Annotated in this window: 115 protein-coding genes and 1 pseudogene (1 of these 116 cut by a window edge); 63 read left to right on the top strand and 53 right to left on the bottom strand. The window is 66.7% G+C overall.

Features of this window, described 5'->3' with window-relative positions; translation table 11 throughout:
- Window positions 1–48: 48 nt before the first annotated feature.
- Together AC5Y5B_RS16535 and AC5Y5B_RS16540 are read left to right on the top strand one after the other, a co-directional pair.
- On the top strand, window positions 49–747 hold the full coding sequence (locus AC5Y5B_RS16535; RefSeq protein ID WP_112631145.1) for a M15 family metallopeptidase: 699 nt from the start codon (window positions 49–51) through the stop codon (window positions 745–747).
- Window positions 748–835: 88 nt separating this feature from the next.
- Window positions 836–1,648: a methyltransferase domain-containing protein gene (locus AC5Y5B_RS16540; protein ID WP_112631143.1), complete on the top strand. Its 813-nt coding sequence runs from the start codon at window positions 836–838 to the stop codon at window positions 1,646–1,648.
- 4 nt (window positions 1,649–1,652) lie between these two features.
- Here AC5Y5B_RS16540 and AC5Y5B_RS16545 read toward each other — a convergent pair whose 3' ends face one another.
- Entirely contained in the window at window positions 1,653–2,477 is an 825-nt protein-coding gene (locus AC5Y5B_RS16545) for an SDR family oxidoreductase (RefSeq protein ID WP_112631141.1), read from the bottom strand.
- Window positions 2,478–2,547: 70 nt separating this feature from the next.
- On the opposite strand from AC5Y5B_RS16545, the gene AC5Y5B_RS16550 reads away from it, so the two are divergent.
- From AC5Y5B_RS16550 to AC5Y5B_RS16565, 4 genes are read left to right on the top strand one after another with little or no spacing between them, the layout of a single operon-like run.
- Complete coding sequence (locus tag AC5Y5B_RS16550; RefSeq protein ID WP_112631139.1) at window positions 2,548–4,125, top strand: methylmalonyl-CoA mutase family protein; 1,578 nt, start codon at window positions 2,548–2,550, stop codon at window positions 4,123–4,125.
- Window positions 4,126–4,551 (top strand): cobalamin-dependent protein, encoded by a 426-nt coding sequence (locus AC5Y5B_RS16555; protein WP_112631138.1) that lies wholly within the window; start codon window positions 4,126–4,128, stop codon window positions 4,549–4,551.
- Entirely contained in the window at window positions 4,536–5,492 is a 957-nt protein-coding gene (locus AC5Y5B_RS16560) for an LLM class F420-dependent oxidoreductase (protein ID WP_112631136.1), read from the top strand. Before AC5Y5B_RS16555 ends, AC5Y5B_RS16560 begins: the two co-directional genes overlap by 16 nt.
- Window positions 5,489–6,526: a CaiB/BaiF CoA transferase family protein gene (locus AC5Y5B_RS16565; RefSeq protein ID WP_112631134.1), complete on the top strand. Its 1,038-nt coding sequence runs from the start codon at window positions 5,489–5,491 to the stop codon at window positions 6,524–6,526. The genes AC5Y5B_RS16560 and AC5Y5B_RS16565 overlap by 4 nt, the downstream gene beginning before the upstream one ends.
- 37 nt (window positions 6,527–6,563) lie before the next feature.
- Here the strand turns inward: AC5Y5B_RS16565 and AC5Y5B_RS16570 are convergent, their stop codons facing one another.
- Window positions 6,564–7,478 carry a LysR family transcriptional regulator gene (locus tag AC5Y5B_RS16570; RefSeq protein ID WP_112631132.1) on the bottom strand — a complete coding sequence of 305 codons (915 nt, stop codon included), beginning with the start codon at window positions 7,476–7,478 and terminating at the stop codon, window positions 6,564–6,566.
- Between the two features lie 164 nt (window positions 7,479–7,642).
- Here AC5Y5B_RS16570 and AC5Y5B_RS16575 point away from each other — a divergent pair, with 164 nt between their 5' ends.
- Window positions 7,643–8,536: an SDR family oxidoreductase gene (locus AC5Y5B_RS16575; protein WP_112631130.1), complete on the top strand. Its 894-nt coding sequence runs from the start codon at window positions 7,643–7,645 to the stop codon at window positions 8,534–8,536.
- Window positions 8,537–8,563: 27 nt separating this feature from the next.
- Window positions 8,564–8,692: a hypothetical protein gene (locus AC5Y5B_RS16580; RefSeq protein ID WP_276310809.1), complete on the top strand. Its 129-nt coding sequence runs from the start codon at window positions 8,564–8,566 to the stop codon at window positions 8,690–8,692.
- 81 nt (window positions 8,693–8,773) lie between these two features.
- Here the strand turns inward: AC5Y5B_RS16580 and AC5Y5B_RS16585 are convergent, their stop codons facing one another.
- The 3 genes from AC5Y5B_RS16585 to AC5Y5B_RS16595 are packed head-to-tail and all read right to left on the bottom strand — an operon-like array spanning window position 8,774 to window position 10,751.
- Window positions 8,774–10,036, bottom strand: coding sequence for an amidohydrolase family protein (locus AC5Y5B_RS16585; protein WP_112631128.1), 1,263 nt, complete (start codon window positions 10,034–10,036; stop codon window positions 8,774–8,776).
- Between the two features lie 41 nt (window positions 10,037–10,077).
- Window positions 10,078–10,392, bottom strand: a complete 315-nt coding sequence (locus AC5Y5B_RS16590) for a DUF4286 family protein (RefSeq protein WP_066878053.1) — start codon at window positions 10,390–10,392, stop codon at window positions 10,078–10,080.
- 20 nt (window positions 10,393–10,412) lie between these two features.
- Window positions 10,413–10,751, bottom strand: coding sequence for a 2Fe-2S iron-sulfur cluster-binding protein (locus AC5Y5B_RS16595; protein ID WP_112631126.1), 339 nt, complete (start codon window positions 10,749–10,751; stop codon window positions 10,413–10,415).
- Between the two features lie 125 nt (window positions 10,752–10,876).
- Between AC5Y5B_RS16595 and AC5Y5B_RS16600 the strand changes: the two genes are divergently transcribed.
- The 4 genes from AC5Y5B_RS16600 to AC5Y5B_RS16615 all read left to right on the top strand — a co-directional run bounded on the left by AC5Y5B_RS16600 (window position 10,877) and on the right by AC5Y5B_RS16615 (window position 15,069).
- Window positions 10,877–12,283, top strand: a complete 1,407-nt coding sequence (locus tag AC5Y5B_RS16600) for a class I adenylate-forming enzyme family protein (RefSeq protein ID WP_112631124.1) — start codon at window positions 10,877–10,879, stop codon at window positions 12,281–12,283.
- Window positions 12,261–13,166, top strand: a complete 906-nt coding sequence (locus AC5Y5B_RS16605; RefSeq protein WP_112631122.1) for an acyl-CoA dehydrogenase family protein — start codon at window positions 12,261–12,263, stop codon at window positions 13,164–13,166. The genes AC5Y5B_RS16600 and AC5Y5B_RS16605 overlap by 23 nt, the downstream gene beginning before the upstream one ends.
- A complete protein-coding gene (locus tag AC5Y5B_RS16610; protein ID WP_112631120.1) occupies window positions 13,153–14,235 on the top strand; it encodes an acyl-CoA dehydrogenase family protein in 1,083 nt (360 codons plus the stop codon). Before AC5Y5B_RS16605 ends, AC5Y5B_RS16610 begins: the two co-directional genes overlap by 14 nt.
- A gap of 63 nt (window positions 14,236–14,298) precedes the next feature.
- On the top strand, window positions 14,299–15,069 hold the full coding sequence (locus tag AC5Y5B_RS16615; RefSeq protein ID WP_112631118.1) for an enoyl-CoA hydratase/isomerase family protein: 771 nt from the start codon (window positions 14,299–14,301) through the stop codon (window positions 15,067–15,069).
- 21 nt (window positions 15,070–15,090) lie between these two features.
- Here AC5Y5B_RS16615 and AC5Y5B_RS16620 read toward each other — a convergent pair whose 3' ends face one another.
- Window positions 15,091–15,945: a proline iminopeptidase-family hydrolase gene (locus tag AC5Y5B_RS16620; RefSeq protein WP_112631116.1), complete on the bottom strand. Its 855-nt coding sequence runs from the start codon at window positions 15,943–15,945 to the stop codon at window positions 15,091–15,093.
- 169 nt (window positions 15,946–16,114) lie between these two features.
- Here AC5Y5B_RS16620 and AC5Y5B_RS16625 point away from each other — a divergent pair, with 169 nt between their 5' ends.
- The 4 genes from AC5Y5B_RS16625 (at window position 16,115) to AC5Y5B_RS16640 (ending at window position 19,830) form a co-directional block, all read left to right on the top strand.
- Window positions 16,115–16,633, top strand: a complete 519-nt coding sequence (locus tag AC5Y5B_RS16625) for a phenolic acid decarboxylase (protein WP_112631115.1) — start codon at window positions 16,115–16,117, stop codon at window positions 16,631–16,633.
- Window positions 16,634–16,754: 121 nt separating this feature from the next.
- On the top strand, window positions 16,755–17,894 hold the full coding sequence (locus AC5Y5B_RS16630) for a thiolase family protein (RefSeq protein WP_112631113.1): 1,140 nt from the start codon (window positions 16,755–16,757) through the stop codon (window positions 17,892–17,894).
- 7 nt (window positions 17,895–17,901) lie between these two features.
- Window positions 17,902–18,789: a methylmalonyl Co-A mutase-associated GTPase MeaB gene (meaB, locus tag AC5Y5B_RS16635; protein ID WP_112631111.1), complete on the top strand. Its 888-nt coding sequence runs from the start codon at window positions 17,902–17,904 to the stop codon at window positions 18,787–18,789.
- 144 nt (window positions 18,790–18,933) lie between these two features.
- The gene (locus AC5Y5B_RS16640; protein WP_205869002.1) at window positions 18,934–19,830 is read left to right on the top strand and encodes a thiamine pyrophosphate-dependent enzyme; all 897 of its coding nucleotides are present in this window, start codon (window positions 18,934–18,936) and stop codon (window positions 19,828–19,830) included.
- Here the strand turns inward: AC5Y5B_RS16640 and AC5Y5B_RS16645 are convergent.
- Complete coding sequence (locus tag AC5Y5B_RS16645) at window positions 19,823–20,476, bottom strand: response regulator (protein WP_112631107.1); 654 nt, start codon at window positions 20,474–20,476, stop codon at window positions 19,823–19,825. The two genes, AC5Y5B_RS16640 and AC5Y5B_RS16645, sit on opposite strands and share 8 nt — an antisense overlap.
- 113 nt (window positions 20,477–20,589) lie before the next feature.
- Here AC5Y5B_RS16645 and AC5Y5B_RS16650 point away from each other — a divergent pair, with 113 nt between their 5' ends.
- Window positions 20,590–21,810 (top strand): sensor histidine kinase, encoded by a 1,221-nt coding sequence (locus AC5Y5B_RS16650; RefSeq protein WP_112631240.1) that lies wholly within the window; start codon window positions 20,590–20,592, stop codon window positions 21,808–21,810.
- Between the two features lie 135 nt (window positions 21,811–21,945).
- Here the strand turns inward: AC5Y5B_RS16650 and AC5Y5B_RS16655 are convergent, their stop codons facing one another.
- From AC5Y5B_RS16655 to AC5Y5B_RS16665, 3 genes are read right to left on the bottom strand one after another with little or no spacing between them, the layout of a single operon-like run.
- Window positions 21,946–22,689, bottom strand: a complete 744-nt coding sequence (locus AC5Y5B_RS16655) for a class I SAM-dependent methyltransferase (RefSeq protein ID WP_112631105.1) — start codon at window positions 22,687–22,689, stop codon at window positions 21,946–21,948.
- A gap of 11 nt (window positions 22,690–22,700) precedes the next feature.
- The gene (locus AC5Y5B_RS16660; RefSeq protein ID WP_112631103.1) at window positions 22,701–24,317 is read right to left on the bottom strand and encodes an FAD-dependent oxidoreductase; all 1,617 of its coding nucleotides are present in this window, start codon (window positions 24,315–24,317) and stop codon (window positions 22,701–22,703) included.
- A gap of 14 nt (window positions 24,318–24,331) precedes the next feature.
- On the bottom strand, window positions 24,332–25,009 hold the full coding sequence (locus AC5Y5B_RS16665; protein ID WP_112631101.1) for an IclR family transcriptional regulator: 678 nt from the start codon (window positions 25,007–25,009) through the stop codon (window positions 24,332–24,334).
- Between the two features lie 126 nt (window positions 25,010–25,135).
- On the opposite strand from AC5Y5B_RS16665, the gene AC5Y5B_RS16670 reads away from it, so the two are divergent.
- The 8 genes from AC5Y5B_RS16670 to AC5Y5B_RS16705 are packed head-to-tail and all read left to right on the top strand — an operon-like array spanning window position 25,136 to window position 34,280.
- A complete protein-coding gene (locus tag AC5Y5B_RS16670; RefSeq protein ID WP_112631099.1) occupies window positions 25,136–25,999 on the top strand; it encodes an alpha/beta fold hydrolase in 864 nt (287 codons plus the stop codon).
- Window positions 25,999–27,714: a bifunctional 3-(3-hydroxy-phenyl)propionate/3-hydroxycinnamic acid hydroxylase gene (locus AC5Y5B_RS16675; protein ID WP_112631097.1), complete on the top strand. Its 1,716-nt coding sequence runs from the start codon at window positions 25,999–26,001 to the stop codon at window positions 27,712–27,714. The genes AC5Y5B_RS16670 and AC5Y5B_RS16675 overlap by 1 nt, the downstream gene beginning before the upstream one ends.
- Window positions 27,662–28,579 carry a 3-carboxyethylcatechol 2,3-dioxygenase gene (locus AC5Y5B_RS16680; RefSeq protein WP_240631643.1) on the top strand — a complete coding sequence of 306 codons (918 nt, stop codon included), beginning with the start codon at window positions 27,662–27,664 and terminating at the stop codon, window positions 28,577–28,579. The genes AC5Y5B_RS16675 and AC5Y5B_RS16680 overlap by 53 nt, the downstream gene beginning before the upstream one ends.
- 8 nt (window positions 28,580–28,587) lie before the next feature.
- Complete coding sequence (locus AC5Y5B_RS16685; protein WP_112631238.1) at window positions 28,588–30,315, top strand: FAD-binding protein; 1,728 nt, start codon at window positions 28,588–28,590, stop codon at window positions 30,313–30,315.
- Between the two features lie 2 nt (window positions 30,316–30,317).
- Window positions 30,318–31,619, top strand: coding sequence for an LLM class flavin-dependent oxidoreductase (locus tag AC5Y5B_RS16690; protein WP_112631093.1), 1,302 nt, complete (start codon window positions 30,318–30,320; stop codon window positions 31,617–31,619).
- Window positions 31,620–31,660: 41 nt separating this feature from the next.
- Window positions 31,661–32,488 carry a coniferyl-alcohol dehydrogenase gene (locus tag AC5Y5B_RS16695; RefSeq protein ID WP_500005980.1) on the top strand — a complete coding sequence of 276 codons (828 nt, stop codon included), beginning with the start codon at window positions 31,661–31,663 and terminating at the stop codon, window positions 32,486–32,488.
- Window positions 32,476–33,465, top strand: a complete 990-nt coding sequence (locus AC5Y5B_RS16700; protein WP_112631089.1) for a cyclase family protein — start codon at window positions 32,476–32,478, stop codon at window positions 33,463–33,465. The genes AC5Y5B_RS16695 and AC5Y5B_RS16700 overlap by 13 nt, the downstream gene beginning before the upstream one ends.
- Window positions 33,465–34,280: an alpha/beta fold hydrolase gene (locus tag AC5Y5B_RS16705; protein ID WP_112631087.1), complete on the top strand. Its 816-nt coding sequence runs from the start codon at window positions 33,465–33,467 to the stop codon at window positions 34,278–34,280. Before AC5Y5B_RS16700 ends, AC5Y5B_RS16705 begins: the two co-directional genes overlap by 1 nt.
- Before the next feature lie 3 nt (window positions 34,281–34,283).
- Here AC5Y5B_RS16705 and AC5Y5B_RS16710 read toward each other — a convergent pair whose 3' ends face one another.
- Window positions 34,284–35,894: a multicopper oxidase family protein gene (locus AC5Y5B_RS16710; protein ID WP_500005981.1), complete on the bottom strand. Its 1,611-nt coding sequence runs from the start codon at window positions 35,892–35,894 to the stop codon at window positions 34,284–34,286.
- Between the two features lie 278 nt (window positions 35,895–36,172).
- A complete protein-coding gene (locus AC5Y5B_RS16715) occupies window positions 36,173–36,937 on the bottom strand; it encodes an SDR family oxidoreductase (RefSeq protein WP_112631236.1) in 765 nt (254 codons plus the stop codon).
- 183 nt (window positions 36,938–37,120) lie between these two features.
- Between AC5Y5B_RS16715 and AC5Y5B_RS16720 the strand changes: the two genes are divergently transcribed.
- Entirely contained in the window at window positions 37,121–37,930 is an 810-nt protein-coding gene (locus tag AC5Y5B_RS16720; protein WP_112631083.1) for an SDR family NAD(P)-dependent oxidoreductase, read from the top strand.
- Window positions 37,931–37,950: 20 nt separating this feature from the next.
- Here the strand turns inward: AC5Y5B_RS16720 and AC5Y5B_RS16725 are convergent, their stop codons facing one another.
- From AC5Y5B_RS16725 to AC5Y5B_RS16740, 4 genes are read right to left on the bottom strand one after another with little or no spacing between them, the layout of a single operon-like run.
- Window positions 37,951–38,784 (bottom strand): glycosyltransferase family 2 protein, encoded by an 834-nt coding sequence (locus AC5Y5B_RS16725; RefSeq protein WP_112631081.1) that lies wholly within the window; start codon window positions 38,782–38,784, stop codon window positions 37,951–37,953.
- Window positions 38,784–39,716 carry a glycosyltransferase gene (locus AC5Y5B_RS16730; RefSeq protein ID WP_240631642.1) on the bottom strand — a complete coding sequence of 311 codons (933 nt, stop codon included), beginning with the start codon at window positions 39,714–39,716 and terminating at the stop codon, window positions 38,784–38,786. The genes AC5Y5B_RS16725 and AC5Y5B_RS16730 overlap by 1 nt, the downstream gene beginning before the upstream one ends.
- Window positions 39,652–40,893 carry a glycosyltransferase family 4 protein gene (locus AC5Y5B_RS16735; protein ID WP_112631077.1) on the bottom strand — a complete coding sequence of 414 codons (1,242 nt, stop codon included), beginning with the start codon at window positions 40,891–40,893 and terminating at the stop codon, window positions 39,652–39,654. The genes AC5Y5B_RS16730 and AC5Y5B_RS16735 overlap by 65 nt, the downstream gene beginning before the upstream one ends.
- Entirely contained in the window at window positions 40,890–41,936 is a 1,047-nt protein-coding gene (locus AC5Y5B_RS16740) for a glycosyltransferase family protein (RefSeq protein ID WP_112631075.1), read from the bottom strand. Before AC5Y5B_RS16740 ends, AC5Y5B_RS16735 begins: the two co-directional genes overlap by 4 nt.
- 245 nt (window positions 41,937–42,181) lie before the next feature.
- Between AC5Y5B_RS16740 and AC5Y5B_RS16745 the strand changes: the two genes are divergently transcribed.
- From AC5Y5B_RS16745 to AC5Y5B_RS16785, 9 genes are all read left to right on the top strand, one after another.
- On the top strand, window positions 42,182–42,847 hold the full coding sequence (locus AC5Y5B_RS16745) for a TetR/AcrR family transcriptional regulator (RefSeq protein WP_112631073.1): 666 nt from the start codon (window positions 42,182–42,184) through the stop codon (window positions 42,845–42,847).
- Window positions 42,848–42,858: 11 nt separating this feature from the next.
- On the top strand, window positions 42,859–43,053 hold the full coding sequence (locus tag AC5Y5B_RS16750; protein ID WP_112631232.1) for a ferredoxin: 195 nt from the start codon (window positions 42,859–42,861) through the stop codon (window positions 43,051–43,053).
- 5 nt (window positions 43,054–43,058) lie between these two features.
- Window positions 43,059–44,303, top strand: coding sequence for a cytochrome P450 (locus AC5Y5B_RS16755; RefSeq protein WP_112631234.1), 1,245 nt, complete (start codon window positions 43,059–43,061; stop codon window positions 44,301–44,303).
- 158 nt (window positions 44,304–44,461) lie between these two features.
- Window positions 44,462–45,523 carry an amidohydrolase family protein gene (locus AC5Y5B_RS16760; RefSeq protein ID WP_205869004.1) on the top strand — a complete coding sequence of 354 codons (1,062 nt, stop codon included), beginning with the start codon at window positions 44,462–44,464 and terminating at the stop codon, window positions 45,521–45,523.
- A complete protein-coding gene (locus AC5Y5B_RS16765; RefSeq protein ID WP_112631071.1) occupies window positions 45,523–46,776 on the top strand; it encodes a M24 family metallopeptidase in 1,254 nt (417 codons plus the stop codon). Before AC5Y5B_RS16760 ends, AC5Y5B_RS16765 begins: the two co-directional genes overlap by 1 nt.
- Entirely contained in the window at window positions 46,766–47,893 is a 1,128-nt protein-coding gene (locus AC5Y5B_RS16770) for a M24 family metallopeptidase (RefSeq protein ID WP_112631069.1), read from the top strand. The genes AC5Y5B_RS16765 and AC5Y5B_RS16770 overlap by 11 nt, the downstream gene beginning before the upstream one ends.
- Before the next feature lie 2 nt (window positions 47,894–47,895).
- Entirely contained in the window at window positions 47,896–48,873 is a 978-nt protein-coding gene (locus AC5Y5B_RS16775) for an enoyl-CoA hydratase/isomerase family protein (RefSeq protein ID WP_112631067.1), read from the top strand.
- Window positions 48,819–51,296: a CaiB/BaiF CoA-transferase family protein gene (locus AC5Y5B_RS16780; RefSeq protein WP_112631065.1), complete on the top strand. Its 2,478-nt coding sequence runs from the start codon at window positions 48,819–48,821 to the stop codon at window positions 51,294–51,296. The genes AC5Y5B_RS16775 and AC5Y5B_RS16780 overlap by 55 nt, the downstream gene beginning before the upstream one ends.
- Window positions 51,297–51,302: 6 nt before the next feature.
- Window positions 51,303–52,112, top strand: a complete 810-nt coding sequence (locus AC5Y5B_RS16785) for an SDR family NAD(P)-dependent oxidoreductase (RefSeq protein ID WP_112631064.1) — start codon at window positions 51,303–51,305, stop codon at window positions 52,110–52,112.
- 75 nt (window positions 52,113–52,187) lie between these two features.
- On the opposite strand, the gene AC5Y5B_RS16790 is transcribed toward AC5Y5B_RS16785, so the two are convergent.
- Window positions 52,188–53,018: an SDR family NAD(P)-dependent oxidoreductase gene (locus AC5Y5B_RS16790; RefSeq protein ID WP_112631063.1), complete on the bottom strand. Its 831-nt coding sequence runs from the start codon at window positions 53,016–53,018 to the stop codon at window positions 52,188–52,190.
- Between the two features lie 86 nt (window positions 53,019–53,104).
- Between AC5Y5B_RS16790 and AC5Y5B_RS16795 the strand changes: the two genes are divergently transcribed.
- Window positions 53,105–53,596, top strand: a complete 492-nt coding sequence (locus tag AC5Y5B_RS16795) for a MarR family winged helix-turn-helix transcriptional regulator (protein WP_112631062.1) — start codon at window positions 53,105–53,107, stop codon at window positions 53,594–53,596.
- Between the two features lie 20 nt (window positions 53,597–53,616).
- On the top strand, window positions 53,617–54,033 hold the full coding sequence (locus tag AC5Y5B_RS16800; RefSeq protein ID WP_112631061.1) for a DUF5313 domain-containing protein: 417 nt from the start codon (window positions 53,617–53,619) through the stop codon (window positions 54,031–54,033).
- A gap of 3 nt (window positions 54,034–54,036) precedes the next feature.
- Here AC5Y5B_RS16800 and AC5Y5B_RS16805 read toward each other — a convergent pair whose 3' ends face one another.
- Window positions 54,037–54,885: a mycofactocin-coupled SDR family oxidoreductase gene (locus tag AC5Y5B_RS16805; RefSeq protein WP_112631060.1), complete on the bottom strand. Its 849-nt coding sequence runs from the start codon at window positions 54,883–54,885 to the stop codon at window positions 54,037–54,039.
- Between the two features lie 235 nt (window positions 54,886–55,120).
- Window positions 55,121–55,771, bottom strand: a complete 651-nt coding sequence (locus AC5Y5B_RS16810; RefSeq protein ID WP_112631059.1) for a TetR/AcrR family transcriptional regulator — start codon at window positions 55,769–55,771, stop codon at window positions 55,121–55,123.
- Window positions 55,772–56,013: 242 nt separating this feature from the next.
- Here AC5Y5B_RS16810 and AC5Y5B_RS16815 point away from each other — a divergent pair, with 242 nt between their 5' ends.
- Window positions 56,014–57,189 (top strand): acyl-CoA dehydrogenase family protein, encoded by a 1,176-nt coding sequence (locus AC5Y5B_RS16815; RefSeq protein WP_112631057.1) that lies wholly within the window; start codon window positions 56,014–56,016, stop codon window positions 57,187–57,189.
- 8 nt (window positions 57,190–57,197) lie between these two features.
- Here the strand turns inward: AC5Y5B_RS16815 and AC5Y5B_RS16820 are convergent, their stop codons facing one another.
- The 8 genes from AC5Y5B_RS16820 to AC5Y5B_RS16855 form a co-directional block, all read right to left on the bottom strand.
- Window positions 57,198–57,467, bottom strand: coding sequence for a DUF4190 domain-containing protein (locus AC5Y5B_RS16820; RefSeq protein WP_112631055.1), 270 nt, complete (start codon window positions 57,465–57,467; stop codon window positions 57,198–57,200).
- Window positions 57,468–57,545: 78 nt separating this feature from the next.
- Window positions 57,546–58,304: an acyl-CoA dehydrogenase family protein gene (locus AC5Y5B_RS16825; protein ID WP_240631648.1), complete on the bottom strand. Its 759-nt coding sequence runs from the start codon at window positions 58,302–58,304 to the stop codon at window positions 57,546–57,548.
- Between the two features lie 74 nt (window positions 58,305–58,378).
- Window positions 58,379–59,476 carry an acyl-CoA dehydrogenase family protein gene (locus tag AC5Y5B_RS16830; protein WP_112631052.1) on the bottom strand — a complete coding sequence of 366 codons (1,098 nt, stop codon included), beginning with the start codon at window positions 59,474–59,476 and terminating at the stop codon, window positions 58,379–58,381.
- A gap of 17 nt (window positions 59,477–59,493) precedes the next feature.
- Window positions 59,494–59,964 carry a nuclear transport factor 2 family protein gene (locus AC5Y5B_RS16835; RefSeq protein ID WP_112631050.1) on the bottom strand — a complete coding sequence of 157 codons (471 nt, stop codon included), beginning with the start codon at window positions 59,962–59,964 and terminating at the stop codon, window positions 59,494–59,496.
- The gene (locus AC5Y5B_RS16840) at window positions 59,942–61,162 is read right to left on the bottom strand and encodes a metal-dependent hydrolase family protein (protein ID WP_112631048.1); all 1,221 of its coding nucleotides are present in this window, start codon (window positions 61,160–61,162) and stop codon (window positions 59,942–59,944) included. Before AC5Y5B_RS16840 ends, AC5Y5B_RS16835 begins: the two co-directional genes overlap by 23 nt.
- 3 nt (window positions 61,163–61,165) lie before the next feature.
- Window positions 61,166–61,489 carry a hypothetical protein gene (locus AC5Y5B_RS16845; RefSeq protein ID WP_112631046.1) on the bottom strand — a complete coding sequence of 108 codons (324 nt, stop codon included), beginning with the start codon at window positions 61,487–61,489 and terminating at the stop codon, window positions 61,166–61,168.
- On the bottom strand, window positions 61,473–62,750 hold the full coding sequence (locus tag AC5Y5B_RS16850; RefSeq protein WP_112631044.1) for an aromatic ring-hydroxylating oxygenase subunit alpha: 1,278 nt from the start codon (window positions 62,748–62,750) through the stop codon (window positions 61,473–61,475). Before AC5Y5B_RS16850 ends, AC5Y5B_RS16845 begins: the two co-directional genes overlap by 17 nt.
- A 17-nt stretch (window positions 62,751–62,767) precedes the next feature.
- A complete protein-coding gene (locus tag AC5Y5B_RS16855; protein WP_112631042.1) occupies window positions 62,768–63,286 on the bottom strand; it encodes a carboxymuconolactone decarboxylase family protein in 519 nt (172 codons plus the stop codon).
- Between the two features lie 401 nt (window positions 63,287–63,687).
- Here AC5Y5B_RS16855 and AC5Y5B_RS16860 point away from each other — a divergent pair, with 401 nt between their 5' ends.
- The 8 genes from AC5Y5B_RS16860 to AC5Y5B_RS16895 all read left to right on the top strand — a co-directional run bounded on the left by AC5Y5B_RS16860 (window position 63,688) and on the right by AC5Y5B_RS16895 (window position 70,660).
- A complete protein-coding gene (locus tag AC5Y5B_RS16860; RefSeq protein WP_112631228.1) occupies window positions 63,688–64,986 on the top strand; it encodes an amidohydrolase family protein in 1,299 nt (432 codons plus the stop codon).
- Between the two features lie 72 nt (window positions 64,987–65,058).
- Window positions 65,059–66,225 (top strand): acyl-CoA dehydrogenase family protein, encoded by a 1,167-nt coding sequence (locus AC5Y5B_RS16865; RefSeq protein WP_112631040.1) that lies wholly within the window; start codon window positions 65,059–65,061, stop codon window positions 66,223–66,225.
- Between the two features lie 114 nt (window positions 66,226–66,339).
- Window positions 66,340–67,494 (top strand): thiolase family protein, encoded by a 1,155-nt coding sequence (locus tag AC5Y5B_RS16870; protein WP_112631038.1) that lies wholly within the window; start codon window positions 66,340–66,342, stop codon window positions 67,492–67,494.
- A 115-nt stretch (window positions 67,495–67,609) separates the two neighbouring features.
- On the top strand, window positions 67,610–68,224 hold the full coding sequence (locus AC5Y5B_RS16875; RefSeq protein ID WP_112631036.1) for a TetR/AcrR family transcriptional regulator: 615 nt from the start codon (window positions 67,610–67,612) through the stop codon (window positions 68,222–68,224).
- Window positions 68,221–68,727, top strand: coding sequence for a hypothetical protein (locus tag AC5Y5B_RS16880; protein WP_112631034.1), 507 nt, complete (start codon window positions 68,221–68,223; stop codon window positions 68,725–68,727). The genes AC5Y5B_RS16875 and AC5Y5B_RS16880 overlap by 4 nt, the downstream gene beginning before the upstream one ends.
- 161 nt (window positions 68,728–68,888) lie before the next feature.
- Entirely contained in the window at window positions 68,889–70,160 is a 1,272-nt protein-coding gene (locus AC5Y5B_RS16885; protein WP_112631032.1) for a cytochrome P450, read from the top strand.
- Window positions 70,157–70,345, top strand: a complete 189-nt coding sequence (locus AC5Y5B_RS16890) for a ferredoxin (RefSeq protein WP_112631030.1) — start codon at window positions 70,157–70,159, stop codon at window positions 70,343–70,345. Before AC5Y5B_RS16885 ends, AC5Y5B_RS16890 begins: the two co-directional genes overlap by 4 nt.
- Before the next feature lie 30 nt (window positions 70,346–70,375).
- Window positions 70,376–70,660 (top strand): DUF1330 domain-containing protein, encoded by a 285-nt coding sequence (locus AC5Y5B_RS16895; protein ID WP_112631028.1) that lies wholly within the window; start codon window positions 70,376–70,378, stop codon window positions 70,658–70,660.
- Between the two features lie 3 nt (window positions 70,661–70,663).
- On the opposite strand, the gene AC5Y5B_RS16900 is transcribed toward AC5Y5B_RS16895, so the two are convergent.
- From AC5Y5B_RS16900 to AC5Y5B_RS16930, 7 genes and pseudogenes are all read right to left on the bottom strand, one after another.
- Window positions 70,664–70,864, bottom strand: coding sequence for a ferredoxin (locus AC5Y5B_RS16900; RefSeq protein WP_007777398.1), 201 nt, complete (start codon window positions 70,862–70,864; stop codon window positions 70,664–70,666).
- Between the two features lie 11 nt (window positions 70,865–70,875).
- A complete protein-coding gene (locus AC5Y5B_RS16905; RefSeq protein ID WP_112631026.1) occupies window positions 70,876–72,081 on the bottom strand; it encodes a cytochrome P450 in 1,206 nt (401 codons plus the stop codon).
- 111 nt (window positions 72,082–72,192) lie between these two features.
- Window positions 72,193–72,950 (bottom strand): annotated as a pseudogene (locus AC5Y5B_RS16910) (NAD(P)-dependent oxidoreductase).
- A gap of 38 nt (window positions 72,951–72,988) precedes the next feature.
- On the bottom strand, window positions 72,989–73,804 hold the full coding sequence (locus AC5Y5B_RS16915) for an NAD(P)-dependent oxidoreductase (RefSeq protein ID WP_500005982.1): 816 nt from the start codon (window positions 73,802–73,804) through the stop codon (window positions 72,989–72,991).
- Window positions 73,804–74,760, bottom strand: coding sequence for an alpha/beta hydrolase (locus AC5Y5B_RS16920; RefSeq protein ID WP_112631022.1), 957 nt, complete (start codon window positions 74,758–74,760; stop codon window positions 73,804–73,806). Before AC5Y5B_RS16920 ends, AC5Y5B_RS16915 begins: the two co-directional genes overlap by 1 nt.
- 7 nt (window positions 74,761–74,767) lie before the next feature.
- Window positions 74,768–76,432, bottom strand: coding sequence for a thiolase C-terminal domain-containing protein (locus AC5Y5B_RS16925; RefSeq protein WP_500005983.1), 1,665 nt, complete (start codon window positions 76,430–76,432; stop codon window positions 74,768–74,770).
- Window positions 76,433–76,546: 114 nt separating this feature from the next.
- Window positions 76,547–76,870, bottom strand: a complete 324-nt coding sequence (locus tag AC5Y5B_RS16930; RefSeq protein WP_112631018.1) for a hypothetical protein — start codon at window positions 76,868–76,870, stop codon at window positions 76,547–76,549.
- Window positions 76,871–77,047: 177 nt separating this feature from the next.
- On the opposite strand from AC5Y5B_RS16930, the gene AC5Y5B_RS16935 reads away from it, so the two are divergent.
- Genes AC5Y5B_RS16935 through AC5Y5B_RS16945 form a run of 3 tightly spaced genes read left to right on the top strand, consistent with a single transcriptional unit; the run spans window position 77,048 to window position 79,695 of the window.
- Window positions 77,048–77,971, top strand: a complete 924-nt coding sequence (locus AC5Y5B_RS16935) for an NAD-dependent epimerase/dehydratase family protein (protein ID WP_500005984.1) — start codon at window positions 77,048–77,050, stop codon at window positions 77,969–77,971.
- 11 nt (window positions 77,972–77,982) lie between these two features.
- The gene (locus AC5Y5B_RS16940) at window positions 77,983–78,726 is read left to right on the top strand and encodes a hypothetical protein (protein WP_112631014.1); all 744 of its coding nucleotides are present in this window, start codon (window positions 77,983–77,985) and stop codon (window positions 78,724–78,726) included.
- A gap of 12 nt (window positions 78,727–78,738) precedes the next feature.
- Entirely contained in the window at window positions 78,739–79,695 is a 957-nt protein-coding gene (locus AC5Y5B_RS16945) for an LLM class F420-dependent oxidoreductase (protein ID WP_112631012.1), read from the top strand.
- On the opposite strand, the gene AC5Y5B_RS16950 is transcribed toward AC5Y5B_RS16945, so the two are convergent.
- Genes AC5Y5B_RS16950 through AC5Y5B_RS16960 form a run of 3 tightly spaced genes read right to left on the bottom strand, consistent with a single transcriptional unit; the run spans window position 79,696 to window position 82,487 of the window.
- A complete protein-coding gene (locus AC5Y5B_RS16950) occupies window positions 79,696–80,871 on the bottom strand; it encodes an acyl-CoA dehydrogenase family protein (protein ID WP_500005985.1) in 1,176 nt (391 codons plus the stop codon).
- A 27-nt stretch (window positions 80,872–80,898) separates the two neighbouring features.
- Window positions 80,899–81,195: a ferredoxin gene (locus AC5Y5B_RS16955; RefSeq protein ID WP_112631009.1), complete on the bottom strand. Its 297-nt coding sequence runs from the start codon at window positions 81,193–81,195 to the stop codon at window positions 80,899–80,901.
- The gene (locus AC5Y5B_RS16960) at window positions 81,192–82,487 is read right to left on the bottom strand and encodes an NADH-ubiquinone oxidoreductase-F iron-sulfur binding region domain-containing protein (protein WP_112631007.1); all 1,296 of its coding nucleotides are present in this window, start codon (window positions 82,485–82,487) and stop codon (window positions 81,192–81,194) included. The genes AC5Y5B_RS16955 and AC5Y5B_RS16960 overlap by 4 nt, the downstream gene beginning before the upstream one ends.
- Before the next feature lie 36 nt (window positions 82,488–82,523).
- Between AC5Y5B_RS16960 and AC5Y5B_RS16965 the strand changes: the two genes are divergently transcribed.
- Window positions 82,524–82,997, top strand: coding sequence for a hypothetical protein (locus tag AC5Y5B_RS16965; protein ID WP_112631005.1), 474 nt, complete (start codon window positions 82,524–82,526; stop codon window positions 82,995–82,997).
- 17 nt (window positions 82,998–83,014) lie between these two features.
- On the opposite strand, the gene AC5Y5B_RS16970 is transcribed toward AC5Y5B_RS16965, so the two are convergent.
- The 6 genes from AC5Y5B_RS16970 to AC5Y5B_RS16995 all read right to left on the bottom strand — a co-directional run bounded on the left by AC5Y5B_RS16970 (window position 83,015) and on the right by AC5Y5B_RS16995 (window position 88,135).
- Window positions 83,015–83,881 carry an alpha/beta fold hydrolase gene (locus AC5Y5B_RS16970; protein ID WP_112631003.1) on the bottom strand — a complete coding sequence of 289 codons (867 nt, stop codon included), beginning with the start codon at window positions 83,879–83,881 and terminating at the stop codon, window positions 83,015–83,017.
- 15 nt (window positions 83,882–83,896) lie between these two features.
- On the bottom strand, window positions 83,897–84,295 hold the full coding sequence (locus tag AC5Y5B_RS16975; protein WP_500005986.1) for a Rieske (2Fe-2S) protein: 399 nt from the start codon (window positions 84,293–84,295) through the stop codon (window positions 83,897–83,899).
- Window position 84,296: 1 nt separating this feature from the next.
- Window positions 84,297–85,442 (bottom strand): amidohydrolase family protein, encoded by a 1,146-nt coding sequence (locus AC5Y5B_RS16980; protein WP_112630999.1) that lies wholly within the window; start codon window positions 85,440–85,442, stop codon window positions 84,297–84,299.
- Window positions 85,443–85,471: 29 nt separating this feature from the next.
- Entirely contained in the window at window positions 85,472–86,563 is a 1,092-nt protein-coding gene (locus tag AC5Y5B_RS16985) for an amidohydrolase family protein (protein ID WP_500005987.1), read from the bottom strand.
- A gap of 248 nt (window positions 86,564–86,811) precedes the next feature.
- Entirely contained in the window at window positions 86,812–87,705 is an 894-nt protein-coding gene (locus AC5Y5B_RS16990; RefSeq protein ID WP_500005988.1) for an NAD(P)-dependent oxidoreductase, read from the bottom strand.
- A 37-nt stretch (window positions 87,706–87,742) separates the two neighbouring features.
- Entirely contained in the window at window positions 87,743–88,135 is a 393-nt protein-coding gene (locus AC5Y5B_RS16995; RefSeq protein ID WP_112630994.1) for a carboxymuconolactone decarboxylase family protein, read from the bottom strand.
- Window positions 88,136–88,430: 295 nt separating this feature from the next.
- On the opposite strand from AC5Y5B_RS16995, the gene AC5Y5B_RS17000 reads away from it, so the two are divergent.
- From AC5Y5B_RS17000 to AC5Y5B_RS17010, 3 genes are all read left to right on the top strand, one after another.
- Window positions 88,431–89,048: a nitroreductase family protein gene (locus tag AC5Y5B_RS17000; protein ID WP_500006004.1), complete on the top strand. Its 618-nt coding sequence runs from the start codon at window positions 88,431–88,433 to the stop codon at window positions 89,046–89,048.
- Between the two features lie 124 nt (window positions 89,049–89,172).
- On the top strand, window positions 89,173–90,171 hold the full coding sequence (locus AC5Y5B_RS17005; protein ID WP_112630990.1) for an acyl-CoA dehydrogenase family protein: 999 nt from the start codon (window positions 89,173–89,175) through the stop codon (window positions 90,169–90,171).
- Window positions 90,155–91,330, top strand: coding sequence for an acyl-CoA dehydrogenase family protein (locus AC5Y5B_RS17010; protein ID WP_500005989.1), 1,176 nt, complete (start codon window positions 90,155–90,157; stop codon window positions 91,328–91,330). Before AC5Y5B_RS17005 ends, AC5Y5B_RS17010 begins: the two co-directional genes overlap by 17 nt.
- A 4-nt stretch (window positions 91,331–91,334) precedes the next feature.
- On the opposite strand, the gene AC5Y5B_RS17015 is transcribed toward AC5Y5B_RS17010, so the two are convergent.
- The 7 genes from AC5Y5B_RS17015 to AC5Y5B_RS17045 form a co-directional block, all read right to left on the bottom strand.
- Window positions 91,335–92,711, bottom strand: coding sequence for an alpha/beta hydrolase (locus tag AC5Y5B_RS17015; RefSeq protein WP_112630986.1), 1,377 nt, complete (start codon window positions 92,709–92,711; stop codon window positions 91,335–91,337).
- Window positions 92,712–93,012: 301 nt separating this feature from the next.
- On the bottom strand, window positions 93,013–93,525 hold the full coding sequence (locus AC5Y5B_RS17020) for a hypothetical protein (RefSeq protein WP_430917644.1): 513 nt from the start codon (window positions 93,523–93,525) through the stop codon (window positions 93,013–93,015).
- Window positions 93,526–93,581: 56 nt separating this feature from the next.
- Window positions 93,582–94,436 carry an Rv1363c family protein gene (locus AC5Y5B_RS17025; protein ID WP_112630982.1) on the bottom strand — a complete coding sequence of 285 codons (855 nt, stop codon included), beginning with the start codon at window positions 94,434–94,436 and terminating at the stop codon, window positions 93,582–93,584.
- A gap of 55 nt (window positions 94,437–94,491) precedes the next feature.
- The gene (locus AC5Y5B_RS17030) at window positions 94,492–94,935 is read right to left on the bottom strand and encodes a hypothetical protein (protein ID WP_205869001.1); all 444 of its coding nucleotides are present in this window, start codon (window positions 94,933–94,935) and stop codon (window positions 94,492–94,494) included.
- Window positions 94,936–95,010: 75 nt separating this feature from the next.
- A complete protein-coding gene (locus AC5Y5B_RS17035; RefSeq protein WP_112630978.1) occupies window positions 95,011–96,375 on the bottom strand; it encodes a cytochrome P450 in 1,365 nt (454 codons plus the stop codon).
- A gap of 46 nt (window positions 96,376–96,421) precedes the next feature.
- On the bottom strand, window positions 96,422–96,622 hold the full coding sequence (locus AC5Y5B_RS17040; RefSeq protein WP_112630976.1) for a ferredoxin: 201 nt from the start codon (window positions 96,620–96,622) through the stop codon (window positions 96,422–96,424).
- 58 nt (window positions 96,623–96,680) lie between these two features.
- Window positions 96,681–97,382: an SDR family NAD(P)-dependent oxidoreductase gene (locus AC5Y5B_RS17045; protein WP_112630974.1), complete on the bottom strand. Its 702-nt coding sequence runs from the start codon at window positions 97,380–97,382 to the stop codon at window positions 96,681–96,683.
- 281 nt (window positions 97,383–97,663) lie between these two features.
- On the opposite strand from AC5Y5B_RS17045, the gene AC5Y5B_RS17050 reads away from it, so the two are divergent.
- The 10 genes from AC5Y5B_RS17050 (at window position 97,664) to AC5Y5B_RS17095 (ending at window position 110,422) form a co-directional block, all read left to right on the top strand.
- A complete protein-coding gene (locus tag AC5Y5B_RS17050; protein ID WP_112630972.1) occupies window positions 97,664–99,190 on the top strand; it encodes an aldehyde dehydrogenase family protein in 1,527 nt (508 codons plus the stop codon).
- Complete coding sequence (locus AC5Y5B_RS17055; RefSeq protein WP_112630970.1) at window positions 99,187–100,392, top strand: CaiB/BaiF CoA transferase family protein; 1,206 nt, start codon at window positions 99,187–99,189, stop codon at window positions 100,390–100,392. Before AC5Y5B_RS17050 ends, AC5Y5B_RS17055 begins: the two co-directional genes overlap by 4 nt.
- Before the next feature lie 381 nt (window positions 100,393–100,773).
- Complete coding sequence (locus AC5Y5B_RS17060; protein ID WP_112630968.1) at window positions 100,774–101,592, top strand: MlaE family ABC transporter permease; 819 nt, start codon at window positions 100,774–100,776, stop codon at window positions 101,590–101,592.
- Between the two features lie 7 nt (window positions 101,593–101,599).
- Window positions 101,600–102,445 carry an ABC transporter permease gene (locus AC5Y5B_RS17065; protein ID WP_112630966.1) on the top strand — a complete coding sequence of 282 codons (846 nt, stop codon included), beginning with the start codon at window positions 101,600–101,602 and terminating at the stop codon, window positions 102,443–102,445.
- Window positions 102,446–102,464: 19 nt separating this feature from the next.
- On the top strand, window positions 102,465–103,724 hold the full coding sequence (locus tag AC5Y5B_RS17070; protein ID WP_112630964.1) for an MCE family protein: 1,260 nt from the start codon (window positions 102,465–102,467) through the stop codon (window positions 103,722–103,724).
- Window positions 103,721–104,743: an MCE family protein gene (locus tag AC5Y5B_RS17075; protein ID WP_112630962.1), complete on the top strand. Its 1,023-nt coding sequence runs from the start codon at window positions 103,721–103,723 to the stop codon at window positions 104,741–104,743. Before AC5Y5B_RS17070 ends, AC5Y5B_RS17075 begins: the two co-directional genes overlap by 4 nt.
- Window positions 104,743–105,861 carry an MCE family protein gene (locus AC5Y5B_RS17080; RefSeq protein ID WP_112630960.1) on the top strand — a complete coding sequence of 373 codons (1,119 nt, stop codon included), beginning with the start codon at window positions 104,743–104,745 and terminating at the stop codon, window positions 105,859–105,861. The genes AC5Y5B_RS17075 and AC5Y5B_RS17080 overlap by 1 nt, the downstream gene beginning before the upstream one ends.
- Complete coding sequence (locus AC5Y5B_RS17085; RefSeq protein WP_112630958.1) at window positions 105,858–107,285, top strand: MCE family protein; 1,428 nt, start codon at window positions 105,858–105,860, stop codon at window positions 107,283–107,285. Before AC5Y5B_RS17080 ends, AC5Y5B_RS17085 begins: the two co-directional genes overlap by 4 nt.
- A complete protein-coding gene (locus AC5Y5B_RS17090) occupies window positions 107,282–108,649 on the top strand; it encodes an MCE family protein (RefSeq protein WP_430917548.1) in 1,368 nt (455 codons plus the stop codon). The genes AC5Y5B_RS17085 and AC5Y5B_RS17090 overlap by 4 nt, the downstream gene beginning before the upstream one ends.
- The gene (locus tag AC5Y5B_RS17095) at window positions 108,650–110,422 is read left to right on the top strand and encodes an MCE family protein (RefSeq protein WP_500005990.1); all 1,773 of its coding nucleotides are present in this window, start codon (window positions 108,650–108,652) and stop codon (window positions 110,420–110,422) included.
- 53 nt (window positions 110,423–110,475) lie between these two features.
- Here the strand turns inward: AC5Y5B_RS17095 and AC5Y5B_RS17100 are convergent, their stop codons facing one another.
- The 3 genes from AC5Y5B_RS17100 to AC5Y5B_RS17110 form a co-directional block, all read right to left on the bottom strand.
- Window positions 110,476–110,997, bottom strand: coding sequence for an Rv2253/PknI dimerization domain-containing protein (locus tag AC5Y5B_RS17100; RefSeq protein ID WP_112630952.1), 522 nt, complete (start codon window positions 110,995–110,997; stop codon window positions 110,476–110,478).
- A 133-nt stretch (window positions 110,998–111,130) separates the two neighbouring features.
- On the bottom strand, window positions 111,131–111,769 hold the full coding sequence (locus AC5Y5B_RS17105) for an Rv1363c family protein (protein WP_112630950.1): 639 nt from the start codon (window positions 111,767–111,769) through the stop codon (window positions 111,131–111,133).
- Window positions 111,766–111,922: the 3' portion of an Rv1363c family protein gene (locus AC5Y5B_RS17110; RefSeq protein WP_112630948.1), read on the bottom strand. The gene runs 635 nt beyond the window's last position; the window shows 157 of its 792 coding nt (coding positions 636–792); its start codon lies beyond the right edge, outside the window — the gene reads right to left on this strand; the stop codon is at window positions 111,766–111,768. Before AC5Y5B_RS17110 ends, AC5Y5B_RS17105 begins: the two co-directional genes overlap by 4 nt.

Here is a 111,922-nt window from a genome sequence, read left to right on the forward strand (position 1 = left end):
ATCTGGCGCCTAACCCGATCCGAACCGACCGACCGGGATAATGACCGCATGCGTCTCGCGTGGGTGCTGCGATTGGCCATTGCGGGGTGGCTGGTCTCGGTGGGCGGGCCACCCACCGCGCAAGCCAGCCCGGATGTTCCCCCGGTCAGCGACGCCGCACGAGCGGCCGGCTTCGTGGACATCCGCAGCGTCATTCCCGACGCGGTGCTCGACCTGCGCTACGCGACGACGAACAATTTCACCCACACGCAGCTTTATCCTTCCGACGCCAGATGCCTTGTGCACCAATCGATGGCGCCCGGCCTGGCCGCTGCTGCCGGCGCCCTGCGCCCGCAGGGCCACCTGCTGGTGTTCTGGGACTGCTATCGCCCGCATGACGTTCAGGTCAAGATGTTCAACCTGGTCCCCAACCCCGCGTGGGTGGCTCGTCCGGGCCCGTATGCGCGCAGCCACGAGTCGGGGCGCTCGGTCGACGTGACGTTCACCACCGCGCAGCAGCCGTGCTCGTCCGGGCTGCATGCCGGCGGTCTTTGCCTGGCCGACATGGGTACCGACTTCGACGACTTCACCTCTCGGGCAACAGCTTTCAATACCCAGGGCATCAGTCCGGATGCCGTGGCGAACCGGGCGGCGCTGCGCAACGCCATGAACTACGGCGGCTTGAAGGTGTATTCGGGGGAGTGGTGGCATTTCGACGGCCCGGGAGCCGGCGTCGATCAACCGATTCTTCACGTTCCCGTCGACTGAGCCGTCTCATTACTTGAGACGATGATTTCATAATGTGATGACGCTGCGTAGTCTTCCAGACGAGCCCCGGCAGGCAAGAAAGGCCACCATGGACGACGAACACCGCGCGGCATACACGCATGGACACCACGAGTCGGTGTTGCGCTCCCACCAGCGGCGCACCGCCGCGGACTCCGCGGCCTACCTGCTGCCGCACCTGAAACCGGGGCTGTCCGTGCTCGACGTCGGTTGTGGGCCCGGCACCATCACCGCCGACCTGGCCGCGCGGGTCGCGCCCGGGCAGGTCACCGCCGTCGATCAGTCCGTCGATGTGCTCAACGTCGCTCGTGCCGAGGCCGAGCGGCGGAATCTGTCCAACGTCTCGTTCGGGACCGCCGACGTGCATGGCCTCGACTTTCCCGACGACGCTTTCGATGTCGTCCACGCGCATCAGGTGCTGCAGCACGTCGCCGATCCGCTGGCGGCCCTGCGGGAGATGCGACGGGTGTGCGCGCCGGACGGCATCGTGGCGGCCCGCGACGCCGACTACTCGGGTTTCGTCTGGTATCCCGAGCTGCCGGCCCTCGACCTGTGGCGCACCCTCTACCAGCGCGTCGCGCGCGCCAACCGCGGCGAACCGGACGCGGGCCGGCGACTCCTGTCGTGGGCGCAGCGGGCGGGATTCGGCGACATCACGCCCACCGGCAGCCTGTGGTGTTATGCCACGCCCGCGACACGCGACTGGTGGGGCGGAATGTGGGCCGACCGGATTCTGCACTCCACCGTGGCCCGCGACCTGGTGGATCTCGAACTGGCGACTAGCGCGCAGCTCGAGGAGATCTCCGCCGCATGGCGAGAATGGGCCGCCGCCCCGGACGGTTGGATCGCCATACCGCACGGCGAAATCCTGTGCCGGGCATAGAGTTTCAGTCCAGGAAGAGGTCCGGAATCGGTTCGTCGCCCCCGCCGTATCGGGACAGATCCGCGATCCCGGCAGAGTGCAAGACATCGGCGTCGATGTAGCAGTTGCCGGTGGCCTCCCGGCTGGGACGGGAGATGATCTCGACGGCCGCGTCGGCCATGATCTCCGGGCTGCGCGACGACTCGGCCAGTTTGTCCCCGTCGGCCATGTTCGCCACCGCGGCCGTCGCGATATAGGTCTGCGGCCACAGGCAATTCACGCCGATCCCGGAGTCGGCGAATTCCGCCGCCCACCCCAGCGACAGCAGCGTCATGCCGTACTTGGACAGCGTGTACGCCGGGTGCGCGCCCAGCCAGCGCGGGTTCATGTTCACCGGGGGCGAGATGGTCAGCACGTGCGGGTTCGCGGACTTCTCGAAGTGCGGCACGCATGCCTTGGTCAGCAGGAAGGTGCCACGCAAATTGATCTCCTGCATCAGGTCGTACTTCTTGGCCGACAACGTGGCGGTCGGTTCCACCGCGATGGCGCTGGCATTGTTGACGCAGACGTCGACGCCGCCGAAGCGCTGCACCGCCGCGTCGACCACGCGTTGCACGTCCTCTTCGCGGCGCACATCCCCGACCACCGCCAGCGCCTTCCCGCCGGCGGCCTCGACCTCGGCGGCGGCGGTGTGCACCGTTCCGGGCAGGCGTGGATGCGGCGTATCGGTCTTGGCCAGGAGCACCACGTTGGCGCCCTGCCGGGCCGCACCGATGCCGATCGCCAGCCCGATACCGCGGCTGCCACCGGAGATGACGACGGTGCGATCGACGAGCGAACCGTTGGGCATGGAGCCTCCTTTTGCCTGGTCAAGCGTATGGTATTGGCATTCTCTTTTTTTGCAAGTACGTTATTCACCGATGGATAATACGGCCCGCACTCCGTCCGGTATCCCGCTGCAGCCCGTCTACGGGCCGGCGGACGTCGGCGCGGAGCCTCCGCAGCCCGGGGAGTTCCCGTTCACCCGGGGTAACTTCGCGTCCGGCTACCGCGGCAAGCTCTGGACCTTCCGCCAGTACTCGGGATTCGGCACCGCCGAGGAATCCAACCGCCGATACCGCTACCTGCTGGAGCAGGGCGGGACGGGGCTGTCGGTGGCGCTCGACTTGCCAACCCAGTGTGGGTACGACTCCGACGACCCCGAGTTCGGCGAGGAGGTCGGCCGCGTGGGCGTCGCGGTCGATACGCTGGCCGACTTCGAGATCCTCTTCGACGGCATCCCGTTGGACAAGCTCAGCACGAGCATGACGATCAACGGAACGGCGGCGATCCTGCTGGCGTTCTACGTCGCGGCCGCCGAGAAAAAAGGGATACCGCGGGCCACGCTCACCGGGACGATTCAGAACGACATCCTCAAGGAGTACGCCTCCCGCGGGACGTGGATCTGGCCGCCGGAGCCGTCCCTGCGGCTGATCGCCGACACCATCGAGTTCTGCGCGGCCGAGGTGCCGCGGTTCAACGCGATCTCGGTGGCAGGGGCGCACTTCCGCGACGCCGGGGCCAACGCGGTGCAGGAGATGGCGTTCACCCTGGCCGACGGGGTGACCTATTGCGACACCGTGGTCGAGCGCGGGCGCATGACCATCGACCAGTTCGCGCCGCAGATCTCGTTCTTCTTCTACACCCACGGCGACTTCTTCGAGGAGATCGCCAAATACCGTGCGGGGCGGCGGCGTTGGGCGACCATCGTGCAGGAGCGCTACGGGGCGACGACGGCCAAGGCGGCGATGTTCCGCTTCGGCTGCGTCTGCGGCGGCGCCTCGCTGTACGCGCCGCAGGCCCACAACAACATCGTGCGGGTGGCCTACGAGGCGATGGCCGCGGTGCTGGGCGGCGTGCAGTCGATGTTCACCGCGGCCTGGGACGAGCCGTTCGCCCTGCCCACCGAGGAAACCACCACCCTGGCGCTGCGCACCCAGCAGATCCTGGCGCACGAGACGGGGGTGGCCAGCGTCGCCGATCCGTTGGGCGGCTCCTACTTCGTCGAGGCGCTGACCGACGCCACCGAGGAGCGCATCATCGAGATCATGTCCGACCTCGAGCGGCACGGCGGCATGGTCCAGGCCATTGAAGACGGGTACCTGCAGGGCCTCATCGCCGACGAGGCCTTTAAGCTGCACCAGGACGTCGAAGCCGGCACCCGACCGGTCGTCGGGGTCAACCGGTTCGTGACCGAGGAGCCCGCGCACGACGTCGTCACCTATGAACTCGACGCCGAGGGTCGCGACCTGCAACTCAAGCGACTGTCCAAGGTCAAGGCCGAAAGGGATTCGGCCGCAGTGAAATCCACGCTGGCCGCGTTGTCGCAGTCGGCCGAGGGAGACGACAACCTCATGCACAAGCTGATCGACTGCGCCAATGCGTACTGCACGGTCGGGGAGATGGTGTCCGCGCTCAAGGCGGTCTGGGGCGAATTCCAGCAACCGGTGGTGTTTTAGATGACGGCCCGCATCCTCGTCGCCAAGCCCGGCCTGGATGGGCACGACCGCGGCGCCAAGATCGTCGCGCGCACCCTGCGCGACGCGGGCTTCGAGGTCATCTACACCGGCATCCGGCAGCGCATCGAAGACATCGCGTCCATCGCCGTGCAGGAAGACGTCGCCGTCGTCGGCCTGAGCATCCTGTCCGGTGCGCACCTTGCGCTGACCGCCCGCACCATCGAAGCCCTGCGTGCGGCCGATGCCGCCGACATCGCCGTCGTCGTCGGCGGGACGATCCCGCATGCGGACGTACCCAAGCTGCTATCCGCCGGTGCCGCAGCGGTATTCCCCACCGGGACGCCCCTGGAGGACCTGGTCCGCGAGATCCGTAAACTGACCGGCACCCCCGAACCAGCCCTGGAGGAACCGTGCGCGTCGGAGTGATGATCGGCGCCGAGCGTGGCGATATGGCCCGCAAGGTGGACAAACTGGTCTCCGATATCGAATGGGCCGAGTCCGCGGGCCTGGACACCGCGTGGATGCCGCAGGTGCCCAACGACTTCGACTGCCTGACCATGGTGTCGCTGATGGCCGCGCACACTTCGCGCATCGAGCTGGGCACCGCCGTGGTGCCGCTACAGGCCCAGCACCCCATCGCCCTTGCCCGCCAAGCCCTCTCGACGCACGCGGTGGCCGGCGGCCGGCTGGCTTTGGGCGTCGGGCCGTCGCACCACTGGATCATCCGCGACATGCTGGGCCTGCCGTACGAGAAGCCTGCCGCCCACACCCGTGACTACCTGCAGGTGCTCAACGCCGCCGTCGCCGGTCCGGGATCGGTTGACGTCGAGAATGATTCGTTCACCGTGCACAACCCGCTGGCGATCGGCGCCGACAGCCCGATGCCGGTGCTGGTCGCCGCGCTGGGGCCGGTGATGCTGCAGATCGCCGGTGAGCTCGCCGACGGTACCGTGCTGTGGATGGCCGACGAGCGTGCGATCGGCGACCACATCGCACCCAAGATCACCAAGGCCGCCGCCGACGCCGGGCGGCCCGCGCCGCGGATCGTCGCCGGCATACCCGTATGCCTTTGTGCGCCGGGGCAAGTCGACGAGGCCAAGGAGCGGGCCAACCGTATCCTCGGCGAGGCCGAGGTGTCGCCGAACTATCAGCGCCTGCTCGACCGCGGCGATGCCCGCGATGTCGGCGACCTGTGCGCCGCCGGCGACGAGGACGCCATCCTGGCCCGGATGCGCCGGTTCGCCGAGGCCGGCGTGACGGATCTGTCGGTGCGTCTGTTGCCGATCGGCGACAACCGCGACGAGCTGGTCGCCTCCAAACGCCGCACCCGTGAAATGATCGCTTCACTCGCCGCGGAATTGCGTTGACCCCCAACGCCACCGGGCCGCTGGCGGGAATCCGCATCCTCGAGGTCGGCACCATGCTGGCGGGCCCGTACGCGACCATGCTGCTCGCCGATCTCGGCGCCGCGGTCACCAAGATCGAACCCGCCGGCGGCGAGATCTCCCGCAGCGTCGGCGCCACCTATTTCGCCAGCCTCAATCGCAACAAATCCAGCATCACGCTGGACCTGAATTCCGATGCGGGACAACAACGGCTGGGCGAACTGGTCGCCGAATCGGACGCGCTGCTGGTGAACCTGAAACCCTCGGCCATCCGGCGGCTGGGCTTGACGTATGACACGCTGCGGCGGCACAACGAGCGGATCGTCTGCGTGGCGATCACCGGCTTCGGCCTGTACGGCGGCGACGATCCGGCGTTCGATTACGTGGTCCAGGCGGGCGTGGGCACCGCCGCGCTGACCGGCGACCCCGACGGTCCGCCGACGCTGCCCGGCTATTCCTCGGCCGACAACTCCACCGGAATGACGGCGGCGCTGGGGCTGTTGGCCAAGATCATCTCCGGCACCGGCGGCCAGGTGGATGTGTCGCTGCGTGACGTCATGCTGTCCCAGCTGAACTATCACGCGTCGGCCTATCTCAACGGTGGCGTGGAGCCGCAGCGCCGTCCGCACGGGGCGCACTCCTATTACGTTCCGGCGCAGCTCTTCCCGACGGCGGACGGGTATTTGGCGCTGTTCATCACCCACGACGGCTTCTGGAAGTCGTTCGCCGCGGAAGCGGGTATCGGGGGGTTCGAAACGATGGCCGAGCGCGTCGCGCGCCGCGACGAAGTGCTCGCGGTCGTCACGGCGATGCTGGCCACCGACAGCGCCGCGGGCTGGGAGCGGCGGCTGCGTCCGCTGGGGGTTCCCGCGGCGGCCGTCCGTACCCTGCCCGAGGCGCTCGAGGCCACCCCCGAAGTGATCGTCACGGCGGGCGAGTTCCGGTTGGTGGGAACCCCGATCCACGTCTCCGGCTATGAGCCCGAGTACCGGCCCCCGCCCGAGCTTCGCCAGTAGGCACGCCTGCCGTCGAGCTTCGAATGTGAAGCACGTTTCACGTTGGGCGTCCGCCACCGGGCCCGGTGAGGTGAGCCTCGGCAAGCTTCCGGAACGCCCCCACCAGACGGCTGCGATCCCCAGCGCGACAAGCCAATACGACGTGGCTCGGTTCGACCCCTTCCAACGGGACCGTGGTGATATCCGGCCGCACACCGTTGCCGTGCACGCCCGCCGTGATGGCCACCGCTTGCCCCGAGGCGATGAGTTCGAACTTGTCCTCGAGCGCATCGATGAACGGGCCATCGGGTGCCCGCCGACCGTCGGGTCGCGGATCGATGCGCCAGAAGGCGCTCCAGGCCGGATCTGAATGCCGCACCCGGGGCATGGGTTCGTCGGCGATGTCGTCGAGCGTGACCGATTCCCGGCCGGCCAGGCGATGGTCGACCGGTATCGCCAGCACGCGCGGTTCGTCGTACAGGATCGTCACGTGCAGCCCCTCGGTCGGAAACGGCAGCCGGGTCACCACCGCGTCCACCCGATGGCCGAGCAACGCATCGAGCGCCTGGTCCCAATCCAAATGCGTGACTTGAATATCGGCTTCGGGATGCTCGCGGCGCATCTCTCGCACCGCGGGGGTGACGATCATTCCCGTCGTGTACCCGATGGTGATCCGGCTCGGCTGCGCGGCCGCTCGCGCCTGCGCGGTGGCTTGGGCGGCCGAACGCAGCAGCGCCTTGGCCCGGGGCAGGAACACCTCGCCCGCCTCCGTGAGCCGGGTGCCCTGTGGGGTGCGGTCGAACAGGCGGACGCCGAGTTGTTGCTCGAGCCTGCGGATCTGGCGGCTCAACGACGGCTGCGCGACGCGCAGCGCTGAGGCGGCCCGGCCGAAGTGCCGGTGCTCGGCGACGACGACGAAGTACCCGACCAGCCGCAGGTCGAGATCGACAACCGTGGATGCCGAGTCCGTCATGCGTTCAGTGTAAACACTGTCCGACCCGCTACATGCCATAAAAGCGCCCACGAGCTGCTGTGATGCCTGGATTGCATCGCGCCATATGAAACAGGACTTGGACACGGCTCGCGCGCCGCCCTTGACTTGAGGCATACGTCCCAGGCGACAAGAAGGGAACTTTCATGCACGTCTTTGTCACGGGCGCGACCGGGCACATCGGCTCCGTCGTCGTCGCCGAACTCATCGACGCCGGGCACCAGGTCACCGGCTTGGCGCGGTCGGACGCGGGGGCCGCCGCCCTGAAAGCCGCGGGGGCGACGCCCCGGCGCGGTGACCTCGACGACCTCGACGGCCTGCGCGAAGCGGCGGCGGCGTCCGACGGTGTTATCCACCTCGCCTTCAAGCATGACTTCGACGACTTCGCCGGGGCGGCCGAGACCGACCTGCGCGCTGTCCGCGCCATCGGGGAAGCGCTCGTCGGTTCCGATCGGCCATTCGTCAGCACGTCGGGCACGCTGCTGCTTTCGCTGCTGGGTGGGGGCGGTGTCGCGACCGAACAGGACACGGTGGCCGGCGGCCCGCGGGTCGACTCCGAGAACGCGGTGATCGCGCTCGCCGAGCGCGGGGTGCGGTCGTCGGTGGTCCGCCTCGCGCCGCTGGTGCACAGCGACCTGGACCACCACGGCTTCGCCCACCACCTGATCAACGTCGCCCGCGATACCGGCGTGTCCGGCTACCTCGGTGATGGCGTCAACCGCTGGCCCGGGGTGCACACGCTCGACGCCGCACGCTTGTACCGGCTGGCGCTCGAAAATGCGCCCGCCGGAACGCGTTTGCACGGCGTCGCCGATGAGGGGGTGCCGTTTCGGGACATCGCCGCCGTCATCGGTCGTCACCTACACGTGCCGACATCCAGCATCGCCGCCGAACATGCGGGCCACTTCGGCTTTCTCGCGCTCTTCGCGTCACTGGACAACCCGACGTCGAATGCCTTGACACAGAAAATCCTCGACTGGCACCCGGAAGGACCGGGGCTGCTCGAGGATCTCGATGCCGGCCATTACTTCGGCGAGTGAGCTGATTCGGCCCGCATCGCGGCCAAGGTGAGCGAGCATCTGGAGGCAGGCGCCGACCACGTCGTGCTACTACCCGCCATCGGCGGTGAATTCTGCGCGGGCATCGACCAATTCGAAGAGCTGGCTCCGGCGTCCCACAAACACTCGGCCGTGTAACCCGACTGCGCCCCTTGGCCGAGCGTGACGGTGCAGTCACACTCGACCCGCGAACGTGACTGCACCGTCACGTTCGACGCGTTAAGGCGTCGCCAGCTGCCTTTCCTGGTAGCGGCGCGCCCACTCGGCTCGCGACCGGATCGACACGTCCACGTCACTCGCCTTGGCGCGCAACGCTTTTACGGTCGCCTGTTCGCGCGGAGTCCGGGCGAACGGGTCCCAGCCGAAGAACCGGCAGGCGTTGCCCCAGGTGATCTTGTTGATGTCGGTGTCGTCGGCGCCTGCTGCATCGAGCTCGGCCAGCACCTGCTCGGGCGCGTCCGGCCAAAAGCAGTCCGAGTGCGGGTAGTCGCACTCCCAGGCGATGATGTCGATGCCGATCTCGTGGCGCAGCTTCAGCGACGTCTTGTCGGTGACGTAACAGGCCAGCGAGTGCTCGCGGAACACCTCGCTGGGCAGCTGAGAGCCGAAGTCGCGGCGCAACCATTTCTGGTTGGTGTAGTGCCGATCGCTGCGATCCAAATAGAACGGGATCCAGCCGATACCGCCTTCGGAGAAGGCGAATTTCAGGTCGGGATAGTTGCGCATGGCCGGGCCCCACAACAGGTCTTGCGCGCACATCGCCGAGACCTGGGTGGCCAAGATGATCAGGTTGTCGATCGGCGCGTTGGGTGCCATGCTGATCGCCCCGAAGCCGGTGCCGATGTGCAGGCACATCACCACGTTCTCCTCCGACAGCGTGCGAAACACCGGACCCCAGTAGTCCTCGTCGTGGTAGCTCGGAAGTCCTTCCAGGTGCGGCAATTCCGGCATGGTGACCGCGCGGCACCCCTTCGCCGCGACGCGGCGGATCTCGGCGCACATCCCCTCGGGAGTCCAGGTCGGCAGGATCGCGATCGGGATGAACCGGTCCGGATACGAACCGGCCCACTCGTCGATGTGCCAGTCGTTGTAGGCCGACACCATCACCAGGGTGACATCCTCGCGGGTCATGTTGAGGTGGCGGGCCGAAAAGCCGGTGAACGTCGGGAAGCACATCGACGCGAGGATGCCGTTGCGGTTCATGTCGCGGACGCGTTCGTGGACGTCGTAGACGCCGGGGCGCATCTCGGCGAAGCCGGCGGGATCGCGGCCCCACTCCTCGGCCGGCCAGGACACCACCGCGTTCAGCCCGCTGACGCCCTGCGGCCTGCCCTGGTACATCCACTGGTCGACGCCCTTGTCGTCGGTGACGACGATGGGTGCCTCGTCCCGGTATTTGGCGGGCACGTGCCGCAGGAACATGTCCGGCGGCTCGACCACGTGGTCGTCGATGCTCACCAAAATCAGGTCGTCGACCTTCATCAAGCAGTCCTCTCTCGCACAGCGACCCGAGCCGGAATCGGCTATCCGCTGTGCTCGGTGGTGGTCTCGAGCAGTCGTGGAATCGGCGCCGGGTCGAGCTGCAGGGCGTCGGACATGTGCAGCTGTCCGGCGTTGGCGATCATGTTGTCCAGAATCGCCTGCAGATCGTCGCCCTCGATCTCGTAGATGGCGACGTAGGGTCCGTCGCCGTCGACGGGCCGCAGTCGGCGCGCGGAGACGAACCCGTCCAGGGCCACCAGCTCACCCAGGTGCACCTCGTCGTACCAGGTGTTGTATTCCTGTTCGCGCTCGGGCGAGCTGGGTCGGCTCTCCACGAGGATGATGCCCTTGGCCATCGTCGCCACCTCTCTGGTCGCTACTCGTAGCGCACCGTGACCGAGTCCGTGTCGGGAACGCCCTGGCACGTCAGAATGTAGCCCTCGGCGACCTCGTCTTCCTCGAGAGCGTCGTTGACCCGCATGGTGGCGTGGCCCTCTTCGAGCTTGGCCATGCAGGTACCGCAGTTGCCGGCCTCGCAACTGAACGGCGGCTCCAGCCCGGCCCGACGCGCGGTCTCGAGCAGGGTCTCGCCCGGGACGATGGGCACCGAGACCTTCTTGCGGTCGAGATGAATCGTCACCGTCCCGGCACCGGAGCCGTTTGTTGCCGGATCTGTCACCCCTGGGGTCTCCTCGATGATCCGGGTGACCGTCACTGGGACCGCCCCCTTCCCGTATTTGCATTCTTCAGTATAGAGAATACTATTCTCACGAAGCGATAGCATCTTCTCGAGACTGTATGGATGTCGGGTCAGCCCGGTCTGTCAGGGAAGGACGGGACGTGACCGAGCCGGCGGCGCTCGTGTTCGAGGAACGGCGATTCAGCGCGCCCGAACTCGATGCGTTGGCCGACGGATGGGCCGCAACCCTGGCCAAAGACGGTGTCACCGCGGGCCAGCGCGTCGCCCTCATGGCCTCCAACCGGCCGGAATTTCTCGCCGTGGTGTTCGCGACCTGGCGGTTGGCCGCCACGCCGGTACTCATCAGTCCCGCGTGGAAGCGCGACGAGGTCGACCATGCGCTCGCGCTGACCGAGCCCGCGCACGCCGTCGGGGACCACCCGGTGCTTGCCGCCCTGATGCCGATGCTGCACCTGGACGAGCCGGTCGCGCCCGCCGACCCGATGGCCGGGGGCACACCGCCGCCCATGAACGACGCGGCGCTGGTGTTCAGCTCCGGCACCACCGGCCTGCCCAAGGCCGTCCGGCACACTCACGCCTCGCTGAACGAGGCGGTGCGGCACTGGCGCCAGGCGCTGCAACTGACCCACCGCGACCGGATCCAGGTCGCGACGCCACCGTCACACATCCTCGGGCTGCTGAACCTGCTGACCGCCTGGGAGACCGGCGCCCGCGTGCGCCTGCATCCCCGGTTCGACATCGACCGGGTGCTGCAGCACATCGAAAGTGACCGCATCACAGTGGAAATGGCGGTCGCCCCCATCGCGCTGGCCATCGCTTCGCATCCCGGTCTCGAGTCCTTTGACCTGTCTTCGCTGCGGTACATCATGTGGGGGGCCACGCCGGTCAATGCCCACGTCGCCCAGACCGTGACCCGGCGCACCGGAGTGGGTTGGCTCCCGGCGTACGGGACCACGGAATTGCCCGTCATAGCGTGCAATCCGATCGACGACCCGCGGCTGGACACAGTCGGACGGGCGGTTCCCGGCGTGGACCTACGCGTCGTCTCACTGGAAACTGGCGAGCCGGTCGGCCCCGGCGAGGTCGGGGAGATCCAGGCCCGCGCCGCGTCGCTGATGGCCGGCTACCTGCCGGCCGACGCGACCGGCGAGGCGATCCGCGACGGGTGGTACCGCACCGGAGACGTCGGCTGGCTCGACACCGGCGGCTGGCTGCGCATCACCGATCGCCTCAAAGAGATGATCAAGGTGCGCGGCTTCCAGGTCGCCCCCGCCGAAATCGAGACGGTGCTGCACGGTCATCCGGCGGTCAAAGACTGTGCGGTGTTCGGCATTCCCGACGGCCTCAACGGCGAAGCCGTCGTCGCCGCGGTGGCGACGTCCGCGCCCGTCGATGCGACCCAGCTGACCGCCATGGTGGACGAGAAACTGGCGTCCTACAAACGTCTGAGCCAAGTGGTGTTCGTCCCCGAAATCCCCCGCCTGCCCTCGGGCAAGGTGCTGCGCCGAGCGCTGAAGGAGCGTTATGGATGTACGTCTGACAGCTGAACAACAGCAATTACGCGACGCCGCCGCCAAGCTGGCCGACGACCTCGGACCGGCCACGGTGCAGGATCTCGACGACCAGACCCGAATTACCCGTCTGGACAAACAGATTGACAACACCGGCTGGCGGTCGTTGCGTTCCGACGGGGCCTCCGGCGTGGAGGTGGCCATCGTGGCCGAGGAATTCGGCCGGCGGCTGGTCGACACGCCCTTCCTCGGTCCGGTGCTGGCCGACGATCTGGGCCGCCACGTCGGGGCCGACGTATCCGCGGTGACGGTCGCCGTCGGCGATCGGGTGATCGACGCCCGCGGCGCGCGGCGCGCCCTATGGCTGTCGGCGGGCGCCGTCGTCGTCGGCGATGTGCAGGCCACGGCGGAAAGCGTCGATCTGACGCGGGCCGACGCGACGATCACGGGATCGCCGGAGGCGCTGGGGGAGGTGCCAGCCGAGGTCGCCGAGCAGTGGCGGGCCCTGGCCTTGGTCGCGACGACGGCGGACCTGGTCGGCATCGCCCGGGGCGCCCACGCCGTCGCGTGTGACTACGCCAAAATCCGCGAACAGTACGGCAAGCAGATCGGCTCGTATCAAGCCATCGCCCACCTGCTGGCCGAAAGCCTTGCGCTGATTGAAGGTTCGGTCAGTGTGCTACGGCATGCGGCGTGGGGGGTCGACGAGCTGGCCCCCGCCGAAGCCATCCGGGCCGCCCAAATCGCAAAGGTCTACTGCGCGCGCGCCACCCGCACCGTCTGCGAGACGGCCATCCAGGTGCACGGCGGTATCGGCAACACCTGGGAATGCGTGGCGCACGTCTATCTGCGCCGGGCCCTGACATCGACCGAGCTGTGGCCGGTCGCGTTGAAGGAGATCGATTTTGGACTTTCGTGACTCACCCGATGAGGCCGCCTTTCGGGAGCGGCTGCGCACCTGGCTCGCCGCATACGCCAAGGAGTTCTCCGGCTCCGGCGACGAGTATTGGGCGCGCATGGCCGACTGGCACCGCGCCCTCTACGCCAACGGTTTCTTCGGCCTGTCCTGGCCACGCGAGTGGGGCGGTCAGGACCTGGCGCCCGTCTACGACGTGATCGTGGACGAGGAACTGGTGCGGGCCGGCGCGCCGCCGCGCCCCAGCGTCGGGTACCTGGTCTACGGCATCGGCGAACACGCCAACGACGAGGTGCGAAAACGCTTCCTGCCCGGCATCATCAACGGCACCGAGCGCTGGTGCCAGGGCTTCAGCGAGCCCGGCGCCGGTTCGGATCTGGCGTCGCTGACCACCACCGCACGCCTCGAGGGCGACACGTATGTGGTGAACGGCCACAAGATCTGGACCAGCTACTCCGACGTGGCCGACTGGTGCTTGTTGCTGGCCCGCACCGACCCCGACGCCAAGCGCCACCGCGGGCTGTCGGCATTCGTTCTGGACATGAAACAGCCCGGCGTGCAACAGCGCCCGCTGCAGATGATCAACGGGGTGACCAACGAATTCGGTCAGGTGTTCTTCGACGGCGCCAAGGTGCCGGCGGACCGGATGGTCGGTGCTCCCGGCGACGGTTGGGCGGTGGCCATGACCGTCGTCGGGCACGAACGCGAGCCCTCCACGCTCGGCTATGCGGCGCGCTACGGCAAGCTCGTGCGAGAACTGTTGTCCCGCAATGACGGTGAGGTTCCCGAGGAGCTGGCGTGGGCCGCGGTTCAGTCGGATATGCTGACCCATCACGTCCGCCGGCGGCTGTCCGAACAGCTCGACGGCGTCTCGCACGGCTCGGAGGGCTCGCTGGACAAGCTGCTGATGACCTGGGTCGAACAATCCGTCGGGCATGCCGCCCTGGCCGTCGCGGGGACCCGCGATCCCGAAATGCTGAGCGCCTATCTGTACAGCCGGGCGCAGAGCGTCATGGGCGGGACGTCGCAAATACAAAAGAACATCATCGCTGCACGAATCTTGGGATTGTAGAAGTGATCGCGAACGCGGGCGTAGCCCGGGTGAAGCGGGTCACGACCATCGAAGGAGTCTGACGTGTACGACATGCCTACCGAAATCGACGTTCAGGCGGACGGTGCCCTGCGCATCATCACGCTCAACCGGCCGGATTCGCTCAACTCCGTCAACGACAACCTGCATGTCGGGCTCGCGCGGCTGTGGCAGCGACTGACCGACGACGCGGGCGCCCGCGCCGCGGTGATCACCGGCGCCGGCAGGGCATTCTCGGCCGGTGGCGATTTCACGTATCTGGAAGAGCTGGCCAACGACGCCGAGCTGCGCGCCAAAACGATCCGGGATGGCCGCGAGATCGTGCTGGGCATGGCGCGGTGCCGAATTCCGGTGGTAGCGGCCGTCAACGGGCCCGCCGTCGGGCTGGGCTGCAGCCTGGTCGCGCTCAGCGACATCGTCTACATCGCCGAGGCCGCCTATCTGGCCGACCCGCACGTGCAGGTGGGCCTCGTGGCCGCCGACGGCGGCCCGCTGACCTGGCCGCTGCACATCAGCCTGCTGCTGGCCAAGGAATTCGCCCTCACCGGAACCCGTATCGGCGCGCAGCGCGCGGTCGAGCTCGGGCTGGCCAACCACGTGGTCGACGACCCGCTCGCGGAGGCGATCGCCACCGCCAAAAAGATTCTGGAACTGCCGCAGCAGGCGGTGGAGAGCACCAAGCGGGTGCTCAACATCCACCTGGAGCGCGCCGTGCTCGCCAGCCTGGACTATGCGCTCTCGGCCGAGAGCCAGTCGTTCCTCACCGAGGACTTCCGGGCCAACGTCGCAAAATTCAACGCGGCCAAGAAGAATTGAGGTTCTGGCCGCGCGACGACCTCAGGAATCGTATCGGCGCAGGAATTCACGCATCACCGCATCGAACTTGCCCGGCTCCTCGATGAACGGCATGTGAGCGCTGGACTCGAACAACTCGAACCGCGAACCCGCGATGCGCCGGTGCATTTCCCACATGTGTTCGGGAACGCATTCGTCGTACTTGCCGGCGAGAACCAGTGTCGGCGCGGTGATTTCGTGGAGTCGGTCGACCACGTCCCAGTCCCGGATGGTCCCGACGATGTGAAAGTCGCTGGGACCGAACATGGTCTCGAAGATTTCGGCGCCCATGTTGCGGAACGCATCCTCGAGCTCCCGCGGCCAGGGACGCACCCGACAGAGGTAGGTTTCGTTCCAGGTGCGGATGGCCGCCTGGTAGTCGGGGGAGTACGTCGTGCCGGCGGCCTCATGGTGGTCGATGGCGGCCTGGGTTGCCGGATCCAGCTCGGATTTCAAGCGCGCCACCATCTTCGTGAACTCCGGGATGGACGCGATGCTGTTGGAAATGGTCAGGCTCGCCACCCCGGCGGGTACTGCCTCGAGCATGTACTGCTGGGCCAACATCGCGCCCCAGGAGTTGCCGAACAGATGGAAATGGTCCAGGCCGAGGGCCCGCACCACGGCGTCCACCTCGGAGACCGAGCGATCCATCGTCCAAAGCTTGCGATTAGGAGGGCATTTGGATTTCCCACAGCCAAGCTGGTCCCAGAAGATGAGCTCTCGTTCGGTGGCCAGCCGCTCCAGCGACCGCAAGTAGTCGTGCGGCAACCCCGGCCCGCCGTGAATGACGAGCAGCGGAAGGCCCGGCCCGCCGCCGGTCCGTTTAAACCACACGTTGCCGCCCGGGACGGCGACCATTCCCTGAGTCATGTACCCACCATCGCAAATCGACACCCATTGCGCAGTCCCGCCGCAGTCCTGGCAGGATGCGCAATGGAGCGGTGCGCTAAACGCCCGCTCGACGATCCGTCCCACCACCGTCGTCGTGGGAGCCACCGCAGCTGCGGCCTGACCGGGAGGAACCGCAATGACCAGTGTCGACAATCCAATTCCCTCGCAAGATCTTTCGGGGATTGTCGGACACCGCTTCATCTACACCTACGCCAACGGCTGGCAATACGAGATGTATGTCAAGAACGCCACCACCATCGACTACCGGATCCACTCCGGGCATGTGGGAGGCCGCTGGGTCAAAGGTCAGGAGGTCCACCTCGTCCAACTCGACGATGACAGTTTCAAACTGTCGTGGTCCGAACCCACCGGCACATGCGTGGTCGTCAATGTCCTGCCCGCCAAACGCTGTCTGCACGGGGTCATCTTCTTTCCGCAGTGGATCCGGCTGCACGGTGAGCGCACGGTCTGCTTTCAGAACGAACACCTGGACGAGATGCGGGCCTACCGGGATCAAGGCCCGACCTACCCGATCTATGAGGTCCCGGAATTCGCCTACATCACCCTGTTCGAATACGTGGGTGCCGACGACGAGAGCGTCATCGACACCGGCCCCGAGCAGCTGCCCCCGGGATGGTCGGACCGCACCGACTGACCGACGGGGGACCAGCGGGCGCCTGTTGCGACTCGCACTCTCGCAATGCGAGAATATGATTCTCGCATTGCGACTGGGGCGTCTCGCGCCCCTGCCCGCTGGTTGAACTGGAGAAAGACCTGTGCCTGAAGCCGTCATCGTGTCCGCCCTGCGCACCCCCATCGGCACCGCCCGCAAGGGCACGCTGCGCGATACCAGCGCGTTCGACCTGGCCCACCACGTCGTCAGCGAAGCCGCCAAGGATCTGGACCCGACGCAGGTCGATGACGTGATCCTGGGCGAGGGCCTCTACGGCGGCGGTGTGCTCGCCCGCCACGCCGCCGTCACCGCCGGCCTGACCCAGGTTCCCGGACTGGCCAACAACCGGCACTGCGCGGCCGGTCAGGCGGCCGTGCAGACCGCGGCCGCGAGCGTGGGCGCGGGAATGGACCAACTCGTCATCGCCGGGGGCGTGAACTCGGCGTCGACGTCACCGCGGTCGCGGATGCAGGTCGACGGCGAGTGGGTCGACTGGTTCCCGCCGACCCACCCGGACCGGCCCGACGCTCCCAACATGGACATGTCGATCACCGTGGGCTGGAACGCCGCGGTCAAGGCCGGCGTCAGTCGCGAGGAGATGGACGCCTGGGCGCTACGGTCCCACCGCAACGCCATCGCCGCCATCGACGAAGGCCGCTTCAAAGAGGAGATCGTGCCGATCGACACCCCGCACGGGTTGTTCGCTGTCGACGAGCACCCGCGCCGGGACACCAGCATGGAAAAGCTGGGCGCGCTCAAGCCGCTGCACCCAGAGATCGAAGGCTTCTCGATCACCGCCGGCAATGCCTGCGGCGCCAACGATGGTGCCGCGGTGCTGACGATCGCCGGCGACGGGCTCGGATTGCCCGCGCTGGCCACCATCCGGTCCTGGGCGTCCGTCGGCGTCGACCCGGCGATCACCGGCCTGGCGCCGGTGGAAGCGATACCGAAAGCCCTTAAGCGAGGCGGACTCTCGATTGCCGACGTAGATCTTTTCGAGATCAACGAAGCCTTCGCCGCGATGTGCGTGGCCACCGTCAAGCTGCTCGAGCTCGACCCCGACCAGGTCAACGTCAGCGGCAGCGGCTGCTCGCTGGGTCACCCCGTCGCGGCCACCGGCGCGCGGATGCTGGTCACCCTGGTGCACGAACTGCGCCGCCGCGGCGGCGGCATCGGCGTCGCGGCGATGTGTGCGGGCGGCGGGATGGGCTCGGCGACGGTGATCGAGGTCGCGGCTCCATAATGCGTACATGATCATCGCCGATCTGATTGCCCGCGCGCGCAACGGATCTCCGCGCGCGGCCGGTCGGCTGCTCAGCCTCGTCGAGGGCGACCAGCGCGACGAGGTCCTGGCGAATATCGGTCCCGCCCCGGGCGGCATGGGGCCGGTCGTCGGCATCACCGGCCCGCCGGGGGCGGGAAAGTCGACGACGGTCGCCGCGCTGGTCGGCGCCTACCGCAAGCGCGGATCCCGGGTGGCGGTGTTGGCGGTGGACCCGTCGTCCCCGTTCAGCGGGGGTGCGCTGTTGGGCGATCGAATTCGAATGGCCGCCCACATCAACGACTCCGATGTCCTGATTCGTTCGGTGGCCACCCGCGGGCATCTCGGGGGCCTGGCCGCCGCGGTTCCGGCGGCCATCCGGTTGTTGGGGGCGATCGGCTACGACGTGGTGCTGCTGGAGACGGTGGGGGTGGGCCAGTCCGAGATCGAGATTGCCGCCGTCGCCGACCCGACGGTCGTCATCCTCAATCCCGGTGCGGGCGACGCGGTTCAGGCGGCCAAGGCCGGCGTGCTGGAAGTGGCCGACATCGTGGCGGTCAACAAGGCGGACCGCGACGGTGCCGAGCAGACGGTTCGGGATCTGCGGGCCGAAACCGCGGCCCCGATCGTGTCCCTGGTCGCCGCCCGGGGCGAGGGCATCGAGGACCTGATGGCCGCCATCGAGGACCATCGCCGCACCGACAGTCGTGCCCGCCGACTGGCCCGGGCGCGGGCGCAGATCTTGTCCCTCGCGCAGACCAGGCTGCGGAATCAGCCGGATCTCGACCGGCTCGCCGAGGCGGTCGTCGACGGCCATCAGGACCCCTACTCGGCCGCCGATCAGCTAATCTCACCCCCCGCGCCGCCGAGCGACTGACGGCCCGCTTGTCCCCCAATCGGGGGAACAGGCGTTCATCACATTTGCGGTCCGATCGGCGGAGTTGCCACTCGCGCAATCGCCCTACGTTGAGTTCGTGTTCAACGCGGCGGCCACCTCGGCCAGCGAGTTAGGAGATTCGGCATGACTCACACCCCCCAGCTTTCGGCAGCGCTCGACCCTGATGACCACCTGGAGCTGTATCGCCGAATGTGGGTTCTGCGGCTGCTCGACATGGCCATGGATGAGCTGCGTGTCGACGGCCTGATCGACGACGCCACGCGAACCGAATTCGGGCAGGAGGCGGTGGCGGTCGGCGCGGTTGCGGCCCTGCGGCCGGGCGACCGCGTCAACGCCGCCACCCCGCAATTCCGGCACGCCCAGCAGGTCGGCCTCGCCCTGCCGCTGGGCCCGGCCATCGCCGACATCATCGGCCCGCGCCGCGCCGGCGCCGGGGCCGCGGACTGGAAACGGTCGCTGGCCAATGAAAGCGCTCTGGGTCAATCGACCATGTTTGCGCTGGGCGACGCCAACACGCAGCTACTGGCCGGCGAGGGCAACGTCGCCTTGTGTGTCATCGGCGGTCGCGACGCCCACTCCGTCGAGTTCACCACGGCCGCAAAGATTGCCGTGCAGTGGCGGCTGCCGGTGGTGTTCGTCGTGGAGAACATCCGCGGCGGGACGAACGCGCGTCGCCGCGCGTACGAATTCGACGCGATGCCCATGCTGTCGGTGGATGGCAGGGACGTGGTGGCGGTGGCCGCCTCGGTCACCGAAGCGGTGCACCGGGCGAGCGCCGGTGACGGCCCCACCCTCGTCGAGGCGATCACGTATCACACGAATCACCCCATCGCCGTCGACCCGCTGGTCTTCGCACGCCGCCAGCTGATCGCCGCCGGCGGCACTAGCGATCACCTCTGCGAGGTGGAACGCGGGGCGCGCCACCTGATCGCCGAGGCCATGGCTTCGGCCAAAGCGGTGGCGCGGGCGCAGCAGATCACGTCCGCGCCAAAGCCAAAGCCCTGGTCGGCCGCTAGCTGAGCAGACCTTGCCGCATTGCTTCGGCGACGGCGGCCGCGCGATCGCTGACGCCGAGCTTCTCGTAGAGGCGTTGCACATGCGTTTTGACCGTCGACGGGGCCACGAAGAGCTCACCGGCGATCGCGGGGATGCTTTGGCCGCGGGCGATCCTGTTGAGCACCTCACGTTCGCGCGCGCTGAGCACGGGTGCCGTCGGCTCCGCGCGCTGCCGGATCTCTGCGGCAAGACCGCCGACGAGCGCCGGCGCCACCACGTCGCGGCCCTGCGCGCAGTCGAGCACCGCCTTGACGATCTCGCTGCGCGTCGAGTCCTTGAGCACAAACCCGGCGGCGCCCTGCTGCAGCGCCTGGTACACAATCGCCGACTCGTCGTGCGCCGAGATCAGCAACACCCGGGTGGGCAAGCCCTGCTTTCGCACCGCGGCCGCCACCTGGGCGCCGTCCAAGCCGGGCATCCGGTAGTCGAGCAACGCGACGTCGGGCACGTGCGATTGGATCAATTCCAATGCGGCAGAGCCGTCTTCCGCTTCACCGACGACGTTCACCGAACCGCTCGACGAGAGCGCGCGCACCACGCCCTCGCGAAAAAGCGGGTGATCGTCGCCGACAACCACCCGCACCGTCTCCGGGGTAGCCGCGCCGACCATGGCGACGAGTGTAGCGGTCTTCCGAGCAGCGGCCTTCGCGTTCTCCGGGCGCCACGATGAGCCATTTCCCCGTTTGCTTCGGGGGCGCGGACGCCGATGAGTACGGTGATCGGGTGGCGGTAGCCGGCGACGCAGAGCTGGAACGGGTGCGCACGGTTCACCAGTTGCGCTCGTACCGCATCGGCTCGGTGCTGCGCATCGGTGTGGTCGGCCTGATGGTCGCAGCCATGATCATCGGCACCAGCCGATCGGAGTGGCCGCAGGAAAGCGTGCTCATCGCGCTGTACGCACTCGTCGCGCTCTGCGCGTTCGGGTTGGCTTTCGCTCCTTTCCGGCGCTGGATCGGGATGGGCCGACTGGTCGCGATCGGCCGGCTGGAGCCGTTTGCGTTCACCGTCATCGACATCGTCGCGCTGACCGTCTTTCAGCTGCTGTCCACCAACGGGATCTATCCGCTGCTGATCATGGCGATGTTGCCGGTCCTGCTGGGGCTCGACGTCTCCTCGCGCCGGGCGGCGGTGGTGCTGATCTTCTCCATGCTGGGGTTCGCCATTGCCGTGCTGCAAGATCCGGTGATGTCGAGCGCGGTTAAGTTGGCGGAGGCGGGTTTTCGGTTCCTGCTCTATGCATTCCTGTGTTGCGCGGCCTTTTTGGTGGTGCGCATCGAGGAGCGCCATACCCGCTCGGTGGCCGGACTGAGCGCGTTGCGGGAGGAGCTGCTGGCCCAGACGATGAACGCCTCGGACGAGGCGGCGCGCCGGATCTCGGAATTCATTCACGACGGACCGCTGCAAGACATTCTGGCGGTGCGCCAAGAGCTCGTGGAGTTGGATGCGGCGTTCGGGGGCGACGAGCGCGTCGGCCGCGCGCTGAGGGGCTTGCAGCTGGCCTCGGAACGGCTGCGGCAGGCCACTTTCGAGCTGCACCCCGCGGTGCTCGAACAGGTCGGGCTCGGGGCCGCGGTGCGGCAGCTCGCGGACTTCACCGCGCAGCGTTGCGGCATCGAGATCACCACCGATATCGAATACGCGGCGCGCAGCGACATCGACCCCATCGTGTTCGGTGTGGTGCGTGAGCTGCTGTCCAACGTCGTCCAGCATGCTCGGGCCCGTCACGCGACGGTCATGCTCGGAATCACCGACCAGACCTGTGTGCTGCATGTGGTCGACGACGGCGTGGGGTTCAGCCAGGAGACGATGGCGCGCCGCATGAGCGAGGGACACATCGGGCTGGCGTCGCACCGCGCCCGAGTGGAAGCCGCCGGCGGAGCCCTGACGTTCCTCGATGCCCCGGTGGGCACCCATGTCTGCGTCGAAATGCCGTTGCGGAATTGACGGTTCCCGGGCCGCGGGGGGACGCGTCGGCAGTCGCAGCAGTCACGTGGGCATCAGTTTCGCTGGCATGAAGTGACTTTGAAGTGCGCTGGCACCGGCGCTAGCACACATGAGACCCGCCACCGAGGGTCCCGCTCAGCCGTGGTCGCTGACCAGAAGGCGGTAGCCGGCATCGAGCTGGCGTTGGTCAAGCAGCCGCGAGTGCCGCTGCCGCCATCGTCCGGTGCGCAGGTCGGCGGCGAGGCGGGCCAGGCCCTCGGTCAGCGAGCCCTGGTCCGCGTACGCCAGCATCGAGATGCCGGCGCGGACAGTGGGATCAAGATAGGCCTCGGGTCGGCGCCAGAAGGCCGCCCCGAATCCGTCGGTGCAGTCGTGCGGGACTGGCACGGTCTGCACCTGCGCACCCCCCAGCAGCTCCACGAGTTCCGCGATCGGGACATAGAGCTCGTGGTTGATCCGAGCGGCCTCAGGCAGATAGTCGCGCACCAACCAGAAGCTCTGAAACACCGCTTGATCCCAGGTCAGCACCACGATGCGACGGCGCGCGACACGACGTAACTCCGCGACCCCGGCGGCGACATCGCTCCAGTGATGCACGGTCAGCAGGGCCATCGCGGCGTCAACGCAGTTGTCGCGCAGGGGCAAAGCCTCCGCCAACGCCTGCACGCAGGGGGCGGAGCCCGGTGGACGCTGAGCGATCATCACCATGCTGGGCTCCACCGCGGCCACCGTTTGGACGGGTTCATACGATCCCGTGCCGGCCCCGACGTTGACGACGGTGCCCATCGTGGCGAGCGCGGCGTTCACCTGCGAACCGATCCGCGGGTCGGGTCGACGAGTGCTGCGATAGGTGGCACCGATCCGGTCGTAGGCGACCATCGATATCCACCCTACTTCAGGTCGACCGACTTCCCGGTGGCGGCGGCATGACCCGCGCGATAGCCGAAAACCATTGCCGGGCCGAGCGTTCCACCGGCACCACCGTAGGCCCTCCCGGTCACTCCGCCCATCGCGTTGCCCGCGGCGAACAGGCCCGGTATCGGCTCGCCGCCGACGTGCAGGACGCGGGCATCGTGATCGGTGCGCGGGCCGCCCTTGGTGCCCATCGCACCGATGCTCACCGGCACCGCGTAGAAGGGCGCGGTGTCGATGGGGCCCAGCGTCTTGCCGGCCGGTGTGGTCGCGCTGTCGTCGCCCCAGTAGCCGTCGTAGGCGCTCGAGCCGCGACCGAAGTCGGGGTCTGCGCCGGCGGCCACATGACGGTTCCAGCTCTCGACGGTGCGGGTCAGACCGGCGGCGTCGATGCCGGTCTTGGCGGCCAACTCGGCGAGGTCCGCGGACTCGCAGAACCAGTCCGGGACGGGTTGCCCCGGTTCGATACCGAGAAACCCGTAGCGCTGCAGGTGAATCGAATCGAACACCATCCATCCGCGGTCGTTGACGTAGCCGCCGCGAGGGTCCAGGTAATGGAAGGCGCCGGCCATCGAGTTGTAATCGCACGCCTCGTTGACGAAGCGCCGGCCGGCCGAGTTGACGATGATGCTGCGCGGCCGCGTCCTTTCCAGTCGCACGCTGCGGCTGCGTGGCTTGCCCTCGATGGTGTCGCCCGGGATTTGCACGATGGGCACCCACCACGCTTCACCCATGTTGGCCAGGTCGGCCCCCTGCTCCATCGCCATGCGCAAGCCGTCGCCGGTGTTGTTGGGCGGAGAGACGGCGCCGTGCATGGGGCCACGCAGAAACGCTTGTGTCAGGGCCGGATCCCACTCGAAGCCGCCGGTGCCCAGGATGACGCCGTGGCGGGCGCCAACGCTGATCGTTCGATCCGGCAGGGCCACGCGCACCCCGGTGACCTCTCCGTCGTCGGCGATGAGGCCCTCGGCGCGGGCATTGGTGCGTGGGGTCACTCCCACGTCCAGCAAACCCTTGAGCAGTCCCGCGATCAGCGCGGTGCCGGCCACGCACAGATGGCTGGTTCGCTCGTCGATCGCCGCGTGCAGGCGCGCCCTGGTCTCGGCATCGAATCCGACGTTGGACCAGTCGGCCGGGAAAGATGTGATGCGCGTTGCCCATTCGCCCAGTTGCGCCAGATCGAACGGGGCCGCACTCAGCGACCTGCCGCCGCTCGGTTGCCCGCCCGGCAGCTCGGGACGATAGTCGGGAAAGCCGGTGGCGATCTCGAACTGAAGACCGCTGTGCGCCTCGATGAAATCGAGCATCGCCGGGCCGGTGCGCACGAACGTTTCCACCAACTCGTCGTCCATCGAACCGAGCGACTGCGCGCGCAGGTATCGCAACGCGTCCGCCGGGGTCAATTCGCCGTCGGGAGAACGATTGTGGGCGGGGATCCACACGATGCCACCCGAGACGGCCGTGGTCCCGCCGACGGTCGAGGCCTTTTCGTAAACCTCCACCGAGGCACCCGCGACGGCTGCGGTCAGCGCGGCGGTGAGGCCGGCGCCGCCGCTGCCGAGCACGACGACGTCGACTTCGTGGTCCCATGACATGGACTGCTATCCCTTCAGCTCAGTAGCTCCGACAACTGCTTGGCGGCCTTCACGACCGCGTCCTTCCCGCGCATCACCACGTCTTCTCGGTGGGAGATGAGGTTGATGCACGTCGGTGGCGAAGGTGCCGGGCGGCGCACCCCCACGGCCAGGCCGTAGGTGTTCGGTTCGATCTCGCCGTAGGTGGTCACCCAACCGCGTTCGCGCGCTTGGGTTACCAGCTCTCGTTCGCCCGGACGCGGCGGCATGCATGCGAGCAGCGCGATGCCGGCCGCGCCGCGGTCCAACGGATAGCGGCTGCCTTCGTGAAAGGACAGCTGGTAGGCGACGTGGCTGGGCACGATGACGGCGATCGCCACCTGCTGGTCGCCTTCGGCGATGAGCAGCGACACGGTCGTGCCGAGCTCGTCGGCCAACGCGCGCAGCGTCGGCAGGCTCACTTGGCGCACGTTGCGGTCGAAGGAAGCGCCGAGCACGGCCAGCCCCGCCGCCGGACGGTAGCGCCCGTCCTCGCCCTTGGCCACCAGTCGGAACTCGGCCAGTGTCGACAGCAACCGGTAGGCGATGGTGCGGTGCACCCCCACCTGGTCGGCGAGCTGCTGCACCGTCAGCCCGCTGGGCGAGTCCGCCACCATCTGCAGGGCCGTCAGACCCCTGGCCAGGGTCTGGGAACCGGTACCCGCCCCCGTCACAGCCTTGACAGACCTTCCCGCGAGAGCGAAGCTCTATATATAACGCACATTAGTGTGCGATATTAGCACACAACGTACGCCGAAAACGAGAACGAGATTTCCCCGATCTGGAGGCCGGAGCGCACCGTGGCGGAGTTCGAGAGCATCTGGAGCGATCTGCAGGGCGTCGCGTTTGAGCAGGGCTACCTCGACGCCGGCGGGGTGCGGACCCGCTACCTGCGTGCCGGTGATCCCGCAAAGCCGGTGCTGGTCCTGTTGCACGGATCCGGCGGACATGCCGAGGCCTACGTGCGCAATCTGGGCGCGCACGCCGAGCATTTCTGGACCTGGTCGATCGACATGCTCGGTCACGGGTACACCGGCAAGCCGGGCCACCCGCTCGAAGTCGCCCACTACGTCGAGCACCTGATGGCGGTGCTGCGCACCATCGGTGTCGACCGCGCCTATCTCAGCGGTGAATCGCTGGGCGGCTGGGTGGCCGCGCGCGCCGCTATCGATCACCCGGACGTGGTCGAGCGGCTGGTGCTCAACACCGCCGGCGGCTCCCAGGCCGACCCCGCGGTGATGCAGCGGATCATCACGCTGTCCATGGCAGCCGCCGAGGACCCGACCTGGGAAACCGTGCAGGCACGCATCAAATGGCTGATGGCCGACAAGTCCAGGGACTACGACGATTTGGTCGCCAGCCGCCAGCGCGTGTATCGCCAACCGGGATTCGTCTCGGCGATGAGCGACATCATGGCTTTGCAGGACCCCGAGATTCGGGCGCGCAACATCCTGGGACCGGACGAATACGGGTCGATCATCGCCCCGACGCTGGTGCTGTGGACCAGCGACGACCCGACCGCCGACGTGACCGAGGGGCGGCGCATGGCGTCGATGATCCCGGGCGCCCGCTTCGAGGTGATGCCCGGTTGTGGCCACTGGCCGCAGTACGAGGACGCCAAGACCTTCAATCGCCTGCATCTCGACTTTCTGCTGGGCCGGTGATGGTCACACCGGACCGGGCGTTACCTGACCTCGACACCGATGTCCTCGTCGTCGGCGCGGGTCCGGTCGGCTTGACCCTGGCCAACATCCTTGGCCTGCAAGGCATCCGCACGGTGGTAGTCGACGAGCGGGACACCCTCATCGACTACCCGCGCGGCGTGGGTCTGGATGACGAGGCGTTGCGCACCTTCCAGTCGATCGGGCTCGCCGACCGGGTACTGCCGCACACGGTGCCCAATCAGATTTTGCGCTTCGTCGACGCCAGGCGCCGGGTGCTCGCCGAAATGGCCCCGCCGGACGCACGTTTCGGCTGGCCGAAACGAAATGGCTTCGTGCAACCCCTCGTCGACGCCGAATTGCTGGCCGGCTTGGAGCGATTCGAGCACGTCGAGGTGCGCTGGCGGCGCCCGATGACGACCTGCCGGGAAGACGCCGACGGGGTGACCGTCGAACTCGGCGGCGGCGACGGCGACGCCGCCCGCCTGCGGGCACGCTATGTGGTCGGGTGCGACGGCGGCCGCAGCATGACCCGCCGGGTGATGGGGGTGTCGTTCGATGGAACGACGTCGTCGACGCGCTGGCTGGTGGTCGACATCGCCAACGACCCGCTCGGGCACCCGAACAGCGAGGTCGGCGCCGACCCCGAACGCCCGTACGCCTCGATCTCGATCGCCCACGGAATTCGGCGCTTCGAGTTCATGATTCATGGCGACGAGACCGACGAACAGGCCGAGGACCCGGCGTTCCTGACCCAGATGCTGGCGCGGATGGTGCCCCATCCCGACCGGGTCGACGTGATTAGGCGCCGGGTGTACACCCACCACTCGCGGATCGCCGGCGCGTTCCGCCAGGGCCGGCTGCTGCTGGCCGGCGATGCCGCCCACCTGATGCCCGTCTGGCAGGGGCAGGGGTACAACAGCGGGATCCGGGACGCGGCGAACCTGGGTTGGAAGCTCGCCGCGGTGGTCAGCGGACGGGCCGACGAGAAGCTGTTGGACACCTACGACGTGGAACGCCGCAAGCACGCCCGCGCGATGATCGACCTGTCCACCATGGTGGGCCGGGTGATCTCGCCGACCAACCGCCGGGTGGCGAACGCGCGAGATCTCCTGATCCGGTCGGCGTCAATCGTGCCGTCGCTCAAGCGATATGTGCTGGAAATGCGGTTCAAGCCGATGCCGCGCTACGAGCACGGGGCCGTCGTGCACGCCGCGCCCGGCCGGGCCGATTCGCCGGTGGGAACGCTGTTCATCCAACCCCGCGTCGACACCCGCGATCGGCAGAACGTGCTGCTCGACGACGTGCTCGGCTCCTGGTTCGCCGTGCTGTGCTGGAACAACCACCCCCGCAAAATCCTGGGCGATGTCGCGTTCGCGAACTGGAAAGCGTTGGGCGCGCGCTTCTTTGCGCTCCGCCCGGCGACCCAGCTGCACTGGGCAGGCCACGATGACCCCGACGTCGTCATCGTGGGCGATCGGCATGGTGGCCTCAAGTCCTGGTTCGACACGCATTCCGAGTCGGTGTTGTTCCTGCGCCCCGACCGGTGCATCGCGGGCGCCTGCATCGCCCAGCGCGCGCCGGACTTGAGCGCCGCGCTGATCGATGCGCTCACGCTCAGGCCGCGAGGAGGTGATTTGCAAAGTGGCACTGGCTCTGTGCTGTATGTCGCACAGCCCTCTCCTGAATCTTCCGGGGCCGTCGCGGGACCTGCTTGATGATATCGAGGGTGCCATCGCCGAGGCGCGGCGATTCGTCGAAGAGTTCGACCCCGAACTGGTGGTCAGCTTTTCGCCGGATCACTACAACGGCTTTTTCTACAAGGTGATGCCGCCCTTCTGCATCGGCACCAGCGCCTCTGGAGTGGGGGACTACGGCACCCACGCCGGCCCGCTCGACGTGCCGGAAACGCTTGCGGCCGACTGCGCCAAGGCGGTCCTCGATGCGGGCGTCGACGTCGCGGTGTCGACCAGCATGGACGTCGACCATGGGACGGTCCAGCCGCTGGAAAAGCTGTTCGGCGACGCCACCTCGCGTCCCGTGATACCGATCTTCGTCAACGCCATCGGAGTGCCGCTGGGCCCGCTGCACCGCTGCCGCGCACTCGGTGCCGCCGTCGGCAGTTATGTGGGCACGCTGGACAAGCGAGTGCTGATCCTGGGATCCGGTGGGCTTTCCCACAGCCCGCCGGTGCCGACCCTGGCCACCGCGCCCGCGCCCGTGCTGGAGCGGATCGTGCACGGCCAGCCGATGACGTCCGAGCAACGCCAGGCCCGCCAAGCCGCCGTCATCGACGCGGCCAAAAGCTTCGCCGCCGGCGAGAGCGACCTGCAGGCACTCAATCCGGCGTGGGACCACCAGTTCCTGGACATCATCGACGGGGGGCGGCTGAGCGAATTGGATGGCTGGTCGAACTCGTTCGTCGCCCATGAGGGCGGCAGCTCCGCGCAGGAAATCCGCACGTGGGTGGCGGCTTTCGGAGCGCTGGAAGCGGCGGGCCCCTACGACATCACCGGGCGCTTCTACAAGCCCGCGCCCGAACTGATCGCCGGTTTCGCCATCAGAACGGCACTTCCGAAATGACGGCCGCTCTGGACGGTTTCGATCACGTCGTCGACGTGCTCATCGTCGGTTCGGGCGGCGGGGGCATGACGGCCGCATTGACGGCCGAGGCCGCCGGCCTTGACGCGTTGGTCATCGAAAAGTCGTCTTGCTTCGGGGGTTCCACCGCCCTGTCCGGCGGCGGCATCTGGGTGCCCGGCGCGCCGGCGCAGCGCCGCGAGGGCTATGCGCCCTCGCCCGAGGCGGTCGTGGAATACCTCAAACGGATCACCGACGGCCTGGTCAGTGAGGCACGGCTACGGCAGTACGTCGAGACCGCACCACAGATGCTGCAGTTCTTGGAGCAACGGTCCGGATGGTTCGAATTCGTCTGGAAGCCCGGATATGCCGACTACTACCCGGAGTTGCCCGGCGGCTCCGCGCTGGGCAGCACCATCAACGTCCCGCCCATCGACTTGCGGAAGCTGGGCGCCGACGAGCGCAAGCTGCTGCAGCCTCTGACGCTGGCCCCGAAGGGAATCTGGCTGGGGCCCAAGGAACTCCGCACGTTCTATCGGATCAGGCAGTCATGGGCCGGCAAGGGTGTGCTGCTCAAACTGATTGCGCGGATGGTCCGGGCCCGGGTGTTCGGCGAGCGGATGGCCGCCATCGGACAGTCGCTGGCGGCCCGGCTCCGACTGGCGCTGCGGGAGCGCGGCATCCCGTTGTGGCTGGACTCGCCGATGGTGCAACTGCTCACCGATGCCGACGGGGCGGTCACCGGGGCGGTGGTGGAACGCGAGGGCACGTCCCAGCGGATCGGCTCTCGCCTGGGCGTCATCCTGGCGTCCGGCGGATTCGACCACGACCTGGCATGGCGCAAGGAACTTCTGCCCGAGGTGGACCAGGACTGGAGCTTCGGCAACCCCGCCGCCATGGGAGACGGCATCCGCGCCGGTCAACAAGTCGGCGCCGCAACGGATTTGCTGGACGAGGCCTGGTGGTTCCCGGCGATCCAATGGCCGGACGGCCGCATGCAGTTCATGCTCAACGAGCGCATGATGCCGGCGCAGTTCATCGTCAACGGTGCGGGCAAACGCTTCATCAACGAGGCGGCTCCCTACATGGACTTCGGCCACGCCATGATCGAGGGCCAGCGGTCCGGCGTCACCCACATCCCGTGCTGGCTGATCACCGACCACCGATCGTTCAACCGCTACGTCGTCGGTGGACACCTACCCATACCGAAAATTCCGGGGGCACCGGTGCCCACCGGCCGCAAGGTCCCGCCGGCCTGGCTGGAATCCGGTGTGGTCAAGGCGGCCATGACGTGGGACGAGATGGCGGCCAAGATCGGCGTGCCCGCGGACCAGCTGGCCGAAACCGCCCGCCGCTTCAACGAACTCGCCCACACGGGGCATGACGACGATTTCAACCGCGGCGACAGCGTGTACGACAACTACTACGGCGACCACACCCTGCCCAACCCTAACCTGTATCCCCTCGGTGATCCGCCGTACTACGCCTTTCGGATCGTGCTCGGCGACCTGGGCACCTCGGGCGGCCTCCTGACCGACGAGCACGCCCGCGTGCTGCGGGCCGACGGCACCGCGGTGCCCGGACTCTACGCGGTGGGCAACACCTCCGCGCCGGTGATGGGCCGCAGTTACGCCGGCGCCGGGGCAACCATCGGCCCAGCCATGACCTTCGGCTATGTCGCGGCGAAACACGTTGCGTCGCAAGCAGCTAACCGAGCCGCTAATACTCATAGGAGGTAACGATGAAAATATCGCTGTTCTACGAATTCGCCCTGCCGCGACCCTGGGCGCCCGACGACGAACACGTCCTGCTGCAGGACTGTCTCAACGAGGTCGAGGCCGCCGACAAAGCGGGCTTCTCCACCGTGTGGCTGACCGAGCATCACTTCCTCGAGGAGTACTGCCACTCGACGGCGCCGGAGATCTTCCTGGCCGCGGCCAGCCAGCGGACCAAGAACATCCGGCTGGGGTTCGGCATCATGCACCTGCCGCCGGTGGTCAATCACCCCGCCCGGGTGGCCGAGCGCATCGCCACCCTCGACCTGTTGTCCAACGGCCGCGTCGAATTCGGCACCGGGGAGTCGTCGTCGGTCGGTGAACTCGGCGGATTCAACATCGACCCCGCGGACAAGCGAGCCCAGTGGGAAGAGGCTCTCGAGGTCTCGATCCGTTGCATGATCGAAGAGCCGTTCACCGGCTTCAACGGTGAACACATCCAGATGCCGGCGCGCAACGTCGTTCCCAAGCCGCTGCAACAACCGCACCCGCCGGTGTGGGTCGCCTGCACGCGGCCGGCCAGCGTGCAGATGGCGGCCCAAAAGGCGATCGGCGCCTTGAGTTTCGCCTACACCGGTCCCGGTCCGCTGACCGAGCGGGTGAACGGCTATTACAAGGAGTTCGAGGAGAACGGCGTGCCGGTGACTCCCCGCATCAACCCGAACATCCTGGCCATCGGCGGCGACCTGTCGATGATGGTGGCCAAGACCGACGAGCAGGCCCTGCAGCGGCTCGGCCAGGGCGGCGGGTTCTTCTCGTTCGGAATCATGCACTACTACATGACGGGGGTGCACACGCCGGGCCGGACCGGGGTGTGGCAGCGCTATCTCGAAGAGGTGGAGAAAGATCCGACGCTGGCCTACGGCCCCGGCCGGGGTGCGATCGGATCTCCGGCCACGGTGCGCGAGTTCCTGCGCGGTTACGAAGAAAGCGGCGTCGACGAGATCATCCTGCTGCTCAACCCGCGCAGCCATGAGGGCACCATGGAATCGATCGAGCTGATGGGCTCCGAGGTGCTGCCCGAGTTCATCGAGCGTGACGCGAAGGCGGTGGCGGAAAAGGCGAAGCGGCTGGAGCCGGTCATCGAGAAGGTGGAGGCGCGCCGGCCGAAATCGACCGCACCGCAGTTCGACGAGGATTACTCGTTTGGTGGACTCCCGACCGGCCGCGGCGGTAAGTTCACCGCGAGCGAGATCCCCGAAGCCATGGCGGAGATCAACGAAGGCCGGGTTCAGGCGGCGCAGCGCGCCAAGGAACAGCAGAAGTAGTGCCGGGCAGCATCTGAGTCGGGAGAATTTCGAGGCCAGCCTTGGGAGCAATCGACGAGCTCTGGCGCTACGACGGTCGCCGTGCGGTGGTCACCGGATGTGCCTCCGGCATCGGCGAACACGTGGTGCGCCAGCTCGGCGAGCTGGGGGCCGAGGTGATCGGCCTGGACAAGCGACGGCCGGACTTCGCGATCGACGAGTTTCATGAGGTCGACTTGGCCGATCGAACATCGATCGAGTCGGCGGTGGCCGCCGTCACCGGTCCGGTCGACGCGCTGTTCAACGTCGCCGGCGTGTCGTCGGGCATCGGCGACCCGCTGCTCGTGCTGACCGTCAACTTCCTGGGGACGCGCCACCTCACCGAGGCGCTGATACCGACGATGGCCGCCGGGTCGGCCATCGTGAGCGTGTCGTCGCTCGCGGCGGCCGCCTACCGGGAGCGTCTGCGGGAGGTGGCGCCGCTGTTGCGTACGACGACGATGCAGCAGGGTGTCGACTGGTGCCGTGAACATCCCGACGCGCTGGGCACCGGGTATCAGTTGTCCAAGGAAGCGATCATCCTGTACACCATGCGCAGTGCGACGCCGCTGGGCGCGCGTGGAATCCGTATCAACTGCACCGGGCCGGGCGTGACCGAGACGCCGATCCTGGACCAGCTGCGCACCGTCTACGGACAGGGCTTTCTCGACGACATCCCCAAGCCGCTCGGTCGTGTCTGTGAACCCGCCGAGCAGGCCTCGGCTCTGCTGTTCCTGAATAGCAATGCGGCGAGCTATATTTCGGGCCAGGTGTTGTGGGTCGACGGCGGAAACGTGGGCGCCGCGATCGCGGGCGAACTCGAGGAAGGACGTGCTCCGTGGCCAGTGTGACCGACTTTCGCCGGGCCGCTCGTGACGTCAGTAACTGGGGGCGCTGGGGTGATGACGACGAGCTCGGCACGCTGAACTTCATCACCTCCGAAAAGGTCGCGCAGGCCGCGAGTTTGGTCCGGCACGGGAAGGTGTTTCCGCTCGGAGTGGACTTCGGGTCGTCGGGACCACAGGGGGCCTTCGGTTTTCGGCACAATCCCATCCACGTGATGACGGTGGACGGCGGTGACGCCGGCACGCTCGCTCGATACGGCCCCGATTGGGACCGCAATCCGACGGCGGCGCAGATGGGTCCCTACTTCGTCGACAATCTGTTCAGGTTCAACGACGACATGATCATCATGCCGTTGCAGGCGGCCACCCAGTGGGACGCGTTGTCGCACGTCTATTACGACGACACGCTCTACAACGGGATCCCCGCGGGCTCGGTGACCAGCCTCGGGGCCCGTCACCTCGGCATCGAAAAGGTCGACGGCAAGGGCATCACCTCGCGCGGTGTGCTGCTGGACCTGGTGCGCCATCGCGGCGCCGAGGTCTTCCTGGAGCACGGAAGACCCATCACGCCAGAGGAATTGGACGACGTCGTCCGCTCCCAGGGCGTGGCGATCGGACGCGGTGACATCCTGCTCATTCGGACGGGATGGTGGACGAGGTTCCTCCAGACGGGCAACAAGACCGAACCGTATTCCGGCCTGGACTGGCGATGCGCCCAGTGGCTGCACGATCACGAGATCGCCGCGGTCGCCTCCGACAACCTCCAGGTCGAAGACCCGGTGTCCGGGGTCGAGGGCGTGTTCTTGCCCTTCCACCTGCTGACGCTGCGCGACATGGGCCTGATGCTCGGGGAGTACTGGGACCTCACGGCGCTGGCCGCCGACTGCGCCGCCGACGGTGTGTACGAGTTTCAGCTCATCGCGCCGCCCCTGAGATTCGTTGGGGCAGTGGGCTCACCGGTGAATCCGATCGCGATCAAGTGATGCAGCGCAAATCGTTATCGGTCGACGGGCTGACCACCAGTTATCTGGAGGCCGGCGAAGGCGACCCGGTGGTGCTGCTGCATGGTGGCGAGTTCGGTGCCGGCGCCGAACTCGGCTGGGAACACAACATCGCCGCGCTGTCCGCGCGACATCGGGTCCTGGCGCCCGACCAGCTGGGGTTCGGGCAGTCCGCGAAGGTCATCGATTTCGTCGACGGCCGCGGCATGCGGATCCGGCATGTGGCACGGTTTTGCGAACTGCTCGGTGTCGATTCGGCACACTTCGTCGGCAATTCGATGGGCGCCATCAATCTGCTCACCGATGCCACGTCGGACACCCCGCTGCTGCCCATCCGCAGCCTGGCCGTCATCTGTGGCGGCGGTGAAATCCAGCAGAACGCGCATTTCGAGGCGCTGCAGAACTATGACGCGACGCTGCCCGCGATGCGCCGCATCGTCGAGGCGTTGTTCTTCGACCCGCGGTATCCCGCTGACGACGAGTACGTGCGGCGCCGTTACGAGTCGAGCACCGCGCCGGGGGCGTGGGAAGCCATCGCCGCGGCCAGGTTCCGTCGCCCCGGCGCCACGCCGTCCGCGACGCCATCGAGCGCTCGCGCCTACGAACGCATCGACGTACCAACGCTTGTCGTGGAAGGGGGAGGCGACAAGCTCCTTCCGGGCGGTTGGGCCGCCGAGATCGCCAAGCAGATCGACGGCGCCCGCTCGGTGGTCGTCGACAACGCCGGACACTGCCCCCAGATCGAGCAGGCCTCGGTGATCAACCAGTTGCTGCTGGATTTCCTGGGCGCGGTCTGACCGTCAGAAGACGTAGTCCAGGCGGGTCATCATTCCGGCGACCTGGTGATAGGTGTTGTGGCAATGCATCATCCAGGTTCCGGGATTATCGGCGACGAGCACCGCGACGAGCTTCTGCTTGGGCAGCACCATGACGGTGTCCTTGCGGGCGCCCGGGCTTCCGTCGGCCTTGATCACCTGAAACGTGTGTCCGTGCAGGTGGATCGGGTGATACATCATCGTCGGGTTGTCGAACGTGATGGCCGGCCGTTGGCCCTGTTGCACGTGCAGCGGATTCGTCTTGCTGTAGGGCTGCCCGTTGATCGTCCAGTTGTATTGCATCATGTTGCCGCCCAGGACCACCGGGAGGGTGTGGCCGGGGTCCGGGCGGCCCAAGTTGGCCGGCGTTGTGGCGGTGAACATCTCGACGGTGCCGACCCGTTTGGTGAGTTCCCCCGGCTGGAACTGGGGATCGGGTGCGCTGCCGGCGCCGGTGGAGAGCAGCGCGCGGGCCAGGCCGTTCTTGCCTTCGGCGACCGCGACCAACGGGAAGACGCCGTCCGCGGCGGTCACGGTGACGTCGTAGCGTTCGGCCATGCCGATAAGCAGGGCGTCGACTTGGGCGGGCACCACGGCGTAGCCGTCGGTGTGCGTCACCGTCATCGCGTGACCGGCCAGCGCCACCCGGAACGTGGTGTCGGAGGCGGTGTTGATGAAGCGAATGCGAATGCGTTGACCGGGCTTGGCGCTAAACGTCATGGGCGAGGCCGGGATTCGCCCGTTGGCCAGATAGTAAGGGTAGGCGATATCCCCTGCGTCACCCCCGAGGAGGTCGCTGGTGCCGATGCCCGCCGCCGGGGGTGCGGGCGCTGCGCTCGTCGACGTTGTCGGGCTGGTTGATGTCGTCTCCGGCGTCGAGGTGGGACTTGTCTCCGTCGTCGTGGTTGGCGGCGTGGTCGTTTCGGGCGCGTTCTGCGGAGGTTTGTTCGGGTTGCTCAGTTCGCTGTAGAGCTGCTGCGGACTCTTTCCGGCGCCGTCGGTCCAGTCATCGAGCACGACGATCCACTCGGCGTCGTAGTTGCCCTCCGTCGGATCGTCGACGATGACGGGCAGATACAGACCGGTGTCCTCGTCCAGGCCGGTGTGTGGATGTGCCCAGTAAGTCCCCGAATTCGGCACCGAGAACCGGTAGGTGAAGTCTTGGCCGGCCGCGATGTTGGGGGTGGCCGGCTCGGCGCCGTCCATGTCGTTGCGCAGCGCGATGCCGTGCCAATGCACCGACGTCGGATGGTCGAGGCGGTTCGACACCGACACGACGACCTCGTCGCCGATGCGGGCGCGGATCACCGGGCCCGGGATGCTGTTGCCGAAGGCGAGCGTGCGGACGACCGGTCCCCCCAGGTCGACCTGGACCGCCTGGGCTGTCAACTTGGCGGTGACGGTGCGGCCGCTATGTGGCCGCGCCGCCTCGGTTTCGGCGATGGCCGCGGACATCCGGGCATTGCCCGACGGCTCGGGCTTGGATTGACTGCACGCCGTGAGCGCCAACCCGCCGGCGATGCCGGCGGCCATGAAGCCGCGCCTGGTGAGCCGAGTTCTGTCGAAGGGCGGGCCGCTGGTGGGTTGCACGGGCAATCGGTGCTCCTCGTCTTTGGCTCGCCCCAACGTTCTCGTGCTTGGATGCTAGGCGCAGCGCCGCCACCAGCGCTAGACCTTTCGCTTATCGCGCCTGCCGAGCGACATGTCGTGACGACCCGTGGTCACCTCAACCCGGCCGCGCTCCAACGCATTTGGGCACACGTCGGCGAGCCCGGGGACGAGTACCGCCGCGGCCCGCCTCGGATTGAACCAACCGTGCGTTGCCCCACTGGTTTCATGGCTTGGTCGACCCTGGCCGGGTCGCGGCGGGCTCTTTACTTGGCGTCCCTGGGGAGCTGGGCTGCCAGCCAGTCGCCGAAGCTGGTGGGGTAGAGGGTCACTTCTTCGCCCTCGACGGGCACGATCATGCGGTCGTCGAGCACCGCCCCGTAATACTTGGCCTGCGGGTCGGTCACCACTTCGCGGGTGTCGCCCGTCGCGGCGAACTGCGTCCGGATGAAGTCGTCCATGCCCCGCTTCTCCGGGCCGGCGATGTTGATCAGCCCCGCCGGCTCACCGACCGCAGCGCGGGTGACGGCCGTGGCCACATCCGCGGCAGCGATCGGCTGAAACGCGCCGTGCGGGGCGCGAACCGTGTCGCCGTCGGAAAGCGAATCGGCAATTCCCCCAACGAATTCGAAGAACTGCGTGGCTCGCACAATCGTATACGGCGCATCGGATTCCTTGATCAGCTTCTCCTGGGCGATCTTGGCCCGCATGTAGCCGCTCGCCGCGGCCCGGTCGGCTCCCACGATCGACAGCGCGACATGGTGCTGCACCCCGGCGGCACGCTCGGCCTCGAGCAGGTTGCGGGTGGAGGCCGTGAAGAAGTTCAAGACGTCGTCGTCAGCCCAGGATGGGGAGTTGGACACGTCCACCACCGTGTGGACTCCGGCGACGGCCGCGGCGAGACCGTCGCCGGTGACGGCGTTGACCCCCGAGCGAGGCGAGGCGGCGACAGCCTCGTGCCCCTGTTCGGTGAGTTGGGCGACTACCTGTGCGCCGATCAACCCGCTGCCCCCGATCACCAACACCTTCATGATCACGCCTTCCAGGTTTCCCCGATGCACTGCCTACTCAGCATGGTCCAGACCGTTGCGGGTCGGAACCCCTTGATGCGCCTAACCCTACGAGAAGCGTCGGACGAGACCGTCATCGGCGCTGGCGCCGCCACTTAAATCAATTGCTTGACTTAACGCGGCTTGCGCCGATTAACTCGTCGTGTGGTCAACGAATTGGACGGCACGGTCGCCATCGTCACCGGCGGGGCTTCGGGCATCGGTCGCGGCCTGGTGGAGCGGTTTGTGGCCGAGGGCGCACGAGTCGTCATCGCCGATGTCGAGGCCGACCGGGGCGAGGCGTTGGCCACCTCGCTCGGCGGCGCCGCCGCCTTCCGCAAGACCGACGTCTCCGATCCCGACCAGGTGGGAGCGCTGGTATCCCATGCCGTCGAGAAATTCGGCGGCCTGCACGTCATGGTGAACAACGCCGGCATCTCCAGCCCGCTGCGAAAGTTGCTCGACGACGACCTCGCCGATTTTCACCGGGTGATGGGGGTCAATGTGCTCGGCGTGATGGCCGGCACCCGAGATGCCGCACGGCACATGGCCGAACAGGGCGGCGGGTCGATCATCAACATCACCTCGATCGGCGGCATCCAGGCCGGCGGCGGCGTGATGATCTACCGCGCGTCCAAGGCGGCCGTCATTCAGTTCACCAAGTCCGCCGCAATCGAATTGGCCCACCACGACATTCGGGTCAACGCGATCGCGCCGGGCAGCATACCGACCCCCATCCTCGGGAAATCCGCGGCCGGCATGGACCCAGAACAACTGAAGCGATTCGAGGCGCGGATCCGTCAGGGCATGCGCGATGACCGGCCGCTCAAGCGCGAGGGCACGCCCGATGACGTTGCCGAGGCGGCGCTGTACTTCGCGACCGACCGGTCCCGCTACGTCACCGGAACCGTGCTGCCGGTCGACGGCGGGACGGTGGCGGGCAAGGTCGTTCGGCCCAAAAAGCACGAGGGATAGCGCGGCCTCACCGAGTTGGCTCAGGACCGGTCGACACAGCGGACCGGCCGTCCGTTCGCCTGGCGACGGATGAGGCCTTGGTCGGCGAAGGAGGACAGCCAGCCCTCCATCGGCCACCAACCCCAGCGTCGATGGAAGATCGCGGCATTGCGCAGTATGTCGTCCAGGTGTTCCACCGGAGGGTCGGCAACCGGATGGTACTGGTGGAAAGCGTGTGCACCCCCAACCCAGCGCATTGGAATCCGTTGCGCTGCGGCGGATTGCGCGAAATCGGTGTCCTCTCCGCCATAGCCGCGGTACAGCTCGCAGAATCCGCCGATCCGCCGCCACGTAGCGGCCTTCACGGCAAAAGACAGCGACCAGAACAGCTTGTAGTCCGTCGCGGCGACGACCGTGCCGTCCGGTGGGGCCGGCCGGGCGGGATGCGGAGCAGGCTCCGACCGAATCTTTGAGATCACGTAGCCGCCCGGGCCGGGCGGCCGCAGATACGTCACTGGCCCGCACAGAATCGCGTCCTCGTGTTCTGGACGGGCTGCGACGCCGCGGTAACGGCCGAGCAGCTCGGCGCCCGGGATGCAGTCGACATCGAGGAAGACCATGAGGTCCACGGCATTTCGAAGCGCCTCGGCGGCACCCGCGTTGCGCCCCATCGCGACCGGCAGCGGCGGTACGGCCGGACAGTCAAGGACCATCGCCGACGCCCCCAGCTCACCCACGACGGTGGCGATTTCTGGGTCGCCCAGCGCGACCACGATGTGCAGGTCCGGCCGCAGCGCGGCTGTGGCGAGGCCCTCGAGCTGCCTGCGCAGGTGGGCGCCGCGGCCGTGAACAACGGTGATGACCGCGGTCCGCATCACGTGCCGTTCCTGCAGCGACGGGCTGTCGACTCGATCGCCTCGGCGGCGCGGCGCGAGGCCCCGTCCACTTCCCACCGCCGCCATCGATGGGGATCGATTGCCATTGCGTTGGACAGCAGCGCGGCCCAATCCCTCGGGTCGGGCAAGCCCTGCGTGACGACGGCAAGCCGGTGGCGCTGCAGCGCCCGAGCTGTGGCGTGCTGCTCGTCGAAGGGGCGGGGCCTCGGGATGACTACCGCCGGGCGCTGTGCCGCGGCGACATCGGCGACGCAGCCTTGACCCGCGTGTGTGACGACGACATCCGCCGCCCGAATCTTCGGCCACGGATCATCTGCCCATGAACCGTCCTTGCCGCCGAGCGCCGTCCAGGAGAGCACCGAATGCGCTGCGGCACAGTCCTGTAACGACGCACCCCATTCCTCGCCCGCTCCGCTCAAAACGACTACCTGTGTTTCGTCCAGTGGTCGGATGCGCACCGACGATGTGGGCTCGTCGTCGGAGCGGTCGCGACCTTCGAAGCGGCTGATGCCACCGACGTAGCTGGTCTTGTGTTCCCACTGCCGCAGCCAGGGCGGCACACACAGCGCCCTCGGCCAGGCGGCAACGATGTGATCGGCCAGCCGGTGCACAAACACATGCGGGCCGTCTATCCGCTTGCCGGGCAACGCCATAACGATCACCGGCACGCCGAGGAGCCGGACGAACGCCGCGACTTCGACCGACACATCGACGACCACGGCCTCGGGCCGCGCCTGCGATACCCATGCCGCGATTTCGTTCATTCGCCCGCTGAAACCAGCGTCGTGATGCGGCGCCCAATGCAGCGCGCCATGCGCGGTGACTTCGTGGGGCCGCGCTCCCTCGTCATCGCGCGGTAACCTCACGACGTCCGCAAAGGGGTGTGGATCCGGGATTTCCAGCGACGTCATCGCCGTCATTGGGCGGCGCATCCGGGCGCAGATGCTCATGGCCCGCGCCAGATGGCCGAATCCGTGGTGGTGAATGTAGTAACCGATCATGTGTCCTGCCCGCGGAGTCGTCGATCATCTGTCGGTACAAGTCGATGTAGGCGGTAATCATCGACTCGGCCGAGCATCGACTAATGGCGTGCTCGCGCACCTGCTTTCGTGGCAGCTGGACCACGCCGGGAATGGCCTCAGCCATCGCGGTGACGTCGCCCGCGGCGACGAGTTGGCCGGACGAGGAACTGATGAGTTCGGGGATGCCGCCGCGGGCGAACGCCACGACGGGGGTGCCGCACGACATCGCTTCGGCGACGACCAGACCGTACGGCTCGTCCCAGGTCGGGGTGACGAGGGCCGCCGCCGAATGACCGACCAGAGCCGCCAACCGTTGGTGGTCGAGATGACCCGCATACTGGATGTCGCCATGCAGGTGAGGTTCGACCTGATCGACAAAGTAGCCGTGGTCCGAGACCGGTCCGGCGAGAACCAAAGGCCTGCAAGCGACTTTGGCCGCGGCGATGGCTAGGTGGGGAGCCTTTTCGGGCGTGATGCGGCCAAACCACACGAGCTTGGGACCGCCGGCGCCGAGGGGCCATTGACCGGTGTCCACGCCGTTCGGGACGACCGCGATGTCACGGACGACGTTTCGCCACGCGGCCGCGGTGTGGCGGGAGACGGCCGTAAAGCGAGTGCCTCGTCCGGTGGCGGCGCTGATCGCCGACTCGAGCCACGGGGTCGGCGGTGTATGCACCGTGGTAAGCATCGGGGTGGACAACGTCGACGCCATCGCCACCGGAAGGTAATGGAGGCTGTGGTTGTGGACCACGTCGAACTCTTGGCTGCCGGCCCCCGCAAGCCACAGCATGAAGGACAGGTACGCATGGTGGTCGGCCATGAACGCCGCCGGGGGCATCGACACGTCGTGGCGTGCCGCCGCAGAGAGATCCAACGGACGCACGTCGAGCATCTGGCACTTCAATCCCGGGTCCGAACCGGACGCTGCGAACAGTGACACTCGATAGCCGCTGGACGCCAGCGCGCGGGCCAAGTGGCAGACGTGCGCTTCCAGCCCCCCGGCAAACGGTTGGCGAATCGGATAGCGGGTGGAGGCGATCAAGGCCACGCGCAGCGGTGCCGTCATTTCAGGACGCCGCGGTAGATGGCGCGATGCGCGGCGGCAAGTTCTCGCCTTTCGGTGAGCCGGTCGACCCAGCCGGCCCGGGGAGCGGGGTCACCGGCGGCCCAGCGCGCGTATGCCCGGTGAATCGCATGGCACAGAGATGCTTGGTCGAAGCCTTCGTCGCTGTAGCCGAAGACCCCGCAGGGACGTTGCTGGTGATAGAAGCCGCAGCTCGGGGCCAATACGGCGGTTCCGAGATCGTATCCGGCCTCCAGCCAGCCCGAGTGGGTGCCGAACCGATAGGGGAGTACAGACACCGTCAACGACGACAGGTACTCCCACAGCTCGTCGTCTGAGAAGTACGGGTGCACGCGGACCCGGACGTGCTCGTGGCGGTCATAGCTCAGCAGTGCCGCGCCGGTCTTCGGCGCGAACCAGTGATTGTCGGAATCGAAGATCTCGTCGTGGAGGTCGACCTGCAGGATCGCGTCGGGCAGCGAGGACAAGATCTCGGTGAGCGCCTGGACGAGGGGCAAGGGGTCCATGTTGGCGCGCAGGCTCTTGGCGTGGATGCCGACGATGAATTGCTCACTGCGGGCGCGGGGTTTCTCGATCCAGTCCCTCTCGAGCACGTGAGGATGCGGCAGCACGCGAACCCGCCGTGCCCAGTTGTGCCGAATCAGCTCTGCAGCACCCGGCGTTAGCGTGATCAGTTCGTCCGCCGCGGCGATCAGGACGTCTTGCTGCGCGGTATGGGCTTGGGGTTCCGGGTGATGCGGATTGCGCAAGTCGTGCACCGTGTAGACCAGGGGTTTTTCGTGCACCTTGAGCTCGTGGACAACTCCGGTGAGCACCTCGGGACCGATAGCGTCGAATCCGAAGTGAACGTGGAACACATCGAATCGTGAGTGATTCTCGCTGACCCATCCCGGCTCGAGCATGAGCGGCGGCCACCAGCCCCCGGGCACGGTGCGTCCGTCCGCCGGAACGGGATCATCCAGCCGCACAACGGAATCCGCGCTTGGATCCCCAAGGTGGCGTACATAAACGTGTGACGCCGGCACTGAAGCGACGCGTAACAACCCAGCCTCTTCCCGGAGCTCGGTTAGGGGGGCGGCCGCGGGCCCTGGCGGCACTGTCCCGCCTATCGGCAAACAGAACCGTTCCTCCTCGCTGAAGAACAGTAAGACCGTGCAATACCCGCCATCCGCACGCCCAAACGCGGAGTCGCGGCCGCGCACCCGCATGGCGGATTGCGCAATTAAATCAATCGCTTGACTTAAACCACGGCAGGAGGTTGACTGATCCGATGACCACCGCCGGCCGGACCGTTCGCACCGAGCGGGCCAGTTCCACCCAAGAGGCGATCCTGGTGGCCGCCGAGCGCCTGTATGCCGAACACGGCATGTTCGCGGTGTCCAACCGGCAGGTCAGCGAGGCCGCCGGTCAGGGCAACAACGCCGCGGTCGGCTACCACTTCGGCACCAAGGCCGACCTGGTGCGGGCGATCGAGCAGAAGCACCGCGGGCCCGTCGAGCAATTGCGCGAGCGGATGGTGACCGAGCTGCTCGAGACGGGCGGTGCCACCGAAATGCGCAACTGGGTGGCCTGTTTGGTACGGCCGCTCACCGATCACCTGGCGGAGCTCGGCAACCCGACGTGGTACGCGCGTTTCGCGGCGCAGGCGATGACCGATCCCGCCTACTACAACATCATCGTCAAGGGCGCGCTCAGCTCGCCGTCGTTGGTCCAGGTGGTCGAGGGCATCAACCGCTGCCTGCCCGAGCTGCCGGCCGAAGTGCATTTCGAGCGCAACATCATGGCGCGAAACCTGTTGATGCACACCTGCGCCGACCGTGAACGCGCGCTCGCCGCAGGCGCGGTGACATCCCATCGTTCATGGCGGGCCGCGGCATCCGGGCTCATCGACGCGATCGTAGGCCTGTGGCTGGCGCCCGTGACGGCGTACGAGTGAAGGGCGTGCGAATGAAAGTGACTGTCGATCAAGACGTTTGCGCTTCATCCGGGAACTGCGTGATGAACGCGCCCGAAGTGTTCGACCAGCGCGATGACGACGGCGTCGTCGTGCTGCTCAATCCCAGTCCCACGCCCGAGCAGGCCGAGGGCGCGCGCCGGGCCGCGGCGGCCTGTCCCGCGCTTGCCATCCACATCGAGGAATGAAAACGATGTCCGACACCCTGACGAGCACCGCGACGGAGCACACGTCCGAAATTCCGGACTACCCGATGGCCCGGGAACCGCGCTGCCCCTTTGCCCCGCCGCCAGATGTCATGGCGCTGGCCGCAGCCAGACCGCTGTCCCGGGTCCGGATTTGGGACGGCAGCACACCGTGGCTCATCACGGGCTACGAGCAAGTGCGCGAGCTGTTTTCGGATTCACGGGTCAGCGTCGACGACCGGCAGCCCGGGTTTCCGCACTGGAACGAGGGCATGCTGTCCACGGTGCACAAGCGGCCGCGATCGGTCTTCACCGCCGACGGCGAGGAGCACACCCGATTCCGGCGAATGCTGTCGAAGCCGTTCACCTTCAAGCGTGTCGAGGGTCTGCGCCCGACCATCCAGCGGATCACCGATGAGCACATCGACGCGATACTCGCCGGACCGCAGCCCGCCGACATCGTCAGCGCGCTGGCGCTCCCGGTGCCCTCGCTGGTGATCAGCCAGCTGCTGGGTGTTCCCTACGAAGACGCCGACATGTTCCAGCATCACGCCAACGTCGGGCTCGCGCGTTACGCCACCGGCGAGGACACCGTCAAAGGCGCGATGAGCCTGAACAAATATCTCGCTCAGCTGGTCGAGGCCAAGATGGATAATCCGGCCGAGGACGCGGTTTCCGATCTCGCCGAGCGGGTCAAGGCCGGTGAACTCAGTGTGAAAGAGGCCGCTCAGTTGGGCACCGGCTTGCTGATCGCCGGGCACGAGACCACATCCAACATGATCGGGCTGGGCGTGCTTGCCCTGCTGGAAAACCCCGACCAGATGGCCGTCATCCGCGACGCCGATGATCCGAAGGTCGTCGCCAGCGCGGTGGAGGAACTGCTGCGCTACCTGAGCATCATCCAGAACGGCCAGCGCCGCGTCGCTCTCGAAGACATCCACATCGCCGGCGAGACCATCCGCGCCGGCGAGGGCATCATCATCGATCTCGCCCCGGCCAACTGGGATTCGAGCGCGTTCGCCGAACCGGACCGGCTGTACCTGCATCGCTCCGGAGCCGACCGCAACGTCGCGTTCGGCTATGGCCGCCATCAGTGCGTCGGGCAGCAGCTGGCCCGCGCCGAGCTGCAGATCGTCTTCCACACGCTGGCGCGGCGCATTCCCACGCTGCGACTCGCCATTCCGCTCGAGGAGGTTCCGTTCAAGGATGACCGACTCGCCTACGGCGTCTACGAACTGCCGGTGACCTGGTAGCCCAGCTCGCTACTTGCAAAGAAATTTTCGCGGATCCGATTGGAGGGTCAATGATGACGACGAAGCCTTGCCTGCTCTATCCACCCGGCGGTTACGGCGCTCCGAAGGACCGGCGCGGTCACGCCGCGGGCAGCGATGTCGGCCTGCCCAAGGGGACCGTGGTGTTCTCCGCGGACAACCACATCTCGCTCGCCGATGACATCTTCTACCAACGCTTCCCGGACGACCTGAAGGACAAGGCGCCGCGGATCTGGTACGAGGACGGCGCCTACCAGGTCGGCCGCAAGGGCCAGTCGTTCCTGCCCGGCGACTTCAGCGCCGTGCTCATGCAGTACGACGACCTGCCCGGTGCCGCGAGCACCAACATCGAGGCCCGCATCCAGGAGTTGCACGACGACGGCGTCGAGAAGGAATTGGCGTTCCCCAACGCGGTGCTGGCGCTGTTTCACTACCCGGACAAGCAGCTGCGCGAGCTCGCCTTCCGCATCTACAACGAATACATCGCCGAGCTGCAGGAGCGCGCAGGCGGCCACTTCTACGGGGCCGGACTGATCAACTGGTGGGACCCGCAGGGCACCAGGAAGACGCTCGAAGAGCTGAAGTCGTTGGGCCTCAAGACCTTCCTGCTGCCGCTCAACCCGGGCAAGGACGACGACGGCAACATCATCGACTACGGCAGCACCGCAATGAAGCCCGTCTGGGACGAGATCGAGGCCGCCGGCCTTCCGGTGACCCACCACATCGGGGAGACCCCCCCGAAGACCCCGTGCCAGTTCAACAGCGTGGTGGTCGGCATGATGATCAACATCGACGGATTCCGTGAGCAATTCGCCAAGTACCTGTTCACCGGGATTCTCGATGACCATCCCGGGTTGCGAATCGGCTGGTTCGAGGGCGGCATCTCTTGGGTGCCGTGGGCGCTGCAGGACGCCGACCACCTGATGGGCTCCTACCAGCACATGTTCAACCGCGCTCTCGAGCACGAACCGCGCTACTACTGGGACACCCACATGAGCGCCTCGTTCATGGTCGACCCGTTGGGCCTGCAGCTGATCGACCAGATCGGGGTGGACAAGGTGATGTGGTCCAGCGACTACCCGCACAACGAGAGCACCTACGGCTATTCCGAGAAATCGCTGAAATCCGTTGTGGACGCGGTGGGTCCGGAGAACGCGGTGAAGATCGTCAGCGACAACGTCACGAAGTTCCTGGGTCTGTAGTGACGACGTTCGCGCGACTGGATGCCAACACCGGCCACGGGCTGGTGATCCCCGAAACCGCCGACCTGGCCCGCCTGCGCCGCGAGACCGGGGCGCGGCTGCGCTCGGCGATGGGCGAGCGCGGTGTCGACGCGATGATCCTGCTGGGCAACAACGCGGTGGTCTATGCCACCGGAGCCAGCTGGCCGCTCGGCGACGCCGGATTGTCCTACGTCGAGCGGCCGGTGGCCGTGGTGCTCGCCGACGACGAGTGGCCACACCTGTTCCTGCCGTTCCGCGAGGGTGCGTCCCAGGAGTCGGACCTGCCGGCCGATCACCTGCACGGGCCCGTGTATCTCGAATTCGACGAGGGCGTCCAGCACTTCGCGCGTCAGCTGGCAGATCTCATCCCGGCCAAAGCGGTGGTCGCGGTCGACGAGTTCACCGGCGCCATGTCGCGTGCCGCCGAGGTCTTGTTCCCGGGCGGGGCACCCGTTGACGCCGCGGCCATCGTGAGCGCCGCCAAGTCGGTCAAAACGCCGGACGAATTGTCGTGCATGCGCACCGCGATCCGGATCACCGATGAGGCGATGGTCGAGGTGCAGAAGCGCCTGGCGCCCGGGATCCGTCAGATCGATTTGTCGGCAAGCTTTTTGCGCCGCGCCTTCGAGCTGGGCGCGACGGCCAGCATGCTCGAACCGATCTGGCAGGTGATGCCGCCCAGCAAGGCCGAGGGGGTGTGGACCACGCACGGTGATCTGGCGCTGCCGCTGCTGACCACCGAACGCGAGCTGGCCGAGGGCGACGTGCTGTGGACCGACGTCAGCATCACCTATCAGGGCTACTGTTCGGACTTCGGGCGCACCTGGATCGTCGGCCGCGATCCGTCACCGCGTCAGCAGGCGCAGTTCGACAAGTGGTTCGAGATCATGAGCGCGGTGCTGGGTGTCGCCAAGGCCGGTGTGACCGCGGCCGATCTCGGGCGCGCCGCCATCAAGGCCAACGGCGGCAGCAAGCCGTGGTTGCCGCACTTCTACCTGGGCCACGGTATCGGCGTCAATGCCGCCGAAATGCCGATGATCGGAACCGATCTCGGCCAGGAGTTCGACGAGAATTTCGTCCTGCAATCCGGGATGGTGCTGGTGCTAGAGCCCGTGGTGTGGGAGGACGGCACCGGCGGCTATCGCAGCGAAGAGGTCCTGGTGATCACCGAGGAAGGCTGGATCCGTTTGACCAACTACCCCTATGACCCCTATGGCTCCCATGTCAGTTGACGTCTGCCCTGACGAGCGCACGCTGCGCCTGGGGCGCCGCGAGCGGGCGCTGGCCCAGATGGCGGCGCACGATCTCGACGTCCTGGTCCTCGGCCGGCAAGCCAATGTCCGGTATGTCACCGGGGCCCCGCAACTGTGGGTCGCCGGCACCCGGCCCTTCGGCCCGACGTGCGTGCTGGTGCGTGAGACGGGTGCCGTCCACCTCCTGAGCACCTGGGACGAGGGCGTTCCCGACGACATCCCGCACGAAAACCTCTACGGCATCTCGTGGAACCCGATGAACACCATGTCGGCGCTGCAACGCATCGACGGTGCGGCGACGGCACGGCGCGTCGGAACCGACGCGCTGTCACCGGTTTTCGCGCAGTTGCTGCCGACCGCATTTCCCAACGCGCAGCTCGTCGATGGCGAGCTTGCCATGCGGGCGGCGCGCCGAATCAAGACGGACGAGGAGATCGCCGCGATCCGCGAATCCGTCGCGGTGGCCGAGTCGGCGCTGGCCGTCGCGGTGTCCGAGTTGCGGCCGGGGGTGAGCGAGCAGGCGCTGGCCGGCGTCTTGCTGGAGGCAGCCGCGGCCGGCGGGGTGAGCACCCCGTCGAATCAGGATGTCGCATGGGTGACTTCGCGCAAGCACCCATGGCGGCGGGCACATGGCGATGGTCGTATCCAAGACGGTGACCTGGTCGCGTTCTCCGCTGGAGTGCTGGCGGGAGGCTATGTCGGCGAGGTCGGCCGCACCTGGCCGGCCGACCCCAGGACTGCGCCCGACGGGGCCGCCGTCCTGCAGCGTCGCTGGGAGCACTTGTGGGACAAGCTGATCGGCGCCTGCCGGCCCGGCGCGGGCGCGGACGAACTGCTCGCCGCCTACGACGCCTCGGGCGAGCCCGCGCCGCCGATGCCGGTGGCCCGCGGTCTCGGCATGGGGTTCGACCCGCCCGTCGTGTCCCAGCACCTGCCGACCACCGCGGCCGCCGAACGCCTCGAGCCCGGCATGGTGCTGGCCGTGACGGGCTATGTGTGGGAAGAGGGAGTCGGCGCGATATTCGGGCGAGAAGCGGTCCTGATCACCGCCGCCGGCCCCGAAGTGCTCACCGGTAGTCCGTTCTGGCAGCCGTAGCCATGGCCAAGCGCTCGGAGCCGGCGGCCGAGGAGATCATCCGCTACGACAAGGACACCACGACGCGGATCGCCACGATCACGTTCGACCGGCCGGACTATCTCAATGCGCCGACGGTCGCCGCGCGGGTGCGCTACGCAGACCTGTTGCACCGGGCCAACATCGACGACGACGTCAAGGTCCTGGTGGTCCGCGGTGCCGGCGACGACCTGGGTTCGGGCGCGGACCTCACCGAGGTCATGCAGATGCGCGACGCGACCGACCAGGGCCCGCGGCTCGCCGAGTACCGCATCGGCGCCGACGAGGTCCGATATCCGCCGCAGGGGTCGTTCCGGAACGGCGCCACCCTCGGCCAGTGGTATGCCAACCCGAACTCGGGCATCCGCGGCCTGCAGGACTTCAAAAAGATCAGCATCCTCGAGGCCAAAGGCTACTGCTACGGCTGGCACTTCTACCAAGCCGCGGATGCCGACCTGGTGATCTCCAGCGACGACGCGCTGTTCGGGCACCCGTCGTTTCGCTATTACGGCTGGGGACCGCGCATGTGGTGGTGGGCGCAGACCATGGGCATCCGGAAGTTTCAGGAAATGGTGTTCACCGGAAGGGCTTTCACCGCCGCGGAGATGTATGACTGCAACTTCCTCAACAGCGTGGTGCCGCGGGCTGAACTCGAGGCGGAGGTGGGGAAATACGCGCTCGCCTGCGCCAGTAACCGGCCCACCGACACGGTCTTCATGCAGAAGGTCTTCTTCGAGATCATGAAGCAGTTCCAGGGCGAATACCTGGGCAGCATGCTCAGCGGCGTATTCGAGTCGTTGGGAGGCAGCGTCCGCCCGGACGCGGGCGACGAGCTGATGCTCGATGACGCGATGCAGCGGGGCCTGGGCGACGCGGTCAAGGACAACGACGACAAGTTCCCCGCCGAATGGCGGCTGAGCAAGAAGGCGCGCAAACAAGCCAAAGCGAAGAAAAAGAAGTAGTGGCAGACATCGAACCGCCGCTTGCCGGCTATACCGTGATCGACCTGACCACCGGGATAGCGGGGGCCTACTGCACCAAGCTGCTTGCCGACGGCGGCTCCAGTGTCGTGAAAGTGGAGCCACCAGAGGGTGATTCGCTGCGGACATGGTCGGCCTCGGGCGCCGCCATCCCGACCGGCCGCGACGGCGCCCTGTTCAGCTTCCTGGCCGGGGCGAAACACAGCGTCGTTGCCGATCCCGCCAGCGACGACGACACCGAACTGGTGAACCGGCTGCTGGGCGCCGCGGACGCGGTGGTGTGGTCAGCCGGCTCCGAAATCGCCGCGCACCCGGCCTTCACGCCGCGCGCCATCCATGCCCGGCACCCGCATCTCGTCGTCACCTCCATCACCCCGTTCGGCCTGGAGGGCCCCTGGCGCGACCGCGCGGCGACCGAGTTCACGCTGCAGGCCTGGTCGGGGGGAATCGTCGGGCTGGGCCGCGGCGAGCAGGAGCGTCCGCCGGTCTTCGTCGGCGGTCAGGTCGGTGAATACTTGGCCGGCGTCTACGCGAGCGTGGCCACCCTGGCATCCCGATGGCGCCGAATCGACGGCGGCCCAGGGGAACTGCTGGACCTGTCGATGCTCGAGACGCAGATCCTGTGCCTGACCTATTACCCGGTCTCCTACTTCGAACTGCTCGGGCGGCCGTGGCGAGACATGCGGCGGCCGACGATTCCGGGAGTGGCTCAGGCCAAGGACGGCCTGGTCGATCTCGGGTGTGGGACCGCCCAGCAGTGGTTCGACTTGTGCGCGATGGTCGGCCATCCCGAGTGGATCGACGAGCAATCGCCGCTGTCGATCACCGAGCAGGCGAACATCCACGCCGAGGAGATCTTCGCCTGGCTGGCCGACACCCCGGTCGACGAAATCCGGGAACTGGCCTCGGCATTCCGCATCCCCAACGCGCCCGTCGCCAACGGCGCCAACGTGACCTCGTTCGATCAGTTCCTGGAGCGCGATTCATTCGTGCGCAATCCGCGCGACGGCTTCCAGCAGCCCAGCCACCCGTACCGCATGCGGCCCGCGCGGCTACGCCAACCGCAGCCGGCGCCGCGGCTGGGCGAGCACACCGAGCACTACCGCGCCGCGCAGCTACGGCCGCGGCCTACGCCGAGCGGAGCCGCGAAGGCGTTGCCGCTCAGCGGCATCCGGGTGCTGGACCTGACGACGTTCTGGGCGGGCCCGTGCTGCACCCATTCGCTGGCCTTGCTCGGCGCCGAGGTCATCCACGTCGAGTCCACCCGCCGTCCCGACGGCACGCGGATGATCGCCGGCATACCGCTCACCGAGGACCGGTGGTGGGAGAAGTCGCCGATCTTCGAGGCACTCAACACCAACAAGAAGGGGCTGACCCTGGACCTGCAGAGTCCGCGGGGCCGGGAATTGTTGCGTGAGCTCGTCGCGACGTCCGACGTGCTGGTGGAGAACTTCACGCCGCGGGTGCTCGACCAGATCGGCCTGGATTTCGCAGCCGCTCAATTGATTCGGCCGGACATCGTGATGGTGCGGATGCCGGGCTTCGGCATCGAGGGACCGTGGCGTGACAACCCGGCGTTCGCCTACGTCATCGAATCGGCCTCCGGGGTGAGTTGGCTCACCGGCTACCCGGATCGCACGCCGTATGACCCGTATTCGATCGGCGATCCGAACGCCGGGGTGCACGCGCTCAACGCGATACTGCTCGCGCTCGAGCACCGGCGCCGCACCGGCGAGGGCGTGTTCGTCGAAGCGGCGATGGTCGATGCCGCGCTCAGCATCGCCGCCGAGCAGGTGATCGAGTACTCGGCGTACGGGGCCGTGCTGCACCGCGCCGGCAACCGAGGACCGACCGCCGCGCCGCAGAACCTCTATCTCAGCGCCGACATCGACGAGTTCGGCCGGCCCGACAGCTGGGTCGCAATCGCCGTGACCACCGACGCGCAGTGGGCCAATCTGGCCCGGGCGATCGGATCACCCTCGTGGGCAACCGATCCCGCGCTCTCGACCGAGGCGGGCCGGCGGCTGCATGAGGATCGAATCGACCAGCGACTCGCCGCCTGGTGCGAGCACCGCACCCGCGACGAAATCGTCGCAACCCTGTGGGACGCGGGCGTGCCGGTGGCCAAGGTCATGCAACCGCACCGGCAAGCCGAGCTCGAACAGCTGGCATTCCGGGACTTCTTCGAAGTCGTCGACCATCCCGTCAACGGTCCGGCTAGGCTCAGCACCGTGCCGATGAGGTTCTCGACGGGGCCCGACAAGTTCCACACCGCGCATGCGCCGTTGCTGGGGCAGCACAATCACGAACTGCTGTCCCGGCTGGGCTTGTCGGATTCGGAGATCGCCGAACTGGAAGCCGACGGTGTGATCGGCAGCGCACCGGCGATGCACGCGCGGAGCTGAACGACGATGGCGATCGACCCCTCGAACATTCTGCTCACCGACCGCGTCGCGGTGGTGACCGGCGGGGGAGCGGGCATCGGTCGCGGCATCGCCGCCGGCATGGCCGCATTCGGTGCGCGGGTGGCGATCTGGGAGCGCGACCCGCAGACCTGCGCCCAGGCATCCGACGCCATCGGAGCCCTGGGAATCGTCACCGACGTCCGAGACGCCGCCCAGGTGGACGCCGCCCTGGAGCGCACCAGCGCCGAGCTGGGCGCGCCGACGATCCTGGTGAACAATGCCGGCGGCGTGTTCTCCTCGGCCCTCCTCGACACGAGCGAAAACGGCTGGGACGCACTGTATAAGGCGAACCTGCGCCACGTGCTGCTCTGCACCCAGCGAGTTGCCCGGCAGATGGTGGCCGCCGGTGTTGGCGGCAGCGTCATCTCGGTGACGTCGATCGAAGGCGTGCGAGCCGCACCGGGCTATGCGGCATACGCCGCGGCCAAGGCGGGTGTCATCAACTACACCAAGACCGCGGCCCTGGAGTTGGCGCCGCACGGCATCCGGGTCAACGCGATAGCGCCCGATATCACGCTCACCGAGGGCCTGGCCGCGCTCAACAGCGACGGTGCGGCGGCGGCGATGGCCGACATCGTGCCGCTGGGGCGTCCCGGTCATGTCGACGAAATCGCCGGCACCGCGGTGTTTTTGGCTTCCGACATGTCGGTCTACCTCACCGGTCAGACGCTGCACGTCGACGGCGGCACCCACGCTGCCGGCGGCTGGTATCACGACCCCCAGACCGGTGATTACCGGCTGGGCCCGACGCCCTAGCGGCGGTCGCGGGTGCGGTGAAGCCGGGCGCCGGGGGCACCTTCCGCCCGCGGGGGACGGGGCGCCGCCATCAACCTAGTGCGTCCAGCCCTCGGCGGCCTGTTCGTCGAAGGTCCGGTCAATGCGCTCGAACCGGCGACGGATCGAGTCCCGGGCGGCCCCGTGCGGCAGCACGTACAGCCGATTGGCCAGGATCGCATCGGCCGTCAACCGCGCGACGTCGTCGGCGCCGACCGCCTCGTCCTGGGTCGGCAGTGTCCCAAAGGCGCCCTCGGGCGACGCTGAGAGTCCGTAGTCGGCGCCGCGAATCCGTTCGGAATTGGAGACCAGCTTGGTCTCGACCACCATCGGGCACAGCACCGAAACCCCGATGCCGTTGGGCTTGAGCTCGCGGGCCAGCGTTTCGGCGAGTCCGACGACCCCGTACTTGGCGACGCCGTAGGTACCAAGGCCGTTGTTGGGCACCAGCCCGGCGAAGGACGCGGTGAATGCGATGTGTCCGCCCGTGCCCTGATCGATCAGCCTCGGGACGAACGCCTCGACGGCATGGATCGAGCCCCAGAGGTCGATGTCGATCACCCAGCGCCAGTCGTCGTGGTTCGTCTGGGCCATCGGTCCCGCGACGACGATGCCCGCATTGCTGAACACGACGTCGACCTGGCCGAGCAACCGGAACGACTCGTCCGCGAGGTGAACCATCTCCTCGAGGTGCCGGACGTCGCAGAGCACCCCATGCGCGTCGAACCCCTCGGCGCGCAGCCGATTCACCGCCTGTTCCAGTGCGGGCTGATCGACGTCGGAGAGCACAACGCGGGCCCCCCGGCGGGCGAATTCGGTGGCGGTGGCCAAACCGATGCCGCTTGCACCGCCGGTGATGACTGCCCCGCGTCCCTGGAAATCGTCCATAGCTGCCGAGCGTATTACCTCCCGCGGTGGACGGTGTGAGGGACATCATGTAGGTAGCACGCTAACTATTAGGGCACGATGTAGTGATGGCCGCCCCGACCATTCGCCACATCGATCCGCTGGCCCTGGAACACCAGGTGTGCTTCGCGCTGGCGACCACCAACCGGGCGGTGTTGGCGGTGTATCGACCCCTCCTCGAGCCGCTCGGGCTGACCCATCCGCAATATCTGGTGATGCTGGCACTGTGGGATCACCGCAAGACGCCCGGGGCCGACCAGTTTCCCTTGTCGGTCAAGCAGATCGCCGCGGCGTTACAGATGGACTCCGCGACGCTGTCGCCAATGCTCAAGCGCTTGGAGGGGCAGGGGCTGATCACTCGTGCGAAGAATCCCGCCGACGAGCGCACCACCGATGTGACGCTCACGCAACGCGGAATCGCGTTGCGGCAGAAGGCACTTGCGATTCCGCCCGCCGTCGTGGCGCGCCTGGGTGTCGAGCTGTCCGAACTCGAGAACCTGCATCGAGTACTCACCCGAATCAACGCCGCCGCCGTGGCGGCGGGCGCACTGCAATCCTGACATCACCGCGAGGAGCCATTATGACCGCCGCAAAACCCAATCTCTGGCAGCGCATCGGCTATGCCTACGGCCGGCGACTGCCCGACTCGATGCGTGACTGGGTGGCGCGCGATCTGGCCGGGGAGGGTGCCATTCGCCGGCACATGATCAGGTGGGCCATACCGCCCCTGCTGGTCCTCGCCCCGTTTTGGTTGCTGCCCGCCTCGCTCTATGTGCACACGGAGATGACGGCGCCGCTTTACATCTGGGCGTTGCTGATAACCCTTGCCCTGAACAAGGTCTGGCGCCGGCACCGGTTGGCCGTCCATGGGCTGGACCCGAACCTGGTCGACGTGCTCAACCGGCAAAAACAGGCACGGATGCACGAGGACTACGTCCGTCGCTATGGCCCGCGACCCGAATCGGCCGAATGGCAGTCGAACAGCAGCCCCTTTTAGCGGCTACTTGAGGCAGCTACCCGCGTCGATGGGCAGGGTCACGCCGGTGATGTAGCGAGCCTCGTCCGAGGCGAAGAACAGCACCGCGTTGCTGATGTCGATCGGCTCGACCCAGGGGATCGGCAGCGTGTGGAACAGCTGACAGATCGGCGCCATGTCGTCGGGCCCCGGGTTTTCCAGGTCGGGGCGGAACATCTTGAAGGTGCCGTCGTTGTGCAGCATCGGCGTCTTGACGTGGGTCGGATGCACCGAGTTGACGCGAATCATGTGTTGTCCCAGTTCAACTCCGAAGGCGCGCATCAGCCCGACGACGCCGTGCTTGGCCGCGACGTAGTGACCGGTGTGGGGGTAGGCCTTGAGCCCGCCCACCGAGCTGGTCAGGATGATCGAACCGCCGTTGCCGCCCGCGATCAGATGCGGCACACCGGCTTTCACGGTTTTCCACACCCCGGCCAGGTTGATGTCGATCATCTCGGTCCAGTCTTCTTCGCTGGTCTTGTCCAACGTTTCACCGCCGTTGCCGATCCCGGCGTTGGCCACGATGATGTCGAGCCGGCCGAGCTGCTCGACCCCGGTGTCCACCGCCGCCTTGAGCGCGTCGAAGTCACGCACGTCGACCTCGGCCGTGAAGATCCTGCGGTTGTGTCCCTTGACCAGGTCGGCGGTCTCGGCGAGGTCCTCGGGTGTCGATGCCGGGATCGCGGTGTCCACGACGCCTTCGCGGATGGGCTTGCAAATGTCGATGGCGATGATGTCGGCGCCCTCCTGGGCCAACCGCACCGCGTGACTGCGGCCCTGACCGCGCGCCGCTCCGGTGACGAAAGCGACTTTGCCCTCAACACGTCCGGTCATGGCTACCTCAACTCCTGACTTGATCTGTCGGCACGCCTGCGCCGGCGAACGATGCGTTCGGGACCGCGGGTCTTGCCGCCCTTGAACTCTGTCATTCGGCCGTCACGGGTGTCAATGACGAATCCGTTTCGGCTATTTGTGATTCTAGATATTAGAGAATCTCATTCTCACCGGCAAACGGCGTGCGCTATTTGCTCATGGTGAGAAACGGGAGAACGCGGGCGCGTTCGGGGTGCTACGCGACGAATCCGCGTGAGCAGAAATCCCACACCTCTTCGGCGGTGATGGGATGGGTCGTCGCGTCGTCGGGGCCGCCGCTGGATTGCGCGATGAACATCACTGTCTGCATGGTCATGGCGGCCACCCGCTTGGGATTGATGGTGGTGCGCAGCTTGCCGGCGTCATGCGCCGCGTCCATCAGTTCCGTCAGCAACGCGAGCAAGGGCGCGTGGGCGACCTTGACCTCGGCCGGATGCGTCACCAGCAGGCGAGGGGCAAAGTCCGTGAACAGTGGACGCTTGGCCGTCGGGTCCGGGCGGGACGCTTCGTAAAGCAGCTGAACGGCGACCTGCAGCCGCTGCAGCGGGTCGGCCTGGTTCTCGGTGGCCGCGCGGATCTGGTCGGCCGACCGGCTCAGCGCGTCCTCGAAGAGCGCCAACAGCAGCTCGTGCTTGCCGTCGAATTGCAGGTAGAAGCTGCGCAGCGACTGGCGGGAGCGGTCCACGACCTCCTGCACGGTAAAGTCCGTGCTGCCCTTTTCGATGATGATGGCCTGGGCGGCGTCGAGGAAGCGCTGAACACGCTGCGCCGCACGCAATTTCGCCGTTTTGATCGACCGCTCGACCGCACGCTGCTTCCAGGCCGGCTCTTCGCTTGGATTGGTCACGGCCGACTCAGGTGATTGCCGCGCGGGGAGAACATGGTTGGACTCTACCGGAGAACGCCGTGACATCGCTGCGCTCGACCCCCTCACGGATCACGTGTCGGAGATTGTAACTTTCTTACCACGAGAATACTATTCTCTTAGACGTGTGTATGGAAGCTTAATCGCAAGAGTGAACCACGTCGTCGGCGGAAACCCTGATCTACCGACGCGTGGGAGTGCTCAGGACTATCCCGGGAAGTGCTGTGCAGCTGACATTTGACGCCGACGTGGAGGCGTTCCGAGCCGAATTCGTTGCTTTCCTCGACGCGCATCTGCCTGCCGAGGCCGAGGCGTTGGTGCGACCGCGGTCGAGCTCGGACATCCCGGAGTGGGCCCGCCGATGGCAACGCCTGTTGTTCGACAGCGGCTGGCTACAGCCCGGCAATCCGCCGGAGTTCGGCGGACGCAACGCGACGCTGCTGCAGCAATACGTGTACTCCGAAGAGTTGTCGCGCCGGCGGATCTATCAGAGTTTCAATCCGCAGGGTGTCGGGATCATCGCGGCGTCGTTGTTGTCGTTCGGCACGCCCGAACAGAAACAGCGTTGGGCGGTGCCGATCCTGCGCGCGGAGATCACCGCGTCGCTGGGGATGAGCGAACCCGGCGCGGGCTCGGATCTCGCCTCGCTGAAGACGCGCGCGGTGCTCGACGGAGACCACTTCGTCGTCAACGGGCAGAAGGTGTGGACGTCGGGTGCACATCACGCCGACGTGTTGCTGACATTCGTGCGCACTGATCCGGACGCGCCAAAGCACAAGGGGATCAGCGCTTTACTGATCCCCACCGACATCCCCGGTGTGGTGCGGCGCCCGTTCGCCTCGGTCGGCGACATCGAAGACGTCGACTTCAACGAGGTCTTCTTCACCGACGCCCGGGTGCCGGCCGAGAACCTGGTGGGGGAGCTCAACGCCGGCTGGCGCGTCGCGACCGGTTCGCTCGGCCACGAACGCGCGATGCTGTGGCTGGATTACGCGGACATGCTGCACGCCATGACCGTCGAGTCGAGTCCTTCGGGCCCGGTGCAGCGGGATCGATACGCGACGCTGGTGATGGATTATTACGCGATGCGGCTACTGGGGTCGGCGACGCTGGCCAAAGCCGCGCGCGGCGAAGAGGACGTGCCCGCCCAGTCGGTGCTCAAGCTGCTCGGCTCGGAGGCGATGCAGCGCGCCTGTGAGGACGCGCTGGCCGCCAAGGACGCCGAGGGACTGGCGCTGCGTGGGGTCACCGCCCCGTTCGCCCCGCTCAACCTGGACAGCCACTACGGCAGCTGGTTTGACCGGTACACACGCACCTTCGCCGCCACCATCGCCGGTGGCACGTCGGAGATTCAGCGCAACATCATCGCCGAACGCGTGCTGGGGTTACCGCGCAATTGATCTGTGCGTCAGTGGTTTCGGGCATCAAGGCGGGCGTAGTAGCCGATCGCCACCAGTCCCGCCACTATCGCGATCGTTCCTAAGACCATGCCGGCCACGGCCGTTCGGCGATTGTCCGCTTGGCCGCGGGCCACCCTCCGCCGGGCGATATCGCCGGTCACCACCGCCGCGATGCCAAAGGGCACCCCGAGCAGCAGCCAGCAGGTGATGAGTCCGACCAGGCCCAGCAACACCGAGGCGACGCCGAACTGGTTTTGTGGTGTCTGCGCCTGACTCATTGCGTCCCACCTCCCAGGGCGCTATCGCCCCCGCGAAGCATCTCATGCTCGGCGGGCGGTGGGGTGCGGGCCCGGCCGTTACAGCTGCGCGAGCCGGGGCGCGGAGCCGGTCGCCACGACCGCCTTGCCGGCCTGACGTGTCAATTCTCGTGAACTACCCAGCAGCCCGTCGAGGATCAGCGACCGCTTGACGTGATGATGCAGCGGGTGTTCGGCGGTGAAGCCGATGCCGCCGAGCACCTGCTGGCAGTGACGCGCGGTGGTCAGCGCCGCCTGGCCGGCCGCGGCCTTGGCCAGCAGCGAAGCCAGCCCCTGGGGGTCATCACATTCCGTGGCGGCCTGCAGCGTCGCCTCGGCACCCTCGATCGCGACCAGCGCCTCGGCCAGCCGATGCCGGATCGCCTGGAACGAACTGATGTGCCGACCGAACTGCACCCGGTCCACGGCGTGTTGACGAGCCAGGGTCAGCATGGCGCGACTGGTGCCGACCAGCCACCATCCCAGGGCTCGCCACCCCGCATGCAGCGCGGCGGTCGGCAGGGAATCGTGTTGCGGCACAGGGTGTATTGGCAGCAGCTCGTCGATCGCCGAGTCGGTGTGGTCACGGCGCTCCCACAGCACCCAGGTGCCGCCGGCGAACGGCAGCGGCAGCGTGCCCCCGGGCGCGTCGCCCGCCGCGCACAGCACCACGTCGTTGAGCACGGGAGCGTGCGCGCCGGTCTCGCCGAGCAGTTTGAACACCAGAGGTATTGCGATGTCGGGCATTTCGTCGAGCATGTCGCGCCAGCCGAGCTCGGTCAGCGCCGCGTCGAGCTTGGCTCCCGAGGCGGCCGTCATCGTCGTCCGCAGCGACTCCGCCAGCAGGCGCAGCGATTCGGGATCGGATTCGGTGTCCGGCGAAGGGGTCACGTTCACTCCTTCCCGAGATCGAGTAGCCGGCGGGCGATGATATTGCGCTGAATCTCGGCGGTGCCGCCGTAGATCGTCGCGGCACGCGAATACAGGTATTCCGAACGCCACGGTGTGTCCTCGAGCTCGAGTGTTCCCGGCAAGACGTCGCGGACGGTGTCGTAGAGCCGCTGCTCCGCGGTGGCCAGCAGCACCTTGTCGATGGAGGTGTCCGGCCCCAGCCGGGCCCCGTCACGCATGCGATGCTGGGTGGCACGCGATCGGCAGCGCAGCGTGTGAAGCGCCAGATAGGCTGCGCCGAGCGCGGATTCGTCGGGTCCGCCGGTCTGTGACGCCGTGGTGATGAGGTCGTCGAAACGCGAGTAGAGATAGGCGATCCGTTGCCAGAAGCAGGCGGAGCGTTCATAGGGCAGCAGGTCCATGGCCAGTCGCCAGCCGTCCCCGGGCTTGCCCAGCATCCGGCTGGCCGGAATCACCACGTCGTCGTAGTACACCTCGCAGAATTCGTCGACACCGTGCATCGTGCGCAGCGGGCGGATGGTGATGCCCGGGGTGTCGAGGTCGACGAAGAACGCGGTGATTCCGTCGTGCCCGGGCGCGGTGCGGGTGAGCAGGACGCACCGGGTGGAGAACTGTGCGAAACTGGTCCAGACCTTTTGCCCGTTGACGATCCAGTTGTCGCCTTGCTGCGTCGCACGGGTGGTCAGCGAGGCCAGGTCACTGCCCGACCCAGGCTCGGAAAAGCCTTGGCACCATTGCTCTTCCCCACTGAGCAGTCGAGGCACCATTTCCTTGGCGAGCTCGGCGGGGGCGTAATCGATCATCGTGGGCGCGAGCACCTCGAGCATCGAATAGGGGCCGGGTTCGGCCAGCCGGCGACCGACCACCTCTTCGCCGACGATCGCGCGCAGCACGGCGGGCCCGCCCAGCCCGCCGACCTCGACGGGCCAGCCGAACCGCATCCAGTCGGCGTCGTAGAGCGCGCGGCTGACCCGGGCGAACTGCCGCATGTGCCCCTGCAGCGAGTGATCGGGCCCGGGGGTCAGATCGTTGTCGTCGAGCCATGCGCGCAGGTCGGCCCGGAACTGCTCGACATTCACTTCGATGGGTCGGCTCCTTAAGTCGCTGCCTGGGCCGCGGAGTCACCGGCGGGGCGGCCGATGGCGTGCGGGCGCCCGGAGTCGTGCACACCGCTGCGGCGGATGAAGGTCATGGCTCGGGTCTTCAGTCGCCACCCATCGCCGGTTCGCAGATAGGTGTCGCGGTAGTAACCGATCCGCATGTCGTGCGTGGCGTGGTCGATGAAGCACAGCGGTTGGGTGCCGGTGGCCGCATCCCCGTCGAGGTCGATCACCGCGGTTCCGGTGAGGAACAAGCCCTTTGGGGCCGCGGCCACCAATTCCGGGAATCGGCTCAGGCTGTAGGTTTCACCGAAGGCGCTGTAGGTGCCGTCGGGAGTGAAGACGGCGACCAGACCCTCGATGTCCTCCTGGGTGATGGTGACCGCGTAGCGGCCGAGCAGCTGCTGGATCTCGACCAGGTCATCAGTTCGGGTCGGGCCGCTCTTAGGCTGATCGGGCGTCGACATAGACCTTGCCGCCTTTCATGACGAAGCTGACGCGCTGGGTAACCGTGATGTCTTCCAACGGGTTTCCCGGCACCGCGATGATATCCGCGAGCTGGCCGGGCGCGAGGCGCCCCCGGTCGGTCTTGTTGATGAGCTCGGCCGCGGTGATGGTGGCGGCCCGCAGCACCGCCAGCGGCGGCATGCCCCATTCCACCAGCGTCACGAGCTCGTCGGCGTTCTTGCCGTGCGGGATGGCCGGGGCGTCGGTGCCGACCGCGATTTTCACACCGGCCTCGTAGGCCGCCTTGATCGAGGTTTCGGCCTTGGGGAACATCTCGGCGGCCTTGTCCTGCAGCGCTTTCGGGGCGCGAGATACGTCCATCGCCTGGGCGAGCCTGCGGGTGGTCACCAGGAACCTGTCGTTGTCGACCAGCATCTGGATGGCCTCGTCGTCCATCAGGAACCCGTGTTCGATGCAGTCGATGCCGCACGCGACCGCGTGCTTGACCGCTTCCGCTCCGTGCGTGTGGGCGGCGACACGCAGCCCACGGCGGTGCGCCTCGTCGACGATCGCGCGCAGTTCCTCGTCCGAATAGTGTTGCGCCCCAGCCTCACCGGTGAGCGACATGACGCCGCCGGAAACGCACACCTTGATCAACTCGGCGCCGTGCTTGATCTGGTAGCGCACCGCCTTGCGGATCTCGTCGACCCCGTTGGCGATGCCCTCTTCGACCGTGAGCTCGAGGGCACCCGGCATGAATGCGGCGAACATCGTCGGGTCAAGGTGCCCGCCGGTGGGCGTGATCGCGTGGCCGGCCGGGACGATGCGGGGCCCGTCGATCCAGCCCGCGTCGATGGCCTTGCCCAGGGCGACGTCGAGCAGGTAGCCGCCGGTCTTGACGAACAATCCCAGGTTGCGCACGGTGGTGAAACCGGCGCGCAGCGTGCGTCGGGCGTTGCCGACCGCGCGCAGCACCCGCGTCGGCGGGTCGTCCTGAACCTGGGACAGCCCGGGCGTCTCGCCCCGTCCGCCCATGAGCAAATTGACTTCCATGTCCATCAGACCCGGCAACAGGATCGCGTCGCCGAGGTCGATGATGTCGCCTTCGGGGTCGCCCCCGACGCGGGCGATCCGGTCGTCCTCGATCGTGAGGATGCCAGGCCGAACGATCTCGCCGCTATCAACGTCGAGCAGCCCTGCGGCCTTGAGCGTCAGCACCGGTTAGATCACCGGTTCCCGGATCACTTCGACCCATGCCGCACCGCTGTCCGGCACGCGTGGCTGCTTCCACGCCTCGATGGGGAACGACACCATGACCAGCGATTGCATCATGTGCATCAACGTCTTTGCGTCATCCGGCATGTCATCCAGGGGGAACTTGTCGCAGTAGGCGATGACGTCGTTCAGCAACGGGAACGCGACGTCGTAGAACTCCTGCATCTGGGGCATCGTCGAGGCCAGTCGTTTGGCGTAGCGCTCGGGCTCGGTGGCCAGGTCCCACTCCAAAAAGGGCTCGAGGGCGGCGAATTCAGACGGTAGCGCCATTGCGCTGGTGCTCCTTGACGTAGTTGGCGGTGGTGTGGTGCAGATGGCGGATCAGGACTTCCTGGTCGCAGAGCAGGAACTCTTTGACGGCCCGGGTGCCGATCATGGTCTGGGTCGCCTCCAGGGTGTTGGCATCCTGCAGCGCATACTCCTTGAACGTCACCGCGGCCAGCTCCTGGGCCAGGCGTTCCCGCGCATTGCGGGGCGGCACGAAATACAGGGTCGACTCGAAGATGTGCTTGTCCACCGCGGTCGGCCAATAGTGGTAGGTCAGATACCAGCCCGGCTCCCAGATCAGCAGCATGAAGTTCGGGTAGAACAGCCACGAGTCGATGCCCCACTGCGGGACCCGCTTGACGTTGACACCCGGTGGCAGCTCCAGCTTCTCGATGATCTCCGGCTTGTCCCACGGGCCGAACAGCCCGCTGCGCAGCACCTGGTCCATCGGCTTGACCATCGACATGTCCGGGGGCGGTGCCTGACCGCCCCAGGTCGACTGCAGGTTGTGTGGGCCGGCCAGTTCGTAGTGCAACGCTTCGTAGCCGAACTTCTGAATCTTGGCGGCTTCTTCCTTGGTGTACTGACCCTGGTGCAGGATCGGCGCGTGGTAGAACTCGACGAACGCGTCGATGAACAGCTTCCAGTTGCTGCCGACCTCGGCCCGGTATGAGTAGGTCTCGGTCATCTCACCGAACGGGTAGCCCTCGATGCTCTTGGCCAGCGGCCCGAGGTAGTCGGTCAGCGGCGCCGCGTTGTCGTCGAAGTTGATGAAGATGAAGCCTTCCCACACCTCGCAGCGAACGGATGCCAGGCCGAAGTTGGACTTGTCGAGGTCGAAGAACTCTTCTTCCTGTTGAACGAAGGTCAGATCGCCGTCGAGGCTGTAGCGCCAGGCATGGTACTTGCAGGTGAACTGGCGGCAGGTGCCGGAGGTCTCCTCGTTGGGAAAGTCGTTCCACACCAACTTGTTTCCGCGGTGGCGGCAGACGTTGTGGTACGCCTTGACCGACCCGTCCTTGGTCTTGGCGATGATGACCGACGTGCCTTTGCCGGCCGAGGGTAGCTCCCTGGTGAAGTAGCTGCCGGTGCGCGGCAGGCGCTCGACCCGGCCGACGTTGAGCCACGTCTTCCTGAAGACGGCGTCGCGTTCGGCCTCGAAGAAGGCGGGATCGATCGAGTCGGTGTAATCGACCGGCGCGGTCCCCAACTCGGGGTAGTTTTCTGTCCAGCTGCCGGCGGCTGGCTTGGCGAAGTGCGGCAAGGTTCTTACTCCTCTTGTCAGTGCTGTTCGGCGTGTTCGGGCTGGATGCCAAAAGTGTTGAAGGCCATGGCCAGCAGCGCGTAGCAGCCGACCGTGAAAACGAAATCCATCCGTTGCTGGTCATCGAGGCGCTCGCCGAGCGCCGCCCAGGTCTGGTCGGACAACTCCGACTTCTCGTCGAGCTCGTCGACCCCGGTGATCACGGCTTGGTCGAACGCGTCGGCGCCCTCGCCCCGCTCCAACGCCGCGATCTGCTCGTCGGTGATGCCCTCGTCCTTGGCCATCCGCACGTGGTGCGACCACTCGTAGGCGCACTGCCGGCGATGGGCCACCCGCAGGATGGCCAGTTCGCGGATGCGGGCGGGCAGGGTGGACGACATCAGGAGGTGAACGTTGAACCGGAGAAACGCCTTGGCCAGCGCGGGATGGTGGGCCAGCGTGGAGAGCGCATTGTTGGTGTCCGCCCCACGCATCGCCGAGAGCGCCTGCCGGGTCGCCTCGTCCCACTGGTCGGCGGGGAGCGGCTGCAAGCGCATCGGCAGTGTCCTCTCGGTGAAAGAGAATCGGATTCTCATTTGCAACTAACAGACTGGCACGAAACGTGCGTCCGGTCAATGCCGGCGTGCCGCTCCGACGCGGGCGCGGCCCCCGCCCTTGCTCGCTCGGTCCCCGCGCCGCCGCCCCCGTCTATACGGCGGCAATCGGCGGCGTGCCGGTGTGCCGACCCGGGGTTCTACCTCACCGCATCGCCGCGCGACCGAGGGGCGATGAGCCTGCGCGTTCGGCCGCTGGTCAGGAGGCTGCGGCGCCGCCGAGCAACCGCTGGATGTTGATTCTCGCCTGGCGAGAAGATAGTTTTCAATTTAGTGATCTTGGCACGGGACAGCGATTCGCCGAGGCTCTAATCGATCCGGTGGATCCGATGGAAGGGACGGCCATGAACAAAGAAGACATGATTCTGATCAGCGTCGACGACCACACCGTCGAGCCCCCGGACATGTTCAAGAACCACCTGTCGAAGAAGTATCAGGACGACGCGCCCCGGCTGGTACACAACGCCGACGGGTCGGACATGTGGAAGTTCCGCGACACCGTCATTCCCAACGTCGCGCTCAACGCGGTGGCCGGGCGGCCCAAGGAGGAGTACGGCATCGAGCCGACGGGCCTCGACGAGATCCGGCCCGGTTGCTACAACGTCGACGAGCGCGTCAAGGACATGAACGCGGGCGGCATCCTGGCCTCGATCTGCTTCCCGTCTTTCCCCGGCTTCGCCGGACGGTTGTTCGCCACCGACGACAACGACTTCTCGATCGCGCTGGTGCAGGCCTACAACGACTGGCACATCGACGAGTGGTGCGGCGCCTACCCGGCGCGGTTCATCCCGATGGCGATCCCGGTGATCTGGGATGCCGAGGCGTGTGCGGCCGAAGTGCGGCGCGTGGCCAAGAAGGGTGTGCATGCGCTGACCTTCACCGAAAACCCCGCCGCGATGGGCTATCCCAGCTTCCACGACGAGTACTGGAACCCGCTGTGGAAAGCCCTGTGCGACACCGACACCGTGATGAACGTGCACATCGGGTCGTCGGGACGACTGGCCATCACCGCGCCGGATGCGCCCATGGACGTGATGATCACGCTGCAGCCGATGAACATCGTGCAGGCCGCCGCGGACCTGCTGTGGTCGCGGCCCATCAAGGAATACCCGGACCTCAAGATCGCGCTCTCCGAGGGCGGAACCGGCTGGATTCCCTACTTCCTTGAGCGCGCCGACCGCACCTTCGAAATGCACTCCGCCTGGACGCACCAGGACTTCAAGGGCAAGCTGCCCAGCGAGGTTTTCCGCGACCACTTCCTGACCTGCTTCATCAGCGACAAGGTCGGAGTGGCGCTGCGCAACATGATCGGCATCGACAACATCTGCTGGGAAGCCGACTACCCGCACAGCGACTCGATGTGGCCCGGCGCCCCCGAAGAGCTGTGGGATGTGTTGTCGCTGAACAACGTTCCCGACGACGAGATCAACAAGATGACCCACGAGAACGCGATGCGCTGGTACTCGTTCGACCCGTTCACGCATATTTCGCGCGAACAAGCGACCGTCGGTGCGCTGCGCAAGGCCGCCGAGGGGCACGACGTGTCCATCAAGGCCCAGGGCCACGGCAAGGACACCCGCGGCGGCTCGTCCTTCGCGGACTTCGCGGCCAACGCGAAAGCCCTGACCGGCAACAAGGACTGACACCCCACCGACGAATTCGCGCGCCGGTGCACAAATTGACGTGAAGGAGATCTGGCAGTGCCCGGCGAGGGAATGAACTTTGAGCTGACCGACGACCAGGAACTGATCCGTCGGTCGGTCGCGGAACTGGCAGGGAAATTCGACGACCAGTACTGGATGGAGAAGGACCAGTCGCACGAATTTCCGACCGAGTTCTACAAGGCCATCGCCGATGGCGGCTGGCTGGGCATGACGATCCCGACCCAATACGGCGGTCATGGCCTCGGAATCACCGAAGCGACGATCCTGCTCGAGGAGGTCGCCAAGTCCGGCGGCGCCATGAACGCCGCCAGCTCGATTCACCTGTCCATCTTCGGCATGCAGCCGGTTGTCGTGCACGGATCCGACGAACTCAAGGCCCGTACGTTGCCCGCCGTCGCGACCGGCGAGGTGCACATCTGCTTCGGCGTCACCGAACCCGGTGCCGGGCTTGACACTTCGCGCATCACCACGTTCGCCAAGCGCGACGGCGATCGCTACATCGTCAACGGTCGCAAGGTCTGGATCTCCAAGGCGATGGAATCCGACAAGATCCTGCTGCTCACCCGGACGCAGAGCTACGACGAGGTCTCGAAGAAGACCGACGGGATGACGCTGTTCCTCACCGATCTCGATCGCAGCCGCATCGACATCCGCCCGATCCGCAAGATGGGCCGCAACGCCGTCAGCTCCAACGAATTGTTCATCGACAACCTCGAGGTACCCGTCGAGGACCGAGTGGGCGAGGAGGGCAAGGGCTTTCAGTACATCCTCGACGGCCTCAACCCGGAGCGGATGCTGATCGCGGCCGAGGCTCTGGGCATCGGCCGGGTGGCGCTGGAGAAGGCGGTGAAATACGGCAACGAGCGGGAGGTGTTCGGCCGGCCGATCGGCATGAACCAGGGACTGCAGTTCCCGCTCGCCGATTCGCTGGCCCGGCTGGATGCCGCCGAACTCATGCTGCGCAAGGCCACCTGGCTGTACGACAACGGCAAACCCTGTGGGCGCGAGGCCAATACGGCAAAGTATCTGTGCGCCGATGCCGGCTTCACCGCGGCGGACCGAGCGCTGCAAACCCACGGCGGCATGGGTTATGCCGAGGAATACCACATCACGCGTTATTTCCGGGAGGCCCGGCTGATGAAGATCGCGCCGGTCAGCCAGGAGATGATCCTGAACTTCCTGGGAGCCAACGTGCTGAAGTTGCCGAGGAGCTACTGAGGTCTAACGTAGGTTTGTCACTCGCCGGACGTGCACTCGGAGCGACTTTTTCACGACTTGCTCGCGCCCGGTGCACGTTCGGCGAATGAGCCCCCAATCAATCGGAGTAGGGATATGCGTGAAACAGTCATCGTCGAGGCCGTGCGGACACCGGTGGGCAAGCGCAATGGCGCCCTGTCCGGCATGCATGCCGCCGACCTGTCCGCGGTCGTGCTGACCGAACTCGTCGAGCGCACCGGTATCGGCCCCGAGATCGTCGACGACGTGATCTGGGGCTGCGTCTCCCAGGTGGGCGACCAGTCCAGCAACATCGGCCGTTACGCGGTCCTGGCCGCCGGCTGGCCCGAGACAATCCCCGGCACCACCGTCAACCGCGCCTGTGGGTCCAGCCAGCAGGCGCTGGACTTCGCCGTGCAGGCGGTGATGTCCGGCCAGCAGGACGTCGTGGTGGCCGGTGGGGTCGAGGTCATGAGCCGCGTCCCGCTCGGTTCGGCCCGGGCAACCGGCATGCCCTACGGCCCGAAAGTCCTTGCCCGCTATGACGACTTCTCCTTCAACCAGGGGCTGTCGGCGGAACTGATCGCCAAGAAGTGGGGATTTTCCCGGGCCCGGCTCGACGAATTCTCGGTGGAGTCCCACGAGCGGGCCGCCGCGGCCCAGGACGCCGGGGCGTTCACCGAGCAGCTGGTGCCGGTGTTCGTCGAGGGAGCCGACAACAACGTCGTCACGGCCGACGAGGGCGTGCGGCGCGGCAGTACCGTCGAGAAGCTCGGCACGCTCAAGCCCGCCTTCGCCGAGGACGGCGTGATCCACGCCGGCAATTCCTCACAGATCTCCGACGGCGCCGCCGCGCTGTTGGTGACCACCGCGGAGCTGGCCGTCGAGCTCGGCTTGACGCCGATCGTGCGGTACCTGGCGGGGGCGGTGACCGGCGCGGATCCGGTGCTGATGCTCACCGGCCCCATCCCGGCGACCGAGAAGGTGCTGGGTAAGGCCGGAGTCGCGCTGTCCGACGTGGGGGTCTTCGAGGTCAACGAGGCCTTCGCGCCGGTTCCGCTGGCGTGGCTGGCGGAGACCGGAGCCGACCCGGCCCGGATGAATCCGCTGGGCGGGGCCATCGCGCTGGGACACCCGCTGGGCGCGTCGGGCGCGGTGTTGATGACGCGCATGGCCCACCACATGCGCGACAACGGGATTCGTTACGGGCTGCAGACCATGTGCGAAGGCGGCGGCACCGCCAACGCCACGCTGGTCGAGCTGGTGGGCTGACACCCGAGGCCCTAGGGCACACAAGCGGGCACCACGTGACCCTTGTCACAGCGGGCAAACTAACCTACTGTGTGTTCACTAGGTTGGTTTTGGCACGTCGGTAGAGAGGACCCCGGTGCCCGTCGCGCGGCGATACGACACGCTTCTCGCCAAGGGTGAGGACCGCAAGCAGCGGATCCTCGACGTCGCCCAACGCCTGCTCACCCGCAACGGCTGGCGCAGCACCACGCTCGCCCAGATCGCCGGCGAGGCCGGGGTGACCCCCGCGGGGCTGTTGCATCACTTCGAATCGAAAGAGCAGCTCCTCCACGCGGTTCTGGATGCCCGAGACCTCGACGACGACACCCACGCCGACCGGACCGGGGACCTGTTCGACCAGATCGCCGCCGTCGCGGACCGATTCCACCGGGCCCCCGAATTGGTGGGCACGTTCACGGTGCTGCTCGTCGAGAACATCCTTCCCGAGGCTCCGCTGCACGACCGCATGCTGGCCAGGCACCGCGCCGCGACCGACATCGTCGCCGAGCTCATCCGCCGCGGTCAGGCCGATGGCCGGTATCGCCAAGACATCGACCCCGCCGTCAAGGCGGTAGAAATCCTCGCCTTCGTCCACGGAATGGAAACCACATGGTTACTCGATCCCTCGATACCGCTTCCCGAGGTGTTCAAGCAGTACGCCGAGGCACTGGCGCGCGACTTCGCGCCCCCGAAGAAAGGCGAGACGACATGAGATACCGGCTCGACGTCGTCGCCACCACCGCGCTCGACGTGGTGCGGTTCGCCGGCGGCTGGATCTTCGACCGGTCCATGGCGGGTTGGGACGTCACCGTGCTGGTGACTGAGCACCCCGGCGACCGGTCGCTGCAGATCATCGGCGCCCAGGTGCTCGACCTCGAAGAGGCCCTGGCGTCCGTGCAATCGCGGCCCCGCCCGCAGGCCCTGGCCGCCGCCGCGGACCTGTTCGGTTGCGACGCCCGGGTGCGTCAGGGCGTGCTGCAGGCCCTCGATCAGGGCGCCACGGAGGTCACGCTGTGGGGCGAGAACTGGCCGTCCGAACTCGACGACAGTGTGGGCCTGGTGCAGCACCAGCTGAGCATGGCGGCGCAGACGTTCAAGGCCCAGGCCCTGGCGGCCGCGGCGGCACCGCACGCCCCCATCGGCCGCGTCGAGACGTTCCGCAGCGGGCTGCTGGCGTGGCCCTCGGTGGCCGCCGATTTGGTTCCCGCCAGCTAGCCGAGCGGCGGGCCGGCGCGCCACAGCCCGGCAGACAGCGAACTCGCGCGTCGTGTGACACCCGGCGGGGGCCCGTCGTTGACGACCACCACCCCATGTGAAAATGTAATACTCATCCGCGAGAGGCACATTCTCACTAGCCGAGATTCAAGGAGCAGGAGATGGCGAACGAATTCTCCGAGCCGGACTTCTTCCGCGGCAGCGAGCTCATCGAGGACCCGTACCCCTACTACGAGGCGCTGCGTCAGCGGTGCCCCGTCACCCGGGAGAGCCATCACGACGTCACCATGATCACCGGTTGGGACGAGGCGTGTGCGGTGCTCAACGACGCCGAGACCTGGTCCTCGTGTATCTCGGTGACCGGCCCGTTTCCCGGCTTTCCGGTCCCGATCGAGGGTGACGACATCACCGAGCTGATCGAGCAGCACCGCGACGAGCTGCCGTTCAGCGACCAGCTGCCCACGCTCGACCCGCCGACCCACACCAACCACCGCTCCCTGATGATGCGGCTGATCACCCCCAAGCGCCTCAAGGAGAACGAGGACGCCATGTGGGCCCTCGCCGACCAGGCGCTCGACGACTTTCTCGCACCGGGGCGCGGCGAGTGGATCAAGGGCTTCGCGAGCCCGTTCACGCTGCTGGTCATCGCCGACCTGCTCGGCGTCCCGATGGAGGACCGCGACAAGTTCGTCAAGGGCATCGCTGACCACGCGGGTGGCGGTATCGGCGGCACCAAGGGATCCCTGGCCCACAGCCCGCTGGAATTCCTCTATGGCCTGTTCTCCGACTACGTGCGCGACCGCCGCCAGAATCCTCGCGACGACGTGCTGACCGGACTGGCCACCGCCACGTATCCCGACGGTTCGATCCCGGAGGTCGAGGACGTGGCCCGCGTCGCCAGCAACGTCTTCTCCGCGGGACAGGAGACCACCGTGCGGCTGCTCGGTGCGGCCCTGCAGACGCTGGGCGAGCGCCCCGACATCCAGGCGCAGTTGCGCAAGGACCGCAGCCTGATCCCGAATTTCATCGAGGAGTCGCTGCGCCACGAGAGCCCGGTCAAGGGCGACTTCCGGATGAACCGGCGGCCGGTCAACGTCGGCGGCGTCGACCTGCCGGCCGGCACCACGGTGATGATCGTGCAGGCCGCCGCCAACCGCGATCCGCGGCGGTTCGAAGATCCCGCCACCTTCGACCCGGCCCGCAAGAACGCGCGCCAGCACATCGCGTTCGGGCGCGGGATCCACAGCTGCCCGGGGGCCCCGCTGGCGCGGGCGGAAACCCGGGTCGCGATCGAACGGCTGCTCGACCGCACGACGGACATCAGGATCAACGAGGACGTCCACGGGCCGGCGAATAACCGTCGCTACCACTATGTTCCGACGTACATCCTGCGTGGCCTGACCGAATTGCACCTGGAGTTCACGCCGGCATGAAGGTGTGGGTGGACGACCAGCGGTGTCGCGGTCACGGCATGTGTCTGACGCTGTGCCCCGATGTGTTCAGCCTGACCGACGACGGTTACGCCGTAGCGATAGATTCCGATGTCCCAACGGATTTGGAATCGGCCGCGCAGGAGGCGATCCAATGCTGTCCCGAGCAGGCGATCAGCGAGAAATAGTCAAAGTTCCAGGCGAGTAAGGAGATTCGAGTGGCCAAAGGGTATGTCATCCTCACCGAGGCCATCAAAGACCCGGAAGGCATGAAGGCATACGCCCAAGCCGCCGGATCGGCGATGAGCGGCGCCACGGTTCTCGCGGTGGACACCGCGCCCAAAGTCATCGAGGGCGACTGGCACGGCGACCAGACCGTGGTGCTGGAATTCGAGTCGGTGGATGCGGCTCGGGCCTGGTACGAATCCGAGGGCTACCAGAAGGCGGCCAAATTGCGCCAGCAGGCCGCCGACTGCAACGCGGTCATCCTGTCCGGATTCTGATCGCTACTCTCCGACGATGGAGATCGCCTGACGAGGACACTGACGGACGGCCTCGCGCACGTCCGCCTCGTTCTCCGGAGTGACTTCCTCTTGGTGGACGGTCAACATGTCGTCGTCGCCGAGCTCGAAGATGTCTGGGTTGATGCCCATGCAGACACCGTTGCTCTCGCAGAGTCCCCAATCGACCTCGATCTTCTTCGTCATCGTGGCCCCCTTTAACGAAGCACCTTGACGGGCACGTTCTTCCAGCCCGCCACGTTTTGCATGTTCACTCGTTTACACCCGGCCCAGTCCACTTCGTAGCGCGGCATGAAGTCGAGCAGCCGCTCTAGCGCGATCCGGCTTTCCAGGCGCGCCAACGCGGCCCCCAGGCAGCTGTGGATCCCATACCCCAGTCCAAGGTGCTGCGCCTCGGTCTGGTCGCGCTCGATGTTGAAGGTGTCGGCGTCGGTGAAGGCGTCCGGGTCGCGGTTGGCCGCGGCGCCGCAGAGGAATACGGGTTTGCCCGCCGGGATCACGCCCCCGCTCACGTGGGCCTCTTTGAGGGTGTAGCGGACGTTGTATTGCACCGGCCCCTCGTAGCGCAGCAGCTCTTCGACCGCGCCGGGAATCTTGTCGCGGTCCTCCTGCAGCATCTGCCACTGGTCGGGGTGCTTGGCGAAGATCACCGCGGCGTTGCCCATCAGTTTGGTGACGGTCTCGGCGCCCGCGCCGCCCAGAAGGGTTGCGAAACCGCAGATCTCGATGTCGTCGAGCTTGCGCAGCTGGCCGTCTTCACCGGGGATTTCGGCGGCGATCAGCCGGCTGATCATGTCGTCCTGCGGCGCCTGGCGCCGCTCTTGGACCAGGCTGAAGTAGTACATCGCCGTGTCGATATTCGCCTGCATGCCCGCTTCGCTGACCTCGATCTGGCCCGGCTCGTGATGCAGGCTGGTGTCGATCCAGTGCCGGACCTGCTGGCGGTATTCCTCGGGCACACCGGCCATCCGGGTGATGACCTCCACGGGGAACGGCCCGGAGAAGTCCTGCACGACGTCGAAGTTGTCCGGGTCGACCGCGCCCAGGTACTTGTCGATTACCTCGATGATCGTCTCCCGCTGCGACTGGATCGCCCTTGGAGTGAACGCCTTGTTGAGCAGGCTGCGCATGTGGCGGTGCTCCGGCGGATCCATGAAGATGATCGACTTCTGCTCGGGGGCAATGCCCCGGCGCACCATCGCCAGGTCGCAACCGCGGGCGGACGAGTACGTTTCGAAGTCCTTGAACGCGGCCGCCACGTCTTCGTGACGCGTCAGCGCGTAGAAGTCCTCTTTTTCGTCGTAATACAGTGGCGTTTCCTCGCGCATCCGCCGATAGATGTCGAACGGGTTGTTGAAATAGTCCTCGGAGTACGGATCGAAGACGACCTTCGGTTTTGTCACTGCATCCTCCTCAGCGGCGAGGTCGGGCTGAACCTTTACAGCGGAGTCACTGACTGTAACGCTAACGGTAATACCTTCGTGACGAACCGGAAAGACCAAAACGCTGGCATTTCATACCCTCTTCGCGGCGCCGACGGCCGCGATGACGTCATCCAGCGCACCCAGACAGCTGCCCCGCGCCTCGGCGGCGGCGCGGACGGTGGCTACATCCTTCGTCAGGAACTCACCGGTCATTTCGATGAACGACGCGAGGGAGCCGCTCGTCGCGACGAGGTTCAGCACGCGGCTGGCCGCGCTGCCGTGCGCCAGGGCCGTCAGCAGCGCCGATTCCGGCACGCCGAGCGCTTCTCCCAGTCGAATTGCCTCGGCGAGCAGCCCGATCTGCGCAGCGAACAGCGCATTGTTGACGAGTTTTACCTTCTGCCCGGCGCCGGCCGGCCCGACGTGCAGGACCGGGTCGCCGTAGCACGCCAGCAGCGGTCGCACGCGGTCAACCGCTTGGTCGGCACCGCCGACGAACAGCGTCAGCCGGCTGGCGGCGATGTCCTGGGGGCCCCCGCTGACCGCGGCATCGACGACGTCAACGCCGTCGGCGCGCTCGGCGATCACCGCGATGGTGTCCGGGTCGACGGTGGTGTGCAAGACCAGCGCCGCACCGGGCCGCAGGGCGGATAGCAATTCGCCGGCCAGGCAGTTTCTCGAACCTGGTCGTCGGTGAACACGCAGAGCACCACGACGTCGGCTCGGGCACCGGCGTCGGCCGCGCGGCCGACGGCCCGCGCGCCCAGTTGCTCGAGCTCCCGGCGCCTTTCGGTCGTCCGGGCAATGGCTCGGACGTCGTGACCGGCCGCCACCAGACGCCCGACCATGGGGCGGCCCATTCGCCCCGCGCCGATGAATCCCACTCTCACCGCGGGTGGTCCATCAGCGCCAGCGCCGCGTCGGCCGCGTCGAGCACCGCGCCGCCGTCGGCCCCGGCTTTCTCGGCAAGGTCGACGACCAGCCGAACATCCTTTTGCAGCAGCCCGCCCGCCACCCCGGCCAACCGATCGAGTTCGCCGATACCGCCGAGGGCATTGAGCGCAAAGCTGTTGCCGCTGCTGCGGGAGACCACCTCGGTGAGGCGGTCCGGTTCGACGCCCAGCGCGTTCGCGAGCGACAGGGCGGTGGCCGCCGTGGCCAGGTTGGCGGTGAAAAGCAGGTTGTTGAGCAGCTTCGTCGTTTGTCCGGAGCCCAGCTCGCCCAGATGAACGACGGGATCGGCATAGGTCTGGAAGACGGGGCGGCAACGCTCGACAACGTCGGTGTCGCCGCCCACCACCACCAGCAGCCGGCCCTCGGCCGCCGCCCCGCCCCCGCCGCTCACCGGCGCATCGATGACGGAAACGCCTTGGGCGGCGGCCGTGTTCGCGAGTTCTCGGCAGGTGTTCGGGTGCACCGTGCTGTGCACGGCGATGACGCTTCCTGGCCGCATCGCCGACAGCAATCCGTTTGTCCCGCAAGCTAGTTCGTCGATGTCGGCATCACCGACCACGCAGAGGCAGACCAGGTCACTGGCCGCGGCGAGTTCGGCCGGAGACCCGGCGGCGCGGGCCGCGGTGTCGGCGAACGCCTCGAGGGCCTCGGGCCTGCGCGCCCACAGGGTGGTGGGGTAGCCGCCCTCGACGATCCGGCGCGCCACGGGGCCGCCCTGGCTGCCCAGCCCGATGAATCCGACGCGCATCAGCCCGCCTCCTCGTCCACCGATCGTGACGCTGCAGTCACGTCGGGGCTCGACAGTGACTGTGGCGCCACATTCGAGGGGCCGCCTGGGCGTGAAGCGCCTTCGGCCACGCAATCACGCACGAAATCAAGGACTTTCGCGTGGTAGGTGGGGGCGGCGTGGCTGAGGCTGATGTTGTGCCCGGCGTCCGGTTGTCGATGTACGACCAACCGCGGCGCCCCCGCGAACAGGGCGCCGATCTCGGCCACCGCCGGATCATCGGTCTGCCACACCTTTTCGTGCTCGGCGATGCTGAAGTGCACCGGGACGCGCACGGCGGGCGCGAGCTGCGGGAAAGTCTGTCGCGCCCAGTCCGACACCATCTGGTCCTCGTAAGACGGGGCCGATGGCGAGACCGTGGCGCCACCCAGGACCTCGGGGGGATAAAGCTCCACTGGGCTCCACAGCAATTCGCGCATGCCAGACGGGCGGCGTTCGCGGGTGGCCGTTTTCAGTATTTCCTTGGCGGCGGGGTGGTAGTGCCGGCCAGTGCCCGCGAGCTCGATGCCGAGCAGGCCGGCACCCCGCTCGTCGGCGGCGAGCCGCAATGTCAGCTCGCAGCCGCCCGAATGGCCCCACACGAACATCCCTGCGCCACAAGGTCGTTGGCCGAGGATGCGGTCGATGGCGCCGTAAGCCAGGTGCACGCGCTGCTCGCCGGAGACCATCGCGTCCGGATACGGTGCCGAGCTGCCATAGCCCGGCCGATCGAGGGCCACCACGGTGAATCCGGCCGCCGCGCCGGTCCGCAACAGCGAGTACGAGGGGTGGCCGGGGCAGTCGAAATACATTGCGGTGGTGCCGCCGCCGTGGATGGCCACGATCACGGCCTCGGGGTCGTCGGCTTCGGCGACCAGCGCCGACATCGGCACCCCGTCGACGATCACCAGCCGTGGTCGCGGTGCCGCGGTGTTCATGTCCGCCTCATTCCGGGGCCCGCAGCAGGAGCACGCCGCTGGGAGTGAGCCCGCCACTGCTGACGACACCGACGCGGGCGCCGGCGACCTGGCGTTCACCGGCCTCCCCGCGCAGCTGAGTGATGGCTTCGTGCAGCAGACCCATGCCGTGCGTGCGGCCGTGCGAGAGCTGGCCGCCGTGGGTATTGAGCGGCAGCTGCCCGTCGCGTGCGATGTTCTTGCCGCCGTCCAGGAATTCCTTAGCCTCCCCGATCCCGCAGAAACCGAGCGCCTCGATCCAGGACAGGCAGTTGAAGGAAAACCCGTCATACAGCTCGGCGACATCGACATCGGCGGGCCGTAGCGAGGTACGCGTCCACACGTGCGCCGCCTGGCCCAGCACCTGCGGCTCGTGGGTGAGAGTGCTCTGGTCCCAGTCGAGTCGCTCGACGATCTGCGTTCCCACGGCTTCCACCAGCACCGACGGCTTGGCCAGGTCGCGGGCGGCGTCGACGGCCGAGACGATGACGGCGATGGCGCCGTCGCACGGCACGTCGCAGTCGTAGAGCCCGAACGGCGTGGTGATGGGGCGCGCATTGAGGTAGTCGTCCATCGTCATCGGCGACCGGTAGATGGCCGTCGGGTTGAGTTCGGCGTTGGCGCGCTGGTTCAACGCGATCCAACCCAGCGTTTCCTTGGTGGTGCCATACCGGTGAAAGTGCCGTTGCGCGTTCATCGCCAGCGTGTGCGCCGCCGACGTGGCGCCAAATGGCATCTGCCAGCCCGACATTCGGCCCGCTGAAGCGCCGGCCGGGGTGATCTTGCCCTGCTTCATCAGCTCGCCGTTGGTGGCTTCCCACAGCGTGCGGAAGCACAAGACGTGGCGCGCCAGGCCGCAGGCCACCGCCAGCATCGCGGCGATCACCGAGCCGCCCGGGCCGAAGGTCTCCATGGCGCCGTTATGCCACGTCGGACGGATGCCGAGCGCACCCTCGAGGGCGGTGGTGCCGCCCTCTCCGAAGCCGCCGACATTGATCGCGCCGGGGTAGGTGGACAGACCGTCGATGTCGGCGTAAGTCAGGCCGGCGTCGGCGATGGCCGCCTCGCATGCCTGCACTGTCAACGCCAGCGGCGGTTGCATCAAGCGGCGGCCGATCGGCGACGCCCCGATCCCGGTCAGCGCGACCTTGTCTTCGAACTTGTCCACCGTGAGCATCGGGCGGACGTGCTCGCCAAAGCGTTCCGGAGCGATCTCGTCGTCGGGCAGGGGAGCGGAGCGCCCGTCGGCGCTCGGCTTGAACAGCGGAAACCACACGTCCTCGACCTGCTCGAAGACGACCTCGACCGGTTGGCCGAGTTCGAGCTGTTCGGGCACGCATTCCACGATGTTCGTGGTCAGTCGCACGCGCGGATCTTCGGCGATAGCCACCTGCGCGATCACGTACGGAGCCACCAGCCCGGGCAAGCTGAACCGCTCGTTGATGGTGAATCCGGCGAGCGTCGCCCGGCCCGAGACGGCACGCACACCGATGTCGCGGGACCGGCAGTATCGGCACACCGGCGCCGGCGGATGGATCAGGGAGTCGCAGGATTTGCATTCCTGCAGCCGTAGCTCCCCGTCGGCACCCGAGGTCCAGAAGAATTCGTTCTCCTGCGTGACCAGGGGCAATGGGCGGCCGGGTGCTGCTGACACGTCACCTCCGGTGCGTCGCGCTGCCTATTCGGTAGGGCCGTTATACGAATCGGAGAATCACGTTATCACCCGCGAGCAGGCACGATCTAGACCGCACCTGCCCGATGAGCGCCGTCAGTACGGCACCCAGGTGCCGTCGAAATAGGTACCCCATTGGTGAAAGCCGGCATTCCACATCGGCTCGTTCGGTGACCACCATGGCCGCGGCGGAGGCGGTGGGGGCACGTCCTGCGCCGCGAATGGCGGCGCGTAGGCCGGCGGGGTCGCGTACCAATCCGGCATCGCCGGCGGCGGTTTGCACTCCATGGTGACCCGATTCCACGACATGTTGCGATCGCAGTCCGCCCAGCCGATTCCCGGCGTGAGGATCACCGCCGTCGCCATCCCGATGAAGGCGCACCCGATGACAACTGTCAGACGACGTACAAACCACCTCATGGTGGGCCTCCCAATGGGGCCATCGTGACCTTGGCTGTCTCAGTTTATTCCGCTGCTAGCGCCGCGACTAGTGACCGACATCCACACGCCACACCGAGTCCGACGTCGTGGCGTTCCGTCGCGAGCCGGGGTTATGCTCCACTGGCGATATCAAGTACTTAACATTCGGAGGGCTGATTGCTCGACGCGGAGAAGGTCCTGATCACCGGGGCGACGGGCAAGATTGCATTTCCCATCGCGCGTGCGCTGGCGGCGGCGGGAAACGAGGTGTGGGGCGCCGCTCGCCTGAAAGATCCCGCGGGCCGGGAAAAACTTGTGGACGCCGGGATCACACCGGTGGCGCTGGACGTCGGTGCGGGCGACTTCTCCGGTCTCCCGGATGATTTCACCTACGTCTTCCACGCGGCCGTGAACCCGGGCACGAAGGACTGGATCCAGTGTGTGGAGACGAATGCGCAGGCGTCCGGCGACCTGCTCTACCATTGCCGCGCCGCAAAGGGTTTCGTCTTCTGCTCCACCGGCTCGATCTACGCCTATCAGGGCAGGCGGCCGCTGACGGAGACCGATCCGCCGGGGGCGCCGCTGCGGGCGAACTACAGCTTCTCCAAGGTTGCCGCGGAGGCGGTCTGCAGCTGGATCGCCAGGCGCTTTCAGATTCCGCTGACCATCATCCGGATCTGTTCGACGTACGGCCCCCAGGGCGGTGCGCCCGCCGACCGTCTCGATGCGATGTTGGCGGGCAAGCCCATTCGGCTGCATCCGGACAAGCCGAACAATTACAACCCCATCTATGAAGACGACTACGTGGCGCTGGGCATCCGAGCGATGGAGGTCGCCGCGACGCCAGCGGTCGTGGTGAACTGGGCCGGCAGCGAAACCGTCAGCGTGGAGGAGTACTGCGCCTTCCTGGGTGAGCTGGTCGGTGTCGAGCCGATCTTCGAGTACACGCCCCAGGCGCATACCCCGCTGTGGCCGGACGTCTCCCACATGCACCACGTGCTCGGCCGCACAAAGGTGCCCTGGCGCGAGGGTTTCCGACGCATGGTCGCCGCGCGCCACCCCGAAATCTCGCTGTCCCAACATGATTCGATGAAGACCTGAGGACCGACGCTATGCATCTTCCCGGCACGCCATCGGACGAGGTCCCCGAAATCCTTGCCGCCGGGGGCGGCGATATCACCACCCTGTTCGTCTCGATGGCGGTCCGCCACCCCGACGGAAAAGACGCCGAGTACCTGCGCTGGCACAGCCTGGACCACCGCCCGGAGCAACACCGCCTGCTCGCGGTGCGCGCCTCGCTGCGGTTGGTGTCCACACCGGCCTGCCGCTCGGCCCGCGCGGTCGGCGACGGCCCCTTCGATGCGGTCGACCACGTGATGACGTACTTCTTCACCGACGCGGCCGGATTGCGCGATTTCAACGAACTGTCCACGGCGCTGGGCAATGCCGGTCGCAAACTCCCGCTGCTGCCGCCGGTGCAACGCGGCGTGTACGACGTGCACAGCAAGGCCGCCGCGCCGCGCGCCAGGGTCGGGTCGGACGTGTTGCCCTGGCTGCCCGTGCGGGGCGCGTTCGTGGTGGTCGAGCGGGGAGTGGCGTCGCCGGACCCGCTGGTGGACGTCGACGGCGTCGCCGGTGTGTGGTCCGCAGTGTCGCGTCGGGTCGACGCCAGCTTGGCCAGCGCACCGGCGAACCAGGCGATCACGTATTGCTTCCTCGACGGCGACCCGATTGCCACCGCGGCGCGGCTGCGGCCAGTGCTCGAGGCTCGCTGGGCCGAACCGGGCGTCGAAGCATTGTTCGCCGCACCGTTTTTCGCGGTTGTCCCGTACGAGTGGGATCGCTATGTGCCGTAGGAAAGGGGCCGCATGCGCATCGGCTTGATGGTCGGCTCGGACAAGGAGCGCCCCCGCGCCGACCGGCTCGCCGGCCTGATCGACGACGGGGTCGCCGCCGAAAGCGACGGTTTCACCGCGTTCTGGATGCCCCAGGTCCCCGGCTATCTCGACGCGCTGACCGCGGTGGCGCTGATCGGGCACGCCACCGAGCGCATCGAAATCGGAACGGCCGTCGTGCCGATTCAGACTCGCCATCCGATGATCATGGCGCAGCAAGCCCTGACCACCCAGGTCGCCTGCGGCGGCCGGTTCACGCTGGGCATCGGACCCTCGCATCATTGGATCGTCAACTCGCAGCTGGGATTGCCCTATGACCGCCCGGCGCGCCTGATGGGTGACTACCTCGACGTGCTCCTCGCGTCCTTCGCCGGTCCGGGCAGCGTGGATGTCGACAACGAAAGCTATTGCGTCCATTCGCCGGTCGACGTCACGGACGCCTTCGCGGTGCCGGTGCTGCTGTCGGCGCTCGGACCGACAATGCTGCAACTGGCCGGCGCGCGGGCCGCCGGCACCGTGCTGTGGATGGCCGACGAGCGCGCGATCGGCGACCACGTCGTTCCGCGCCTCACCGCGGCGGCCGGCCGGGCCGGGCGTCCCGTGCCCCGGATCGTCGCCGGTGTTCCGGTCGCGCTCTGCTCGAACAGCGAGACCGACGATGCTCGCGGCTACGCCAGCGAGGTGCTTGGGCACGCGGACTTCTCGCCCAACTATGTGCGACTGCTGCAGCACGGCGACGCCGAAGACGTCGGTGACACCATGGCGGCCGGCGACGAGACGGCCATCCTGGATCGGTTGCGCCGCTACCGGGATGCTGGCGTCACCGACCTTGCGGTGCGAATCGTGCCGTTGGGCAAGGACATTGAAGAGCGAACCACGTCTCGGCGTCGAACTCAGCAGTTCCTGTCGTCGCTGTGTCCGGCCTTGTGATCAGCGCGAGGGTAGACCGAGGACGCGCTGGGCGACGATGTTGCGCTGAATCTCCGACGTGCCGCCCGCGATCGTGCCCGCGTAGCTGCTGATGTAGCGCGCGAACCAGCTGGCGGTGAAAAGATCTGGGGCGTAAGGGTTGTACTGGGCCGTCAGCATCTTGTCGCGCAGACCGTCGGCCCCGGCCGCGTCCAGTGCGTGCCGCAGCGCGCTCTGTTCGGCCTCCGAGCCGAACACCTTCAGCACGGACAACGCCGCCACGTCCACCTCGCCGCGGGCCGCCCGGCCCAACGCGGCCGAACCGAGCAGCCGCAGCGCGTAGTAGTCCATCACGATCGTGGCGTAGTGGTCCGCGTTGACCTCGTCGCGCGGCCGGTAGTCTTCGAGGAGTTGCTCGAGCCGGTTCGCGAAGGCCATCCACATCAGGGTGCGCTCGTGGCCGAGCGAGCCGTTGGCGACCCGCCACCCGCCGTTGAGCGGGCCGACCAGGTTGCGCGCGGGCACCCGGACGTCGTTGAAGAACACGTCGTTGAAGTCCAGCTCGTCGCGGTCGTAGACGGAGGGGAAGGGGCGACGCACCAGCCCGGGACTGTCGGTCGGGATGAGCAGCGCGCTGATTCCCTTGTGCCGCACGGCGTTCGGGTCCGTGCGGACGAACGTAAGGATGACGTCGGCGTCATGGGCGCCGGAGGTCCACACCTTCTGCCCGTTGACCACGAACTCGTCGCCGACCAATTCGGCCTTCGTCCGCAGCCCGGCCAAATCGGAGCCGGCGCCGGGCTCGCTCATGCCCAGGGACGCGGTCTTTTCGGCTCGCAGGATCGGGACGGCCCAGCGCCGCTTTTGCTCCTCGGTGCCGCAGGACAACAGCGACGCGGCGATGATGCCGACGCCCTGGGGATTGAAGCAGTGGTAGATCCGGCGACGCGACAGCTCCTCACGATGCACGAACTGCTGCAGGATGGTTGCGTTGCGGCCACCGAATTCCGGTGGGTTGCCGGGCAGTAGCCACCCATGGTCGAACTGAAGGCGCTGCCAGCGGCGCGACCATTCGGGCACGTGCGAGGTCGACGACGGCCGCTCCGCGGCTTGGGCTTGGGTCGGCAGGTGCTCGGTGAGAAAGCTGACGAATTCTGCGCGAAACGCTTCCACGTCGGCGTCAAAGGTGAGCTGCATGGCACTGCTCCTACGGGCGGGGACGGCTCAGCGCGTAAATCCCCACTCCGCCTCGTTCTCTTCGGTTTTGAGGTGCTCGGCCGGATCCGCGGTGTCGGCCAGCGGCGGCTGCGAGGCGCGGGCGGTGCGTTGGCCGATTTCGGTGATGGCGTGCACCGGGCAGTCGAGCAGCGCCCGCATGACCGCGTCGCGATCCGCCTCCGCCACCGTGCCGTCCCCGATGAGGGAGGCATATCCCCAGTCGTCCAGCGAGAAGTATCCCGGCGCATGTTTGGCGCAGATGCCGAAGCCGTCGCAAATGGTGCGATCCAGACGGATTTTCATGCGTGCCTCACAGGTTCCGCCTCGTAGGGACGGTCCGCGCGGAACGCACCGCCGGCGCAGTCCTGGCAGGCGCCGTTGAGATGGGCGGCGACGTCGTCGGGGAACTGATCGAGCAGGCTGGCGGCGACGTTCGTCGCGGCATCGAGCGTCGCGCACGCGCCGCGCCCACGCAGCAGCACCGACCAGCGGCGCAACCGTTCGACGTCTTCTGCCGTCGCGGCGCCGTCGCGCAGCGCACCGGCGACCGCGGCCATCGCCGCCGTCCCGTTGAAGCACGATCCGCATTGGCCGGCGTTTTCGCGGTCGAAGTACGCGAGCACCGATGCCGCGACCGCGACGGGGCAGTCCTCGGTCAGCAGCGAGATCGCGCCGCAGCCCAGCCCGCTGCCGACGCGTCGCATCGTCTCGTGGTCCAGGGTGGTCTCCAACACCGAGCGATTGAGCAGACCGGCGAAGTAGCCGCCCATCAGTGCTCCGCGCACCTGGTCGGCCGGGACACCGTGCAGGGCAAGCAGTTCGGTGAATGGCAGCCCATGCGGAAGTTCATACAGGACGGGAGGTCGCCCGCTGCCGGTGATGGTCGCCAGGAAGGTGCCCGGCGACAGCGTGGTTCCCTGCGACCGGAAGTCGGCCGACCCGTGGCCCTGCAGGTAGGGGAGGTTGGCCAGGGTCTCGACGTTGCTGACGAGCGTGGGACGGTCGTCGACTCCCGCTTCGAAGGGGCGCGGCGGCTTGTCCGTCGGCTTGGCCGGGCCACCGTTGATCGCGCGAACAGCGGCCGTCTCCTCGCCGGCCACGTACCCCGGCGCCACCGTGCGCAGGTCGATCGTGACGCCGAGCGCGCCGGGATCCAGCTCGGCGAGCGCGGATTCGATGCTGTGCGCCGATTCCGGGTCGGACACGTAGACGTGGGCGCGGTCCGCGGCGACGACCGTCGCGGCCAGCCGCAGACCGTCCAGGACGAGGTGGGGGCGATTGCGCAGCAGCCAGCGGTCCTTGACCGAAGCCGGTTCTCCCTCTTCGCCATTCGCGACGACGACGGGGACACCCAGCAGGCGCCCGTTGTCGCGCACCGACCGCAGCTTCACCGCCAGCGGAAACGCGGCACCGCCGCGGCCGACCAGGCCACTGGACTCGACTTCGGAAAGGAATTCATCGGCATCGGCGAGCGGGCGGTAGCCGCCGAGCTTGCGATAGGACGTCAGGTCTTCGCGGGCCTGCTCGCTGAGCAGCCGCGGTGGGCATCCGGGCCATGGCGCGGTGGCGATGGTGGTGGACTGGGTGGTGTTCAATGCTGGCCTGCCATCGTGTTAGTTAGGCTTGCGCACATGCGAACTGCGGTGGTGCGTGTGAACGTCGACCCGGAGAGCGTGCTCGAGCCCGCACAGCTACGCGACGGCATGGCGGCTCTCCTCGAGCTGGTGGCCGCGGCCGGCGCGGACGTGGTCGACAACGACCTCGCATCCCTGCCGGCGACCCGCCGCGAAGTGGAGCTGCTCATTGCGGCCGAGGACGGTGACACGGCCAAGGCCACCGCAATCGGATTGTGCGCCAGAGCGTTCGGTATTGATCCCGTCGCGGGAGTGATCACCTTCGTCAGCCGGGGCACCGACGACGACGCGCACGGCGTGCTGTCGGCGTTCGGGCTCACCGGTGACATCGAGCGCACCCCCGGCGACGACGGATTCGACATCGTCCATGTGACCCTGCGCGAGTCCGACCTCGAGCGGATTCCGGAAAGCCGGGTACACACGGCGCTCGAGGCGTCGCTGAATTGCGAGGTCCGCATTTCCACGAGGTGATGCACCGTGTCGCGCCATCACGAACCCAAAAATTCCAGGATTGCGGGCGCCGCCTGCACCCAAGTGTCGAACATGTTGAAGTGCTGCACCCGACCGGCGGCGCGGTCTTCCGAGGCCCGCTCCCATGCGTCCTCGGGCCACGGTGGGTCGATGAGCTTCGACCCCTTGATCAGGCAGCTGACCTCCAGCGACGTCCGCTTCGGGTGATCCATGTCGTTCTCACCGCCACGAATGATCAACGTGGGCACCGTGATCCGGTCGAACATCTCGTCCTCGACACCCGGGATCGTCTGGCCCGGCTTGGAGACGAACGCGTTGAGCCAGCGCAGCATCAGCTTGAGGAACTCGTCTTTATCGAAGTCCAGGAACCGCTGCTTGTTGTTCGGATTCTCCTCGATGCGCTCCCGCCACTCGGCCACCTTCACCACCCCGTCCATGCCGGTGCCGCGCACCGCGAGGATGCTGGGAATGATGTAGAACGAACCGAGCACGAAGGTGCCGTAGGTGCCGCCGACGATGTTCCACACCACGAGCTTGGTGACCATCTCGGGGTAGAGCATCGTGGTCAGCATGGAATCCCTTGCGCCGCCGGAACCCCCGGCGAGGATGCAACGCTCGAAGCCCAGACCGGTCACGAGCTTGTGCAGTGTCTCGGCGCGCATGTGGGACTCGCTTTGTCCATAGAACTGCACATCCGAGGCGCCGCAGTTGGGCCGGTCCCACAGCAGTACCCGGTAGCCGCCCGCGACCAGGGCATCGGCCAAGGGACGCAGGCCGGGGATCTCCTTGCTGAACCGGCCGCCCGGCGTCAACGCAATGAGATCGCCAGAGTCACCGAGGATTTCGTAGACGACATTTCCCCCGTTGATCTCAATAGAAGGCACCCGATTCTCCTGTGGTTAGGCCTGAACCAAAACGTCGTTGCCGACGACGCGCACCGGATAGGTGCGGATACTCCATTCCGGCTTGACCGCCGTCGTGCCGGTCGCGAGCTCGAAGCCCCATTGGTGCCAGGGGCAGTAGATGTATTCCAGGTCGCGCACCATGACCGAGTCACCCGGTGCGGTCTCGTCGACGATGGTGCGCCCCCGGGCCCGTCCCGAACACAGCGGGCCGCCTTGGTGGGGGCAGTAGTTCGCGATGGCGTAGAAGGTGCCGTTGACGTTGTAGACGCCGACGCCGTGACGTCCGATCGGCACCAGTTTATGTGTGCCCGGCGGGATTTCGTCCACGGTAGCGACGACGTGCTCGCGGCCCTGGGCGAGACGGGGCTCGGGCCGTTTGGTTTCTTCGCTCAACTCAGAGCACCCGGGTCTGACCCTCGAGGACCGGAACGGTCTCGGGCAGGTGATAGGTCGCGATGCCGTTCTTGTACATCACCGCGTCGCGGGCGTGCTTGGGCAGGTGCTTGACCAACCAGCGCGGGTCGTCGAACGTCCAGTGCGGGTAGTCCGAGGAGAACAGCAGGATCTTCTCGCACTCCATCCATTCCAGCGCGCGGGTCAGTTCGGTCTTGTCTTCCGGGTAGTCCAGCGGCTGGGTGGTGAACTTGATGTGGTCCTTGACGTACTCCGACGGTTTGCGCTTGATGTCGAGCCACGATTTGCGGGCGTCGTAAATCGCGTCCATCCGCCACATCAGCGGCAGGATCCAGCTGAAGGCGTGCTCGACGAACACGATTCGCAGCCCCGGGAACCGGTCGAAGACGCCGTCGAAGACCAGGCTCATCACCTGGTTGGCCGCCAGCAGGGAGTAGGTCACCATGAAGTCGTGGTTGTAGCTGGGGAAGCCCACCGGCGGGATCGGCAGCTCGTCGAACTGGCTGCGGGACAGGTGGCAGCTCACGGTGATGTCATTCTTCGTGGCGGCCGCCCAGATCGGGTCGTACTTCGGGTGGCCCCAGGACGGCCGCGGCTCGGCCTTGATCAGGATCTGCGCCATAAAGGGGTGCCCGGCCCAGCGCTCGATCTCGCGCACCGACTCTTCCGGCTCCTCGATGGCGATGCAGATCGAGCCGCGCCACCGCTCGTGCCAGTTGTTGTGGCTGTCCAGCCAGTGATTGGCCTGCCAGTCGTTCAACGCGGCCGACATTGCGTGCTGCGCTTCGGGAATGCGCGCCGGATAGGCCGCCGGCTCCAGGATGGCGATGTCGGAGCCGGCCTCCATGATCAGCTGGCGAAACGCCAAATCCGGGTCGCTGCAAGGAAACTCGCCGTTGGCTGGAAAGGAGTCCACGCGCATCGCGTAGGAGTGCGCGTAGTCCGGGGCGTCGTAGTAGATCTGCTCGCCCACTGTGCGAGTGAGGAAGTACTTGCTGCGCCACGGCTCGGCGATGTAGGGGAGTAGCTCGCCGCGCTTGGGGGCCGGGTGAACGTCCGAGTCGACGCAGCGGACGGCTATGCGCTCGGTAGCGGGAACCCGCTCCTGCGAATGGGTCAACGTCATCTGGCTCTCCTCAGTCTTTCGCGATACTTCTACTGTGCGCCCACCCCGGCGGGGATGTCTATGCCGTAGAGCCGCGCGGCGTTGCGCCAGCACAGCTTCTCGCGCTGCTCGGGCGACAACGCGCTGGGCAGCTTGCTGACATCGCCGCATTGCCAGTGCGGATAGCTCGAGCCGAACATCACCATGTCGTCCTTACCGGTGAAGCCGAACCATTCGCCGGCGAATTCGGCGTCGCCCGGGCCATCGAGACTGCCCTGGACGAAGAACACGTGGCCGGGCAGGTAATCGCTGGGAATCCTCGGGGCCCAGGGTGTCTGCTCCAGGTGCGGACGGCCGAACGTGTCCATCCTCCAGATGAACGGCGTCACGAAGTCGGCGGCACCGTCGCCCCAGACGAACTTGAGGCCGTCGAACCGCTCGAACACTCCCTCGGCGATCATGTTCATCAGGTGATAGATGTAGTTCAGCGCCATGAAGCTGACGTACTGCTCGTAGGTGCGGGTGTTCCCGTTCGGCGTCGGCGGAAAAGCGATGCCGGACCCGACCTCGATGTGCGCCGCGACGGGCAGGCTGGCGTCGACGGCGGCCTCCCAGATCGGCCAGAACTGCGGTTTGCCGTACAGCTCGCGGGATTGCAGCGGGACACCGATCTGGACCACCCGCGGGTGTGCCCGCCACCGCTCGATCTCGCGCAGGGCGCCGGGGATGTCGTCGGGGTTGACCCGGATGGTGCCGCGGAACCGCTCGCCGAACTGGCTGGACTCCAGCCAATTCGACACCATCATCTCGTTGTGGGCGGCGTGCAGTGCGCTGCCCAGGTGCCGGTCCGGCATGATGCCGCGCGCCATCGGATGCAGCACCGCCACATCGACGCCGCGCTTCGAAAAGAGTTCGTTGGCAACGAAATCCGGATCCGAACCGGGGTACTGACGATCCGGGCCCTCGGTGTTGGGCGCGTACTCACCGCCGGGGGCGCCGTACCAGTCCATCTCGTAGTCGGGGAAGCCGCGGCTCTTGAACGGTTCGCGCAGCGTCTTGCGCAGGGCCTTGTTGGACGGGAAGAAGATGTGCACGCTCGCGTCGATCAACGGGGTGCTGGTTCCGTCGGCGTGTGTGATCACGAGAGCCACCCTTCGGCTGCGGCGGCAAAAGCCGGCCGCGCGAGGTCATATGATAGCCAATCTAACATTTTCGTCGGCGGTCAATCAACGGGTTTTCGGTAAGCATTTCGTTTAGTCATCGTCGCTGGTGAACGGCGTTTTGCGCGCTTCGGAGCAAGTATCGTTCTTCATTCCGGATAATACCATTCTCCGAGTTGCGGATCGACGCGGTCCGCGCGGCTCGTCGCCCCGGCGGCCGAGGCGATTGCCTAGTCCGACGGCGCGCCCACCGTCACACCCGCGGCCCGCTCGAAGGGTTTGATCACCGCGGTGAAATCGGAGTCCGGTCCCTCGTCGCGGGCGAGCGCCTCCCATAGCCGGCCGACGGTCTCGGCGACCTCGGCGGGCACGCCGAGCGCCCTCGCTTCGTCGAGATAAAGACGCACGTCCTTGAGCATCAGCCCGGTGGCGAAGCCGTAGTCGAAGGTGCGGGGCAGGATCGCGCGGGGGAACTTGTCGCGGCTCGCGCTCGTCGCACCCGATCCCGCATTGAGCACGTCGATCATCACGGCCGGGTCGAGGCCGGCCTTAACGCCCATCACGACGACTTCCGCGGTGGCGGCCAACACGTTCGCCGCCAAGATATTGTTCGCCAGCTTCATCGTCTGCGCGGCGCCGGGCTTGTCGCCGACATACACCGGGCGGCCCAGCGCTTCGAGCGCGCCTCGCACGAGGTCGAATTCGTCGCGGGGGCCCGAAACCATGAGCGCCAGCGTGCCCCTCGCGGCGCCGCCGACACCGCCGCTGACCGGGCTGTCCATCGCCACGATGTTGCGCCGCGCCAGCAGGCCGTGGATCTGCACCGCCATTTGGCTACCGACAGTGGACAAGTCGACGTAGCGCCGCACCCGCGCGCCCTCGATCACGCCCGCCGGACCGGTTGCCACCGCGAGCGACGCGCCCGGGGTGGGCAGGCTGGCCAGCACCGTCTCGGCGCGGTCGGCGACCTCCTTGACCGACGAAGCCGCGCGCGCCCCCAGCGTGACGGCGCGCTCGAGCGCCTCGCCGCGGGCGTCGAAGGCGACGACGTCGTGATTTTCCCGGATAAGCCGGGATGCCATGGGAAGCCCCATGTTTCCGAGCCCGATGAACCCGATCTCCACGTTGTGCCCCTATCCCTTATGCCGGCGATCCGCCGCGCTAGCGATCGCCACCGTCCCGGTCCAACGCCGCGAACGCCTCGCTCGCGATGCGAAAGCTGTCCACGGCGGCCGGCACGCCGGCGTAGATGGCCACCTGCAGGAAGACCTCGCGGATCTCCTCGCGGGTGACGCCGTTGGTCAGTGCCGCCTTGACGTGCGTACGCAACTCGTTGGGCCGGTTGAGCACCGAGATCATCGCCAGGTTGAGCATGCTGCGGGTCTTGCGCGGCAGTTCGTCACGGCCCCACACGGCACCCCAGCAGTATTCGGTGACCAGGTCTTGCAGGGGCCCAGTGAAGTCGTCCGCGTTGGCCAGCGCGCGATTGACGTAGTCCTCGCCCAGCACCTCAGAGCGGATTTCGAGCCCCCGCTGGTAGGTTGCGCGGTCCAATGCAGTTCTCCCTTCGGTTCGGGGCAGCGGCCCTCGAGATTGTCGTGCGGGCGGACGCCGAGGGGCCGATTGCCTGAGCGCAGTCTTGCATCGCGGGCCGCTGGGTGCGGTCTACAGTCGATGTTCGAATGGATTCGCCCGCTCGGGTTCTCGTTCGGTGGGGAGCGCGCGGAAACTCCGCGCCTGTCCAATCGTGCTGTAGCGGTTGGTGATCCGAGGTGCCGGTGCGGGGCGTGGTGATCAGGGACGTTGAGGAGAAGCGGTGACCGGAGCAAGCGCTGACATCTGGGAAGTGATGTCGACGGCTCGGACAATCCGGCGTTTCACCGATGAGCCGGTGGACGATGCGACTCTGGCGCGGTGTCTCGAGGCGGCCAGGTGGGCCCCGTCGGGCGCCAACGCGCAAGGCTGGCGATTCGTGGTGCTGCGATCGCCCGAGCAGCGTGCGGCGGTGGCGAAGGCCGCGGCCCACGCGCTGGAAGTGATCGAACCCGTCTACGGCATGAGCCGGCCCGCCGACGACGACAGCTCCCGCCGCGCCCGCACCTACCGCGCGACGTACGAATTGCACGACCGCGCCGGTGAATTCACGTCGGTCCTGTTCGCCCAGGCGCATTACCCGACGGCGTCGGAACTCCTGCTGGGCGGTTCGATCTTTCCCGCCATGCAGAACTTCCTGCTGGCCGCCCGGGCCCAGGGGCTGGGTGCCTGCCTGACCAGCTGGGCCTCGTACGGCGGTGAACGGCTGCTGCGGGAAGCCGTCGGGGTCCCTGAGGGCTGGATGATCGCCGGCCACATCGTGGTGGGGTGGCCGAAGGGCAACCACGGCCCGCTGCGCCGGCGGCCGCTGGCCGAATTCGTGAACCTCGACCGCTGGGACAACCCCGCCGACGGCCTCGTGACCGGCGGTTAGATCGCCGGCGAAAGTCCATCCGTCGCGGGCCGTTGGGTGATCCCATGACCGGATTCAGAGATTATTACTTCCACAACCGAGAATGGTATTCTCGCCGTGACAGTCACGACGAGAGGCGGCGCGGATGCTGTTGGAGTTCGATGCTGACCAGCGACTGTGGCAGGACACGGTGCGCGACGCCGTCGCGAAGCAGTGCCCGCCGTCGTTGGTGCGCAGCGTGGCCGAAAAGGGCGTCGACCCCAGCCCGTTGTGGAAATCGTATGTAGACCAGGGCTGGACCGAACTCAGCGATGCAGAAAGCGCCGTCGAGCTGGCCATCGTCCTCGAGCAGCTCGGCCACGCCACCGACCCGACCCCGTTCCTGGCCACGATGAGCCAGTTCGCGCCGCTCGCCGCGGACCGCTTCGACCCACACCAATCGGGCACCGCGGTCTATGGCGGGGTCGCCGCGCACCGCGACGCCGAGGGCTGGGTCCTGGAGGGCACGGCGCGCCACGTGCTCGACGGAGATCGCGCGGATCGGCTGGCGGTGGTGACCGATGCCGGGGTGTTCCTGGTCGAGTCCAGTCAGGTGTCGGCCCGGCGCGCTTCCGTGTTCGATCCTGTACTGCACGTCGCCGACCTGTCGTTCGCCCAGGTTCGGGTGCCCGACAGTGACCGGCTGACCGTCGACGCGGAACGCGCTCACCATTTCGCGCTGACCGGCATGGCGATCACGATGGTCGGCGCCTGCCAACGCATCCTCGACCTGGTGCTCGAGCACGTGAGTAGCCGCCAGCAGTTCGGCGTGCCGATCGGCTCTTTCCAGGCCGTGCAGCACAAGGCCGCCGACATGCACGTCGCCGTGCAGCGGGCGCGGGCGCTGGCCTACTTCGCCGCGCTGACGATCGCGGCCGACGATCCCCGTCGTCGACTGGCGGCCGCGATGGCCAAGGCATCGGCCGGCGAATGCCAGTCGCTGGTGTTCCGGCACGGCCTACAGCTGCACGGCGCAATGGGATTCACGTGGGAGAACGACCTGCAGTTCGCGCTGAAACGAGCCAAGGCGGGCGAGCTGATGCTCGGCGGCGCGGCGGAGCACCGGGCGCGGATCGCGGAGGAATACCGTGCGGCTGACTTTTGATTCCGACGTCGAGGAGTTCCGGGCGCAGTTCTCGGCGTTCCTCGACGAAAACCTTCCTCCCGCAAGCGAAACGCTCGAGCGTCCCCGGTCGGTGTCCCACATGCCGCAGTGGGCCCGGGACTGGCAGCGGCTGTTGTTCGACAACGGCTGGCTGCTGCCCAGCCAGCCGCCGGAATTCGGTGGGCGCAACGCGACGGTCATTCAGCAGTTCGTCTACCTCGAGGAACTGAGCCGCCGGCGGATCTATCACAGCTTCAACCCGCAGGGTGTGAATATCGTTGGGGCCTCGCTGTTGTCGTTCGGCAGCGACGAGCAGAAGCGGCGCTGGGCGGTGCCGATTCTGCGGGCCGAGATCACCGCTTCGCTCGGCATGAGCGAACCGAGCGCGGGCTCCGACCTGGCGTCGCTGCGCACGCGCGCGGTGCTCGATGGCGATCACTTCGTGGTCAATGGCCAGAAGGTGTGGACCTCCGGCGCCCACGACGCCGACGTCCTGCTGACGTTTGTCCGCACCAATCCAGATGCGCCGAAGCACAAGGGAATCAGCGCGCTCATCATCCCCACTGACACCCCGGGGCTGGTGCGCCGGCCGTTCCCGTCGATCTGCGGTGCCGACGATCTGGATTTCAACGAGGTGTTCTTCACCGACGTGCGGGTGCCGGCCGAGAACCTGGTCGGTGAACTCGACCAGGGGTGGCGGGTGGCCAACGGGTCGCTGGGGCACGAACGCACCATGATGTGGCTGGGTTTCGCCGATCGCCTCGAGAACATGATCGACGACTTCCATCCCAGCACCGACGTCGAACGCGACCAATACGCCAGCACCATCATGGACAAGCAGGCCCTGCGGCTGTTGGGGTCGGCGGCCCTGGCGCGCGCCGCGCGCGGCGAAGATGACGTGGCCGCGATTTCGGTGCTCAAGCTGCTGGGCTCCGAAGCCGAATTGCGTGGCATGGAACTGGCGCTGACCGCCGCGGGATCCGACGGCCTCATTCAGCCCGGACAGACGGGGCCCTACATGCATATGAACCTCGACCACTATTTCGCCAGTTGGTTCGAGCGCTACGCCCGCAGCTTCTCCGGGACCATCGCCGGCGGCACCTCCGAAATCCAGCGCAACATCATCGCCCAGCGGGTGCTCGGCCTGCCGCGAGGCTAGGCCATCACAGGGATTGCTGAGAGGCGTTGCTGGGCAAGGCGATCCGGTTCACGCCCGGGGTGTGCAGCTGGCCGGCCAGCCACGGTAACGCGGTGGAAAACGCCATGCCCGCCGTCGGCCAGTCGTGCTGTCCGGTCTGGGACACCACCGCACAGTCGATGCCGTTTGCCCGGCCCAGTCCGCACAGGGACGCGGCGGCCGCGGCCTGGTTACCGGGGTCTGCGGCGGCGGCGCGACCGGCGACGGCCATCGCGGCGGTGTCCACGGTGGTGATGTCGTGGCGCGGCGAACCGCCCGACGAGATGGCGAACCAACCGGATACCCCGGTGTAGCGGCCGTGGCGGTTGATCACCGTGGTCGGGTCGAATCTTGCCCACGCGTCGGCATCGCCGTCGAAGAGGTTGGCGATGGTTTGTTCCTTGGTCCCGCTGTTGGGCGTCAGGTCGCCCTCGATGTCGACGAACGAGCCGAACATGTCGGGGTGCATGACGGTCAGGTCCACCGCGCACGTTCCGCCCATCGACCAGCCGACGACGCCCCAGCGGGACGGGTCGGGGCTGACCCCGAAGTTCGAGACCAGGTACGGCACAACGTCTTTGGTCAGGTGGTCGGCCGCGTTGCCGCGGCTTCCGTTGACGCATTCGGTGTCGTTGTCGAACGCGCCCCCCGGGTCGACGAACACCAGCACCGGGGCGTTGCCGCCGTGCGCGGCCGCGAAGGCGTCGACGGTGTCCACCGCGCCGCCGGCGCGCACCCAGTCGGCGGGCGTGTTGACCATGCCGCCGATCATCATCACCGTCGGTAGCTGCGGCGGGGGGTAGCTGGCGAACCAGGCCGGCGGCAGGTAGACGAGTTCTTCGCGGTGCTTGAATTGCGACGCGTCGTCGGGGATCACGACCGGCACCAGGCTGCCGTGCGGCGGCTTTGAGCCCTTCGCCGCCAGCGTGGTGACCGTGGCCTTGTCGACCTGGTCGGGCAGCGGAACGGAGGTGAACTGGTTCCACGCGTTCTGGACGGTCTGGAAGTAGCCGACCCATTGGTTGAGCACGAGCAGCGAGCAGAGCAGACACAGCGGCACGGCCAGGATCGATAGCCCACGCCGCCACCACCGCGCACCGCGCCAGCCCAGGATCAGCACCGCCATGGCCGCACCGACCAGCGCGATCCAGACGTACAGCGCGTCCGGCGCCGCCGCGCTGATGCAGCGGCGCGCACCGAGCGCCGTCCCGACCCCGGCGAGGGTGGCGGCGGGCAGCCACAGCAGGCGCCAACGACGCGATCGCCACCCGGCGGCGAGTCCCAGCGTGATCGGGGCGACGATCTGGGCCGTGATCGGCACCCAGCCGTGCATCAGAGATATGTGGTTGCCCAGTAGCGACATGGCGATTCCTCCTCCCGGCTGCCAGCGATTCAGCTGCGTGAGAGAAGGATCGAACGCCGGCCTCGGCGGATCCTTGGTGGATTCTTGTGGGCGAATGTCGCCGGGCCGTTGGGCGGCGGCGTGCGCCGCTGGCGGCGTGCGCCGGCTACCTTACGTCGAGTGTGAAACCACGGCGTTGAGTGTGAAGCCACGGCGGCTGCCGTCGTGTCGTCGCGAAGAGTGCACAGTCAAGGCCGTGTATTCACACGCGACGGTCCAGGAATCAGCGACCAACTGCACGCTCGGCGGGGAGCCACCGGTTCTAGACCGGGTCGAATTTGGTAATCAGCCAGGCGCCGTTGACTCGGGTCAAAGTCACCAGCACGCTGCTGGAAGCCATCGCGGGGTCGGGATTGTCCTTGCTCGTGGTGCTCTGGTCGACGAGCACCAGCACGACGGCCGAATCCGGATGTAATTCGGCAACCGCGGCCCCCAACACCCGCGCGTTGGTTTTCAGTGACTTCTGTTTGGCCGCCGGCGCCACGATCTGTTCGGTGAACTGGTTGTAGTACGACAGGAAATCACCGGACAGGTGCGTCTTGGCGGCGGCGAAGTCTTTGTCGAGCGAGTCGGGCGAGTACGACAGCAACGCGACCGTCCCGTCGGACGCCGCAGTGGTCACCGCGCTCGCGACGCTGGCGTCGGTCTGCTTGTCGGGCCGGTACTGCTTGAAGTACAGCCACGTCGCCACGCCGCCGGAGAGCAGCAGCAGCGCAATGAGAATCACGGGAACGACTTTCACGTTGCGCCGCGCACGTGCAGCGCCGCTTTCCATGAGGCCGGCCTGTTCGGCGGAGTCGTCGGCCGTGTCGATGCTGGCCTGGTCCTCGGTCACGGAATGAACTCCACGTTGGACATCTTGTATTGCCCGCCGTCGTTTTTGACGGTCACCTTGAGCCGCCAATTGCGTGGTTGGTCTTTGGCGCCCGCGGCGTTGGTGACGTGCGACGTCGCCGCGACGAGGACCAACGCGAAATCCCCGTTGATGGATTGCACGGCCGCCGCGTTCACGGTGCCTTGGGTAACAACTTTGGACTGTTCGACGACGGTCGTGAAATCTTTTGCGCGCGCCTGGAAGTCGTCGTGGAACGGGCCGGTCGAGCTGTCGATGACCCGCTGGACGTCCTCCTTGGCCTTATTGAAGTCCATGGAAGTCAAGTTGACGACACCTTGTCTGGCTCCCGAAATGAAGTTCGCGGCGCGCTCGTTGCGCTCGGTAACTTCATGGCGGTTCCACATCATGTATCCGCTGGCCGCGACGAAGGCACAGATGAGGACGATGACTGCCGCTTTCCACGCTACGGACCACGGGGGCAGCCGCAGGCGTCGCCTGCGAGCCGGCTCGGCTTCCGCTTCCGCCTCTTCGGCGGTTTCGTCGCCGGTCTCCGTCGCGTCCGTGTTGGTCGGCTCGACGGTCTCCGTGACCTCGTCGGTCTCCGGTTCGGCGGTGTCGGTTCGGCCCTCGTCGGCTCCCGGTGCCTTTTCCGCGGCAGCGGCGTCGATCTCGGTCTCGACCTCGGCCCGGGCCAGCGCTTCACGCCGGAGGCGGGCGGCACGAGCGCGCGCGCGTGCCGCGGCGGCCAGCGCTTCGGCTTCGGCGGCCTCGGCCTCGGCCTCCTCGAGCAACGCCTGCACGTCGGCTTTCGAGTTGGCCGAATCTTTCGGCGCCTTCTTCTCCTCAGCCATGGTGCGTACTGCCCGTCGCGGTCATGATCGACCGACTCCTGTACCTCTCACGCGGCTACCATCGCACGAGCGAGAACGGCCAACTGTTGCTGCCCCCCGGTCCGCCGCCGCAGCCGGTGTCGAACGTCGAGTCGACCTGACCCGCCAGCGTCACCGGATCCCACGAGTAGACGTCATGCGAGGGAAAGAACTGGACCACGCAACGTACTCCGAAGGGGTCGTCAGCGGTCATGGTGTAGCGGCCGTTGGACAGGTGGGCGTCTGCCCGCCAGGGCGCCGCCTGCCCGTTGGGCTGCGGGGTCGCGTACACCTGCAGACATCCCGGCGCTGGCTGGACGCACGGGCTAATCGACCAAACCCAGAAGTGGCCGGGATCCCGGTTCGTATTTACGCTGTAGTTGGCAAACAGCATGTCCGCGTGGGCGATCGGCGTGACGGTCAGCGCGGCCATGGCAAGCGCAAGGCTCACTGCGAAAGTCTTCACCGTTGCGTCTCCCATCTATGCTCCCGCAATTGCCCCAAATATAGGGCGTGGTCGCGCTGAACAGACCCACTCGTAGAAATTGTGATCGGCTCAGTCGATGACCGCGGCTTCCTTACGCTCGGTGATCGGTCTGGCGAGTTCTTGCTCGTCGCAGATGCGTTGCAGCTTCTCAAGCGTTTCTTCGAGGCCGGCTCCGACCTTACGGCCAGGCGTGAAGGTGGCCGGCAGTTTGCGCATGCCCTGGATGACACCGATGGTCTCGTAATGAATGGTGCCCTCCGGGTCGCACTTGTAGTCGGGCATCCGGTCAAGCACCGCGGTGAGCATAGATTTGAACACCGTGCGCGCAACGTTCGAGCCGATACAGCGGTGCACACCCAGCCCGAAGCTGAAATGCCGGTTGCCTTTGCGGTCGAGGATGATCTGGTCCGGGTCGTGGAACACCGAGGGGTCGCGATTGGCCATCGCCCACGAAATCCACAGCCGCTCACCCTCTTTGAACCGGGTGCCGTCGAGTTCGGTGTCCTCGGAGAAGGTCCGGCCGTCTCCGGGCGCCGGGGTGAAGTAGCGCAGGAACTCCTCGGTCGCCGGGTCGAGCAGGGTCTTGCGCTCGTCGCTGAGCAGCTGTCGCTGCTCCGGATGCTCCGAAAGCCATTCCAGCGAGTGGGCGGTCAGGGCGGTCGTGGTGTCGAAGCCGCCGCCGATGACCAGGCCGAGGTTGCCCAGGATTTCCAGCTCCGGGGCGGGCTCACCGTCGATGCGCATCTCGAGCAGACCGTTGACGATTCCGGGCCGCGGGTTCGCGCGGATCTCGATCATGTTGTTGACCATGTCGAGCCCCATCTCGCGATGCATCGCGGTGACCCGCTCGATGTCGGGGGAGTGCTCGGGCGTGTACACCGCGGCGTGCACCGGCTCGCTGTACATGTTCCACTTCTTCAGCGGGATGCCCAGCATCGCCAGCGTGAACACGGCGGGCACGATGTTGGCCAGGTCGTCCACGAAGTCGATGCGGCCGCTTTCGATCTTCTCGTCGAGGCAGGCGCGCGTCACGTCGTCGATGAACGGTTCCCAGCGCTTGATCGCCGCGGGTGACAGATACGGGTTGAGCACGGTGCGGTAGGTGCGGTGTTCGGGGTCGTCCATCTCCAGGATCCCGCCGCGCACCGCGCTGACCCGGCTGGCCGTGGGGATCGAAATGCCCTTGTAGCCGCGGCGTTCGCCGTGGATGTCGTGATCGTTGGAGACGGCGGGACAGCGGGCCAACTCGAACACCTCGTGACTGCCGGCCGCGACCCAGTGGCCGCCATAGGTGTCGGTCCAGGCCATCGGGCACTTGGCGTGCATCTCTTCGGTGATCGCCTTGAACTTCGACCGGTACTCCGAGGAGTGCCGGTCGAAGTGGTACCGGTTCTTCTTGCGGTCGCTGTCATTGACGACGTCGTCGACGCTCAACGCTTGTCTCCCTATGTGTTGCCGTAGCTACGAACCCGATACCGGCTCAGGCGTCGTCGGTGATCATGATGGCCTGCTCCGGGCAGGACTGCGCGGCCTCGCGCACCTGGTCCTCGCGATCGCCGGGCACCACCTCGTCGACCGCCGACGAACTGCCGTCGATGTCGCTGAGCTGAAACGATTCCGGCGCGATCATCGCGCACAGGGTATGGCCCTGGCACCGCTGCGAATCCACCCAGACCTTCACGGGTTTTCTCCTCTCACCTGACGCTGGTTACCGGGCACCGCTGGCGAATCGCCACCGCTCAGGTGTTGCGGCCGCCGTTGACGCCCAAGATCTGACCGGTGATGTAGCCGGCTTCCTCGGACACCAGAAACGCGCATGCCGCCGCGATGTCCTCGGGGGTGCCCATCCGGCGCACCGGCGTCCGCGCGATGGTCTCGTCGATATCGCCGAGGAATCCGTTCTTCTCGGCGGCGCGCAGCATCGGGGTGTCGATGAATCCCGGCGGCACCGCGTTGACCGTAATGCCCTTGGGCCCGTACTCGAGCGCCAGCGACTTCGTCAGGCCGTTGACCGCCGACTTGGCCGCCACGTAGTGACTCATGTACGGCGCACCGGAGTGCGTGCTCGACGACGAGATGTTGACGATGCGTCCCCAGCCCGCCTCGACCATGTCGGGCAGCACCGCCTGGACGGTATGGAAGACGCCGTTGAGGTTGACGTCGATCACCCGCTGCCAGTCCTCGAACGTGATGTTGTTGAACTTCTTGAACCCGTCGAGGCCGGCGGCGTTGACCAGAACCGTCACCGGCCCGAGTTGCGCGCGGATGGCCGACAGCGCCCCATCCAGTTGCGATCGATCGGTGACGTCGGCGGTAAACGCGAAATCGGCGTCCGACGGCCGCAGGTCGATGGCGGCGACGTTCAAACCGTCGGCCCGCAGGCGTTCGACGACGGCGAGGCCGATGCCGGAACCGCCGCCGGTGACTACCGCAGTCTTCATGTCGAGGCCTCTACTCCGAAGGGGGCCATTTCAGTCACAAAGAATCTCCCTTGCAATTATGAGAACCTTACTCTCCGCGCGGAGCGGCGTGCAACATGCGCCTAACACCGCGTCCGGCCTGCGGGGAAAGGCCCTGGCCGGCAGTGTACGGCCGGTTCCGGCCCTGGTCAGCACCCCGATCTCAATCCTGAGACTTTCTTGAATTATCGAAAGGCGAATGTAAGATTCGCCGGGAGAGAGAATGAAATTATCGTGATCGCCACCACACTAGGGGGTACGGAATGCCTGCCCAGGACACGGCAGAGCCCGCCGCGCAGACCGTCGCGGATGCCGCGCCCGAGTCCCACGTCGACCGCCGTCTGTTGATCGATGGCCGGCTGGTCAGCGCGGACAGCGCGTTCCCCTCGATCAACCCCGCGACGGGCGCGGTCATCGGGCATGCGCCGGACGCCGGCGGCGAGCAGGCCCAAGCCGCGATCGCGGCGGCCCGGCGGGCGTTCGACGAGACCAGCTGGCCCACCGACGTCGAGTTGCGGATCCGCTGCCTCGACCAGTTGCATCAGGCGCTCGTCGACCACGCCGACGAGTTGCGCGACCTCACGATCGCCGAAGTGGGCGCCACCCGTGTGCTGACCCAGGGCGCCCAGCTCGATGAGCCGATCGGCATCGTGCGGTTCTACGCGGACCTGCTGCGGACCTATCAGTTCACCGAGGACCTCGGCGAAAAAGAATCGCGAGGCATGCGCCACCACCGCTGGGTGGAAAAGGAAGCCGCCGGGGTGGTCGGGGCCATCATCGCCTACAACTATCCCAACCAGCTCGCGCTGGCGAAGCTCGCCCCCGCGCTGGCCGCCGGATGCACCGTGGTGCTCAAGGGCGCCCCGGACACACCCCTGGTCACGCTGGCGCTCGGTGAGCTGATCGCCAACCACACCGACATCCCCGCCGGGGTGGTGAACGTACTCAGCTCGTCGGATCCGGCTTCCGGAGTCGCCCTGACCACCAGCCCGGACGTCGACGTCATCACCTTCACCGGATCGACCGCGGTGGGGCGCAAGATCATGGCCGCCGCGAGCGACACCGTCAAGCGCGTCTTTCTGGAGTTGGGCGGCAAGTCGGCGGCGATCGTGCTCGATGACGCCGACTTCGCCAACGCGGCCCTGTTCGCGGCGTTCAGCATGGTCACCCACGCGGGCCAAGGCTGTGCGCTCACCTCCCGGCTGCTGGTGCCCAGGTCGCACCACGACGAAATCGTCGAACTGATCGCGCAGAATTTCGCCAAGGTGCGACACGGCGATCCGGCCGACCCCAAAACGTATATGGGGCCGCTGATCAACGAGCAGCAGCGGGACAAGGTCGACGGCATGGTGCAGCGCGCCGTGGCCGCGGGGGCCACCCTGGTCACCGGCGGCAAGCGACTCGATCCCGGCTTCTTCTATGCGCCGACACTGCTGACCAACGTCGATCGCGACAGCGAGATCGCGCAGGACGAGATCTTCGGCCCGGTGCTCGTGGTGATCGCGTTCGACGACGACGACGACGCCGTGCGCATCGCCAACAACTCGATCTATGGACTGGCGGGGGCGGTGTTCAGCCGCGATCAAGAGCGCGCGCTCGCCGTCGCGCGCCGGATCCGGACCGGATCCTTCTCGATCAACGGCGGCAACTACTTCAGCGCGGACACCCCGTTCGGTGGTTTCAAGCAGTCGGGCGTGGGTCGCGAGATGGGGGTCGCCGGGCTCGAGGAGTTCCTCGAGCGCAAGACCTTCGCCGTGCCCGCCGTCTCAGGGAAAGGAGCCGGCGCATGAGGCCGCTCGAAGGCATCCGCGTCCTCGAAGTCGCGATGTACGGGTTCGTCCCGTCGGCGGGCGCGGTGCTCGCCGAATGGGGCGCCGATGTGGTCAAGGTCGAGCACGCGGTGACCGGTGACCCACAACGTGGACTGCGACAGACCGGGATGCTGCGCGTCGAAGGCGACCCCAATCCGAACATCGAGCACGCGAACCGCGGCAAGCGCAGCATCGGGCTGGACATGTCGGTGCCCGAGGGCAAGGGAGTGCTCTACGAACTGGCCCGTCGCTCCGATGTGTTCCTGACCAGTTTCCTTCCCGCTCATCGGAAGAAGTTCGGCATCGACGTCGACGACATCCGTACGGTGAATCCGAACATCGTCTACGCCCGCGGCAGCGCGCTCGGCCCGCGTGGCACCGAGTCGGAAAAGGGCGGCTACGACATGACAGCCTTCTGGTGCCGGGCCGGAACCGCCGCCACCATCACTCCCGCCGGCATGCCGGGGATGATCGCGCCGCCCGGACCGGCGTACGGCGACACCATCTCGGGCACCAACCTCGCCGGTGGCATCGCGGCGGCGCTGCTCAAACGCGAGCGCACCGGCAAACCGTCCGTCGTCGATGTGTCGCTGCTGGGCAGCGGGCTGTGGTCGATGGGACACACCGTCGCGCTGACAAAGCATTTGAACCAGCGGCTGGAAGCGCCACCGCCGGGCGTGCACGGGGCGCCCAATAACCCGCTGGTGGGCCTGTACACGACGTCCGACGGCCGCTACATCTCCTTCGTGATGATGCAGCCCACCAAGTTCTGGGCGGACGTGTGCCGCCACGTCGACCTGCCCGAGTTGGCCAATGACCCGCGTTTCGACACTGTGGAGAACATCGCCGCCCACACCTCCGACGCCGTCGAACTGCTGACCAAGGCCATCGCCGGCCGCACGCTGGCCGAGTGGAGCGAGCGCTTCGCCACCCTCTCCGGGCCGTGGGCACCCGTGCAGGACACTCTGCAAGCGGCCGAGGACGCGCAGATCCGCTCCAACGAGTACCTGGTGCGGGCGGGTGAACTCGAGCTGGTGGCAAACCCGGTACAGTTCGACGTCGCAGCGCCACAGACCGGGCCGGCCCCCGGATTCGCAGCGCAGACCGACGAGATCTTGATGGAGCTCGGCCTCGACTGGGACCGGATCATCGAACTCAAGACGGCTGGCGCCGTCACCTAGGACTGGAGCAGCACAGACATGCTTGAGCCGAGCGTCGCTTCCGTTGGGACGCAGTTGCCTTGCGCCCTTACCCCGATCGCGAAATGCGCGATAACGGTTATGCATTTTTCGCTCCGCCCGGACGCGGCATGAGTCATAATCGCCGGACGCTTCAAGACGTGGACCCCCTCGTTTTGCAGCCAACTCACTCAACAAAACGGAGGACCGGCGTGCGTGGACCAGCGACTGTCACATCGAAGGTCGATGCCGGAAATTGGCTGTCCGCTGAGCATTTCGCCCTCGTCAGCGCGCGTTTACGGCTGTCAATTCTGATGAATTTACCGCAGCCGTTGCGGCAGAACAAGACTGCCGGTCTCGTAGCGTGGAAAGGGTCTGACGGCGATGGCAACTAAGGGCGCCGACCACTGGTCAGCGGGATTGCCACAGCTGAAACTCAAATGGGACTTCTCCGGGCCCATGCATGCCGTCGGCGCCTTGTTCGCGATGTCGGCCGATGCGGTCAAGTTCCTGTTCCGCCGGCCCTTCCAGTGGCGGGAGTTCTTGGAGCAGTCCTGGTTTGTCGCGCGGGTGTCGCTGGCTCCCACCTTGCTGGTAGCCATCCCGTTCACCGTTCTCGTCAGCTTCACGCTCAATATCCTGCTGCGCGAACTGGGCGCGGCGGACCTCTCCGGTGCGGGCGCCGCGTTTGGCGCGGTCACCCAGCTCGGCCCGCTGGTCACGGTTTTGATCGTTGCGGGTGCCGGCGCGACCGCAATGTGCGCGGACCTTGGCGCGCGAACGATTCGCGAAGAGATCGACGCGATGGAGGTGCTGGGCATCAACCCGGTGCAACGGTTGGTCACGCCGCGCATGCTGGCGTCGGGATTGGTCGCCTTTTTGCTCAACAGCCTGGTAGTCATCATCGGAGTTCTTGGCGGTTACGTCTTTTCGGTGTTTGTGCAAGACGTCAATCCCGGCGCGTTCGCCGCAGGTATCACGCTGCTCACCGGTGTGCCCGAGGTGATCATTTCGTGCGTCAAGGCAGCGCTTTTCGGTCTCATCGCCGGATTGGTCGCCTGCTATCGGGGCCTGTCGATCACCGGCGGTGGCGCGAAGGCCGTCGGCAACGCGGTCAACGAAACCGTCGTCTACGCCTTCATGTCGCTGTTCGTCGTTAACGTGGTCGTCACCGCAATCGGCATCAAGATGACGGCGAAGTAGGGCTGCCATGACGCTGAGAGCCGCATATCCGCGCTTTACCCGCCAACTCGAGAGGCCGGTCGCCCTGATGGGCCGGATCGGCGACCACACCGTGTTCTACGGCAAGGCACTCGCCGGGGTGCCCTTCGCCGCCACCCGCTACACGCGCGAAGTCGTGCGACTGGTCGCCGAAATCAGCATGGGCGCGGGCACTTTGGCGATGATCGGCGGGACCGTCGTGATCGTCGGCTTCCTGACGCTGGCGGCGGGTGGCACCCTGGCCATCCAGGGTTACACCTCGCTGGGCAATATCGGCATCGAGGCGCTGACGGGCTTCCTGTCCGCGTTCATCAACGTGCGCATCGCGGCCCCGGTGGTCGCAGGGATCGGCCTGGCGGCCACCTTCGGCGCCGGGGTGACCGCTCAGCTGGGTGCCATGCGGATCAACGAAGAAGTGGATGCGCTGGAGAGCATGGCCATTCGCCCGGTCGCCTATTTGGTGAGCACCAGGATCCTGGCGGGAATGATGGCTATCACGCCGCTGTACAGCATCGCGGTCATCCTGTCGTTTGTAGCCAGCCAGTTCACCACGACGTTCCTACTCGGACAATCGCAGGGCTTGTACCAGCACTACTTCAACACGTTCCTGAACCCGATCGACTTGCTGTGGTCGTTCCTGCAGGCCATCCTGATGGCGCTCACCATCCTGCTGATCCACACCTATTACGGCTATTTCGCCTCGGGGGGGCCGGCCGGGGTCGGCAACGCCACCGGCAACGCGGTGCGCACCTCGCTCATCGTCGTGGTGTCCGTGACGCTGTTGGTGTCGCTTTCAATCTACGGTACGAACGGCAACTTCAACCTGTCCGGTTAGCAGAGGAGGTGAAACGGGAGTGACTCAGAATGTGCCAGCTGGCCAAGGCAAGATCCTAGCCCCGCCTGCGCCCGCGAGTCATGTCCGGCCCGCCGGGCGAAGCTATGTGGCTCCCCTGCTCGGGCTGGCGACCGTCCTCATCATCGGCTTGATTTTCGCCGTGGCGGTGGGTCTATTTCAGGGCTCCTTCACCGAAACCGTGCCGGTGACCGTGATTTCGCAGCGCGCCGGCCTGGTGATGAACCCCGACGCCAAGGTCAAGCTGCGCGGCGTGCAGGTGGGCAAGGTCACCTCGATCGAGGCGCTGCCCGACGGCGAAGCGGCGATTCACTTGGCTATGGACCCGTCACAGATGCGCTTCATTCCCGGCAACGTGCTCGTCAACATCGCCTCATCGACGGTCTTCGGCGCGAAGTCCGTCGAATTGGTGCCGCCGGAACAACCCTCGGCGCAGCGGCTCCGTGCCGGCCAGACGCTGCAGGGCCAGCACGTCATGGTCGAAATCAACACGGTGTTCCAGCAATTGGTTTCGGTGTTGTCACACATCGACCCGCCGAAGCTCAACGAGTCATTGGGTGCATTGGCACAGGCGTTCAGTGGGCGGGGACCACAGCTTGGCCAGTCGCTGAGCGACCTGGATTCGTTCCTGGCCAGGTTGGAGCCAAGCCTTCCCGCATTCCGTCATGACCTCGCGGTCTTACCGGCTGTGTCCAACGCCTATGCCGACGCGGCACCCGACTTGATCAAAACCGCCGCCAACGCGACCCGAATCAGCAAGACGATCGTCGAAGAGCAGCACAACCTGGATGCTTTGCTGATCAGTGCGATCGGCTTGGCGGACATCGGCAACGACGTGCTGTCGACGAACCGCCAACCGCTGACGGACGTGATGCATCTGCTCGTGCCCACCACCGATTTGACCAACGAGTACGGTCCGGCACTCACCTGCGCTTTCGGCGGAATTTTACACATAGCGCACGGGGCGCCCTTGTCGGAACCCAGCATCAACATCTCGGCGAGTATCACGTGGGGCGCCGAACGTTACCGGTATCCGACGAACCTGCCCAAGGTCGCCGCGACGGGCGGCCCGCAATGCGTGGGTCTGCCGGTGCTGCCGTTCAATACGTCCCCACCGCAGCTGATTGCCGACATCGGCGCCAATCCGGTGAACTACGGCAACCCACAGCTGTTGATCAACTCCGATCTCCTCAAGCAGCTGTTGTACGGGCCGATCGCCGGCCCACCACGCAACTCCGCGCAGATCGGAGAACCTGGATGAGAACGCGCGCAACGCTGGTCAAGTTCACGATCTTCGCGGTCGTGATGGCGATGCTCACGGCCTTCTTGTTTTTCATCTTCGGCCAGTACCGCACGGGTGCGACAACCAAATATTCGGCGGTGTTCACCGACGTCTCGCGTCTGAAGCCAGGCCAGTCGGTGCGGGTCGCCGGGATCAGAGTGGGCACGGTCGATAGCGTGTCGCTGCAGTCGGACAAGAAAGTCGTGGTGAAATTCGACGCCGACCGCGCCGTCGTCCTCACTGAGGGCACTAGGGCGGCGGTCCGCTACCTCAACCTGGTCGGCGATCGCTACCTCGAACTCGTCGATGGTCCGGGCTCGACCAAGCATCTGCCTGCCGGCGGTCAGATCCCGGTCAGCCGCACCGCGCCGGCGCTGGATCTCGATCTGCTGCTCGGCGGACTCAAACCAGTTACCCAGGGCCTGAACGCGCGCGATGTCAATGCGATGACATCGGGTTTGTTGCAGGTATTCCAGGGGCAGGGCGGGACTCTCGACTCGCTGTTCGCCAAGACGACGTCGTTTTCCAATGCCTTGTCCGACAACGATCAAACCGTGCAGCAGCTGATCGACAACCTCAACATCGTGATCGGCACGATCGCCAAGGACGGCAAACAGTTCTCCGGCGCGATCGACCGCCTCGAGCAGCTTGTCAGCGGCCTGTCGGGTGACCGCGACACGATCGGGACCGCCATCGACGCCCTGGACAAGGGAACCGCCTCGTTGGCGGACCTGCTGGCCGAGGCGCGGCCGCCGCTGTCCGGCACCATAGCCCAGTTGAATAGGCTGGCGCCGATACTCGACGGCGACAAGGACCGCATCGACGCCGCACTCGGCAAAGCGCCACAGAACTACCGCAAACTGGTCCGACTCGGCGTGAACGGCGCCACCGTCCCGTACTACCTCTGCCAGTTCGGGCTTCGTGGTACCGACCTCTCGGGTAAGACCGTGCGCGCCAATATTTATCGGTCAGATGCAGGAAGGTGCACGGAACCCTAATGCTCAAGTATCGCGGAGCAGGGCTCGTCAAGCCCGGACTCATCGGCGTCGTAATGGCGGTGATGGTCATCCTGGTGGGCCTGTCACCCGACCGGTTCATCGCCTGGGCGACGATGGTCCGCTACCAGGCGCTGTTCACCGAAGCCGGCGGCCTTGTGACAGGCAACCCCGTGATCGTGTCGGGGATAAAGGTCGGCACGGTGTCGGACGTGAAGCTGCGCCACGGTGATGCCCTGGTGACGTTCGCGATGAAGGCCAACATTCTGCTCGGCTCCGAGACTTCCGCGCACATCCGCACCGGCACACTGCTGGGCGAGCGGATGCTGACGGTGGAATCTGCCGGCAGCGGCGCGATGCATCCAATGACTCTGATACCCGTCTCGCGCACGTCTTCGCCTTACTCGCTGACCGAAGCGGTCAGCGACCTGACGTCGGACACGGCCGGAACCAACACCACGGCGCTGAATCAGTCGTTAGACACGCTGGCAGCGACACTCGACCAGATTGCCCCCCAAATGGGGCCGGCCTTCGATGCACTCACCCGGTTATCGCGAACCCTCAACAGTCGCAACAAAAGCCTGGGTGAGTTATTCAAGAGCGCCGGCGATGTCACGGGGATACTTTCAGAGCGCAGCATGCAGGTCAACAAGCTCATCCTCAACTCCGATTCTTTGCTCCAAGTGCTGGTCGCGCGCCGGCAAGAGATTGTGGATCTGCTGGCCAGCACCTCGGTGGTGGCCAAACAGCTGACAGCGTTGGTGCACGAGAACGAAAGCGCCTTGGCGCCGACGCTGGAGCGGCTGAACCGGGTGACCGGAGTGTTGGAGAAGAACCGCGACAACATCGGCAAAGCGCTGCCAGGTCTCGCCAAATTCGAAATCACGGTCGGTGAGGCCATCTCCGGTATGTACGCCTACCAGGCGTTCGCCCCGAACTTCCTTGTCCCGCAACTCTTCCAGGAGTTGATCGACTATCTCTGGGGATTCCGAACTTTCGATACAACGAAGGGCCCCGGCTTCCCATCGCCGGTACCTCGGGCGCTGACGCCTTGGCCGTACAACTCCATTCCGCAGTGCCCTGGCTGCACGTTGGGCGGACGGATCGGAGGATCACAGTGACCTCCCGGATATCCCGGATCCCGCGCAGCCGACTGGCGGTCGTGACGGCGGTCGCCTTTCTCGCGCTGATCGTTGCCGGCGCCGCCGTGGTCGTCCGCAACACGTTCTTCGGACCACGGACGGTCACCGCCTACTTCACCACCGCCACCGCCATTTATCCGCATGACGAGGTGCGGGTTTCGGGTGTCAAAGTAGGCAGCATCAAATCCATCCAGCCCCAAGGCACACAGACCAAAATGGTCTTCAAGATCGACCGCGGCGTGCCCATTCCGGCGGACGCGAAGGCGGTGATCGTCGCCCCGAATCTGGTGGCGGCCCGCTACGTCCAGCTTTCACCGGCCTACCGCGACAGCGGGCCGGTCATGCGCGACGGGGCGGTTATCCCGGTGGAACGGACCGCGGTGCCGGTCGAGTGGGACGAGGTCAAAACCCAGTTGATGCGGCTGGCAACGGATTTGGGACCCAAGAGCGGAGTCTCGAGCACATCTGTGGGCCGGTTCATCGACAGCGCCGCCAACGCGCTCGACGGCAACGGCGACAAGCTGCGCCAAACACTCGCTCAGCTGTCGGGGACGGGCAGGATCCTCGCCAACGGCAGCGGCAATATCGTCGACATCATCAAGAACCTGCAGACCTTCGTCGGCGCGCTGCGCGACAGCAACGTGCAGATCGAGCATTTCAACGGCCGCCTGGCTACGCTCACCAGCGTGGTCAATGACAGCAAATCCGACCTCGATGCGGCGCTGACCGATCTGTCGACCGCAGTCGGCGAGGTGCGGCGATTCGTCGCCGGGACCCGCAACCAGACCAGCGAGCAGATCGCCCGGTTGGCCGATGTCACCCAGAACTTGGTCGATCACCACATGGCTCTGGAGAACATTCTGCACACTTCGCCGAACGCATTCGGCAACTTCTTCAACGACTACAACGCCGACACCGGAACCATCGTGGGCGGGTTCGGGCTCATGAACATGGCGAATCCCACCTGGGGCGGTCAGGTTCTGCTTTCCGTACCGGGCTGCACGCAAATCGGCGCCATCGAGAACATCACCGCGGTCGAATCGGGCAAGTTGTGCTCGCTGTTCCTCGGTCCCGGATTGCGGCAGACCAGTTGGAACAACTCGCCGATTCCGCTGAACCCGTTCATACAAAAGTCGGTTGACCCGGGCAGGGTTCTCTATACCGAACCGCGTCTGGCGCCCGGCGGCGAGGGCCCGAAGCCCGCAGCACCCGAGATCCCGCCCGAGGTGTCGGCCTACACCGGCCTGCCGGGTGATCCGGTGGGACCGCCCGGGGCGGTGCCACCGGAGCGCATACCGGGCGCGGCGATGCCGCTGCCGCCGCCTCCCTCGACGCCGGTGCCACCACCGCCGGCGCCGAACGTGTCGGGCATGCTGCTGCCAGACGAAGGGCCAGAGCGATGATCGCGCGGGTAGCGGCCCTGCGACGATGCGGGCCCTCGGCCCGAGGAGGAGCCGGGCCATCAGGATTCGCTCGTCGGGTGTTTGCCATCGGCTGTTGCGTGGTGGTGACGTCGACAGGATGCGCATTCCACGGCCTGAATTCACTACCGCTGCCCGGTGCGGTCGGGCGCGGGCCGGGGGCCAACATCTACCATGTCGAACTCCCGAATGTCGGTACGATGGAGTCAAATTCGCCGGTGATGATCGACGACGTCGTCGTCGGCAGCGTGGGTGCGATGAGGGTGCAAGGCTGGCACGCCGACATCGAGATCTCGGTCAAGCGCGACGTGGTGGTCCCCGCCAACGTGGTAGCCACCGTCGGTCAGACCAGCTTGCTGGGCTCGATGCATGTGGAGCTCAATACGCCGCTGGGTCAGTCCGGAAGCGGACGGCTTCAGCCGGGCGCCACCATCCCGCTCAGCCGGGCATCGGCCTACCCTTCAACAGAGCAGACGCTGTCGTCGTTGGGCGCGGTCGTCAACGGCGGTGGGCTGGGACAGATCGGGGAGGTCATTCATAACTTCTCGGCCGCGCTTTCCGGGCACGAGGGTGCGCTGCGCGATCTGATCACTCGGCTCGACACGTTTGTGGGAACACTGGACGACCAGCGGGACGACATCGTCGCCTCCATACAGGCACTGAATCGGCTGTCGGCAACCTTCGCCGACCAACGCGACGTCGTGAGCGATGCGCTGCGCAAGATACCGCCGGCGCTCGAGGTGTTGATCAAGGAGCGGCCGCGTCTGACGTCCGCCCTAGATCATCTTCGCATTTTCAGCCGCACCGCCACCCGGCTGGTCAACGACGCCCAGGGCGACCTGGTCAAGAACCTCAAAAACTTGGAGCCGACCATCAAAGCGCTCGCCGATGTCGGACCGGAATTCGGCGCGGCCGTCGCGGCGTCGTTCGTGTTCCCTTTCACCCAGAACTTCGTCGACCGAGCGGTTCGAGGTGACTACTTCAACCTGCATTTCGATTTCGATCTGACGATTCCACGGCTCAAGAAGGGATTGATGCTGGGAACCCACTGGGGGCAGCTGGATATGCCCGTGCCGCCGGTGCCCGGGGACCCGTATCGCTTGAATTACACGCTTGATCCGCTGCATAACCCGCTGAGGCCACCGTGGGTCGATCCCAATGCACTACCGCTGCCGCCGCCGCCGGGTGCGCCACCGGGACCGGGAAATTATGGGCCACTGCCCGGGCCGCCGCCTGCCGCGGCTCCGTTGCCCGGTCCGCCGCCTGCCGAGGCGCCGCTGCCCGACGCGGGCCTCAATCAAACACCGCAGCCCGCAGTGACGCCGCCGACGGGATCGGGTGGATAGATGCTGACTCGCTTCGTTCGAATTCAGCTGGCGGTCTTCGCGATCGCGGGAACCATCGGCGTGATCTCGATGGTCCTGTTCTACATCCAAGCGCCGACGCTGCTGGGCATCGGCCGGATGACGGTGACGCTGGAGCTGCCGGCAACCGGCGGCCTGTACCGGTTTTCCAACGTGACCTACCGGGGGGTTCAGCTCGGCAAGGTCACCTCGGTCGGTTTGACGCCGACCGGCGCGAAAGCGACGCTGTCGCTGAGCACTTCACCCAAGGTCCCCGCGGACCTGACGGCGCACGTGCTCAGTGTCTCCGCGGTGGGTGAACAATACGTGGACCTGCGGCCCAAAACCGATAAGCCGCCCTACCTGCGCGACGGCTCCGTTATCGCCTTGCGCGACACGACAATTCCGCAGCCGGTCGCCCCAATGCTCGAGCAGGTCAACGCCTTGGTCCAAAGCATCCCGAAGACCAAACTTGGCCAATTGCTCGACGAGTCCTTCGAGGGCTTCAACGGTTCCGGTTACGACCTGGGATCACTGATCGATTCCTCGAAGACGCTGTCCCGCGACGCCAACGGCGTCGTCGATCGTACCAAGGCCCTCACCGAAGACACCGGCCCGCTCCTGGACACCCAGGCGCGGACCACCGATTCGATCAGAACGTGGGCGCGCAGCTTCGCTGGCATCTCGGATACGCTGGTGAACAACGATTCTCACTTCCGCACCATCCTGCAGAAGGGCCCTGACACCGCGAACGAAGCATCTCGGCTTCTGGAACAAATCAAACCGACGCTGCCTGTGTTGCTGGCCAACCTGACCACCATCGGACAGATCGGCGTCACCTACCACCCTTCGATCGAGCAGCTGTTGGTGTTGTTGCCGTCGGGCGTCGCCGCCGAGCAGGCCGCTCAGGGTGAAAACCATCCCGATGGCAGGGCTTACGGCGACTTCGCGGCCACGGTCGATGATCCGCCCATTTGCACGGTCGGCTTCATGCCACCCAACACCTGGCGATCCCCGGACGACCTGTCCGACATCGACACACCCGACGGGTTGTATTGCAAACTCCCGCAGGATTCACCGATCGGGGTGCGCGGTGCCCGCAACTACCCTTGCATGGGCCACCCGGGCAAGCGCGCGCCGACCGTCGAAATCTGCAACAGTGACAAGCCGTACATGCCGTTGGCGATGCGTCAGCACACCCTTGGTCCCTATCCGCTGGATCCGAATCTGATAGCCCAGGGCGTCCCGCCCGATGACCGGATCACCGCCAACGACAGGATTTTCGGCCCGGTCGAGGGAACGCCGCTGCCACCGGGGGCTGTGCCGCGCGGCGCCCCCGCGGGACCGCGGGGAGAAAATCCGCCACCGGGCACCGTGGGAGCGGCTGTGCCCCCCGTGCCGTCGTCGGGACCGCCGGCGCTGGCGCCGATGTCGAGAATGTCGGCGGACCTTCCGGCCTTTGCGCCACTCGATGTCCCTGCGGCCGGAGAGCTTCCCCCGCCGCCCGCCGCGCCGGCGCCGCCTCCAGCCCCTCCCGTATCACCCGATGCCGCACCGGCCGACCCCGCGCCGGCCGACACACCCGGCGGCGGAGGACCCCAGGCCGCGCCAAGCTCGTTCGAGGCCAACGCATCTAAGCGTGCGCCGTCGGTCGTGGTGGCCAAGTACGATCCGCGCACCGGTCGCTATGTCGGTCCGGACGGGAAGTTGTACCAGCAGTCAGATCTCGTCGCTCCGAAGACGCCCAGGACGTGGAAGGATATGCTGCCCATCTGAATCCGCGCTACGGCGAAGGGGCCGAGGGGGGCGATGAGGCTACGAGGGCTTGGTCAGGAGAGCTGATCGAGGCGCAACGGCATGGTGATGTCAAGCCAGTTGTTTTGCCCGCACGCGCCGCTGGGGCCGACCGTCTTGTCCTTGCCCGACAGGACCGGCGACCCGATTTGGAACCCGCCGTTGTCGTTCACCGGGTAGAAGAAGAAGGTCTGTATTCCGGGAAACGCGGTACCGTCCTCGCACCGCTCCCAGTTCGGCACTTCGCGCCTGACCTTCCACATCTCTCCATCCTTCATATAGAGGGGCGCGCTCCATCCCTGGTCGCTCGTCACCGTGCCATGGCATTCCAGGGTCGAGTCGCACGTGGAGCTGATGGTCCATGCCTGGTAGACCGTCGGTTCGCCGAAATACTGATCATTTCGCTGAGCCCAATCGCCAATGGACGTGACGCGGTAGGTCCCGTTGATGGCCACGTCTTCCTTGGTTATGGCCCGGGCCGCGGGTGCAGTGCTCACACCGCCGAAAGCAGTGGCAGCAACCAGCGTTGCGGTGGTGAGTGCTTTTGCTGAACGCATCAGGTGCTCCTCGAAGCGCGTAATCCGAGAGTGCCTATGGGGCGCCTTTTCGCCGTCGGTTGCGGCGTTCTCGAGCGATGACGTTACACCGCTTCGGCCTGCCGGGTAACGGTTGGGACAAGATCTCCCACGCTCATCCGGATGGATCGAATTTCGAAATCAGCCAGGAACCATCGACTTTTCTCAGCGTGACCGAGACGCTGCTCTGCGTGTTCTCGGGATCCTTCTTTTGCGCGCTTTTTGTGGTCTGGTCGACGAAAACCAGCACGACGGCCGAGTCGGCATGCAATTCCGAGACTGCGGCCCGAATCACCTTGGCGGACGCCGTCAATTGGCCCTTCTCCGCGGTTGGCGCGACGACATCGTCGCTGAATTTACTGTAATAGGTCAGAATATCGCCGGTGAGATGTGATTTCGCGTTGGCGAAATCGCGGTTCAAATGGTCGTAGGAATACGACAAGACCGCCACAGCGCCATCTGACGCCGCCTGGACTGCCCGGCGCGCCGCGGCATCGCCGACTTGCTGATCCGGCCGGTACAGGGTGAAGTACACGCCCGCAGAGACTCCCACGGCCGCGGTGAGCAACGTTGTCGCGACGATCAAACGCCACCTCGCCAAGTACCGGCTGCCGCGGCGGCGAATCGCGGCCAGCCGGCGCGAGCCTGCCGGGCTCTCACCAGCGGGTGTGAGGGCGTTGTCGTCGGCGGGTGAAGCCTGGACTCCGTCAATCGTTTCGGTGCCGTCGGGCGGCGAGCCGTCTTCGGCAGTCATCGCAGGAAATCAACCTTCGACATCTTGAGCTGTCCGTCGTCACGATCCATGTTGACGGCGAGCCGAAACAAGGCCGGCGGCGGTTTCGCGTTATCCGGCCCGATGGGATCGGTTTTCGCCGCCACAAGCACGACTCCCGAGTTGTCGCTCAAC

Source organism: Mycobacterium sp. NGS33 (genome assembly GCF_059812885.1).

What these genes read in the sequence shown, in the direction of transcription:
- AC5Y5B_RS16535 (WP_112631145.1), top strand. Translation starts at nt 49, where the DNA reads ATGCGTCTCGCGTGGGTGCTGCGATTGGCCATTGCGGGGTGGCTGGTC.
- AC5Y5B_RS16540 (WP_112631143.1), top strand. Translation starts at nt 836, where the DNA reads ATGGACGACGAACACCGCGCGGCATACACGCATGGACACCACGAGTCG.
- AC5Y5B_RS16545 (WP_112631141.1), bottom strand. Translation starts at nt 2,477, where the DNA reads ATGCCCAACGGTTCGCTCGTCGATCGCACCGTCGTCATCTCCGGTGGC.
- AC5Y5B_RS16550 (WP_112631139.1), top strand. Translation starts at nt 2,548, where the DNA reads ATGGATAATACGGCCCGCACTCCGTCCGGTATCCCGCTGCAGCCCGTC.
- AC5Y5B_RS16555 (WP_112631138.1), top strand. Translation starts at nt 4,126, where the DNA reads ATGACGGCCCGCATCCTCGTCGCCAAGCCCGGCCTGGATGGGCACGAC.
- AC5Y5B_RS16570 (WP_112631132.1), bottom strand. Translation starts at nt 7,478, where the DNA reads ATGACGGACTCGGCATCCACGGTTGTCGATCTCGACCTGCGGCTGGTC.
- AC5Y5B_RS16575 (WP_112631130.1), top strand. Translation starts at nt 7,643, where the DNA reads ATGCACGTCTTTGTCACGGGCGCGACCGGGCACATCGGCTCCGTCGTC.
- AC5Y5B_RS16585 (WP_112631128.1), bottom strand. Translation starts at nt 10,036, where the DNA reads ATGAAGGTCGACGACCTGATTTTGGTGAGCATCGACGACCACGTGGTC.
- AC5Y5B_RS16590 (WP_066878053.1), bottom strand. Translation starts at nt 10,392, where the DNA reads ATGGCCAAGGGCATCATCCTCGTGGAGAGCCGACCCAGCTCGCCCGAG.
- AC5Y5B_RS16605 (WP_112631122.1), top strand. Translation starts at nt 12,261, where the DNA reads ATGGATGTACGTCTGACAGCTGAACAACAGCAATTACGCGACGCCGCC.
- AC5Y5B_RS16620 (WP_112631116.1), bottom strand. Translation starts at nt 15,945, where the DNA reads ATGGTCGCCGTCCCGGGCGGCAACGTGTGGTTTAAACGGACCGGCGGC.
- AC5Y5B_RS16625 (WP_112631115.1), top strand. Translation starts at nt 16,115, where the DNA reads ATGACCAGTGTCGACAATCCAATTCCCTCGCAAGATCTTTCGGGGATT.
- meaB (WP_112631111.1), top strand. Translation starts at nt 17,902, where the DNA reads ATGATCATCGCCGATCTGATTGCCCGCGCGCGCAACGGATCTCCGCGC.
- AC5Y5B_RS16640 (WP_205869002.1), top strand. Translation starts at nt 18,934, where the DNA reads ATGACTCACACCCCCCAGCTTTCGGCAGCGCTCGACCCTGATGACCAC.
- AC5Y5B_RS16645 (WP_112631107.1), bottom strand. Translation starts at nt 20,476, where the DNA reads ATGGTCGGCGCGGCTACCCCGGAGACGGTGCGGGTGGTTGTCGGCGAC.
- AC5Y5B_RS16655 (WP_112631105.1), bottom strand. Translation starts at nt 22,689, where the DNA reads ATGGTCGCCTACGACCGGATCGGTGCCACCTATCGCAGCACTCGTCGA.
- AC5Y5B_RS16660 (WP_112631103.1), bottom strand. Translation starts at nt 24,317, where the DNA reads ATGTCATGGGACCACGAAGTCGACGTCGTCGTGCTCGGCAGCGGCGGC.
- AC5Y5B_RS16675 (WP_112631097.1), top strand. Translation starts at nt 25,999, where the DNA reads ATGGTCACACCGGACCGGGCGTTACCTGACCTCGACACCGATGTCCTC.
- AC5Y5B_RS16680 (WP_240631643.1), top strand. Translation starts at nt 27,662, where the DNA reads ATGTCGCACAGCCCTCTCCTGAATCTTCCGGGGCCGTCGCGGGACCTG.
- AC5Y5B_RS16690 (WP_112631093.1), top strand. Translation starts at nt 30,318, where the DNA reads ATGAAAATATCGCTGTTCTACGAATTCGCCCTGCCGCGACCCTGGGCG.
- AC5Y5B_RS16705 (WP_112631087.1), top strand. Translation starts at nt 33,465, where the DNA reads ATGCAGCGCAAATCGTTATCGGTCGACGGGCTGACCACCAGTTATCTG.
- AC5Y5B_RS16715 (WP_112631236.1), bottom strand. Translation starts at nt 36,937, where the DNA reads ATGAAGGTGTTGGTGATCGGGGGCAGCGGGTTGATCGGCGCACAGGTA.
- AC5Y5B_RS16725 (WP_112631081.1), bottom strand. Translation starts at nt 38,784, where the DNA reads ATGCGGACCGCGGTCATCACCGTTGTTCACGGCCGCGGCGCCCACCTG.
- AC5Y5B_RS16730 (WP_240631642.1), bottom strand. Translation starts at nt 39,716, where the DNA reads ATGACGTCGCTGGAAATCCCGGATCCACACCCCTTTGCGGACGTCGTG.
- AC5Y5B_RS16735 (WP_112631077.1), bottom strand. Translation starts at nt 40,893, where the DNA reads ATGACGGCACCGCTGCGCGTGGCCTTGATCGCCTCCACCCGCTATCCG.
- AC5Y5B_RS16745 (WP_112631073.1), top strand. Translation starts at nt 42,182, where the DNA reads ATGACCACCGCCGGCCGGACCGTTCGCACCGAGCGGGCCAGTTCCACC.
- AC5Y5B_RS16750 (WP_112631232.1), top strand. Translation starts at nt 42,859, where the DNA reads ATGAAAGTGACTGTCGATCAAGACGTTTGCGCTTCATCCGGGAACTGC.
- AC5Y5B_RS16755 (WP_112631234.1), top strand. Translation starts at nt 43,059, where the DNA reads ATGTCCGACACCCTGACGAGCACCGCGACGGAGCACACGTCCGAAATT.
- AC5Y5B_RS16770 (WP_112631069.1), top strand. Translation starts at nt 46,766, where the DNA reads ATGTCAGTTGACGTCTGCCCTGACGAGCGCACGCTGCGCCTGGGGCGC.
- AC5Y5B_RS16775 (WP_112631067.1), top strand. Translation starts at nt 47,896, where the DNA reads ATGGCCAAGCGCTCGGAGCCGGCGGCCGAGGAGATCATCCGCTACGAC.
- AC5Y5B_RS16780 (WP_112631065.1), top strand. Translation starts at nt 48,819, where the DNA reads ATGGCGGCTGAGCAAGAAGGCGCGCAAACAAGCCAAAGCGAAGAAAAA.
- AC5Y5B_RS16785 (WP_112631064.1), top strand. Translation starts at nt 51,303, where the DNA reads ATGGCGATCGACCCCTCGAACATTCTGCTCACCGACCGCGTCGCGGTG.
- AC5Y5B_RS16790 (WP_112631063.1), bottom strand. Translation starts at nt 53,018, where the DNA reads ATGGACGATTTCCAGGGACGCGGGGCAGTCATCACCGGCGGTGCAAGC.
- AC5Y5B_RS16795 (WP_112631062.1), top strand. Translation starts at nt 53,105, where the DNA reads ATGGCCGCCCCGACCATTCGCCACATCGATCCGCTGGCCCTGGAACAC.
- AC5Y5B_RS16800 (WP_112631061.1), top strand. Translation starts at nt 53,617, where the DNA reads ATGACCGCCGCAAAACCCAATCTCTGGCAGCGCATCGGCTATGCCTAC.
- AC5Y5B_RS16805 (WP_112631060.1), bottom strand. Translation starts at nt 54,885, where the DNA reads ATGACCGGACGTGTTGAGGGCAAAGTCGCTTTCGTCACCGGAGCGGCG.
- AC5Y5B_RS16820 (WP_112631055.1), bottom strand. Translation starts at nt 57,467, where the DNA reads ATGAGTCAGGCGCAGACACCACAAAACCAGTTCGGCGTCGCCTCGGTG.
- AC5Y5B_RS16825 (WP_240631648.1), bottom strand. Translation starts at nt 58,304, where the DNA reads ATGACGGCCGCCTCGGGAGCCAAGCTCGACGCGGCGCTGACCGAGCTC.
- AC5Y5B_RS16835 (WP_112631050.1), bottom strand. Translation starts at nt 59,964, where the DNA reads ATGTCGACGCCCGATCAGCCTAAGAGCGGCCCGACCCGAACTGATGAC.
- AC5Y5B_RS16845 (WP_112631046.1), bottom strand. Translation starts at nt 61,489, where the DNA reads ATGGCGCTACCGTCTGAATTCGCCGCCCTCGAGCCCTTTTTGGAGTGG.
- AC5Y5B_RS16855 (WP_112631042.1), bottom strand. Translation starts at nt 63,286, where the DNA reads ATGCGCTTGCAGCCGCTCCCCGCCGACCAGTGGGACGAGGCGACCCGG.
- AC5Y5B_RS16860 (WP_112631228.1), top strand. Translation starts at nt 63,688, where the DNA reads ATGAACAAAGAAGACATGATTCTGATCAGCGTCGACGACCACACCGTC.
- AC5Y5B_RS16865 (WP_112631040.1), top strand. Translation starts at nt 65,059, where the DNA reads ATGAACTTTGAGCTGACCGACGACCAGGAACTGATCCGTCGGTCGGTC.
- AC5Y5B_RS16870 (WP_112631038.1), top strand. Translation starts at nt 66,340, where the DNA reads ATGCGTGAAACAGTCATCGTCGAGGCCGTGCGGACACCGGTGGGCAAG.
- AC5Y5B_RS16880 (WP_112631034.1), top strand. Translation starts at nt 68,221, where the DNA reads ATGAGATACCGGCTCGACGTCGTCGCCACCACCGCGCTCGACGTGGTG.
- AC5Y5B_RS16885 (WP_112631032.1), top strand. Translation starts at nt 68,889, where the DNA reads ATGGCGAACGAATTCTCCGAGCCGGACTTCTTCCGCGGCAGCGAGCTC.
- AC5Y5B_RS16890 (WP_112631030.1), top strand. Translation starts at nt 70,157, where the DNA reads ATGAAGGTGTGGGTGGACGACCAGCGGTGTCGCGGTCACGGCATGTGT.
- AC5Y5B_RS16900 (WP_007777398.1), bottom strand. Translation starts at nt 70,864, where the DNA reads ATGACGAAGAAGATCGAGGTCGATTGGGGACTCTGCGAGAGCAACGGT.
- AC5Y5B_RS16915 (WP_500005982.1), bottom strand. Translation starts at nt 73,804, where the DNA reads ATGCGCGTCGGATTCATCGGGCTGGGCAGCCAGGGCGGCCCCGTGGCG.
- AC5Y5B_RS16920 (WP_112631022.1), bottom strand. Translation starts at nt 74,760, where the DNA reads ATGAACACCGCGGCACCGCGACCACGGCTGGTGATCGTCGACGGGGTG.
- AC5Y5B_RS16930 (WP_112631018.1), bottom strand. Translation starts at nt 76,870, where the DNA reads ATGAGGTGGTTTGTACGTCGTCTGACAGTTGTCATCGGGTGCGCCTTC.
- AC5Y5B_RS16940 (WP_112631014.1), top strand. Translation starts at nt 77,983, where the DNA reads ATGCATCTTCCCGGCACGCCATCGGACGAGGTCCCCGAAATCCTTGCC.
- AC5Y5B_RS16945 (WP_112631012.1), top strand. Translation starts at nt 78,739, where the DNA reads ATGCGCATCGGCTTGATGGTCGGCTCGGACAAGGAGCGCCCCCGCGCC.
- AC5Y5B_RS16950 (WP_500005985.1), bottom strand. Translation starts at nt 80,871, where the DNA reads ATGCAGCTCACCTTTGACGCCGACGTGGAAGCGTTTCGCGCAGAATTC.
- AC5Y5B_RS16955 (WP_112631009.1), bottom strand. Translation starts at nt 81,195, where the DNA reads ATGAAAATCCGTCTGGATCGCACCATTTGCGACGGCTTCGGCATCTGC.
- AC5Y5B_RS16965 (WP_112631005.1), top strand. Translation starts at nt 82,524, where the DNA reads ATGCGAACTGCGGTGGTGCGTGTGAACGTCGACCCGGAGAGCGTGCTC.
- AC5Y5B_RS16980 (WP_112630999.1), bottom strand. Translation starts at nt 85,442, where the DNA reads ATGACGTTGACCCATTCGCAGGAGCGGGTTCCCGCTACCGAGCGCATA.
- AC5Y5B_RS17000 (WP_500006004.1), top strand. Translation starts at nt 88,431, where the DNA reads ATGTCGACGGCTCGGACAATCCGGCGTTTCACCGATGAGCCGGTGGAC.
- AC5Y5B_RS17005 (WP_112630990.1), top strand. Translation starts at nt 89,173, where the DNA reads ATGCTGTTGGAGTTCGATGCTGACCAGCGACTGTGGCAGGACACGGTG.
- AC5Y5B_RS17015 (WP_112630986.1), bottom strand. Translation starts at nt 92,711, where the DNA reads ATGTCGCTACTGGGCAACCACATATCTCTGATGCACGGCTGGGTGCCG.
- AC5Y5B_RS17020 (WP_430917644.1), bottom strand. Translation starts at nt 93,525, where the DNA reads ATGGAAAGCGGCGCTGCACGTGCGCGGCGCAACGTGAAAGTCGTTCCC.
- AC5Y5B_RS17025 (WP_112630982.1), bottom strand. Translation starts at nt 94,436, where the DNA reads ATGGCTGAGGAGAAGAAGGCGCCGAAAGATTCGGCCAACTCGAAAGCC.
- AC5Y5B_RS17030 (WP_205869001.1), bottom strand. Translation starts at nt 94,935, where the DNA reads ATGGGAGACGCAACGGTGAAGACTTTCGCAGTGAGCCTTGCGCTTGCC.
- AC5Y5B_RS17045 (WP_112630974.1), bottom strand. Translation starts at nt 97,382, where the DNA reads ATGAAGACTGCGGTAGTCACCGGCGGCGGTTCCGGCATCGGCCTCGCC.
- AC5Y5B_RS17050 (WP_112630972.1), top strand. Translation starts at nt 97,664, where the DNA reads ATGCCTGCCCAGGACACGGCAGAGCCCGCCGCGCAGACCGTCGCGGAT.
- AC5Y5B_RS17055 (WP_112630970.1), top strand. Translation starts at nt 99,187, where the DNA reads ATGAGGCCGCTCGAAGGCATCCGCGTCCTCGAAGTCGCGATGTACGGG.
- AC5Y5B_RS17060 (WP_112630968.1), top strand. Translation starts at nt 100,774, where the DNA reads ATGGCAACTAAGGGCGCCGACCACTGGTCAGCGGGATTGCCACAGCTG.
- AC5Y5B_RS17065 (WP_112630966.1), top strand. Translation starts at nt 101,600, where the DNA reads ATGACGCTGAGAGCCGCATATCCGCGCTTTACCCGCCAACTCGAGAGG.
- AC5Y5B_RS17075 (WP_112630962.1), top strand. Translation starts at nt 103,721, where the DNA reads ATGAGAACGCGCGCAACGCTGGTCAAGTTCACGATCTTCGCGGTCGTG.
- AC5Y5B_RS17080 (WP_112630960.1), top strand. Translation starts at nt 104,743, where the DNA reads ATGCTCAAGTATCGCGGAGCAGGGCTCGTCAAGCCCGGACTCATCGGC.
- AC5Y5B_RS17090 (WP_430917548.1), top strand. Translation starts at nt 107,282, where the DNA reads ATGATCGCGCGGGTAGCGGCCCTGCGACGATGCGGGCCCTCGGCCCGA.
- AC5Y5B_RS17095 (WP_500005990.1), top strand. Translation starts at nt 108,650, where the DNA reads ATGCTGACTCGCTTCGTTCGAATTCAGCTGGCGGTCTTCGCGATCGCG.
- AC5Y5B_RS17100 (WP_112630952.1), bottom strand. Translation starts at nt 110,997, where the DNA reads ATGCGTTCAGCAAAAGCACTCACCACCGCAACGCTGGTTGCTGCCACT.
- AC5Y5B_RS17105 (WP_112630950.1), bottom strand. Translation starts at nt 111,769, where the DNA reads ATGACTGCCGAAGACGGCTCGCCGCCCGACGGCACCGAAACGATTGAC.